General features: G+C 51.6%; 96 protein-coding genes, 2 tRNA genes, 1 pseudogene and 1 CRISPR repeat array (1 of these 100 running past the window's edge). Of the genes and pseudogenes, 47 read left to right on the forward strand and 52 right to left on the reverse strand.

Going from position 1 to position 115,343, the window contains the following annotated elements:
- Positions 1 to 396: tetratricopeptide repeat protein (locus JJD41_RS07935; protein WP_234488544.1), on the reverse strand; the 396-nt coding region annotated here is incomplete at its 3' end.
- 216 nt (positions 397 to 612) lie between these two features.
- Positions 613 to 1,329 (reverse strand): riboflavin synthase, encoded by a 717-nt coding sequence (locus JJD41_RS07940; protein WP_200665449.1) that lies wholly within the window; start codon positions 1,327 to 1,329, stop codon positions 613 to 615.
- Between the two features lie 369 nt (positions 1,330 to 1,698).
- On the opposite strand from JJD41_RS07940, the gene JJD41_RS07945 reads away from it, so the two are divergent.
- From JJD41_RS07945 to JJD41_RS07955, 3 genes are all read left to right on the forward strand, one after another.
- Positions 1,699 to 2,205 carry a bifunctional nuclease family protein gene (locus tag JJD41_RS07945; RefSeq protein WP_168571923.1) on the forward strand — a complete coding sequence of 169 codons (507 nt, stop codon included), beginning with the start codon at positions 1,699 to 1,701 and terminating at the stop codon, positions 2,203 to 2,205.
- A gap of 639 nt (positions 2,206 to 2,844) precedes the next feature.
- Complete coding sequence (locus JJD41_RS07950; protein WP_200665450.1) at positions 2,845 to 3,987, forward strand: aldo/keto reductase; 1,143 nt, start codon at positions 2,845 to 2,847, stop codon at positions 3,985 to 3,987.
- Positions 3,988 to 4,195: 208 nt separating this feature from the next.
- Entirely contained in the window at positions 4,196 to 4,876 is a 681-nt protein-coding gene (locus JJD41_RS07955) for a hypothetical protein (RefSeq protein WP_200665451.1), read from the forward strand.
- Between the two features lie 3 nt (positions 4,877 to 4,879).
- Here the strand turns inward: JJD41_RS07955 and JJD41_RS07960 are convergent, their stop codons facing one another.
- On the reverse strand, positions 4,880 to 6,067 hold the full coding sequence (locus tag JJD41_RS07960; RefSeq protein WP_200665452.1) for an extracellular solute-binding protein: 1,188 nt from the start codon (positions 6,065 to 6,067) through the stop codon (positions 4,880 to 4,882).
- 124 nt (positions 6,068 to 6,191) lie between these two features.
- A complete protein-coding gene (locus JJD41_RS07965) occupies positions 6,192 to 6,731 on the reverse strand; it encodes a phycobiliprotein lyase (protein WP_200665453.1) in 540 nt (179 codons plus the stop codon).
- Positions 6,732 to 7,239: 508 nt separating this feature from the next.
- On the opposite strand from JJD41_RS07965, the gene JJD41_RS07970 reads away from it, so the two are divergent.
- Positions 7,240 to 7,614 carry a hypothetical protein gene (locus JJD41_RS07970; protein WP_200665454.1) on the forward strand — a complete coding sequence of 125 codons (375 nt, stop codon included), beginning with the start codon at positions 7,240 to 7,242 and terminating at the stop codon, positions 7,612 to 7,614.
- 168 nt (positions 7,615 to 7,782) lie between these two features.
- Here the strand turns inward: JJD41_RS07970 and cobT are convergent, their stop codons facing one another.
- From cobT to JJD41_RS07990, 4 genes are all read right to left on the reverse strand, one after another.
- Positions 7,783 to 8,943, reverse strand: coding sequence for a nicotinate mononucleotide-dependent phosphoribosyltransferase CobT (gene cobT / locus JJD41_RS07975; RefSeq protein ID WP_200665455.1), 1,161 nt, complete (start codon positions 8,941 to 8,943; stop codon positions 7,783 to 7,785).
- Entirely contained in the window at positions 8,930 to 9,709 is a 780-nt protein-coding gene (locus tag JJD41_RS07980) for a DUF2232 domain-containing protein (protein ID WP_200665456.1), read from the reverse strand. The genes cobT and JJD41_RS07980 overlap by 14 nt, the downstream gene beginning before the upstream one ends.
- A 120-nt stretch (positions 9,710 to 9,829) precedes the next feature.
- Positions 9,830 to 10,363, reverse strand: a complete 534-nt coding sequence (locus tag JJD41_RS07985; RefSeq protein WP_200665457.1) for a universal stress protein — start codon at positions 10,361 to 10,363, stop codon at positions 9,830 to 9,832.
- Positions 10,364 to 10,818: 455 nt separating this feature from the next.
- Positions 10,819 to 11,529 (reverse strand): Crp/Fnr family transcriptional regulator, encoded by a 711-nt coding sequence (locus JJD41_RS07990; protein WP_168570076.1) that lies wholly within the window; start codon positions 11,527 to 11,529, stop codon positions 10,819 to 10,821.
- Between the two features lie 511 nt (positions 11,530 to 12,040).
- Here JJD41_RS07990 and JJD41_RS07995 point away from each other — a divergent pair.
- From JJD41_RS07995 to pgsA, 5 genes are all read left to right on the forward strand, one after another.
- Positions 12,041 to 12,283 carry a hypothetical protein gene (locus JJD41_RS07995; RefSeq protein WP_200665458.1) on the forward strand — a complete coding sequence of 81 codons (243 nt, stop codon included), beginning with the start codon at positions 12,041 to 12,043 and terminating at the stop codon, positions 12,281 to 12,283.
- Between the two features lie 254 nt (positions 12,284 to 12,537).
- A complete protein-coding gene (locus JJD41_RS08000) occupies positions 12,538 to 15,306 on the forward strand; it encodes a hypothetical protein (RefSeq protein ID WP_200665459.1) in 2,769 nt (922 codons plus the stop codon).
- A 312-nt stretch (positions 15,307 to 15,618) separates the two neighbouring features.
- Positions 15,619 to 17,424, forward strand: coding sequence for an acetate and sugar kinases/Hsc70/actin family protein (locus JJD41_RS08005; RefSeq protein ID WP_200665460.1), 1,806 nt, complete (start codon positions 15,619 to 15,621; stop codon positions 17,422 to 17,424).
- Positions 17,425 to 17,894: 470 nt separating this feature from the next.
- On the forward strand, positions 17,895 to 18,617 hold the full coding sequence (locus tag JJD41_RS08010) for a sugar transferase (RefSeq protein ID WP_200665461.1): 723 nt from the start codon (positions 17,895 to 17,897) through the stop codon (positions 18,615 to 18,617).
- A gap of 137 nt (positions 18,618 to 18,754) precedes the next feature.
- Positions 18,755 to 19,291 carry a CDP-diacylglycerol--glycerol-3-phosphate 3-phosphatidyltransferase gene (gene pgsA, locus JJD41_RS08015; protein ID WP_168570079.1) on the forward strand — a complete coding sequence of 179 codons (537 nt, stop codon included), beginning with the start codon at positions 18,755 to 18,757 and terminating at the stop codon, positions 19,289 to 19,291.
- Between the two features lie 69 nt (positions 19,292 to 19,360).
- Here the strand turns inward: pgsA and argJ are convergent, their stop codons facing one another.
- Positions 19,361 to 20,602, reverse strand: a complete 1,242-nt coding sequence (gene argJ / locus JJD41_RS08020; RefSeq protein ID WP_200665462.1) for a bifunctional ornithine acetyltransferase/N-acetylglutamate synthase — start codon at positions 20,600 to 20,602, stop codon at positions 19,361 to 19,363.
- Between the two features lie 700 nt (positions 20,603 to 21,302).
- On the reverse strand, positions 21,303 to 22,787 hold the full coding sequence (gatB, locus tag JJD41_RS08025; RefSeq protein WP_200665463.1) for an Asp-tRNA(Asn)/Glu-tRNA(Gln) amidotransferase subunit GatB: 1,485 nt from the start codon (positions 22,785 to 22,787) through the stop codon (positions 21,303 to 21,305).
- 29 nt (positions 22,788 to 22,816) lie between these two features.
- On the opposite strand from gatB, the gene JJD41_RS08030 reads away from it, so the two are divergent.
- The 4 genes from JJD41_RS08030 to JJD41_RS08045 all read left to right on the forward strand — a co-directional run bounded on the left by JJD41_RS08030 (position 22,817) and on the right by JJD41_RS08045 (position 27,297).
- Positions 22,817 to 23,044 (forward strand): hypothetical protein, encoded by a 228-nt coding sequence (locus tag JJD41_RS08030; protein ID WP_200665464.1) that lies wholly within the window; start codon positions 22,817 to 22,819, stop codon positions 23,042 to 23,044.
- A gap of 82 nt (positions 23,045 to 23,126) precedes the next feature.
- On the forward strand, positions 23,127 to 23,735 hold the full coding sequence (locus JJD41_RS08035; RefSeq protein WP_200665465.1) for a hypothetical protein: 609 nt from the start codon (positions 23,127 to 23,129) through the stop codon (positions 23,733 to 23,735).
- A 113-nt stretch (positions 23,736 to 23,848) separates the two neighbouring features.
- Positions 23,849 to 26,734: an OmpA family protein gene (locus JJD41_RS08040; protein ID WP_200665466.1), complete on the forward strand. Its 2,886-nt coding sequence runs from the start codon at positions 23,849 to 23,851 to the stop codon at positions 26,732 to 26,734.
- A 5-nt stretch (positions 26,735 to 26,739) separates the two neighbouring features.
- Positions 26,740 to 27,297, forward strand: coding sequence for a Rab family GTPase (locus JJD41_RS08045; RefSeq protein ID WP_200665467.1), 558 nt, complete (start codon positions 26,740 to 26,742; stop codon positions 27,295 to 27,297).
- A 58-nt stretch (positions 27,298 to 27,355) separates the two neighbouring features.
- On the opposite strand, the gene JJD41_RS08050 is transcribed toward JJD41_RS08045, so the two are convergent.
- On the reverse strand, positions 27,356 to 27,982 hold the full coding sequence (locus JJD41_RS08050; protein ID WP_200665468.1) for a class I SAM-dependent methyltransferase: 627 nt from the start codon (positions 27,980 to 27,982) through the stop codon (positions 27,356 to 27,358).
- 108 nt (positions 27,983 to 28,090) lie between these two features.
- Here JJD41_RS08050 and hemH point away from each other — a divergent pair, with 108 nt between their 5' ends.
- The gene (gene hemH, locus JJD41_RS08055; RefSeq protein WP_200665469.1) at positions 28,091 to 29,254 is read left to right on the forward strand and encodes a ferrochelatase; all 1,164 of its coding nucleotides are present in this window, start codon (positions 28,091 to 28,093) and stop codon (positions 29,252 to 29,254) included.
- 79 nt (positions 29,255 to 29,333) lie between these two features.
- Here hemH and JJD41_RS08060 read toward each other — a convergent pair whose 3' ends face one another.
- Positions 29,334 to 29,927, reverse strand: a complete 594-nt coding sequence (locus JJD41_RS08060) for a DUF4126 domain-containing protein (RefSeq protein WP_168570088.1) — start codon at positions 29,925 to 29,927, stop codon at positions 29,334 to 29,336.
- A 637-nt stretch (positions 29,928 to 30,564) separates the two neighbouring features.
- Between JJD41_RS08060 and JJD41_RS08065 the strand changes: the two genes are divergently transcribed.
- The 7 genes from JJD41_RS08065 (at position 30,565) to JJD41_RS08105 (ending at position 36,909) form a co-directional block, all read left to right on the forward strand.
- Positions 30,565 to 31,854, forward strand: a complete 1,290-nt coding sequence (locus JJD41_RS08065; RefSeq protein WP_200665470.1) for a Glu/Leu/Phe/Val family dehydrogenase — start codon at positions 30,565 to 30,567, stop codon at positions 31,852 to 31,854.
- Between the two features lie 235 nt (positions 31,855 to 32,089).
- Positions 32,090 to 33,091 (forward strand): Npun_R2821/Npun_R2822 family protein, encoded by a 1,002-nt coding sequence (locus tag JJD41_RS08070; protein WP_200665471.1) that lies wholly within the window; start codon positions 32,090 to 32,092, stop codon positions 33,089 to 33,091.
- A 10-nt stretch (positions 33,092 to 33,101) separates the two neighbouring features.
- A complete protein-coding gene (locus JJD41_RS08075) occupies positions 33,102 to 34,016 on the forward strand; it encodes an Npun_R2821/Npun_R2822 family protein (RefSeq protein ID WP_200665472.1) in 915 nt (304 codons plus the stop codon).
- Between the two features lie 29 nt (positions 34,017 to 34,045).
- A complete protein-coding gene (locus JJD41_RS08080; RefSeq protein ID WP_200665473.1) occupies positions 34,046 to 34,846 on the forward strand; it encodes a hypothetical protein in 801 nt (266 codons plus the stop codon).
- 102 nt (positions 34,847 to 34,948) lie between these two features.
- Positions 34,949 to 35,023: a nucleotidyltransferase domain-containing protein gene (locus JJD41_RS25675; RefSeq protein ID WP_200667156.1), complete on the forward strand. Its 75-nt coding sequence runs from the start codon at positions 34,949 to 34,951 to the stop codon at positions 35,021 to 35,023.
- A 1,025-nt stretch (positions 35,024 to 36,048) separates the two neighbouring features.
- Positions 36,049 to 36,387 carry a PadR family transcriptional regulator gene (locus JJD41_RS08100; RefSeq protein WP_200665475.1) on the forward strand — a complete coding sequence of 113 codons (339 nt, stop codon included), beginning with the start codon at positions 36,049 to 36,051 and terminating at the stop codon, positions 36,385 to 36,387.
- A 12-nt stretch (positions 36,388 to 36,399) separates the two neighbouring features.
- Positions 36,400 to 36,909, forward strand: coding sequence for a hypothetical protein (locus JJD41_RS08105; protein ID WP_200665476.1), 510 nt, complete (start codon positions 36,400 to 36,402; stop codon positions 36,907 to 36,909).
- A 26-nt stretch (positions 36,910 to 36,935) separates the two neighbouring features.
- Here JJD41_RS08105 and JJD41_RS08110 read toward each other — a convergent pair whose 3' ends face one another.
- Positions 36,936 to 37,829, reverse strand: coding sequence for a hypothetical protein (locus JJD41_RS08110; protein ID WP_200665477.1), 894 nt, complete (start codon positions 37,827 to 37,829; stop codon positions 36,936 to 36,938).
- Positions 37,830 to 38,038: 209 nt separating this feature from the next.
- Between JJD41_RS08110 and ilvA the strand changes: the two genes are divergently transcribed.
- Together ilvA and JJD41_RS08120 are read left to right on the forward strand one after the other, a co-directional pair.
- Positions 38,039 to 39,571, forward strand: a complete 1,533-nt coding sequence (gene ilvA, locus JJD41_RS08115; protein WP_255547248.1) for a threonine ammonia-lyase, biosynthetic — start codon at positions 38,039 to 38,041, stop codon at positions 39,569 to 39,571.
- Between the two features lie 147 nt (positions 39,572 to 39,718).
- Positions 39,719 to 41,278 (forward strand): B12-binding domain-containing radical SAM protein, encoded by a 1,560-nt coding sequence (locus JJD41_RS08120; RefSeq protein ID WP_200665479.1) that lies wholly within the window; start codon positions 39,719 to 39,721, stop codon positions 41,276 to 41,278.
- Between the two features lie 283 nt (positions 41,279 to 41,561).
- Here the strand turns inward: JJD41_RS08120 and JJD41_RS08125 are convergent, their stop codons facing one another.
- From JJD41_RS08125 to JJD41_RS08195, 15 genes are all read right to left on the reverse strand, one after another.
- The gene (locus JJD41_RS08125) at positions 41,562 to 42,827 is read right to left on the reverse strand and encodes a hypothetical protein (protein WP_200665480.1); all 1,266 of its coding nucleotides are present in this window, start codon (positions 42,825 to 42,827) and stop codon (positions 41,562 to 41,564) included.
- Entirely contained in the window at positions 42,817 to 44,187 is a 1,371-nt protein-coding gene (locus JJD41_RS08130) for an APC family permease (RefSeq protein ID WP_200665481.1), read from the reverse strand. Before JJD41_RS08130 ends, JJD41_RS08125 begins: the two co-directional genes overlap by 11 nt.
- Positions 44,188 to 44,410: 223 nt before the next feature.
- Entirely contained in the window at positions 44,411 to 44,866 is a 456-nt protein-coding gene (locus JJD41_RS08135) for a GNAT family N-acetyltransferase (RefSeq protein ID WP_200665482.1), read from the reverse strand.
- A gap of 9 nt (positions 44,867 to 44,875) precedes the next feature.
- Complete coding sequence (locus tag JJD41_RS08140; protein WP_200665483.1) at positions 44,876 to 45,910, reverse strand: alpha/beta hydrolase family protein; 1,035 nt, start codon at positions 45,908 to 45,910, stop codon at positions 44,876 to 44,878.
- A gap of 101 nt (positions 45,911 to 46,011) precedes the next feature.
- On the reverse strand, positions 46,012 to 48,063 hold the full coding sequence (gene bchD, locus JJD41_RS08145; protein WP_200665484.1) for a magnesium chelatase ATPase subunit D: 2,052 nt from the start codon (positions 48,061 to 48,063) through the stop codon (positions 46,012 to 46,014).
- Between the two features lie 96 nt (positions 48,064 to 48,159).
- On the reverse strand, positions 48,160 to 48,951 hold the full coding sequence (locus tag JJD41_RS08150; RefSeq protein WP_200665485.1) for an HAD family hydrolase: 792 nt from the start codon (positions 48,949 to 48,951) through the stop codon (positions 48,160 to 48,162).
- Positions 48,952 to 49,222: 271 nt separating this feature from the next.
- A complete protein-coding gene (locus tag JJD41_RS08155) occupies positions 49,223 to 50,401 on the reverse strand; it encodes a serine aminopeptidase domain-containing protein (RefSeq protein ID WP_200665486.1) in 1,179 nt (392 codons plus the stop codon).
- A 369-nt stretch (positions 50,402 to 50,770) separates the two neighbouring features.
- Positions 50,771 to 52,854: direct repeats of the CRISPR family, unit length 37 nt; unit sequence GCTTCAATGGGGCTGTCCCAAAAAGGGACAGTGAAAC.
- A gap of 233 nt (positions 52,855 to 53,087) precedes the next feature.
- Positions 53,088 to 54,650 carry a type I-G CRISPR-associated protein Csb2 gene (gene csb2 / locus JJD41_RS08160; protein ID WP_200665487.1) on the reverse strand — a complete coding sequence of 521 codons (1,563 nt, stop codon included), beginning with the start codon at positions 54,648 to 54,650 and terminating at the stop codon, positions 53,088 to 53,090.
- Between the two features lie 27 nt (positions 54,651 to 54,677).
- A complete protein-coding gene (cas7g, locus tag JJD41_RS08165; protein WP_200665488.1) occupies positions 54,678 to 55,640 on the reverse strand; it encodes a type I-G CRISPR-associated RAMP protein Csb1/Cas7g in 963 nt (320 codons plus the stop codon).
- Positions 55,630 to 57,960 (reverse strand): type I-G CRISPR-associated protein Cas8g1/Csx17, encoded by a 2,331-nt coding sequence (gene cas8g1 / locus JJD41_RS08170; protein WP_200665489.1) that lies wholly within the window; start codon positions 57,958 to 57,960, stop codon positions 55,630 to 55,632. The genes cas7g and cas8g1 overlap by 11 nt, the downstream gene beginning before the upstream one ends.
- Positions 57,961 to 57,963: 3 nt before the next feature.
- Entirely contained in the window at positions 57,964 to 60,453 is a 2,490-nt protein-coding gene (cas3g, locus tag JJD41_RS08175; protein ID WP_200665490.1) for a type I-G CRISPR-associated helicase/endonuclease Cas3g, read from the reverse strand.
- Positions 60,454 to 60,498: 45 nt separating this feature from the next.
- Complete coding sequence (gene dtd, locus JJD41_RS08180; protein WP_200665491.1) at positions 60,499 to 60,954, reverse strand: D-aminoacyl-tRNA deacylase; 456 nt, start codon at positions 60,952 to 60,954, stop codon at positions 60,499 to 60,501.
- Between the two features lie 152 nt (positions 60,955 to 61,106).
- Complete coding sequence (locus JJD41_RS08185) at positions 61,107 to 62,270, reverse strand: CobW family GTP-binding protein (protein WP_200665492.1); 1,164 nt, start codon at positions 62,268 to 62,270, stop codon at positions 61,107 to 61,109.
- A gap of 128 nt (positions 62,271 to 62,398) precedes the next feature.
- A complete protein-coding gene (locus tag JJD41_RS08190; protein WP_200665493.1) occupies positions 62,399 to 62,617 on the reverse strand; it encodes a hypothetical protein in 219 nt (72 codons plus the stop codon).
- A 453-nt stretch (positions 62,618 to 63,070) separates the two neighbouring features.
- Complete coding sequence (locus JJD41_RS08195; RefSeq protein ID WP_200665494.1) at positions 63,071 to 66,244, reverse strand: glycosyltransferase family 4 protein; 3,174 nt, start codon at positions 66,242 to 66,244, stop codon at positions 63,071 to 63,073.
- A gap of 169 nt (positions 66,245 to 66,413) precedes the next feature.
- Here JJD41_RS08195 and cysS point away from each other — a divergent pair, with 169 nt between their 5' ends.
- The 4 genes from cysS (at position 66,414) to JJD41_RS08215 (ending at position 72,360) form a co-directional block, all read left to right on the forward strand.
- On the forward strand, positions 66,414 to 67,880 hold the full coding sequence (gene cysS, locus JJD41_RS08200) for a cysteine--tRNA ligase (RefSeq protein WP_200665495.1): 1,467 nt from the start codon (positions 66,414 to 66,416) through the stop codon (positions 67,878 to 67,880).
- Between the two features lie 56 nt (positions 67,881 to 67,936).
- Complete coding sequence (locus tag JJD41_RS08205) at positions 67,937 to 69,046, forward strand: AI-2E family transporter (protein ID WP_200665496.1); 1,110 nt, start codon at positions 67,937 to 67,939, stop codon at positions 69,044 to 69,046.
- A 167-nt stretch (positions 69,047 to 69,213) separates the two neighbouring features.
- Entirely contained in the window at positions 69,214 to 71,019 is a 1,806-nt protein-coding gene (locus JJD41_RS08210; protein WP_200665497.1) for a hybrid sensor histidine kinase/response regulator, read from the forward strand.
- An 87-nt stretch (positions 71,020 to 71,106) separates the two neighbouring features.
- Positions 71,107 to 72,360 carry an alkaline phosphatase gene (locus JJD41_RS08215; RefSeq protein ID WP_234488545.1) on the forward strand — a complete coding sequence of 418 codons (1,254 nt, stop codon included), beginning with the start codon at positions 71,107 to 71,109 and terminating at the stop codon, positions 72,358 to 72,360.
- A 73-nt stretch (positions 72,361 to 72,433) separates the two neighbouring features.
- Here JJD41_RS08215 and JJD41_RS08220 read toward each other — a convergent pair whose 3' ends face one another.
- A complete protein-coding gene (locus tag JJD41_RS08220; RefSeq protein WP_200665498.1) occupies positions 72,434 to 72,997 on the reverse strand; it encodes a hypothetical protein in 564 nt (187 codons plus the stop codon).
- A 336-nt stretch (positions 72,998 to 73,333) separates the two neighbouring features.
- Here JJD41_RS08220 and JJD41_RS08225 point away from each other — a divergent pair, with 336 nt between their 5' ends.
- The 3 genes from JJD41_RS08225 to JJD41_RS08235 all read left to right on the forward strand — a co-directional run bounded on the left by JJD41_RS08225 (position 73,334) and on the right by JJD41_RS08235 (position 74,964).
- A complete protein-coding gene (locus tag JJD41_RS08225; RefSeq protein WP_200665499.1) occupies positions 73,334 to 73,945 on the forward strand; it encodes a DNA methyltransferase family protein in 612 nt (203 codons plus the stop codon).
- Positions 73,942 to 74,154: a hypothetical protein gene (locus JJD41_RS08230; protein ID WP_200665500.1), complete on the forward strand. Its 213-nt coding sequence runs from the start codon at positions 73,942 to 73,944 to the stop codon at positions 74,152 to 74,154. The genes JJD41_RS08225 and JJD41_RS08230 overlap by 4 nt, the downstream gene beginning before the upstream one ends.
- A gap of 171 nt (positions 74,155 to 74,325) precedes the next feature.
- Positions 74,326 to 74,964 (forward strand): hypothetical protein, encoded by a 639-nt coding sequence (locus tag JJD41_RS08235; RefSeq protein ID WP_200665501.1) that lies wholly within the window; start codon positions 74,326 to 74,328, stop codon positions 74,962 to 74,964.
- A gap of 126 nt (positions 74,965 to 75,090) precedes the next feature.
- Here the strand turns inward: JJD41_RS08235 and JJD41_RS08240 are convergent, their stop codons facing one another.
- Both JJD41_RS08240 and JJD41_RS08245 read right to left on the reverse strand, forming a co-directional pair.
- The gene (locus tag JJD41_RS08240) at positions 75,091 to 75,309 is read right to left on the reverse strand and encodes a hypothetical protein (RefSeq protein ID WP_200665502.1); all 219 of its coding nucleotides are present in this window, start codon (positions 75,307 to 75,309) and stop codon (positions 75,091 to 75,093) included.
- Positions 75,310 to 75,447: 138 nt separating this feature from the next.
- The gene (locus JJD41_RS08245) at positions 75,448 to 76,698 is read right to left on the reverse strand and encodes an acyltransferase family protein (protein WP_200665503.1); all 1,251 of its coding nucleotides are present in this window, start codon (positions 76,696 to 76,698) and stop codon (positions 75,448 to 75,450) included.
- A gap of 61 nt (positions 76,699 to 76,759) precedes the next feature.
- Between JJD41_RS08245 and JJD41_RS08250 the strand changes: the two genes are divergently transcribed.
- Entirely contained in the window at positions 76,760 to 78,046 is a 1,287-nt protein-coding gene (locus JJD41_RS08250) for an aminopeptidase P N-terminal domain-containing protein (RefSeq protein WP_200665504.1), read from the forward strand.
- A 46-nt stretch (positions 78,047 to 78,092) separates the two neighbouring features.
- Here JJD41_RS08250 and JJD41_RS08255 read toward each other — a convergent pair whose 3' ends face one another.
- Both JJD41_RS08255 and sfsA read right to left on the reverse strand, forming a co-directional pair.
- Positions 78,093 to 79,418 (reverse strand): ABC transporter substrate-binding protein, encoded by a 1,326-nt coding sequence (locus tag JJD41_RS08255; RefSeq protein ID WP_370583758.1) that lies wholly within the window; start codon positions 79,416 to 79,418, stop codon positions 78,093 to 78,095.
- Between the two features lie 59 nt (positions 79,419 to 79,477).
- Positions 79,478 to 80,212: a DNA/RNA nuclease SfsA gene (gene sfsA / locus JJD41_RS08260; protein ID WP_200665506.1), complete on the reverse strand. Its 735-nt coding sequence runs from the start codon at positions 80,210 to 80,212 to the stop codon at positions 79,478 to 79,480.
- A gap of 226 nt (positions 80,213 to 80,438) precedes the next feature.
- Here sfsA and murJ point away from each other — a divergent pair, with 226 nt between their 5' ends.
- Positions 80,439 to 82,100 carry a murein biosynthesis integral membrane protein MurJ gene (murJ, locus tag JJD41_RS08265; RefSeq protein ID WP_200665507.1) on the forward strand — a complete coding sequence of 554 codons (1,662 nt, stop codon included), beginning with the start codon at positions 80,439 to 80,441 and terminating at the stop codon, positions 82,098 to 82,100.
- 148 nt (positions 82,101 to 82,248) lie between these two features.
- Here murJ and JJD41_RS08270 read toward each other — a convergent pair whose 3' ends face one another.
- The 3 genes from JJD41_RS08270 to JJD41_RS08280 all read right to left on the reverse strand — a co-directional run bounded on the left by JJD41_RS08270 (position 82,249) and on the right by JJD41_RS08280 (position 85,895).
- The gene (locus tag JJD41_RS08270; RefSeq protein WP_200665508.1) at positions 82,249 to 83,469 is read right to left on the reverse strand and encodes a DHH family phosphoesterase; all 1,221 of its coding nucleotides are present in this window, start codon (positions 83,467 to 83,469) and stop codon (positions 82,249 to 82,251) included.
- Positions 83,470 to 83,823: 354 nt separating this feature from the next.
- On the reverse strand, positions 83,824 to 84,321 hold the full coding sequence (locus JJD41_RS08275) for an HNH endonuclease (protein WP_168570128.1): 498 nt from the start codon (positions 84,319 to 84,321) through the stop codon (positions 83,824 to 83,826).
- A gap of 83 nt (positions 84,322 to 84,404) precedes the next feature.
- Positions 84,405 to 85,895, reverse strand: a complete 1,491-nt coding sequence (locus tag JJD41_RS08280) for an adenylate/guanylate cyclase domain-containing protein (protein ID WP_200665509.1) — start codon at positions 85,893 to 85,895, stop codon at positions 84,405 to 84,407.
- A gap of 375 nt (positions 85,896 to 86,270) precedes the next feature.
- On the opposite strand from JJD41_RS08280, the gene alr reads away from it, so the two are divergent.
- Positions 86,271 to 87,458, forward strand: coding sequence for an alanine racemase (gene alr / locus JJD41_RS08285; RefSeq protein WP_200665510.1), 1,188 nt, complete (start codon positions 86,271 to 86,273; stop codon positions 87,456 to 87,458).
- 85 nt (positions 87,459 to 87,543) lie between these two features.
- Here alr and JJD41_RS08290 read toward each other — a convergent pair whose 3' ends face one another.
- Positions 87,544 to 88,815, reverse strand: a complete 1,272-nt coding sequence (locus JJD41_RS08290) for a glycosyltransferase family 4 protein (RefSeq protein ID WP_200665511.1) — start codon at positions 88,813 to 88,815, stop codon at positions 87,544 to 87,546.
- Between the two features lie 333 nt (positions 88,816 to 89,148).
- Positions 89,149 to 89,469: a hypothetical protein gene (locus tag JJD41_RS08295; RefSeq protein WP_200665512.1), complete on the reverse strand. Its 321-nt coding sequence runs from the start codon at positions 89,467 to 89,469 to the stop codon at positions 89,149 to 89,151.
- A gap of 61 nt (positions 89,470 to 89,530) precedes the next feature.
- On the opposite strand from JJD41_RS08295, the gene JJD41_RS08300 reads away from it, so the two are divergent.
- Positions 89,531 to 89,622: transfer RNA gene (locus JJD41_RS08300), tRNA-Ser, on the forward strand.
- Between the two features lie 122 nt (positions 89,623 to 89,744).
- Here JJD41_RS08300 and JJD41_RS08305 read toward each other — a convergent pair.
- Together JJD41_RS08305 and JJD41_RS08310 are read right to left on the reverse strand one after the other, a co-directional pair.
- Positions 89,745 to 90,410, reverse strand: a complete 666-nt coding sequence (locus JJD41_RS08305; RefSeq protein WP_200665513.1) for a hypothetical protein — start codon at positions 90,408 to 90,410, stop codon at positions 89,745 to 89,747.
- Between the two features lie 60 nt (positions 90,411 to 90,470).
- Positions 90,471 to 91,406, reverse strand: coding sequence for a serine hydrolase (locus JJD41_RS08310; protein ID WP_200665514.1), 936 nt, complete (start codon positions 91,404 to 91,406; stop codon positions 90,471 to 90,473).
- 138 nt (positions 91,407 to 91,544) lie between these two features.
- Between JJD41_RS08310 and JJD41_RS08315 the strand changes: the two genes are divergently transcribed.
- Entirely contained in the window at positions 91,545 to 92,330 is a 786-nt protein-coding gene (locus JJD41_RS08315) for a C40 family peptidase (protein WP_200665515.1), read from the forward strand.
- Here the strand turns inward: JJD41_RS08315 and JJD41_RS08320 are convergent.
- Both JJD41_RS08320 and JJD41_RS08325 read right to left on the reverse strand, forming a co-directional pair.
- Positions 92,303 to 93,853 carry a glycosyltransferase family 39 protein gene (locus JJD41_RS08320; protein WP_200665516.1) on the reverse strand — a complete coding sequence of 517 codons (1,551 nt, stop codon included), beginning with the start codon at positions 93,851 to 93,853 and terminating at the stop codon, positions 92,303 to 92,305. The two genes, JJD41_RS08315 and JJD41_RS08320, sit on opposite strands and share 28 nt — an antisense overlap.
- Before the next feature lie 108 nt (positions 93,854 to 93,961).
- Positions 93,962 to 94,534, reverse strand: coding sequence for a metal-dependent hydrolase (locus JJD41_RS08325; protein ID WP_200665517.1), 573 nt, complete (start codon positions 94,532 to 94,534; stop codon positions 93,962 to 93,964).
- Between the two features lie 202 nt (positions 94,535 to 94,736).
- On the opposite strand from JJD41_RS08325, the gene JJD41_RS24695 reads away from it, so the two are divergent.
- Together JJD41_RS24695 and JJD41_RS24700 are read left to right on the forward strand one after the other, a co-directional pair.
- Positions 94,737 to 95,300, forward strand: a complete 564-nt coding sequence (locus JJD41_RS24695) for an RNA-guided endonuclease InsQ/TnpB family protein (protein ID WP_234488546.1) — start codon at positions 94,737 to 94,739, stop codon at positions 95,298 to 95,300.
- A complete protein-coding gene (locus tag JJD41_RS24700) occupies positions 95,263 to 96,012 on the forward strand; it encodes an RNA-guided endonuclease InsQ/TnpB family protein (RefSeq protein WP_370583760.1) in 750 nt (249 codons plus the stop codon). The genes JJD41_RS24695 and JJD41_RS24700 overlap by 38 nt, the downstream gene beginning before the upstream one ends.
- 25 nt (positions 96,013 to 96,037) lie before the next feature.
- Here JJD41_RS24700 and JJD41_RS08335 read toward each other — a convergent pair whose 3' ends face one another.
- Positions 96,038 to 97,468, reverse strand: a complete 1,431-nt coding sequence (locus JJD41_RS08335; protein ID WP_200665518.1) for a rhamnogalacturonan lyase family protein — start codon at positions 97,466 to 97,468, stop codon at positions 96,038 to 96,040.
- 92 nt (positions 97,469 to 97,560) lie between these two features.
- Between JJD41_RS08335 and JJD41_RS08340 the strand changes: the two genes are divergently transcribed.
- Positions 97,561 to 98,982 (forward strand): flippase, encoded by a 1,422-nt coding sequence (locus JJD41_RS08340; RefSeq protein ID WP_200665519.1) that lies wholly within the window; start codon positions 97,561 to 97,563, stop codon positions 98,980 to 98,982.
- Here the strand turns inward: JJD41_RS08340 and JJD41_RS08345 are convergent.
- The 7 genes from JJD41_RS08345 to JJD41_RS08375 all read right to left on the reverse strand — a co-directional run bounded on the left by JJD41_RS08345 (position 98,952) and on the right by JJD41_RS08375 (position 107,354).
- Positions 98,952 to 99,722, reverse strand: a complete 771-nt coding sequence (locus tag JJD41_RS08345; protein ID WP_200665520.1) for a DapH/DapD/GlmU-related protein — start codon at positions 99,720 to 99,722, stop codon at positions 98,952 to 98,954. The genes JJD41_RS08340 and JJD41_RS08345 overlap by 31 nt on opposite strands.
- An 86-nt stretch (positions 99,723 to 99,808) precedes the next feature.
- Entirely contained in the window at positions 99,809 to 101,590 is a 1,782-nt protein-coding gene (locus JJD41_RS08350) for an asparagine synthetase B family protein (protein ID WP_200665521.1), read from the reverse strand.
- 24 nt (positions 101,591 to 101,614) lie between these two features.
- Entirely contained in the window at positions 101,615 to 102,607 is a 993-nt protein-coding gene (locus JJD41_RS08355) for an NAD-dependent epimerase/dehydratase family protein (RefSeq protein WP_200665522.1), read from the reverse strand.
- A 75-nt stretch (positions 102,608 to 102,682) separates the two neighbouring features.
- Positions 102,683 to 103,516, reverse strand: coding sequence for a class I SAM-dependent methyltransferase (locus tag JJD41_RS08360; protein ID WP_200665523.1), 834 nt, complete (start codon positions 103,514 to 103,516; stop codon positions 102,683 to 102,685).
- On the reverse strand, positions 103,482 to 105,164 hold the full coding sequence (locus JJD41_RS08365; protein ID WP_200665524.1) for a glycerol-3-phosphate dehydrogenase/oxidase: 1,683 nt from the start codon (positions 105,162 to 105,164) through the stop codon (positions 103,482 to 103,484). The genes JJD41_RS08360 and JJD41_RS08365 overlap by 35 nt, the downstream gene beginning before the upstream one ends.
- Before the next feature lie 57 nt (positions 105,165 to 105,221).
- On the reverse strand, positions 105,222 to 106,532 hold the full coding sequence (locus JJD41_RS08370; protein ID WP_200665525.1) for a glycosyltransferase: 1,311 nt from the start codon (positions 106,530 to 106,532) through the stop codon (positions 105,222 to 105,224).
- A gap of 36 nt (positions 106,533 to 106,568) precedes the next feature.
- Positions 106,569 to 107,354, reverse strand: a complete 786-nt coding sequence (locus JJD41_RS08375; RefSeq protein WP_234488548.1) for a class I SAM-dependent methyltransferase — start codon at positions 107,352 to 107,354, stop codon at positions 106,569 to 106,571.
- A gap of 780 nt (positions 107,355 to 108,134) precedes the next feature.
- Between JJD41_RS08375 and JJD41_RS25265 the strand changes: the two genes are divergently transcribed.
- From JJD41_RS25265 to JJD41_RS08385, 3 genes are all read left to right on the forward strand, one after another.
- Complete coding sequence (locus JJD41_RS25265; RefSeq protein ID WP_255547251.1) at positions 108,135 to 108,257, forward strand: hypothetical protein; 123 nt, start codon at positions 108,135 to 108,137, stop codon at positions 108,255 to 108,257.
- Positions 108,258 to 108,287: 30 nt separating this feature from the next.
- A complete protein-coding gene (locus tag JJD41_RS08380; protein ID WP_200665526.1) occupies positions 108,288 to 109,307 on the forward strand; it encodes a glycosyltransferase family 2 protein in 1,020 nt (339 codons plus the stop codon).
- Between the two features lie 144 nt (positions 109,308 to 109,451).
- Positions 109,452 to 110,702: an MFS transporter gene (locus tag JJD41_RS08385; protein ID WP_234488549.1), complete on the forward strand. Its 1,251-nt coding sequence runs from the start codon at positions 109,452 to 109,454 to the stop codon at positions 110,700 to 110,702.
- Positions 110,703 to 110,802: 100 nt separating this feature from the next.
- On the opposite strand, the gene JJD41_RS08390 is transcribed toward JJD41_RS08385, so the two are convergent.
- Positions 110,803 to 110,876 (reverse strand) — tRNA-Arg (locus tag JJD41_RS08390).
- Between the two features lie 37 nt (positions 110,877 to 110,913).
- On the opposite strand from JJD41_RS08390, the gene moaC reads away from it, so the two are divergent.
- Entirely contained in the window at positions 110,914 to 111,447 is a 534-nt protein-coding gene (moaC, locus tag JJD41_RS08395; RefSeq protein WP_200665527.1) for a cyclic pyranopterin monophosphate synthase MoaC, read from the forward strand.
- Here moaC and JJD41_RS08400 read toward each other — a convergent pair.
- Entirely contained in the window at positions 111,444 to 111,974 is a 531-nt protein-coding gene (locus tag JJD41_RS08400; RefSeq protein WP_200665528.1) for a hypothetical protein, read from the reverse strand. The genes moaC and JJD41_RS08400 overlap by 4 nt on opposite strands.
- A gap of 276 nt (positions 111,975 to 112,250) precedes the next feature.
- On the opposite strand from JJD41_RS08400, the pseudogene JJD41_RS25680 reads away from it, so the two are divergent.
- The 5 genes and pseudogenes from JJD41_RS25680 to JJD41_RS08425 all read left to right on the forward strand — a co-directional run.
- Positions 112,251 to 113,372, forward strand: a pseudogene (locus JJD41_RS25680) (RNA-guided endonuclease InsQ/TnpB family protein).
- Positions 113,373 to 113,515: 143 nt separating this feature from the next.
- Positions 113,516 to 113,767 carry a 2TM domain-containing protein gene (locus JJD41_RS08410; protein WP_168570147.1) on the forward strand — a complete coding sequence of 84 codons (252 nt, stop codon included), beginning with the start codon at positions 113,516 to 113,518 and terminating at the stop codon, positions 113,765 to 113,767.
- Entirely contained in the window at positions 113,760 to 114,062 is a 303-nt protein-coding gene (locus JJD41_RS08415) for a DUF3181 family protein (protein ID WP_168570148.1), read from the forward strand. The genes JJD41_RS08410 and JJD41_RS08415 overlap by 8 nt, the downstream gene beginning before the upstream one ends.
- Positions 114,063 to 114,185: 123 nt before the next feature.
- Entirely contained in the window at positions 114,186 to 114,692 is a 507-nt protein-coding gene (gene sixA, locus JJD41_RS08420) for a phosphohistidine phosphatase SixA (RefSeq protein WP_200665529.1), read from the forward strand.
- Positions 114,693 to 114,855: 163 nt separating this feature from the next.
- On the forward strand, positions 114,856 to 115,343 hold the beginning of the coding sequence (locus JJD41_RS08425) for a citrate synthase (protein ID WP_200665530.1). Its footprint extends 673 nt past the window's final position; the window shows 488 of its 1,161 coding nt (coding positions 1-488); it begins with the start codon at positions 114,856 to 114,858; the stop codon falls past the right edge of the window.

The following is a 115,343-nucleotide window of genomic DNA, read 5'->3' on the forward strand; positions in this document are numbered from 1 at the left end:
GTAGGCAGAGATGGCTTCCTCTAGTTTTCCTTGGTCATACAGGGCAATTCCGAGATTGTTGTAAGCAGCAGCAAACTGGGGATTGAGTTCGATCGCCCTTCGGTAGGCAGAGATGGCTTCCTCTAGTTTTCTTTGGAGATACAGGGCATTTCCGAGACCGATGTAAGCATAAGCATTATTAGGATCGATCTCCAAAACGCGACGCCAGGTTCGTTCGGCATCTTCATATCTGCTCTCACTCTGGGCTGTATTTCCTCGCTCAAACAACTCCTCAACTGACTGTGCCACCACTCCTTGAGGAATCAGGAGTAGAGACAAGGTCAACACCGATGCCATCAATGTGCGAGTGAGTATGTCCGTAGACCTCCACCAAAGCTGATTCCAGTATAGAGGCATTTCAATTGACAATGACCGATGACACAAGTCGGGGCGGTGGTTTGTAGGGGTCAAAAGTTTGTTGCGCCGATTTGACCGTCGTTTCAATCCGATCGACCCGAGTTCGGTGGGTGGATTCCGGTTTCTACGGGAATAACTGGTTGAGTGGGTACACTTCCTGTTGTCGAGAAGTGCTATGAATGTTTTGATTTAAGTTTCACCGGGGGTTAAAGGGTATTATAGATAGCCGTTTTCCGATAAAAATTCTGTTGTAATTCCCGGCTGTTCGTTCTTTGAGTTATCGTGAGTGAGGTTACCAGTAGAGGAAGAGCGATCTCCGGAAGCTAGCAATTTAGCGACGTATTTGCCGAGTAAGTCGGCTTCGAGGTTGACACAACTGCCAATCTTCAGATATTGGAGGTTTGTGCTATAGAACGTATGCGGAATGACGGCGACGGTAAACCATCGAGCATGGCGATCGCATTCGGCCACGGTGAGACTGACGCCGTTGACGGCGATACTTCCTTTGGGGACGATATAGGGAGCAATCTGGGCATTCCAGCTTTGTTCGGAACCACTCGGTAGGGTAAAGGTCATTTCCCAAGAAGTAGCGGTTTTGACCGCTTTTTGGAGGCATCCGACGCCGTCGATATGGCCACTGACAAAATGACCTCCGAGTTTGCTACCGACTCGCAGGGCGCTTTCGAGATTCGCCGGGATGTCGGAGATCAGTCCGAGAGTCGTGCGGCTGAGGGTTTCAGGGGAAACGATCGCGATAAACCCGTGGGCTAAAATCTCGACAACGGTCAGACAGGCTCCATCGACGGCTATGCTATCTCCGATTTCGACATCGCTGAGAGTAGCATCAGATACGAGATTAGAATAGGAAACTTTGACTTTTTCAGTTCCTACGAGCTGAATAGTTCCTAATGTCTGGATCAATCCGGTGAACACGGTGTTTTGCGAAAATTTGCTAAGATTTTTACTGACAGGAGAGAGGATCGGGGAAAGTTGCTAGGAATTGAGATTGACGGAGGGTCAGTTTTTTTTACCATATTTTCTGTTCAATTAGGGTAAAACCGAGTAAAGATGGAGGCATACTGGAATTACATGAACGTGATGGTCCGATAGGTTAATTAGAGAGAAAGTGAGTTATGTTTTTATATATATTAAATTGTTTCTTAGTCGGATGTGATGCTCTTGATGGGAGACGGGTTGGCGCCTCTATTGGATTGAGATCCTTTGCAGATCCTCCAATCGGTTTATGTCAACCGAGATTTTCTTTTTCTGTTTGCCTACCCTGTTGATAATGAGGCTGAGCCGATGATTGAGATGAAAGTGGCTGGAATTGCATTGGATGCAGCAACACGCAGTCCAATTGTGTTGCTCAGAGATGCGGCAGATCGACGAGCGTTACCTATTTATATTGGACAAGACCAAGCCAAGTCAATTATAAGCGCTCTAGAAAATCATACTCCACCCAGGCCGCTCACCCACGATTTGATGGTAAATATTCTAGAAGAATGGGGATTGGAGTTAGATCGAGTGATCATTCACTCATTACAAGACAATACTTTTTATGCAGTTCTTAAACTTCGTCGTGGCGAGGAGAAAAAGGATATTGATGCTCGCCCCAGCGATGCGATTTCTTTGGCATTACGAACGAATAGTCCGATTTGGGTGATGGAAGAAGTCGTCGCGGATGCGTCGATTCCGGTGGACAGAGATGCGGACGAAGCGGAACGACAGGCTTTTCGAGATTTTATTGCGAATCTCAGACCGGAAGATTTCTCGGAGCGGGGATCGTCGAGTAGTGGTGAAAACCAATAGATTGGAAGATTTAGATTAGGGTAAAAGGAAGAATTCAAGGGCGGGAGCGATGGAAGAAACGGTTGATAATGGCTTGTAGGGACACGGGAATGTCGTGTCCCTATGGGAATTTGGCTATATATAGCATTTTCCTCGGCTATGCAAGACATTTAGATCCCCCTAAATCCCCCTTAACAAGGGGGACTTTCCTCTTAGATCCCCCTAAATCCCCCTCGCCAGGTAAGGGTTTGGAAGGGTTTGGTAACCAAACCCCTACTTTCCTCGTTCTCCTTAGATCCCCCTAAATCCCCCTCGCCAGGTAGGGGTTTGGAGGGGTTTGGTAACCAAACCCCTACTTTCCTCGTTCTCCTTAGATCCCCCTAAATCCCCCTTAACAAGGGGGGCTTTCCTCGTTTCCCTTAGATTCCCCTCAATCTTCCTCGCCAGGTAGGGGTTTGGTAACCAAACCCCTACTTTCCTCGTTCTCCTTAGATCCCCCCAACCCCCCTTAAAAAGGGGGGCTTTCCTTTCTCAATTAGTTGCAATTAGATGTATGACTCGGTAGGAGAAATGCTACAATTGTCAACCGTTTGCGATGGAACGGACAAATTCGATTTGAACTCAATTTGAACTCAATTTGTTGTAAGTTCACGGAGACTGATGCAGTATCGTCGTTTTGGTCAAACTAATTTATATTTGTCTGTTTTTTCATTGGGAACGATGCGATATTTGGATTCCCAGGAAACTGCTACGGCTACGATTCGTTATGCTTTAGAAAAGGGAATTAATCATTTAGAAACGGCTAGAGGTTATGGCAAAAGCGAAGTTTATCTCGGTACGGCTTTAACTGAGTTGTTGGGAAGTGGCGATCGCGGAATCTCCCGTGAAAATATTTATATTACGACTAAACTGCCGAATTCTTTGAATGCATCCGAATTCGATCGCGCGATCGACGAGTCCCTAGAACGGCTCCAAGTCGATTATCTCGACGGTCTCGCACTGCACGGACTCAATACCGAAGAGCAATTTAACACTGTTGTTCGTAACGGTTGTATTGCCGTGGCGCAAAATGCCATTAAGGATGGCAGGATTCGACATTTAGGCTTTTCGACTCACGGATCTTTAGAGTTGATTTTAAAGCTGATTAATACAGATTTATTTGAATTTGTCAGTTTGCATTATTATTATTTTTTTCAACGTCATGCAGCCGCGATCGCCCGTGCTTACGAACGAGATTTAGGGATTTTTATTATCTCTCCGGCGGATAAAGGTGGGCGACTTTATACTCCTCCTCCCGAACTCAAAGCGTTAACCGCTCCTTTTTCTCCTTTAGAGTTAAACTATCGATTTCTCTTGAGCGATCCGAGAATTACAACTTTAAGTATAGGACCTGCCAAACCGGAAGAATTGGACTGGCCTCTTAATTTTGGCGATCGTGTTGAATCGCTCACTGCTGAAGAAGGAGAAGTGTTTACAACCCTTAAAAATCATGCCCGTTCGGTGTTGGGAACGACTCAATGCAGTCAGTGTTATCAATGTTTGCCCTGTCCGGAAAATATTCAGATTCCCGAAGTTTTACGACTGCGAAATTTAGCAGTTGCTTATCAGATGGTTGACTACGGTCAATATCGTTATCGTATGTTTGAAAATGCGGGTCATTGGTTTCCGGGAATGAAGGGCAATCGATGTACGGATTGCGGTGAATGTTTGCCACGATGTCCGGAAGAACTGGATATCCCGATGTTACTACGAGATACCCACGACCGATTGAAGGGAAAAAGCGGTCGGCGACTGTGGGAATAGCTGATTGTAAAGAGAGGTTGCGGGGCGATGGTCTTCACTCTGTTTTTGTGGTTGTTTTTGTGGTTGTTCTCAAAAAATAGAAAAAATAGAGCGATCGCCCCAATTTATGGAGGACTAATGCTCAATTTGCTAAAATGAAAGTGAACCTCGACCGGGTAAAAAATTACTGACGTTTGAGAGTTAAGAAAATTTCGGCTTATTTTTGAAGATGAATGTAGCGAAGGGCATTAGTCTTTCAAAAGGTAAATTACACAATATTGGCTTATTTAATCAGTCAAATCGTCGGGTTTTTGTTGTGTTTTTATTGCCGATCGCCACGGGTTTGATTTTGAGTAGCGGAATGCGGGTAGCGCGATCGCAAACCTTGGAACACGATCGCCCGGAGGAACCACATATTTTCCCGGAATTTACCGGGGATTTTTACCCGGGGGATTCGCCGAATAATGCCAATATGCCACCGATTTTTCCTCCCTTAGATTTAAGTGCTTTAGAATCAGGAAAGGCTTCGGAGTCTTCTATCCCCATTACGAGCAGTAATATTTCTCAAAACGGTCTGACGATTCCGAGTTTATGGTGGGCGAGAGAACAATTTGGCGGAAAATTACTGGAAAATTGGTTGGCTTATCCGGGGGAAAACGGACGGGGAGGACGGGTAGATTTGGTGGTTAACCGACAAATTTGGAGTTTGAGGGACTATCTAGAACGCTATCAATTTGTCAATCATTTCGGTCAGTCGGCGAAAGATTACGGCTACAATACACGAGTGTTTAACCGTCAAAAAAGATTGTTGGCGGCTTACACGTGCGATTTTACTGTGGAACCGATTGTTTGTAACTTATGGATGGATTCTTCTGGGTTACAAAATCAGGTTAAATCTCTAAAGAATTAAGTATTAACTCCTGCGGATCTCCTGCCAGAGGTTTAAATATTCCTGGAGGGATTGAGGAGGGAGAGGGGTTAAAAATTCACTTTTTTGGAACAGTTCGGGAGAGGCAATTTGAGCGGCGCGATCGCCGTTTTCCAACAATACCGGGTCAAACATTTCTGCTGAGGTCAAGCGAGGCGAAGCGGCATCGCTGAGGAGCGAAAGTTTACGGGCAATTTCGGGTTGCCAACAAAACTCGAGCCATTGTTTGACTTGAGGGGATAAAGCGAGGGGATTGGAGGCTTCGAGTGGGGCAGAATCGGCGGGTTGTACCCACAAGTCCGCCCACAAAGCGGTTCCGGAAGCGGGGATAATCGCTTTAATTTGGCGGTTACGCTTCGTGAGAGGCACGATATCGCTAGACCAGCCGACGGCAATCCAGGTATCTCCGAGAATGAGGGGTTGCAGGTAGGTGTCGGAACTGTAGAATTTGACGGCAGCGTGAAGGGTTTGCAGTTCGTCGCGAAGGGAGGCGACGGTATTTAAGGACTCGGTATTGTAGGAATGGCCCAGTTTTTTAAGGGTGAGACCGATAACTTCTCGGGGTTGGTCGAGGAGGGAGAGGCGATCGCGTAATTGGGGATTCCATAGGTCGGACCAGTCCGTGGGGGTCCAACCGAGGGTTTTAAATTTATCGGCCCGATAGGCGATCGCGGTGGTTCCCCAACGGTAGGGAGCGGCCCAAACGGATCCGTTGGGATCGAGTTCGCCGCGATCGTTGCGTTTGACGAGTTGTTGCCATTGCGGCGAGAGTGCGGACCATCCTTGCAGGTCACTGGCGTCGAGGGGTCGAATCAAGCCTTCTCGAATGGCTTGACTCAACCAATAGTCCCCCAAGGTGACGAGGTCGGGGATGTTGGTTTTTGGCGAACGATCGCCGAAAAAGGGCAGGTTTAAGCCTTTTTTGCGGTTAGGGGGGACAGGTTGGTGCCACTGACGCAGTTGAGAATAGATTTCTTCAATTTGGGCGATCGCGCTAAAGTCTAGGTTGAGGTCGCGGGATGTTTGTTTTTGAAAAGCATCGAGCAGTTGCGCGGGGATCGAAGATTTGAGCAACCGCACTTTGAGGGTCGCTTGGGTTTGACCGCCACAAGCGACGAGTAGTTGATGGAGTAGGAGACTGGTCGCAGCCAGGAGAAAAGATCGTCGATTCACCTCGATCGCTCAATTGGGTTTCGGGTCTTGGAGGAAATTAGGATGCTGGGTAACAGCCGCCGGAACGGGAGAGACATCGCTCGCAGAGGGTTAGCAGAGCTATTGACCCAGCCTCTTAGCAATTTTAACTGACCCGTTTTTCCAAATATTGGCCGATCGTCTGTTGTTCGCCCGCCCGAGAGATAATGGTTTGTCGGGTTCGGTAGCGATCGCCGATCAGTTTGAGTTCTTCCTCGAAGACGGAGCCATTATACTCGGTTCTCAGACACAAGGTTTGCGGATTGGGCAAGTAAAATCGAGCGGTAATTGGTTTGGGGGTCACGAAGGCGCGATCGCGGTAGAGGGTGTCTCCTGCGGCGCCAAAGATGCTCGACCCGCGCGATTGTTTGCGGTTGGAGACGGAATTGCTGCTTTCCCAGCGCACGAAGGTTCCACAAATTAAAGCTTGAGGATCGCTTAATTGATGGAGTTCGGCGAGTTTGACCAATTCTTCGCTACCGGGTTCGAGAAAGCGAACGGATATATCGCTGACCATTTCCGCGATCGGGCCGTCCGGTAAGGTGTAATAGCGTCGCTCGGAATACCATTTTCCCTCGGATCGGCGGAAAAAATCGGCGATCGCCTGTTCTTGAGTGCTTTCTAACCTAGAAGTTTTCGATGGCATGGTAAATTCTCAACTTCAACGGGCAACGATAGGGTAGCAACGACGGCTTGGGGACTGATGTTGTTACGGTTACCGTTTTTAATATAACTTAATATTTTGACGGCGACGGAAAACGAACCGGACCGAAGGGGCGATCGCCTTGAGTTTGGGCTTTGAGAAGCGGGGAAATCGAAAAAAGTTGCGCAAAAATGGTAGGAAGGGGGAGAGAGGATTTGAAAATTGAGTAAAAATGCTTCTGCCACGGAAATCCCCTGGTTTCAAGACGATCGCCAATCCAGTAAAAACGAGAACAGCTCTGAGAAGGGTGATTTGTCTATTTTCTAGCCGATAAGTTGATTCTGGTTGAATTTCACTCGCTCAGGGAAAAAACCAGCCGCGATCGAAGATAAATTGCACTATTTTTGTAGACAAGATTTCTTAAAAATTAAATAATCTAAAAATAATTACGCTCTCGTGGATTCCTTGCCTAAGATGTAAAAGAAAGCGGTTAGGGTAATGGAAGCCTTGTATGGATTCACTACAAGAACAAGTGAGCGGTTTAACACGTAAAGTCGATGTTCTCTCCGAGGCGATCGAGCAACTGAGTGTCAAACTGGCCGACCTACTAGACCAAAAAAGCCCGATTTCCCACCGGAGCGACCTTTTGGAGGGAGTCCGACGAGAAATCGAAGTCGAATGCGAGCAGCTACGCCCAAGCAATCGCTCGTCTTTAGAACACAAAGATATTTTGATAGAAAGCGACTATCGAGAGAGTTGCTTTCAAAACAGCGAAACTCAGTTAACCCAAGAAATTCAAATTCAACGCCTCACGGCTCAATTAACGGCAGCTTATAACCGAATTGCGGCCCTAGAAGAACAACTTTTGGCTCAAAGAATCCATTAAGTAGAAATCTCTACGATTATCTCAATAATGGTGAATGCCAAAAGATCGAAGCGTTCAAAATCGTTCGATATTTCCAATGAGAAAACAGAGCGGACAACCCGCGATCGCGAGGTCATCGACGTTGACCCCCGATCTCGGGTTGTCTTCGTGAAGGGGTCTGCATCGCCCTCAAGCACGCAAATGTCGATCGCGATCGCCGAGGGCTTCAATCGCTGCCAGAAGCTGATTTTGAGTCCAATCGCCGTATAAATGGGCGGCGATCGCGCAGCCTCCGGCCCCCACCCCTTCCTTGACATAACCGCGTTCGTAAGCGCGCAGTTGGGGGTGACGGGAACGGGCAAAACTGAGCTGAGACGCCAATAACGGCACCTCACCCACCACCTCGGCGAGTCCCACCGTGTCCCCGGTCGGATCTTCCGCCACCCAACGAGTCGTACCGACGACCACTTGCTCGGGACGCCAATCGAGGGCGTAGCGACAGGCGATCGCCCGAGCGAGGGCATAAACCGCCAGCATTTGGGTTCCCCCGGCTAACAGCACCCCTCCCCGACGACTGGCGGCGATCGCCATTCCTGCGGCGACCCCCTGCATCGGATCTCCCACTGCCGCCACCAATTGCATCGGATCGAGATCGCCGATCCCGTGCAGATGTTTTAACCCCCGCTCCACCAGGGCTAACTTTTGGGCGTGATTGCATTGAGGATGGCTGCTGTTGACCTTTCCGGCTGCCGCCAACCCCAAACCCGACAAAATCCCTAGAGCCGTCGTGGTTCCGCCGACCACGCATTCCGCAACGATCGCGTAACCGTGGCGACTCACGAGGCGATCGCCCCATGCCAACCCGCGATCGAACAATGCCTTGACCGTAGCTAAATCTAGAGCCGCTCCCGTACTCAAACAACGGGCGGGCCTTCCCCCTAAATCCACCGTAGGGACCGAGGCTTTTTGCGCTAACCCCGCATCGAAAATCTCTAGGGGAATCCCCAACCCGGCGATCGCCGCCCGGGAAATCAACACCGGAGAAGCCCCCGCATCTAACGGCGGTAACGGATATTGGGGAGAGGTTTGCGGTCCGTGGTAGAGAAATTCCGCATCGGCGATCGCGGTGTAGCGGCGATCGTCCGGGGTGGCTCCTGCCGCCGAAATCCCCGGAATTAAAGCGGTTTCCGTAAATCCCAAAATGCACGCCAAGACGGGCCGAACGCCGCGATAGCGTTCCAACCAGACCCGAGCCCTTTCGTGTTCGGTGTAGATGCCGATCGTCCCTGAAGTGGAAAAATCGAGTGGAAGCTCCCTGGGAGCGTCCGACGCAGTTTTAATTCTCTTCATCTAATAAAACTTGGATCCATTGTGGCGGTTCGGGAATGGGATTGCCCAACCGTTCGAGGAGCAAAAAAGCAGCTAAATGGACCGCCAGTAAGTAGATTAGGTTGTTCAAAATCACCATACCGACCGCTAAGCTTTGGATGAAATATAAACTCGGTTGGACGAGTAACCCGAATTTTAATAAGATCCAGTCTGCTAACTCGGTAATTTGAGTGGTCAAGTAGATCCACAAGTCCTCGCCGACGAGAATCCCGAGTAACCAAATCCGGAAAAAGAAACCCACGGAACCGAGGAGCGTTCCCAGGGCGATCGAAATCGTCCAAGTGGCGCGGCGCCGCCACAAACAGCCGAGCAGAACCCCTAACACCCCAAAGGGAATGACGAATAAAATGCTGCGCGTCGGCCCCATGAGGACGGATAAGAGCAAGCCGGACACGAGGGCAGCCATCCAAGCGGCTCGATTGCCCCAGCGCAAATAGACGAGTGCGATGGGGACGGGAAAAAAGATCCGCAAAACGGGACCGAGGGGGAAATAATAATTAATGAGCCAAATTAGACTGGCGGTACTGGCTAAAAAGGCGGTTTCGACAAGAATTAAGGCCGGATTTTTGGCGATCGCCTGACCGCTTACGGCGCGCGATCGCGGGGTAGGAGGAACGGGAGGGGAGCTCGGCGACTCGAAGTCGATGTCGAAGTCTTCAGCCGGATCGAGTGGATCTGAATGGCGATCGGAAGAGGGTTTATTCTCTTCTGGGGAAGAATCAATCATGAAAATATTTTGGGCGCACTCGTACCATTTTAGATTTTAGCGGTTGAAATCTAGGTTGCGCGTGAGGCGCTATAGCGATGCCGCAGGCGATCGCGCGATCGCGCCTCAAGATCGAGAAGGTTAGATTGCCTGCACCTCCTCCTTGGTTTCGGTCGGGACTGGGGAACCGGAATGCCCGGTTTGAATCACCAGAACCGCACAAGGGGCGTGATGCACCACGTAGTTACTGACGCTACCGAGTAACACCTCCGCCAGACCGCTTCGACCGCGACGACCGACGATAACGAGATCCGCTTGCCAATTTTCAGCCGTTTTGCAAATCCACTGACCCGGATCGCCCATTTTATAATCGAATTCAGCCGCGATCGCGCGATCGCCTGCAATCTGACAGTATTGGTTGAATTTTTGAATTACTTGTTGGGTATACTGCTCTACCCGGGCATTTTGTGCTTGATAAGCCCGTTCGGCCAACTCCGGATAAAGTCCGACTTCTAGAGGAATCGGGACCATCGGTTCGCCCACAATTTCCGCAGTCAGACATTGAAATAACATTAAGGTCGCCTGGTTGGTTCGAGCCAGATCTAAAGCGTTTTGAAAAACGATGTGGGATAACGTGGAATCGTCTAAAGCCACCAGAATTCTTTGAAAAGTCATGACCTTAATCTCCCCAAAGTAACGATTGGGATGAGTCCGACGATCTTCAAACGGGCGATCGGGAGGTGCCGCCAGCGATGGAAGGAGGAAACGATCCGTTTTGCCTTTTGAAAACCAAAACGGGCGACGACCTGCCGAAATTTAACTACCTCACGCACTGTTCGGATCGCCGACCTGGGATTTTGAAAAATTTGTTAATAGTTCTCGAAATTGAGGTGATTCGTCGCCCCCCGAACTTCGGGCAATCGAAGCCGCGAGTCGCCGTGACGCAGATTAGATAGGGATTGAAAGGCGATCGCCACTCGGTCTCATCTGCCACCCCTAACTTAGCGTAGTTGAGGGCGAAAACGGTATGAGTGGAAGCATTTCTTGACAATCGCGGCGAGCGGTCCAAAGGGGGCGATCGCCTTGTTGTCCTCGGGGGGAAAAGGGCAACAAGAGCTGACGATCGCAGTTTAAACCAAAAGCCGTTCTAGAGCGTGAACGTCGGGGATGCAGAGCTTCTCGCGATCGCGTTTGATCAGCGATTTTTTCTCCAACTTACTCAGAACCCGGGTCACCGTTTCTCGGGCCAGTCCGCTCAAACTGCTCAATTCCCGGTGGGGCAGATTGGGGATTTCCGTTCCTCCTTCCGGAGATTCCGTTCCCTGTCCTTCCGCCAGAAACAGCAAAATATCCGCAACCCGGGAGGTACTGTCCGATTCCCTCAAGCGCAACCTTCGATTCACCTGTCGCAACCGCCTAGCCATCAACTGCGCCAGACGAATTCCCGCCAGGGGTTCGGTATGAATGAGCTGTACGAAATCCTGAGCGGGCATGTTGCCGATCGTGGTGGGCGCCAGGGTAATCACGTCGGTCGAGCGAGGCACTTCGTCAAGTGCCGCCATTTCCCCAAAAATTTCGCCAGTTCCTAGAATATTGAGGGTGACTTCCTTGCCGTCGAGGTTGTAGGTACGAATCTTGACCCAACCATCGAGCAAGAAGTAAACGGAACTGCCCCAGTCATTTTCCAGCAAAATTACCTGATTGGGCGGATGGGTACGGGTGACAATATGAGCTGTTGCCCGTTCGACCACGGAGTCAGGTAAGCCCGCAAAAAAGGGTGTAGAGCGAATTAATTCATCGACATTAGAACTGGGGTCGCGCAGGTTATATCGGTCTTCCATGTGGCCATCCTGTGATAAACACGCTTGGGCAGGTCGGTTGAGTGTGGACTGGTGGCCTCATGATTCGGGATAGCCGCTTGTCTTTCAGGGGGATGCAGCCGACGAGCCAACCGGAGGCGTGTCAGAACCAACCCAGAAAAGATTCGCTAAAGTTGGAAAAACATCAATCCATCGGTGCTACGATCGCGCCCGAATGTAGCCAAATTGTCCCCTTCAGACCCACTCCCGTCACCTTGACTGCTGCCAGATAAAGCTCGGGATGAATCAGTTCTCGACCCTAACCTCGATCGAGGAGGATTGAGGGTCTCGACGTCCCCGTCCCTATTTTTAGAGCGGTCTTCCTCTATGAAACTAGGAGCTTCAAAGCTCAAATTTTACCAAATCGTAGATAGAAGGATCGAAGTCGGGATAAATTTCACTTAGCTTGTTTGCTCTGAATTTCCTTGAGACCAGAGCTTTGCAGATCGTCCCTACAGCTTCAAAGCCTTCCCTTTACAGTTGAGAGGCCCCAATGTTTCGATCGCTCTTTCCTAGAGTATTTGTTCAGCCGTCCTCGGTGGGGATCGGCACTCACCCCAACCTCTCGGCTAGGGACGAATGGCAAGCCGGAGCTGTGATGTCCTGTCAATACTTTACTACAAATGCCCGGACGGATATGACTCTCATGCCGAGGGCGATCGCCCTCGACATGGGAACGGAGGAGTCATCGGAGTTAAAATCCCCCATACTTGAACTGGGAACGGTTGAAATCTGACGGCAAATTTGGAGATCGGAGTCCACGCGATAAAATCGGCTAAAGCCTGAGTAAGTTTGCCCCGTTCCCGTCAGCGATCGGGTGGACGACGATCGCCCCCGCGCCATCACCCCCCCTTGCCAACGGTAGACTGGGGAACGAGCCGACTGCTGCCATCCGGCAATCTGCGATTGGCCAGCCCCTCAAATGACAGCCACTCTCGCTCCAGGGGGTCTTGAGATTTTGAAATATGCGTTCTAGCCAGAGGTTCTATCGTGAGTTCTAATCTGGATCGAATTCAGACACTGATTGCAGATATTGACGGGGTACTGCGGAAAATGAACTCCCGTCTGGCGTGGTGGCGGTCGGGGGATACCCGTCAGGTCCTCGAACGGGTGCGCGATTTTCTACAAGCTTTGCGCGATCGCGAAACCCAATCCGGAACCCTCTCCACCCCCCGAGGCGATCGCCCGACCCCCCCTTCCCTAGACGAGGCCCGACAATGGGGCGGCAGCGAAATGCAGGCGCAACAAATCTTAACCGCCCTCGTGCGCGACATGACTGCATTGCGCTCCAATTTGCTCCATCCCTTGCAAGCCGAACTCGCCCAATTGCAAGAACATCGCGAAACCTTAATTCAAGATATCCGACAGTTAGAAGAAAAACACCAAGCGAAAAAAAGCTTAGCGGCTCAAAATGCCGATCGCGATCGCTTAATTGCAGAATTCCTGCAAGCTTTAATGGCTCAGCTCCAAGATCGTCTCAGCGAAGAAGTCTCGGAAACCCTCGGCCATATCGAAACCCAACTGATTGCACCGTCGCGCCGTTCCTCGGGGGGGTTATCGCGAACGGGGGACACGGGGGAAAGCGCCCCGCTAGATCTCGAACTGCTCGATCCCCAAGATCGCTTGGAATACCTCAAACGTATTCAAGCTCAATCCGATCGCCTGCTCATTTCCCTCGATTCGAGCTTGCAAGTCGTCTTTGAAGCGATCGAAAAAAACATCAAAGGCTATCAAGAATCCCTTTCCGACGGACTCGATAAAATGCACCGCCTCGGTCAACAAGGGGAACTGATGGTCGCCGCCTTAGTCAACCATCTCGCCCAACAGTTGGGACGGGAAGCCTCCTCGTACTGGCAATCTTCCCTAAAACTATCTGGGGTCGAAACCCCAGTGGCGATCGCCACCGATCGCGACCTGTTCCCTCAACCCTCCCCCGACGAGGCCGAACAAGGGCCACAAGCCCCACAAGCAGGCGATCGCGCAGGATCCGAACAAGAGCATCGCCAAGGGTCTCCAGAAGAGCATCGCGACGAACTGCCCCAGGAAAGCGATCGGGTCGCGTCTCCCCAGGAGAATCGCGACGACACCCCAATCGATGAGGCGATCGCCGCCGAGGAACCCGGGTTAACCACATCAGAAGAGCAAGACTTATCCGCCGAACTGTTTCCCTATGCCGGATCCGAATTTAATCAACCGGAGTCCGCCTGGGAAGACGAAACCGACTTAGAAACCCCAGAAGCCTTTCCTCCTCAAGACTTTGCAGAGGCTAGCGGCGATCGCGCAGCGTCTCCCCAGGACAATCCCGCCGAAGAAGACGATTTATTTGCCACCCTCGAACAGGCGATCGCCCCAGCTCCCCCGAGTCCCGACCGTGGTGCAGGGGATACTTCTGACTCCTTTGGAGTCGCTTCTCCAACGGAGTCGCTTCGCGAACGCCCCTCGGAAAACGAGCAAATCTCCAACCTCGAACAACTCCTAGATTTGGCGATCTTTACCCCCGCTTCTGGAGAAACCGAAAGCGGCGACAGCCCCGACAGTGAGGGATCCCCGTTCGTAAATACCGATTTATCCGATATCGGCGAGGAACTCGAACTCGAAGAAGAATGGGAACCGGAAGCCGACATCCAAGCTGATGCGGACGAAGATCTGCTACCTTTGGGCGAATTTGAGGCAGACTCGGAACCGGATTTATGGCTCGACAGTAACGCCCTCCAACAATTAGACGACGATCTGTCTAACTTGGAAAGTCCCGCCGCCGAAAGTCCTGCCGCCGAAAGCCTCGCCGCCGAAACTGAAGCCAGAGACGATGACGAAGAACTCGATTTAATCCCCGAAGCGTGGATCCAAGAACTCGATAACGTTGAAGATAGTCTTGAGGAGAATTTTGAGGACAATCTTGACGAAGACTTTGAAGAGAACCTTGGAGATAGCCTCGAGCAGAACTTTGAGGACAATCTTGACGAGGACTTCGAGGAGAATCTTGGAGAGAATCTTGGAGATAGCCTCGAGGAGGACTTTGAGGACAATCTTGACGAGGACTTTGACGAGGACTTTGAGGACAATCTTGAGGACAATTTCGATGCCTTCGGCGAGTCACTGTCCCTGGATGAGGATGCATGGGAGGAGGAAACCGAGACCTCTTTCGCCACTTCAGAAACGGGCGATCTCGATCTCGATGCGCTGGCCAATTTAGGCGAGGATAGCGAGATAGGCGTTCGCGTAGCGTCTCCAGAGGAGTATCGCGCCGAACCGCCGCCCCGACAACCGTCCGAACCGGAATGGTTCGTAGAAAACAACCGTAAAAGTGGCCCGGAGGTGGGCATCCCCTTACCCACCTCTCGTCCGACCAGCGCCAATACCCTCGATGATATTTTTGCCAGTTTCGGGGATTTAGAAGCGGCGAGAACTCAAGATGAAGCGCTAGAAAGCGAAACCGCGATCGCCGCTTCCCCAACTCCTAGAGGCGATCTCGAAGCGTTTCCCCAGGAGAATCGCGAAGCAACTCCGAAAGAGTATCGGGGTGACACGTCCCCCGGGAATATTGACACCCGGATCGATGAATTCTTTTCCAACTTCGAGCAAGAGAATGACGAGGAACCTTCACCCCCGGCGAATGAATGGGAAAACCGTTCTGAAGCGAGTTTGGAAGAATCCTTACTATCCGCAGCCGCAACCCCCAAAGAAGTCTCCGATGCAACCCTAGAAGACTTTTTCGCGGATTTTGACGCCCCCAATTTGGGCAGTTCCGACGCGAAATAATAGCCACGATCGCCCTCGAAGCATTCAGGAGGGTTCGACCCCCATGCTTAGCTAGCCAGAGGCTCCCCGATGGCGTGCGATCGACTCCGTTTGAACGAGGAAAAAAATAAATTGTGCTTCCCCGCATCAAGCTAAAATGTCAGCAGTCCAGGGGAGAGAGGCGATCGCCCGCCGGGGAGTTTCCACGGGGAGCGCCCGTCAGCGCCATTCGCCAGTTGGGCGCTTCTCTTCCAGAGACCCTAAGCGCCAAGCGCGAAGCCATGGCGAAGACTATACGCAAACGCCACCCCATCACCGCATAAACCATTACCTGTGACTATTGCGAGTTTCCTCCACCAAGATTTAGCCGCCCAAAAGCGGGGATCCCATTGGTATTTGGGCATCGATTTCGGCACGACGGGGGTTTCCGCAGCATTGTTCGTTCGCGAACAGACCCCAAACGGCGAAAGTAACCGCAGCGAACTCTATCCGATTTACTGGGTCTCGTCTAGAGGGGGCGTTCGCGAAGGGTCTCCCGAGGACGATCGCTCGTGTTGCTGGCGTCTTCCGGCGCAAGTGTCGATCGCCGACGCCGGAATCGGGATCGAGGGGTTTAAGCCGTGGTTGGCGTTCGGACTGTCCGGTAGTGGCTCCCCCGCTTCCCTACAAGGAACGGGAGAGGTGGTTCCCGAATTGTTTCATTGCGAACCCCTTTTATATTGGACCGAACGACGGCGCCTGAGTTTGCGCTCTTTTGTCGGCGGTTTGCAACGGTTGTTGCGGACTTTAAACCCGGCGGCGCTTCCGGAGAGCTTGCCATTTGTGGCGGCGGCGAAAGGTTTGGAAGCCGATCGCTTCGCGGCGGCGATCGCCCAACTCAAGGGGGTCGTGGTTTCCGGTCCGGCGTCCTGGCCCGATTGTTACGGGTTTAACGTGCGCGAGGCGGTGTTGGCGGCGCAGTTAGTCCGCCATCCCCAGCAAGTGGTGATTTTAGAAGATTCGATCGCCGCTTTGCTGTCGTTATTGCCGACGGATCCGAGTCGAGAGGCGTTCGCGGGAACGGTGTTGGCGGTGGAAGCGGGGGCCAGTCGCACGGAATTCGCCCTCGCCAAGGTTCCCGACCCCTGGCAAAATTTACGCCGCAGCGACGTTCACTTACACGGAATTCCCCTCGGCGGCGACGCGATCGATCAAGATATTATTTGTCAGCTTTTGTTACCGCAACAGTGGCGGGATTCGTCGTTTCCCCTGTGGCGGGCGATCGCCGATCTGGACCTTCCCCGTCCCGGTCAGCCGGATTTACCCCAGCGCTACCGTTTGGCCCAGCGTCTGTCCGGGGAACGGGGCGCTCGATGGCGCTCGACGGCGCGCCAGTTGAAACTGACGTTGCAAATGGAACCTCAAACGACGGTACAATTGGGCGATCGCTCCGTGACGATTTCGGCGGGAGAGTTGGAACGTCGCGTGTTTTGGCCGTTTATTCAGTCCCTCAATCGCGAACTCAATGGGTTGTTAGTCGCTACGGGGATGACGGTAGAGGCGATCGCCTATGCGGTATGCAGTGGCGGGACGACGCGCACGGGGGCGATCGCGACCTGGTTGCGCCAAAAACTGCCCAATGCCGCTCTATCTTGGGATTGGCCCGTTTCCCCGGGTTCCCATCCGGCGGACGTTCGCGTTTACAACCGGGTGACGGAAGGGTTGGCGAGTGTGGCGTCGGTGCCCCGGGTTGTGGATCTCAGCCGCCAGCAGTACAACGACTATTTTTTACTCTCGGAGTTGATCGATGCGGTGGGAGACGAGCCGTTTTCGAGTACGGAGGCGATCCGGCGCCTGGAACGTCGCGGGATTCACCCCCAGGGGAACGATCGCCGCATCCGCGCTTTACTCGACGGTCAGCTCCCCCCGGGGTTGATGTTTTCTTCCGAACTCGGCGATCGGGTGCTGGCTGCGTTTCAAGACCCGAGTTCTTATCCCCTCGATCCGACGGCGCCCTTGTTCGAGCGTACGGGCGATCGCCTATACCGTCTCAACCAGGAACAGGCTCGCCGCTTCCGTCACTACCTCAAAGCTCTCGCCTCGCGGATTTACCAACAACTCGACGAACCCCTCCCCCTCCAGTTGTCCGATTTTTCGTGAGGCGATCGCCCCTCGCCGAGGGCATAAACGAGGAAGTATACCACAAACGGACGCCGAGCTATAGATATTAAAAAAACAATAGGTCAAAAAACTAACCCGTTGGCGATCGAGCAAACATCTCTAAATTTATAGATACATATTCAGCGATTTTCGAGTATAAGATCGATCGGCGATCGCGCGATCGTCCGGTCGCTCCGTGGAAAGCCTAACCCTTTTCTAGAAAAGCACTCCCCGGTTTTGGCTCCTCGGTTTTTCGAGATCCTCTACCCAACGACAGATGTTCGATCGCCCTACGGAGATGATAATATTTTGCCACGAGAGAAAAAAATAATAGAACTTTACAAAAGCCTCGAAACTTCAAAGATTGAGCAAAACTGCGACCTAGAGGGGATGCAATTTTGAAGAAGTTGATTATAGTAACGGTAGAGAGAGGCGAAGCGACACTTTTGAGGAGACGAGTGAGAACTGTGATGACGACCTCTGAAATCCCTGTTCCAATTTCTGTAAACACCAACGATTCCAAATCGTCTTTTACCAGTGCTTTTTTAGAAAAAACTTACGAGCTTCATCCCGCAATGGAGCAGGTGCATCCTTCGGTCTACAGTAAAGTCAAACGGGCGATCGATATTGTCGGAGCGTTAGTCGGTTTGATGCTCACCGGATTGTTGTTGTTGCCGATCGCGATCGCGATGCAACTCGACAGTCCCGGCCCGATCTTCTTCAGTCAAATTCGCTGCGGTTATAAAGGGCGTCCCTTCCGGATGTGGAAATTCCGCTCGATGGTAGTCAACGCCGAACAATTGCAACACTTGGTCAACAACCAAGTGAACGGACATCTGTTTAAAAACGAGCAAGACCCCCGAGTGACTCGGGTCGGTCGGTTCCTACGGCGCACCAGCCTCGACGAACTGCCGCAATTCTGGAACGTTCTCAAAGGCGATATGAGTTTGGTCGGAACCCGTCCGCCGACGCAAGCCGAAGTCGAACGCTATCACAAACATCATTTAAAACGGCTCGATGTCAAACCCGGATTGACGGGGGAATGGCAAACGAACGGTCGTTCCAGTATCAAAGACTTCGAGGAAGTGATCCACCTCGATCTCGAATATCAGCGCAAATGGTCCGTGAGTTACGATCTGCTGTTGATTGTCAAAACCATTCAAGTGGTTTTCAACAAGACAGGCGCTTGTTAAATCGGGGCGATCGATCTCGAAGTCGGGTCGATGGATTGGCAACCGAAAAAATGGTAACGTAGGGGCTAGACCGTTTGGGACTGCCCCTACGTTACTGTTTGAATGAGGCGCATTAAAGAAGGCGCGATCTGCCCATCATGACTCTCTCCACTTGGATCACGTTCTCCCGGCTTTTAGGGGTTCCGGTTCTGCTCTACGGACTTCACAACCCAACCCCAAGCTTGCGTTGGATCTGTCTGGCGGTGTTTCTGGTGGCTGCCGGGACCGATTGGCTCGACGGCTATTTAGCGCGAAAACTGGATCAAGTGACCGAGTTGGGGAAGTTTCTCGATCCGTTGGTGGATAAATTGTTGGTACTGGCGCCGTTGCTGGCGATCGTCGAACTCGGAGAGCTTCCGGCGTGGGGTGTTTTTATCATTTTGGCGCGGGAAGTGGCGATCGCGGGATGGCGGGTCAATCCGGCGCTGACGGGCAGTAGCGCCATTAGCGGCGCCAATTTGTGGGGAAAATTAAAAACCGTCAGTCAGATGTTCGCGATCGCCTTATTGATTGCCCCGCTTTCCGATCGCTGGATAACCTTAGAACTCACCGCCTTTTGGGTATCCGTTGCCCTGACCGTGATTTCCGGGGCGATCTACTTGTGGCCGCAGCCTGTGGTAACTGAAAAGTCGTGAACCGTTTTCAGCAGAACTTCAGCCAAAAAAGAACAAAAGCCCCCAAATCGGGGGCTTTTGCCATTCGGCTTAGGTCGTGTACTCCGCATTAATTTTTACGTAGTCGTAACTGAGATCGCAGCCCCACGCGACCCCAGAACCGGATCCGCTTCCCAAGTCAACCCGGATTAAGACCGTATCGGTTTTGAGATATTCTCCGGCTGCCGCTTGTTTCATGTAGGCGCTGGCGGCGTCGCGATCGAAATTGAGGGGTTGACCGTTGTCCATCATCAAGAACTCGCCGAGTTCGATGCGTAAGTGGGCGCTGTCGAAGCGCACTCCGGCCCGACCTGCGGCGGCGGCAATCCGTCCCCAATTGGGATCGCGTCCGAACACGGCGGATTTGGCGAGGGAGGATCCGGCAATCGTGCGAGCCACTTGACGGGCTGCTTTGTCGTCCGGGGCGCCTGTCACTTGGATTTCCAGCAAGCAGGTCGCGCCTTCGCCGTCGCGGGCGATCGCCTTGGCAAGATGCTGACAGACGGCGGTGAGCATGGCTTCCAGGCGATCGGCTGCCGGACCGGGTTCGACGATCGCCGCCGTGCGGGACTGACCGTTGGCTAAGGCAATCAGGGTGTCGTTGGTGCTGGTATCGCCGTCAACGGTCACCTGGTTGAAACTGCGATCGGCAGCGCGTTTGAGCATCTCCTGCCAGAGATGGGGGGAAACCGTGGCGTCACAGGTGACAAAAGCTAACATCGTCGCCATATTCGGGTGAATCATGCCCGATCCTTTGGCAATGCCGCCCATTCTGACCGGACGCCCTTCTAAAGTGGTTTCTAGGGCGATCGTTTTCGGGACTAAATCGGTGGTGCAGATCGCCTGCGCTGCGGCATCGCTGCCCTGTTCGGAGGCGGCGGCGACGAGCTGGGGAATGCCCGATCGCATGGCATCCATGCGGATGCGCTGTCCGATCACTCCCGTGGAAGCGAGCAGAATGGATTGAGGAGAGAGAGACAGTTCTCGTCCGAGCAATTCGGCAGATTCGATCGCGTCGGCCCAGCCGAGTTCTCCCGTGCCCGCATTCGCCTGTCCCGCATTGCACAAAATCGCGCGGGCGCTTGCTTTTGCTTTGAGGCGATCGCGGCAATAGTCCACACAAGCGGCGCGTACCTGAGACGTGGTAAAGACTCCGGCGGCGATCGCTTCTACTTCTGAATAAATTAAGGCTAAATCCGGCGCCCCCGACGGTTTCAACCCTGCGGTAATCCCCGCAGCACGGTAACCTCTCGGTGCCGTCACCCCTCCCGATATTTCCTGCCAGTCTGTCATCTTTCCTCCCGACTGTATGCGGCGTTGTCGTCAGGGGATTATATCTCAAAGTTGTTGGTAGAAAGAGGAATGAGGGAGGAGGGAGTCGGCACGAGACCCCGGTTAAAACGTCAGGATCGCCCTCTCAATCTCAACTCTCAACTCTCAAACTCCCTTCTCAGGCCGATCGCACAAAAAAAGGGAGAGATGTCAAACCACCTCTCCCTACCATCAGGGTGCATCTTTATACCACAAGATACCAGTTTTAGGATGTGGGGTCAAACCCCATATTTTTGCGCCAAAAAATGCCGATCGCGCGGTGGAGAAGGGGATTTTAGACTTGAGATTTTAAGATTGAAATTGTAGATTTCAGCGATAAAATTGGGTTAAATCTACCAATAAATAGGGACTTTCAAAAAATATTAAAAAAATAGCAAACTTAAAATTGAGGGAAATCGTAGGGGCTGGGGAGGGGCGATCGCGGGAGAGAAAGACGAAAAAAATGGGGTAAATCTTTGTGAAGAAATCGCAAATTTTCGCGGTCGAAAATTAAAATTTTTATAAAGAGTGAGGCCGAATCCGTCGATCGAGACAATAGAGAGCGATCTCGATCTATTTAGATTGTAGGGGTTTAGCGGTTCGATCGCCGTCCTCGTAGCCGAGAATGCGACAAAAAAACAGAGACGCGATCGCGCCTCTGCACTCAACCGGATCGCTCGACTCAACCTTTTAACTTCGGTTCGAGCAGTTGATTGGTGAGTTTGGGGTCGGCGCGTCCGCTCGTGCGTTTCATCACCTGACCGACAAAAAAGCCCTTGAGTTTCGTTTTCCCATTACGGAATTGTTCGACTTCCTGGGGATGGGCCGCGAGTAACTCGTCGATAATCTTCTCCAACTCGCCCGTATCGGAAATTTGGGTCAAGCCCTTGCTTTCGACCAACTTTTTGGGCGAACCGCCGTCCGAGAGCAGTTGGGGAAGTAAATCTTTGGCAATTTTGCCACTGATCGTTTTCGAGTCGATTAACCCGATCAACTCGGCGAGATCCCTCGGAGAGAGGGCGATCTCGGTAATATTGAGTTTTTCGTTTTTCAGATAAGCCGTAATATCGCCCATGATCCAGTTAGCGGCTTGTTTGGTATCGCCGCCGGATTCCACCGTCGCCTCGAAATATTCGGCCACTTGGCGGTCTTCCGTTAAAACGCGGGTGTCGTAGGGAGAAAGACCCAATTCGGTTTCGTAACGGTGACGTTTTTCGGCGGGGAGTTCCGGGAGTTCGGACTTCCACTCTTCGAGTTGGAAGGCGGAAACCTCGATCGGGCCTAAATCCGGTTCGGGGAAGTAGCGATAATCGCTGGAACCTTCCTTAGTACGCATACTAATCGTGCGTTGACTCCCTTCTTCCCAGAGACGGGTTTCTTGAACGATCGCCTCTCCGGCTTCGATCGCGGTAATTTGGCGGTCGATTTCGTAATCGATCGCCCGGGCGATCGCGCTAAACGAGTTCATATTTTTAATTTCGACCTTGACGCCGAACTCCTCTTGTCCGACGGGACGTACAGAAATATTGACATCGCAACGCAAGGAACCTTCTTGCATGTTGCCGTCGCTAATCCCGAGATAGCGGACGATCCGGCGCAGTTCTTGGGCGTATTCCGCCGCTTCCTGACCCGATCGCATGTCCGGTTCCGAGACAATTTCGATCAGGGCAACCCCGGTGCGATTGTAGTCTACGAGGGAATAGGCCGAACCGGAGAGGCGATCGCTGCCCGCGTGAACCAGTTTGCCCGCATCTTCTTCCATGTGAGCGCGGGTGATCCCGATGCGCTTGCGGGTGGCGTTGCCGTCTTCATCGACGATTTCGACTTCCAGCCAGCCATTTTTGGCGATCGGCAAGTCGTACTGAGAAATTTGATAATTTTTGGGTAAATCCGGATAAAAATACTGCTTGCGGTCGAATTTGCTGTACGTTGCAATTTCGCAATTGAGGGCCAAACCCGCTTTTACCGCATATTCGAGAACTTTCTCGTTCAATACGGGAAGCACCCCCGGCAGTCCCATGCACACCGGATCGATATTGGTATTGGGTGGGGCGTCGAAGTGGGTGGAAGACCCGGAAAAAATCTTGGTTTGGGTACTGAGTTGACAGTGAGTTTCCAAGCCGATGATGGCTTCGTATTGGGTGCTCACGGGCGCAGCTATGGTCATAATTGCTAAAACTAGGACATATCCATGAGGTGTGTCTTTATTTTATCGCCGTGCGGCTTGCAAGGGCGATCGCGCAACTTCGTCAGGGACGGCGAGGACGTGGGAAAATTAAGGAAGTGGGGCGATCGCGATCGACCGACCGATCGGGATGCGGCACCGACGAGCGTAGGGATATGCCCCCCACCCCTGCTGCATTCGAGGCGATCGCCCCAAATCAAAAAACGGCCAAAGTCAAACGGGCCGTCAAATTCATTTAATTTCCCTCTAGTCAATTCACGGAGAACGAGCTAATCTTTTAGTGTCCTGTCGTCCACCTTTAAGGGATTGGAGGTATTTAGAATGAGCGAACTGACTCGTGAAGAAATGCGAGAGCGTCTGGGAAATATCGACCAGATTCGCGAAATCATTGTCGGCCCTCAGATGAGGGAATACAGTACCCGCTTCGAGCAGATCGAATCGAACTTGGCCATGTTGCAGCAAGAGTTCCGCAACCGCATTGAAGAGGTGAAAGCGACGTCCTCTTCCGAATTGCGTGGCGCGATCGATTCCTTAGAAAAGAAGATCAAATCTTTAAGTTTGAATAGTCAGGAAGAAATTGCTGACATGCGTCAGCAAATCGATCGCACCCGAGTTAAATTATCGAATACTATTGAATCTTTAGATGAGGAAGTAGACAAACAAACCAACGCGATTCGCGACCAACTCTTAGAAACGCGCCAAAAACAACAAGAAGACATTCATAACCTGCGAGATCGGGTGTTTGAAGAAATCGAACGGCGTTTTTCGAGTTTGACCGATATCAAAATCGCGCGGGATGACATGGCCGAAATCATGTTTGAGATTGGGATGAGGCTCAAAGGAACCGAGTTCGTTCCCGAACTGCGAGAAGCGGCAGAAACCAAAATCACGGGAGATCTGTTGATGGGCGATCGCGACGAGCACGCCTAAAATCCGTCGCTCTCGACCGTTGGGGAAAATATAGATAGCTACGCTTTCTAGAGGATGGAGTCTCACAACCGAGTCCAAGCCAAATTTTAAGCGAACGCTCACAGGGGGATGCAATGGCTCTACCGAAGAATACATCAGTTGAGAGGAAGCAAGACAAAAATCTTGGGTGTAGCGCGCCGAGGGAAATTAGCGAACCAGCCGCCCAGGCGGATGACGCGATCGATACGTTACGAGATTTATTGTTAGAATTGCTCAACGGCAACCCTCGGCATCGACCGGGGGGCGAGGCCCTCTCCGAAGCCAAAGGGCTGCAGGTACAAGCGCCCGAGTCGGGGGAGTTAGGTGCATCGAATGCCTCGCCCCTCGCCCACGAATCCATCCCCCCTGTAGCATCCCTGGAACTGGAATCCGAGACGACAAGGGAGGGGTCTACCCCGGAAAAGAGCAACCCCGCGATCGCCTCGGAAGATGACTCGGTAGTTAACCCCGGCGAAGTTGACCAGTCCCACTCAACCCTAGGGCTAGACAGCGAAACCGAAGCGGAAAACCCCGGCGAATTGGACCAGTCCCACTCAACCCTAGGGCTAGACAGCGAAACCGAAGCGGAAAACCCCGGCGAATTGGACGAGTCCCACTCAACCCTGGGGCTAGACAGCGAAACGGAACTAGAAACCGAAGCGGAAACCGAAACTGAAGCAGAAACGCAACGAGAACCCGAAACCGAACTTTCTTCACAACAGGAGATCCTCGAGGGTTTAAGCGCCCTCCTCTTAGGTTCAGACGCCGATTTCGCCAACGATCGCCCCCCCGGACCGACCCAACTCTCGGAGGTCGAGTTATCGTCTCAGGTCAAGCTCGTTCCCGAAGCGACAGCCAAGGCGGATCCCGCCACGGAAGGGACCGACGAGGAGGAAGACGCCACGGAAACAACCTCCAAGTTGAATTTTGGCCTAGAAAAGGCAGTCGCGAGCGAATCGACGGCGATCGTAGCGCGATCGTCCCCCTCGTCGTCCATGCAGTCTGCCGAGGACGGCGACGATCCTTTACAAGACTTGCAAACGCTCTTGTTCGGAACGAAGTTATCTGAAATCGAGCGCGTGCAGCAATTGTTAGGAACGTATGACTTGGCGAGTTTGAACGAGTTGCTCTTGCGGGTCGAAGAACACTTAAAAAACCTCGAAAGCCAGATTTACGAACCCCAAAAACTGATTAACTTGTTGTTGCCGTTGATTACGGAACTTCTCAATCGCAAAGTCGCCGAATCGAAAGATGATGTGGCTCAAGCGTTGGTTCCGATTATCGACGAAGTGATTAAAAACCGATCGCTCCAAAACCGGGTAGCGATGAGCGAGGCGATCGCCACCGTGCTACCCGGTGCGATCGCCCGGCAAATCCGCGATTGTCCCGATGAAGTCGCCAAGGCGATCGGGCCGGAAATGGCGGCGGCAATTCGGGAGCAAATTCGGCTCGATCGCGACTCGATCGCCAAAGTGCTGGCGCCGGAAATGGGACGCACGATCAAAGAACAGATCCGCGTCGAACGCGATGCGATGGTCGATGCTCTCTATCCCGTGATCGGCAACACGATTTCTAAATATATGGCCGAGGCGATTCGCACGATTAACGAAAAAGTGTCCAACGCCTTGAGCATGGAAGGGATCCAGCGCAAAATCCGCGCCACGGCTCAAGGGGTGAGCGAAGCCGAGTTAATTTTGCAAGAATCGATACCGTTTATCGTCCCGGCGATCTTTTTGATCCATAAAGGTTCGGGGTTGGTGATTGCGGAAGTCCAACAATCGGGCAGTCAGCGCCTGGAATCGGAGATGGTCGCCGGGATGCTGACGGCGATTCGCAGTTTTGTCAACGACTGTATCGTACAGAGTGGGGACACCACCGAACTCAACCAAATCGAATACGGCGACTCGCAGATCGCGATCGAAGTCGCGGGATACTGTTATCTGGCGGTGGTGATTCAAGGGGTTCCCTCGAAGAAATTTATCGAGAAAATTCGCCGTACCCTCGCAACGATTATTCTCGAATACGGGGAGGAGGTTGAGGGATTCGACGGGGATCCGGAAACGGTTCCCCATCCCGTCGAACAGCTTTTAGCGGATTTGATGACCAGCGAAGCGAGTAAAAAGCCCGTCGAACCTTACGCACTGATGGCATTGTGTGGGGCGATCGCCGCTTTGGTGGCGATTCCTTGGGGAATTCACGAGTATCGCGATCGTCTCGACCGTCAGGTGGAACGACAAGCGATCGAAGCGTTATCGGGGACGCCGGAATTGGCGGTGTATCGGCTGGAAGTGGACGCCGATCGCGATCGGGTCACCCTCGATGGCAAGTTGCCGAACGAACCGCTACGGGAACGAGCGGGGGCGATCGCCGCCGAAGCGGTGGGCGATCGCGCGATCGACAATCAAATTATCGCCGTTGACGTGCCGCCGGATCCGGTGTTAGTCCGGGCGGAAGTCGAACGGGTGACGGCGGTTCTCAATCAAATTGAAGGGGTTGAAATTACTAGCCGTTATGACGATCGCCAAGTGAGTGTGAAGGGAACCGTGCGCGCGATCGCCGACGTGGATAAAATTACGGAAGCGATGCGCCAAATTCCCGGGGTGCAGTCGGTCGTCAGCGCGATCGAGTTCGACCCGTTGGCAATCTCGACGCGGATTTATTTTGAACCGGGTTCTGTCGCACTCAAGCCTTCTTATCAAGAAACCCTAGCTCGGATTAAAGGCATTCTCGACGAATATCCCCGGCAACATCTGCGTCTGGTCGGTCACAGCGATCGCACCGGAAATCCGCAGAAAAACCAACAACTCGCCCTCAAACGCGCCCAAGTGGTGCGCGAGGCACTGATCCGTCAAGGAGTGGCAGAGCAACGATTGCACGCGATCGGTAAGAGCGAAGGGCCGGTGGATGTGGAATCGAATCAACCTTTATTGTTAAGTCGGGTCGTTCTGTTCGAGCTTATGGCATCAGGGAGCGAGAAATAACCATCATGTCGAAGATTTCTAAGAAAATGTGCATGATCGGCGATTTTGGGGTGGGTAAAACCAGTTTAATTCGCCGATTTGTGGAACGGGAATTCAGCGATCGCTATTTGTCTACGGTCGGGGTGAAGATCTCGCGCAAAACGGTCGAGCTCACTGACGTTCAGGATCGTGGCGATGTCAGTTTGCAGTTGCTGATTTGGGATTTGGAAGGTCATACGAAGTTCAAAGCGATCGCCCCGTCTTACTTGCAAGGGTCGAGTGGGGCGCTGGTGGTGGCGGATTTGACTCGGGAGGAAACGGTCGATCGCATCGACGAACATATCAAGTTATTCGCTTCGGTCAACAAGTCCGGTTCGGTGGCGATCGCCCTCAATAAAACTGATTTGGTCGAACCGGAAAAATTACCGATGCTCTTGGGAATTGCCAAAGCTTCCCTCGATCGCCTGTCCGAGGCGGAGCGATCGCGGGCGATCGCCACGTTCACGACCTCCGCGAAAACGGGTAAGGATGTAGACTCGATTTTTGAAAAACTCTCCTACACCATGCTCGAACCCGCCAAATAGTTTCTGTAGTTTCTCTAACGCGGGCAGAACGCCCGCTTTAAAATCTACACTCTAAAATCTACACTCTACAACAGCGAATCCTCTGCAACGTCCCCCCGGCATACAGTTGGCACTCTTGCACCGCCAATCCCGCCTCGCGCAGTAAAGCAGGTAAGTCCGTTTCGATCAGTTGCCACGCGGTTTCAGTTTCAAATAAGGCCATAAAAGCCGCCAAACCCGGCCAAAAAAGCGGATTCGTGGGACGGTGGAGGTCGATCAGCACGAATTGACCCCCCGGTTTCAAGACGCGATAGACCTCGGCGAGGATTTGGCGCAGTTGGTCCGGTTGCATTTCGTGGAGGGCGACGCTGGTATGCACGAGGTCGAACCGAGCGTCTGAAAATGGCATATTTTCCGCAAAACCTTCGACGTAATCGGCTTCGGGTACGTTGCTTTTAGCCCGTTTTATCGAGAGAGGAGAGGCATCGAGTCCGGTGACATTTTGCGAATACTTCACCAAATATTGAGTCGCTTGGGCGCTGCCGCAACACAAATCGAGAACGGCGCTGTCTGGGGTGAGGGTGACCCCTTGAAGCGGTAAGTGGTGAAAGCGACGCGGACCGCCGACGGCGAGAGCGGCGACGGCGGAGATGCTGTCGTAAAGCCACTGATATCGATAACTCCAGTCTCTGAGAATTGTTGCCACAGTCGATCCCTCGTTGCGGTGTCGGTTCGATCGCAGAGTAACTTATCCAACCAGTTTATTGTTAAAATCGGTAACGAAAATGAAAACTTTTGGGAAACAATAACTACTATGGGCCGTGTTGGGGTATTGCTCCTTAATTTGGGAGGACCGGAACAACTAGAAGATGTCCGTCCTTTTCTTTATAATCTTTTTTCCGATCCAGAAATTATTCGGTTGCCGTTTCGCTGGTTGCAGCGTCCCCTAGCATGGCTGATTTCGAGCCTGCGAACGCAGAAGTCGGAGGACAATTATCGCGAAATTGGGGGCGGTTCTCCCCTGCGACGGATTACGGAAGAACAGGCGATCGCCCTTCAAGATCTCCTGCAACAGGACGGACACGAAGCGCAAGTTTATATCGGTATGCGCTACTGGCACCCGTTCACCGAGGAAGCCCTCGAACGGATCAAGCGCGATCGGGTGGAAGAACTGGTCATTTTGCCGCTTTACCCGCAATTTTCTATCAGTACGAGCGGGTCGAGTTTCCGTCTTCTTGAAAAGTTATGGCAAGAAGACCCCTATTTCGAGCGGGTCAAATATACGGTCATTCCCTCGTGGTACAAGCGCCAGGGCTATCTCAACGCGATGGCGCAGCTGATCGCCCAAGAACTCGATCGCTTTGACCATCCCGACGGGGTGCATATTTTCTTCAGCGCTCACGGCGTCCCCTCGAGCTACGTGGAGGAAGCGGGGGATCCCTACCAGCGCGAGATCGAAGAATGTACCGAGCTGATTTTACGAACCCTGAATCGACCGAACGAACATACCCTCGCCTATCAAAGTCGGGTGGGTCCGGTGGAATGGATCAAACCCTATACGGAAGACGCCCTAGTGGAACTCGGCGATCGCGGGGTGAAGGATTTACTAGTGGTACCGATTAGTTTCGTCTCGGAACATATCGAAACCTTGCAAGAAATCGATATCGAATATCGCGAACTCGCCGAAGAAGCGGGAATCGATAATTTTCAGCGCGTCCCGGCCCTCAATACCCATCCGGTGTTTATCGAAGATCTCGCGGCGATGACCCTCGAAGCCCTTGACGGGCCGAGTCTGAAGTTTGAGGACGTGATGCGTCCGGAAGAGAATTTCAAGATGTACCCGCAAGAACGTTGGGAATGGGGAATGACGACGGCGGCGGAAGTCTGGAACGGACGCTTGGCGATGATTGGCTTTATTGCTTTGTTGATCGAGTTGATTAGCGGTCACGGTCCTTTGCACTATGTGGGCTTGCTTTGAGGGGATTGGAGGCGCGGATTGTCGCGTCTCTACATTCTCTGTCTGTGGATGCTTTTGTGCGGATGCTTGGCGAGGGCGCTCAGTCCGGTTTGTGGGTGGGGTGTTGGCCCCGAGGTCGGTTGAGATACCATTTGTACCATTCTTGGGAGCTGCGAATCGCCAGCCACAGTAGGAGTAGGGCGATCGTGCCGCCTTCTTTGGGGGAATCGAAGGCGAGCAGGACGAGGGCGACGCAAAGACCGTCTTGGGAAAGGATGACCCACAGGGGCAGTTTTCCGAGTCGGTAGAACCAACCGACTTGAACGAGTTGGAGGACGAGGGCGAGCAATCCACCGACAATCCCGACGATCGCGATCGAGATTTCGGGGATGTCGCTGGCTTCGGTGGTGGTGGCGGTGGCGATCGCCATCCCCATGATCGCACCGACGAGGGGACTCAAGATCAGTTGAACCAGTTGTAAAAGGCGCTGACCCCACAGTTGTTTGGAGGCGAATAACTCGAACAACGACCAACTGACGAGGACGCCGAGGGTGACTTCCGGGGAAAACCGAGACAGTAGGGGAACCCGCGCCCACAGTGTATCGCTTTGTAACAAACCGATTAAGAGTAGGGGTAAGGCAATTCTCAACCCCCCGGCAGCCGAGGCGGAGAGTGCCGCAAGCAGTGCGATCATAGTGTTTTTTTTGCCTGCACGAAGAGAGCAAACGGTGTGACAAAGGGTTTGGGGTAGGGGGGAGCGATCGCGGGCGCGCTTCAAGGGCAAACATTGCAAGACTCGCGATCGGCTTGGGGTTAGTGCATCCCTCTTCTTTAGTCTAAAGCTTTGTCCTCTAAATGGGGTTTGTCGATTCTCCCTTCTAGAGATTTTATTTTAACTTGCATTGTATTCTCGCTCCCGATCGCCCGCGATCGCCTCGGGTGATTTTCGGTATGCCACAAAATCAGAATTTTTCAAGGGCATTTTTACGGAAGTGGCGATCGCGCTCATTTAAAAAGTGAGTTTTATAACTGAAACCAAAACAAAAAACTGTAACTTATAATACAGTTATCGGGATTCAGAGACTCCTTCAAGGCTCGAACCACTCGTTAATAAGCAAAGCGTATCAAAACAGCCTTTGATTGCACTAATGCTTATTTCCATCGGCAGGGGATCGCCGATCTCGCCACGACCGATGCCAGATCGACAACGAAACGACCCCTCGGGCGATCGGGAATTTCCCGTTTTTTGCCGTGAATTCGAGTCAGCCGTCGAACCCTAAATGTGGGGTTTCTCTTCCCCCTAAAATTAACAATAGGAGACTCGTCGGACTATGCACGATTCATTATTTGCCGATGCCAGTACCCGCCTCGAACGGGCGATGAAATACGTTTCCATTTCCGAAGACGCCCTCGAATATTTAAAATATCCGAAAGCCAGTTTGAGCGTTTCCATCCCCGTTCGTATGGATAACGGCAGCCTCAAAATTTTTCCCGGCTATCGCGTCCGCTACGACGACACGCGCGGTCCGGGAAAAGGGGGCATCCGCTACCATCCCAACGTCAGCCTCGACGAAGTGACCTCCCTCGCCTTTTGGATGACCTTTAAATGCGCCGTCCTCAACCTTCCCTTTGGCGGCGCCAAAGGCGGTGTCGCCGTCAACCCGAAAAGCCTCTCCAAACTCGAACTCGAACGCCTCAGTCGCGGCTACATCGACGCCATTGCCGATTTTATCGGCCCCGATGTCGATATCCCCGCCCCCGACGTTTACACCAACCCCACAATTATGGGTTGGATGATGGACCAATACAACATCATCCGTCGCAGTCTCAACCCCGCCGCCATCACCGGAAAACCCGTCACCCTCGGCGGTAGTTTGGGACGCAACACCGCCACGGGAACGGGCGCCTATTTCGCCATTGAAACCCTCATGCAAAAATTCGATCGCCTCCCCGCCGAGACCACCGTCGCGGTTCAAGGCTTCGGAAATGCGGGTAGCGTCGTCGCGGACCTCCTCTCCAAAGCGGGATATAAAGTGGTCGCCGTCAGCGATTCCAAAGGCGGAATTTACGCCAAGCAAGGACTCGACATCCCCAGCATCCGACAGTACAAAGAATCGAATCGCAGCATTCAAGCGGTTTACTGCGAAGGGACGGTTTGCAATATTGTCGAACATGTGGTGATTACTAACGAAGAACTCTTGGCCCTCGATGTCGATATTCTCATCCCCGCCGCTTTAGAAAATCAAATTACTCAAGAGAATGTCAAAGACATTAAAGCCAAATATATCTTTGAAGTCGCCAACGGTCCGATTAGTTCCGACGCCGATCTGGTTTTAGAAGAACGGGGAATTTACGTGATTCCCGATATTTTAGTCAACGCCGGAGGGGTCACGGTCAGCTATTTTGAATGGGTTCAAAATCGCAACGGTTTGTATTGGTCTCTCAATGAAGTCAACCAACGCTTGAAACAGAAAATTGTTGAAGAGACGGAACGTATTTGGGAAATCTCGCAAGAATTTGCAATTTCGATGCGAACGGCGGCTTACGTCCACGGTTTGAACCGCCTCGGAGAAGCCCTCAGTGCCAAAGGAACCCGAGATTATTACAACTCCCAGCATTAAGCGGCTCTAATTTTAGTTGGCTTCGTAAAATATCGGCCAAAGGAAGGAGGCGATCGCTCTTTTCTTTGGCTTTAATCTTTGGCTTTAATTTTAATAGGATTATTCCCGGGGCGATCGCCGCGTTTTGCCATTGCCGCGATCGCCCCAAACCGCTAAACTTTAAAAGGAACCTCTCTCGATCTCTATCCGACCTCGCAACTCCCGACAACCCCTTCCCCATTCCCCTAACCCAGCTATGACTGACGGTATTTATATCCTGGCGAATGATATCGTTTTCGACCAGGCGATCGCCTTACTTAACAGTATTGAAGTGAACGCCGGACAAGATTTTCCCGTTTGTATTATTCCTTACGACGATCGCCTCGATCGCCTCCGCCAGGAGTTGCGATCGCGCCCGAATGTCGAGCTGTTTGAAGATAAAACAATTCTCAATCATTGGGAGGAATTTGCAACGGAAATTTGGCAGTCTCATCCCGATGCAATTCCCGTTTGGCAACAAAAAGGAATCGCCGGAAGTAATGGAATTTATCGCTTGGGAATGCACCGCCGCTTTTGTGGATTTGACGGAATTTTCGACCGCTTTATTTATTTAGATGCCGATATTCTAATTCTCGATAAGTTACACCCCTTTTTTGACAGACTGGATGAATTCGATGCGGTAGTTTACGACTATCAATATAAAGATTTAGCTCATGTTTTCCGTTCTACTCCAAAACTAGAAGCACTGTTTCCGGGCGATCGTCTTCAAAACATCTTTTGTGCGGGCTTGTACTGCTCGAAAAAAGGATTATTTGACGAAGCTAAACAAGAATGGTTACTGTCGCATCTGAAAGCAGGAGAAGCGGAAGTTTTATATCCGAATGCACCGGATCAAACGATTATTAATTACATGATGATGCGATCGGGTTTATCTGTTTGCAATTTTACCCGACATTGGCCCCCCGGTCGCGCGACGGGATGCTGTGTCACTTCGCCCCATTTTGAACAACGAGACCATTTAGTTTACGATTGTGGCGTTCGCCTGACTTACTTGCATTATATTGGCTTATCTTCTGGTGTTTTTGAGCAACTTTGTCGCGGTGAAAATATTGATTTTCCTTATCGGGAAACCTTTTTACACTACCGTTATTTACACGAACCGGAGAAGCGACCGCAGTTTCGTGGAACACCTAAACCTTACAATCCACCGCCGAGTTTGACAGCGCGTCTTCTCAGAAAATTGAAATTAAAAAAGTGAGGAAAATTTGATGACCCGTGGCATTTATATTACCGCCAACGATCGCGCGATCGAGCAGACGATTGCCCTCCTCAACAGTATTCGATTGCACGATCGCGAAACGGCGATCGTTCTGATTCCTTACGATGACAATTATCGGCAACTGTACGCGGCGATCGGCGAAAAATATGGGGTTACTGTGTACGAAGATCTCGATTTTATTAAACGCTTATCTGAAAATTTACAATCTATTTTTGGAGAGAATTTTTTTGCCCGTCCCAATCAATTTCGCAAGCAGGCGTGCTGGTTCGGACCTTTCGACGAATTTCTTTATATCGACACGGATATCGTCGTTTTTGAAAAAATTGTTGATAATTTAGACTATTTACAAGAATACGATTTTATTTATTGCGATTACCAGTTTGTCGGGGGCATCAAAAACGTCTTTACAGACAAAATTTTTGAAGATAATATCTTTAGTCAAGAACAGGTTAAAGATATTTTTAATGGCGGCTTTTGGGGATCGAAGAAAAACTTAATTTCCGAGCAAGATTTATACGATAGTTTTAACGAATGCGCCCGCCATCCAGAATATTTTGATTTTTCTCAAAAAACCTCCGATCAACCGATCGTTAATTACATGATGCTCAAGCGGATTCCCCGACGGTTTAATATTGTCCGCCGTCCCGGTGGGGCCCCGGGAAGTTGGGCGGGCAGTGCTAAATTTACAATAGAAGACAATATCCCGATCGATCCGGATGTAAAACAGCCTTTACAATACCTCCATTGGGCGGGAATTCGTATCGAACCGGGTTGTCCTTATTGGGAGATTTGGGAACATTATCGCTATTTGAACGAACCCAAGCCGAAGCGATCGCCGCAACCCCCAGTTTCCCCCAATCTTTTTCAACAAATTATTGGTAAAATAAAAAGGAAGTTTGATTAGTTTTTATTTCAGGAATTGCAACCAACAAGATGATCGACTCGAATTATAATTTTTGTTTTTCAACCTTAGCCTTGGGAGAAAAATATCGGGGATTAGCCCGTGAATTGATCGGGGATTTAGAAAAATACTGTCCTGCGGTTTCTTTATATATTTACACGGACGATCCTCAATCCTTTAGCGGTAAATATGGAATCAAAATTTTTGGTTTCAAACATCGAAAAAAAGGGATTTTACATTGCTATCATGACAAACGTTTTGTCATTGAAAAGGCGTTGGTTGACTTTGCAACGGTTATCCATATTGATGCGGATAGTCGCATTGTCAATCCCGTAGAGGCGATCGCGTTTCCGCCGGGAATTACGGGAAATCACGAAAATTTAATCGAACACGTGACCCGAAACAATCCCCAGCAATTAAAATATATGCAACAGTTAGCCGATAAACTCGATCTTGATTTAGAAAAAGTCGATTGGATTGGCGAATCTGCGTTCGTCGTTCGTCGGGATTTCGGTAAAGAAATCGAGTTTGTTAAAACTTGGGGGGAAATTGGCACTTATTTAGAATTGCATGGAATTCACTCGGGAAGTGGAAATGCGATCGGTTTGGCGGCGGCGAAGGTCGGATGGCAAGTCAATCGAGATGAAAATTGGCAAAAGTTGACTCAAGCTATTCAAAATTTAGATACATCTCGTAAAAATTCATCTCCTCCTTTATTCGAGAATTTCAAACAACGTTTAGATTATTATTACCGCTTGAATGCAACTCGCTTAACTGCGGCGATCGAAGATTTTGATTTTTATTATGGATCGAATACAAATGATTCGGAATAGAGAGTGATGGTCTAGAGAAAAATGAAATTAGAGATCCCTTTAAAGGTTAATATCAACTAGTAAAAATTCATCCAATTTGGTCAAAAATGTAAAGTTTAAGAACTGTATTTATTTGGTTCGTTTTTGCGAGAGGATTTCAGACCGGAAAGCAATATTGACGTTATGGTTGTTTTGTGAAGTGAAGCCGATGCTAAATGGGGCTTAAAATTGACTTACAGGAAACGCGAGTTAAAAATTCTCTTCGGACGCGCGGTGGACTGGGTGACCCCACAGGCGATCGCTCAAAGTCACAATTAGATCGGACGGGCAAATATTTTAGAATCGGTTCAACAGATTCATGTCGCGGTTGTCAGTAGTGATTGAATATTTGATGCTAAATTTTAGCATTTCTCAAGCTCATGAATTCTATTAAATCTAATTCTTTTATAAAGCCAGGAATCTATTGACATATTTTAAACTTTTAGAATTTAGAATTGTTATATGTCAATAGATTTCCGATTTAGCGATCGTAGTTTATTAAAAATAGATCTTCTTGAAAATAGAGAAATTTCTCTCAGTCGCGAATTGATTGTTGAAACGATTCAATTTCCCGATCGTGTAGAACAAGAACAACAAGATAACAAAATTGCCAAACAAAGAGTTAAACGAAAGTTTAGTATTACCTGTTGTGTATCGTGAATATGGCAGTTTCATCTTAACGATCGCCGTTTATCTAGAGATGAAAAGTCGTTACAGCAGTTTTCGCTGTTCTGCGCTACATTTCGATCCCCCTAAATCCCCCTTAAAAAGGGGGACTTTCACTGCCCCCCTTTTTAAGTTCACTGGCGCGCTCACCCCGTATATGGTTCACAGGAGCCTTAAAAAGGGGGACTTTCACTGCCCCCCTTTTTAAGGGGGGTTGGGGGGATCTTTGCCTCTTGTACCTCATAACAGCGCGAATTGCTGTATGAAAAGAATTAAATACAGCAAAGATGTAGGTGTTTTACTCATCGAACTGTCAGAAAATCCGATCGCCTATGCAGAAGAGGAAAGATCGGTCATTCTCCTTTAACCAATATTTCTCGAAAGCAGTCCTCGCCGATGTGATGTCAACGGTTGAAGTCTCGTAAATTCAGCCCGATCGCCCGTCCCGGGACTCCTCCGGATGGCTATATTCAAATTTTGAATATATAATGGAAGAATAGAGATCCCCCCCTGCGTCTATGGCGAACCGGAAAGCAGACGACCCCCTCAATCTGACCTTGACCGAAGAAGCGATCCTCAATGCACTGATGTTTCGCGAACGCTACGGTTTGGAGATTATGAACGCGATCGCCCAAGCGAGTCACGGCGATCGCACGATCGGTTTTAGTTCCCTTTACCCGACCTTACGCAAACTCGAAAAACGCGGTTTCGTGACCTCCCGATGGGGGGACGAACGACCCGACGAAACCACGGGCGCCCGCAGGCGTTACTACAAAATCACGGGTTCCGGGATCCGGGCGATCGAGAAAAAACAAACATTTCTGAAAACCTTACAAGACTTAAACCCTGCATTCTGAGGTTGTTTCACCATGTCAAGACGGTTTCGCAATCCCCATCCGATCGCCCGATTCGTGCAAACACTGGCGAGATCGCTCCTGTATCTGTTCGGCGAACTGGCTATTTATCTCACAATACTGGCCATAACCGCGCTGTTGGTGGCTTGGGGACTATCGGTAAAAATCGCCCTAGGGATAGGTATAACCTTAAGCGGCTTGGTAGCAATCGTGAGTGTTTGGGCTTACCGACAACACCGACTCGCGACCGGGCGATCGCGCGGCGATCGTGGCGCCCCGAGCTTGCAAGGGGACGTAAAATTCGCCGACTGGATCGCCCAAACCCTTGCCCGCAAAGCCCCTCGCGAGTGGGAAGAATATCAAGATTGGCTGCATGATATCCTCTTCGCCCGTCGGCAAATGCTCGACGAGGGCGATCGCCCCTGGCAAGTCACCGCCCTCACTTACGGGCGACTGATTGCACTTTGTGTTACAGTCGCCCGGCTCAAACTGCGACGCTGGGCGGTGCACCTACAGAGACGCTAGGAGATCGCCCCTCGCACAAATCCCGATTAGTCGGACTTCGTCGCCGCATCTACAATCAATTTCCGCGCTACGGTTTGGATTCCCGTATGCTCGTAATAATTGGTCGTTTGATCTAAAAAAGCGGCGACAAAATCGAGATTGTCGTCAGTAAATTGAATGAATTGTCCGAGGCGACTGGAGATTTTTTGAGGGGTTACACCCGTCTTGGCTACTAACCCATTCATCCAGCCTTGAACCGAGTTAAATCCTTGAGTAATAAAGCCAAATTTATCGGAATTACTACTGCCGGGAATTGCATTATTTACGGCTAAAAATACTGGATTGCTCGCCACTACACTCGCATCTGAATTGTCGATAATGCTGTGAACCTTGCCGAGAAAATCCGGACCCAACGGCACTAAGGCATCGAGACAGACTAAAGCATTCATCCGCATTAAGGCCGCATCTTGGTAGTTGTTGGTCAACGCACTGGCAAACTCGCGGGGATTGGGCTGCGGAATGCCGTTGAGCTTGCAATAGGCGATAACTTCAACAGCCAGTTTCAGAATCAGATCGACGCTTTGAGTTTGGTCTGCTTTCGGGGTAATTTTGCTTAAAAAGGATAAAAAGCCAATTTTTTCGCCAACTTTGTTGGCTAAAGCCGCCGCAGCCATCGCCGTGTCCGCTTTATCGATGGTTTGATAAAGTTTGACGGCAGTTTGATAACCATTTTTGGGGTCGTTATAGAGGGCGATCGCGCGATCGCGGATTTTGGCGATTTTCTTCGGCTTCGTTTTGCCCGTCACCGCAACAATGGTGTTGTCAAATCCGACGATATTCTCCCACTGACCGGGCATTAAATAATCGACGGCTTTTAAAACTTTAACGGTAATATTATCCGTCGGCAATCCATCAACTAATTCGACGATCGATTTGTCCACAACGGGAACCTCTTTTTAGGGAAAGACAATAGTTTAATTGTATCGAATTTTGGGGCGATCGCCTCGGATTCGATCTTGAAAATTAACAATCACAACCATTATTATTTATCGATAAATCGTCGGTGAATCCGATCGCTATTGAAGCCGCCCGCGCGATCGCCCCTACAGAAAAACACCTTCGTGACGTAAAATAAATCTCCATCCGCTTTTTGCACTCGCCCTCAACCGCCATGTACTCTGATTATCTCACCCGAATTCTCAACGCTCGCGTTTACGACGTCGCCCAAGAATCGCCCTTAGAATACGCGCCGAATTTGTCCGCGCGCCTGCACAATCAACTGCTCCTCAAACGGGAAGACATGCAATCGGTGTTTTCCTTTAAATTGCGCGGCGCTTACAACAAAATGGCTCAATTGCCGCCGGATTTGCTCGCTCAAGGGGTGATTGCGGCGTCGGCGGGCAACCACGCTCAAGGGGTGGCCCTCGGCGCCTCGCGGTTGGGAACCCGCGCCATCATTGTCATGCCCGTGACCACGCCCCAGGTGAAGGTCGATGCGGTCAAAGCCCGTGGCGGCGAGGTCGTCCTGCACGGCGAGACCTATGACGACGCCTATGCATACGCCCGCCAGCTCGAAAGTGAGAAAGGAATGACCTTCATTCACCCGTTTGACGATCCCGACGTGATCGCCGGACAGGGAACAATTGGTATGGAGATTTTACGCCAGTATCAAAAACCGATTCACGCGATTTTCGTCGCTATTGGCGGTGGGGGCTTGATTGCGGGGGTTGCGGCGTATGTCAAGCGTTTGCGCCCGGAAATTAAGGTGATCGGGGTCGAACCCGTGGATGCGGACGCCATGCACCAATCGCTCAAAGCCGGATATCGCGTGCGTTTGCCGCAAGTCGGGTTATTTGCGGACGGCGTGGCGGTGCGATCGGTCGGCAAAGAAACATTTCGCCTGTGCCAGCAGTATATTGACGATATTATTTTAGTGGGTACGGACGATACTTGTGCGGCGATTAAAGATGTTTTTGAGGATACACGATCGATTGTAGAACCTGCCGGGGCTTTGGCGATCGCCGGGGCCAAAGCCTATGTGGAACGGGAGCAAATTGAGGGACAAACTTTAGTGGCGATCGCCTGCGGGGCAAATATGAATTTCGATCGCCTCCGGTTTGTCGCCGAACGAGCGGAATTGGGGGAACGTCGCGAGGCAATTTTTGCCGTTACCATTCCCGAAACTCCCGGCAGTTTGCGTAAATTTGGCGAATGTATTGGCAAGCGCAATTTAACTGAATTTAACTATCGCATTGCCGACGAAAAAGAAGCGCATATTTTTGTCGGAATGCAAATTCAAAACCGCGCCGATGCCGCCAAAATGGTAGAAACTTTTCAAGCCAATGGCTTTAAAACCATCGATTTAACCGATGACGAATTGACGAAACTACACTTGCGTCACATGGTCGGCGGGCGATCGCCCCTCGCCCACAACGAGTTAATTTATCGGTTTGAATTTCCCGAACGTCCCGGGGCTTTATTAAAATTTGTCAGTTCGATGAGCCGCAATTGGAATATTAGTTTATTCCACTATCGCAATAACGGTTCCGACTACGGACGGATTGTGGTAGGAATGCAGGTTCCCCCGGAAGAAATGGAAGAATGGCAGGCATTTCTAAATTCGTTGGATTATCGCTATTGGGACGAAAATCAAAATCCAGCCTATAAGTTATTTTTGGCGTAAAACTGAGGACAAATAGGGAACATTCTGCGACGGGCGATCGGCCTTTAAAAAAGGGCGATCGCTCTTTTTATTGACGAAGACAGCTAAATTGAGTAAAACTCGTTACAATTAAGTCACTCATGAAAATTCGGGCAGGACTAGCCGACCATGCGCGCCTTACTAATCTATCCTCTCTTTCCCCCTACTTTTTGGTCTTATAACAAAATTTTAGAACTCGTCGATCGCCAAGTTTTATTACCCCCTTTAGGCTTAATTACTGTAGCCGCAATATTGCCGCAAACTTGGGAATTTAAGCTTGTAGACCGTAACGTTCGTGATGTCACTCAAGCCGAATGGGATTGGGCGGATCTTGTGATTCTTTCGGCGATGATCGTCCAACAAGAAGACTTAACCGCGCAAATTCGCGAAGCCAAACAACGGGGAAAATTAGTTGCCGTCGGCGGACCTTATCCTACATCCGTTCCCGAAGATTGCGAACGTGCTGGCGCTGATTTTTTAATTTTAGATGAAGGGGAAATTACCTTACCGATGTTTGTAGAGGCGATCGAAAATGGAGCCACAAGCGGTATTTTTCGCACCTCAGAAAAACCTGACGTTACTCGAACTCCCATTCCCCGTTACGACCTCTTAGAATTGGACGCTTACGATTCCATGTCCGTTCAATTCTCCCGAGGGTGTCCGTTCCAGTGCGAATTCTGCGATATTATCGTCCTTTACGGTCGTAAACCTCGCACCAAAACTCCCACCCAACTCCTCGAAGAATTAGCATATTTATATCAGTTGGGTTGGCGACGCGGCATTTTTATGGTCGATGATAACTTTATCGGCAACAAACGTAATGTTAAGTTATTGCTCAAAGAATTAAAAATTTGGCAAGCAAACCATCAATATCCTTTTCGATTTAATACAGAAGCTTCTGTAGATCTTGCTGCCGATCCGGAATTGATGGAACTGATGGTTCAGTGTAACTTTGACGCCGTCTTTTTGGGAATTGAAACCCCCGACGAAGAAAGTTTACAATTAACTAAAAAATTCCAAAATACTCGCGATTCTTTAACGGAAACTGTCGGTAAAATTATTGAAGCAGGTTTGCGTCCGATGGCGGGATTTATTATTGGATTTGACGGTGAAAAAAAAGGGGCGAGCGATCGCATCGTGCAGTTTGTCGAAGATGCAGCCATCCCCACTGCCATGTTTGGGATGTTGCAAGCCTTACCAAATACGGCGTTGTGGCAACGATTAGAAAAAGAAGGACGATTGCGTAGCCATGGCAAACAAGATATCAATCAAAGCACGTTAATGAATTTCGAACCCACCCGTCCGATTGAAGATATTGCCCGAGAATATATTGAGGCATTTTGGGAATTATACGAACCTGAAACGTTTCTCGATCGCACCTATCGTTGTTTTCTTAAACTCGGCGCACCGCAATGCAAAGCTGCATTTAAACTGCCCAGTTGGGTCGATATCCGAGCATTAGCTATTGTGATTTGGCGACAAGGTGTTAAACGCAAAACGCGCTGGAAGTTTTGGCATCATTTATTTGGCATTTTCCGCCACAATCCCGCCGTTTGGGAGCATTATCTAACGGTTTGCGCACACAACGAGCATTTTCTCGAATATCGTCAAATTGTCCGCGATGAAATTCAAAACCAACTGGCGCTGTTCCAAGAACAAGAAGCTCGTACAGAGATGGTGATGAGTTAGCATTATTTAACGAACAATGGGTCTATTTTTAAGTTAGGCGATCGATTGATGTAGGAGCAACGAATTGAAACAATAAAAATGGCAAAATTGAGTCCGATTTTCAAGTGGGTCGAGTCCGAATTCCGTGGATGGATTTTTTTCACGGAAATGACAGGTTAGATCGGTGAATTAAGACGATCGCATTTACAGGAACTCCTCGTTATCAATACATGTCAGAACTCAAATCGGATCCCTAAAGTAGATAGATGCACCCAAAATTACCTTAAATCGTGCTAAGCAACTGCTAGTTTTTGCGCGTTGCTAACATCAAGTTGGAGTCTTGATAATACTTGTAACCGATGCCGAAATCGAGGGGTTCGATGCTGCTGTCACTTTGGTAAATTTCGCGTAATTCTGGCTGGTATCGGTTCTTAAACAGATCGATGGGAGCGATGTAGGTTCCGTAAAAGTCGAGTTCCCATTGTTCGCGATCGAAACTGCGTAAGGGAATCCCGGAATCGTCTTGTAAAACGTGACTGCTTTGAGCGAAAATTAGGTCGCGAATTTGAGAAAAACTCTCATTGTACATCAAGTACGATGCGGCTTTAAGATAAGTAATCGGACTGTCAAATTGTTTGACAAACTGCTCGAATTGGGGGGTATTCGCCAAACCGCTATTCGATAAGTCAGTAGAGAAATAATAGAGCGATCGCGGCTCGGTTTCGCCTTCGGGGATAAAGGCAATTTTTACCCCAGGAATAGCATTGGTATTATCTCCAATGTCATCGAGCGATCGCGCTTCGCCGCTTTCGTCAATTCCCACATATTGGATGTCTACCACTTCGTTATTCGTGCGCGCCATAAAAAATAACAAAATGGGAATCACGCCTTTTTCGGCGAGGTCTTGGGCCATTGATTTCGTGCGGAAAAAGCTAAATTGCAAAATTGCATAGAGAGATTGCTGAATTTCTTGCAATTTTTGCGCTTTCGCACCCTCAGACATATTCTCGAAATCGGGAATACTCCCGAGCGGTTCCAAGCCGACCATGATGTAATTACTCCCTTGAGGAAAGAGGGAATAAGCGTAGAGAAAATCGGGTCCACTAAAAGGATAAAAAATGGTGGGGGCGTTCGCCTGAATGCTTTGCAGTTGTTTGTCCGACCATCGACGAACTTTTGAGAGTTGTTGCGCTTCTAAGGCGCTCCAAGAGTTATCGAGGGTTTGCGAATAATTCAGCCAAACATTACTCTTTTGAAGGTCGGCGATCGCCCCTTCTTTTTCAACTTCAATTCCGGCGATAAACTTTGCCTTTCCCGTCAATTTCTCGGCTTTGGCGCGGTCTATTTTAGGCGCTGGATCGGCTTTTGTTTCCGATGTTTTTATTTCGGCGGCACTAACTTCTTGCCGACCTTCTCCTCCCTCCGGAGTTACTTCGGTGGAGGTTGACGAACTAACTTGAGCCGATTCTGAAGCGATTGGCGTCGAAGTATTCGCACAACCTTGAACGAGGAGAACGAGTCCGAAGACAGAAAGGAAAAAGGATGAGAATTGAGAGGTTTTAGGTTTCATCGTAATTATTACTGATTGATTGTTTCGACGATCGCAAATCACTGGAAGAGACCAATTTCTTTCTCGCCGCGAAAAAGTAAATCGGCAGTCCCAGGAAAATAGTAAACAGTCCGGCTAAAGACTCTACAGGTTTTCCCATAAACGTGAAGATGAGAACCCACAAGCCAACCCCGATAAAAATGAGTGGCGTAATCGGATATCCCCAAGTTCGATAAGGACGGGAAATTTCCGGATACTTGTATCGGTGAACGAACACCCCTGCAACAGTCATTAATGAAGACAGAGTTAGGGTAAATCCGAGATAAGTTACTAAAGCTTCAAAGCTTGAAGTAATCAGAAGCACCAAAATCAGTGAAAGTTGAATCCAGATAGCTAAATCAGGAATTCCACTGGCATTTCTCTTGGCGAGGGGTTGGAAGAAGGGAATATCTTCGCCAATTGCTTGCGTGACTCGCGGTCCGGCCCAAATCATCGAACTAATCGAAGAAATAAGACCGAAAGAAATGAGCAAACTCATTAATTTACCGCCAAAGTCGCCGAAAATATATTCGGCAGCGATCGCACCGACTTGAGTTTTTCCAGCCAGTGCTTGTAAGGGGGTACTGTAGAGAAAAATAAAATTCAACAGCAAGTACAGCACCATGACGATCGCCGTTCCCACAATTAGGGAAAACGGTAAATTTTTCTCCGGTTTATCAATTTCATTGGCAATATAAACCGACGCATTCCATCCGGAATAAGCATAGGTAACGAACACCAAAGAAACCGCAAACGGAGGGCTAAAAATCGGCTGAATATCGCCAGCAGAAGGCAATAAATTCACGAACTGCGGTTCTGCGAGGAAAAAGCCACAGGCAATCAACACCACAATCGAAATCACTTTCAAGACCGTAAACCAATCTTGAAACGAGCTCCCCGTTTTCAAATTGCGGGTGTGAATTGTCGAAATGAGAATGGCGACGATCGCCGCCACTAGGGTTTCGTTCGGAATCGGGAATACTTGTGAGAGATAGTCGGCGAGGGCGATCGCGGCGGCGGCGATCGGTGCTGCGAAGCCCACCGTTACTGAAATCCAGCCCGAGAGAAAGCCGATCGCGGGGTGATAGATCTGCGAAAGGAATGTATATTCACCTCCCGACCGGGGCATGACGGAGCCTAACTCTGCATAAGACAGAGCGCCGCACATGGCAAAAATACCCCCGATCGCCCATAACGCCAATAAGGCGAAATAGGATTGAATGTCGGCCACTTGGTAACCCAAGCTGGTAAAAACCCCCGTTCCGATCGTATTGGCGACCACCAGACAAATCGCCGTGAACGGGCCGATGAGGCGAGAACTTCGATTGGAATCTGCCTTCATTGATATAGATTTAATCCGTTACATGAATCTGACTCGTGAAACAGTCAGTGAATCTGTTCTCTAAATACTTCTGCCCTAACTCCAGTCAGGACGCTGTAAGATGCAGCCCTAGGCAAACACCGCTATTAAAACCTATATTCGCAAGACTGTCCAGGGTCAACGACAATCGAATCGATCCGGTCTTCGTTTTTCGATTCCGCTCGATCGCCGATGAGTGAATTGCTCATTCACGATGAATATATTGCATAATTTTGACCTCGATCGGGAGAAATCTTGAAGCGAATTGACCCAATCCAAATTTAACTTTTAACGGTTTTGGTAACGATCGCCACCCTATTTCTACAAACCCCAAGCGAGCGTAAAACGGGGCTAAATATCCCATACATTCCAGATAAATCGCTTCGCTCGTTCCCTCGACTAAATGGCGAACCAAATAAGACCCCAAACCGCGATCGCGCCAGGACGGAACGACCACCAAACTCCCCAACTCTCGCACTCTGTCGATCGATCGCAACTGAGCGCAAGCGATAATCTCTCCCTCGGACTCGATCGCCCAAAATTGCCGCCAGTCTAACTGAGTCGGGTCCAACTTTTCCGAAAACACCAAACGACGGATCGTCCAGATATCGGACTTTCGAGCGCGTCTGAGGGTGCATCCCGGGGGTAAAGCGTCGGTCACGATCGCCCCTCAATTCCCTTGCCATCGGACGCGGACATTCGGATCCTCCCTCGGACCGCGATCGCCCAAGTAGGCGAGGGCCGCCCGGTCGTCGAGGGCGTAAGCGCGCAAAAACACCGCACTCCATCGGGCGATTGTCTCCAAGCTGACGGCGCGATCGAGAGTAGAACTGCTCTTTTCATTGGGCGATCCGGGGGGATTGTCGAGGTCGGTCAATCCGTAATGATTGGCGCCGCGTACTTCGATATACGCCTTGGGCGGACTCTCAATATTATTATATGTTTTTTCGATCGATTCGGCGCGAATTAAACTGTCCCGACTTCCGGCAATGAGGGCGATCGGAATTCCCGCATTGTTAACTTTCAAATATTCGCCGTCTTCCCATAAATCGCTACCAAAAAACACCCCGGCGAGTAATTCTTTCGGTCTTTCATAAGGACCTTCACACCAGGGTAAATCGCAAGCCTCGCGAATGGCATCTAAGCCGATAAATCCCCCTTGAGAATGACCGATCAACACCAATTTTTCCGCATCGGTAATCTTAAATAACGGAGAATTAGCATGATGCTGTTGCGCTTTAACGTACCTTAAAACATCAGTCACCTGTCCCACTTGCGGGAACAATTCCTCGCGATCGCGGATGGTGGTCAGGTGGTTGGGAACCACGACGATAAAGCCGTAACGGGCGATTTGAGTGGCAAATTGCGAGTAATAAGCCGCATCCACATTAAAGCCTTGAATCAGCAAAGCGACGGGTAAACGGTCTGCGGGTGCCAGTTGCGAGGGTTGAGGATAGTAGATATCTGCCGGATCGTTGTACCCGGGAATCGTGGTTTTGAAGCGATCGACTTTTGCATACAACGGTTGGCTGGGGTCGCGGTCGGTCTGCATCGGTACCGGGGAAGGAGTCTCCATAGGAACTGGAGCGATCGCGGGTTCCGAAGGCCGTTCCAAGGGTTGGGAATTGGCCAAAAAATGGGGAACCAACGTCACCGAAACGGCGGCGAGGGCGGCGATCGCCCCGAGGGCAAAAAGTCTAGACATCAGCAAACAACCTCCGGGAACAACAACCGAGAATGGAGGATCGAAACAGTGCGCTTTGCCCTAAATTTCACGGGAACCCAGAGCAAACCGCACCTTTTCCCTTACCTTTTAGCGTCGGCGATCGCCCCTTTCGCCATAGCAGCGAGAGCTTGGTCCGTCGCCTTGGGCAAATGATAGTATTTTCCACCCGCTTGTTTGGCTAACTCCTTCCCAAATCCGGTGGAGATAAATTTATTCTCCGTATCGATCACGAGCAGTTGCATCCCCGCGAGGCGGATTTTCCCCGCAATTTCCAACAGTTCCGCCTTCAGATCCGGTTTTTCTCCCTCCTCCATCGGTTCCGCCAGCGATCGCGCCAGGGGAATATTCCCCCGTCCGTCGGTAATCGCCACGATCAGCACCTGACCGATATCTCCCGACTGTTGGGCGTTCATCCCGACGCGCACCGCCGTCGTCAACCCGTGGGCCAACGGAGAACCGCCCCCACAGGGCATCCGTTCCAAGCGGCGCCGCGCCGTCGTAATCGATCGCGTCGGCGGTAACAACACTTCCGCCTGTTCCCCACGGAAAGGAATCAACGCAATTTGGTCGCGATTTTGATAGGCTTCCGTCAGCAACTGCAACACGGCGCCCTTCGCCGACTGCATCCGGTTGAGGGCCATCGACCCGGAAGCGTCCACGAGAAACACCACCAACGATCCCGCTTTGCGCGCCATCCGCTTCGATCGCAAATCCGACTGTTCCACGATCACTTTGCGTCCCGGATAGCGTTCCCGTCGGGCTTTTTGGTACGGCGCCGCCGCCCGCAAGGTGGCATCCACCGCAACCCGTTTCACCTGACCTTTGGGCAACATCGGCTTGATATAGCGCCCGCGATCTTCAGAAAAGATAATACTGCGCGCGCCACTTTTACCCTTGCGCTTCGCCATTTGCGCGAAATACAGCATCGCCGGGTCGATAATCACCCCTTCGGGGTCGAAAACGAACTCTTCCGGGATGCTTTGTTCTTGTTCTTCCTGTTCCGGCGGTTCTTCTTCTTCTTGTTCCTCTTCTTCCTCTTGTTCTTGTTCTTGTTCCCCTTCCGGCGGCGGCGGCGGTGGCGGTGGCGGCGGCGGCGGTTGTTCTTCTTCCGGAGGGGTCTGCACGATCGTCGATCGCGGGACGATGACCAGTTCCACGGCGCGGCGCAAGTCGTCGGCGTTAACCGTGTTGCGTCCGTCTAAGGCGGCGGAGGCTTTGGCGACGCGGACGGCGAACAGTTCGGCGCGATGGCCCTGGACCCCGCCGCGCACCGCTTCGTCCACGAGATAGGCGATTTGATCGTGACTGATGACGACGTCTTTGAGCCATTCCCGGGCCAGGAGGATCTGAGTTTTGAGGTTTTCGAGATCCTCGGCGTACTGGTCTAAAAAGGTTTGAGGGGAGTTGGCGTAGGAAAGGGCTTGTTCCACCGCCATGACGCGATCGTCCAATCCCAAGACCCCATCGGCGGACAGGGTAATGGCGATGCGATCGAGCAGGTGTTCGCGCAAGGGGCCTTCTTCGGGGTTGTAGGTGGCGATGAAGAGGGGCTTGCAGGGGTGTTGAAAGCTGATACCTTCCCGTTCGATTTGGTTGCGACCGTCGGTGAGGACACTCAGCAGTAAGTTGGCGATTTGGTCGTCGAGGAGGTTGATTTCATCGACGTAGAGGACGCCGCGATGGGCGCTGGCGAGTAAGCCGGGTTGAAAAACGGTTTCCCCCTGTTTGACCGATTGTTCCACGTCTACGGAACCGAGTAAGCGGTCTTCGGTGGTGCCGAGGGGGATTTGGATAAAGGGAGTGGGGATAATTTCCGTGGGGACGCTATCGGTGGCGCTGACGCCGTTTTGAGCGTTACGCGGATAGGTTTCGAGGGTGTAGTCGTCCCATTCTTCGGGGTTGGTCGGGTCGCAGTTGGCGATCGAGTCTTTGACGATTTCGATCGGGGGTAAGAGGGAGTGGATCGCACGGGCCATGACTGATTTGGCCGTACCGCGTCGTCCGGCGATCGCGACTCCCCCCAACCCCGGATCGACGGCTGTCAACAGTAAAGCCATTTTGATCGCTTCCTGTCCGACCACGGCGGTCAGTGGAAACGTCGTTAAGTTAGAACGGGTTACGGGCGCAGGCATGATCTAATGGGTTGGGAGTCCAGTCTTTTACTGTACTAGATCGTTGAGTGCATCGGGTTAACAATCCCGACGATCGCCCGCGATTTGAGAGGCGCCTTAGCAAGCGCAGATTTGGGGACAAAGGGCATTTTGTAAGAGCGCGTGGGCCGCATTGACGAGGTCGCTGTAGGTGCGATCGGCTTTGAACTGGCTCAGATAGTTGGCGCTGCGAATGCCGCAAGTGACTGCAATTGAGGGGATGCCGACGGCTTTGGCGGCGAGGATGTCAGCTTCGGTGTCGCCGATGATGCAGGCGCGATCGCGGTCCACTCCATGTTCGGCGATCGCCTCGGCGAGTAAGTGCGTTTTCACTTGAGCGTAGTTTTGATAGGCCAGCGCGAGATCGTCCGTTCCCCAAATGCCGCTAAATAAGGGAGCTAACCCGGTTTTTTCCAAGATGTCCGTGACTTGATCTTGGTGGCGCAAGGTGACCGACACCAACCGGGCGCCTTGGCAGTGCAGCAAACCCAAGGCCCAACGCACTCCCGGTTGCAAGCGGTCTTTATGTAATAAGTGCGGTTGATTGACGATTTCGTGAACTTGACCGAGGAAAACGTCGGTTTGTTCGTCGTCGAGTCCGGACTGTCTGGCGATTTCGACATCGGGGACGCGATCTCGCTTCATTTGCCAAAATTGCTCTTTACTGAGGATTTGTAAGGGCAATTTCTGCGATCGCGCCTGGTAGACCGCTTGCGTTTTTGCTAAGCCCAAGCGATAAGTGCTGTAGTACCGTTCCGAAACGTCGATTAACGGTCCGTCAAAGTCGCAAAAGACGGTCCAATCGGCTAACGGTCCTTCGGACTTAACAGAAGGAGGACAGGGAGTCAAATAGGGGCGAGTCGCTTTCATCACCAGAGGATAGTTGCGCTTTCTTTTGCAATGTATCTTTACACTAGCAGATTAAAGATAAGATTTCATGCGGTTAGCACCCATTTTTCTATTGAAAAATCTTATGTTATCAACAAGGGAGAGGGTGCGGATTGTGACCAAAACTGGGAGAAGCGATCGGACGATTGTCCCAGTTTTGGATACGGACATGGAGATTTTGTAGGGTTCGCGACCGGATCGGCGATCGCGGCGCGTCTCAAGAGCGGAAAAAACGGCTCGGAGAGCTTATCGCTCAGTTCGCCTGGGGAACTGGGGGAAGATCTGGATCTTGCTCTACATTGCCCATGTTATCGGCGTCGATCTCTCCTTTGGTTAGGAAACGCAAAGTTTCTTGATAGAGACTGCGCCAGAAGCGGTTACTCATTCCCTGACTAATTTCAGTCGGATCGACCATCGGATGCGGGACTAAATCGGAGGCGGGATAGAAGTAAGAACGGTGTCCGCCAGCATCGCCGCCAATTTTCTCGAACAGCATTTGATTGGTTTCAATATCCGCCGCATCCTCATTTTCCGTCAGCACCAGAAATGTCGGGATATTTTGGAGGGCGGCGATCGCCTTAGAATTGAGAACGGCAGTGCGTCCGAAGCGATCCGCCGCCGTCAGACAACCCACGGGGAATTTTAACTGCGGATCCCAGCCTAATTCGGCAATATCCAACGGTCCGGCGAGATTGACGTAGCGACGGCGATCGCCGTAAATCTTCAACAACGGCGCGTAGGCGACCACCCCCTTCACCGTTTCCGGGTGGTTCGCCGCCACCGCCAGCGCCACCGCACCCCCGACCGACAAACCGACCGCATACACCGGACCGGGTAACTCCGAAATTTCGTGCAGACGCTGACTCGCACAAGTCAAATAATCTTCGTGAGACGAATCGAAATAGCGATCGAACTCGTCCTCATCCTCGCGTTCGATCGCCTGCATGATGTTCAACAAACGCGGTTCGAGAATTAACAACCGTGCTAAAAGGGCTTTTTGTTGCAGCGCACTCGGCTGAGTGAACCCACTAGGATTGTCGGAAATATTATTAAAAAACTGATTGAGAACCGGATCTTTTTTTACCTTTTTGCGGAGGGGATCGTAGATTTCCGGCTTCAGATCGACCTGGGGCCAATATTGATGGGGAGGAAGTAAATGATGACCTGCTAAAGTGGTTTGATAAACATTAAATCCATTGTGAAAAAGATAGTCGGCCAGCCGCCACATTTGGTGAGGTTTGGCACTGAATCCGTGAAACATCAACACCGTGCCGCGAATGGGTTTTCCCGGATCGTGAAAGAGATAATAAGGATAAGCCCACTCGCGGCGATCGCCGTGACGGGCGATCGTTTCTAGATAAGCATTAATCGCTTCTTTGGTACGGCGAAGCTGTTCCTCGGTCGGAGTCACGAAAGAGTCTGTAATCGTCATAACCCGGCGACTTCAAAATTGATAAAAAAGACCACCTACGTTATAGCATTCGAGCAAGGCCGTGTCAGGGGTTCGTCGCCCCTGCACTCGGGTGACTTCTTCGATCGCCTCACCGATCGGGCATCAGTAAGCCATACAATTTTTATTGAGCAAAACATAAAACATAATAATTTTTTTGCTATTGATAGGTTGGTCAGTTAGATGTACTGCTATAGTGATTCTCAATCTGCTGGAATTATCAATAGAATTTGAACCTAATTTGACCGTCGGCGCAGCCCGAGTGCGGTTGCTGGATTCGGTGTTTTCAAGAAAATGACAAATTGAGTGAACTGTCAGACATTGAAACTGCATGATTCTAGCAGAGTAGTTGCTTCAATGGGGCTGTCCCAAAAAGGGACAGTGAAACGATCTCCGGCTTGGATAAGTCGTTGAGCAACTCCGCTTCAATGGGGCTGTCCCAAAAAGGGACAGTGAAACTGGTTCGTATAGGCAGCCTCTATCAGGCTGCGCAAGCTTCAATGGGGCTGTCCCAAAAAGGGACAGTGAAACCGAATCCCGAAAGGTCACCTACTCGAAAAACTTCGCTTCAATGGGGCTGTCCCAAAAAGGGACAGTGAAACTTTTTGCAAGACCCTAGTGAGTGGCACTTCACTCCTTCAATGGGGCTGTCCCAAAAAGGGACAGTGAAACGATGTTCATTGTCCGTTTCCTTTCGTTTTTTCTTCCTTCAATGGGGCTGTCCCAAAAAGGGACAGTGAAACCCGATTGGCTGCTTGTGCTAGGGGTAGCGTACGGCCTTCAATGGGGCTGTCCCAAAAAGGGACAGTGAAACAGCTGTGGCCACTGCTTCAATGGCTCGATCCCGCCACCGCTTCAATGGGGCTGTCCCAAAAAGGGACAGTGAAACTCGCCTCCCCCCAAGATGCGCCAATGCCGCCCTCGCTTCAATGGGGCTGTCCCAAAAAGGGACAGTGAAACCGCCTCCCCCGCCCACTCGATTGCCCCCTCGCCGGCTTCAATGGGGCTGTCCCAAAAAGGGACAGTGAAACCTAAAAATGTTTGTGAGAATATCGGCGACGAATTTGCTTCAATGGGGCTGTCCCAAAAAGGGACAGTGAAACCGCTTGGTAGGAAGCCTCCGGGATTCCCTTCTCACGTGCTTCAATGGGGCTGTCCCAAAAAGGGACAGTGAAACCTTAGCGACCACGATCGCTTTCGCCCGGGCGATGGCGCTTCAATGGGGCTGTCCCAAAAAGGGACAGTGAAACTTCCCTTATCGTCGGCGCCGGATCTAGTCTCCATGGGCTTCAATGGGGCTGTCCCAAAAAGGGACAGTGAAACATCTTGATTTGTGCTGAATGGTTCGACGGCGCCTTCGCTTCAATGGGGCTGTCCCAAAAAGGGACAGTGAAACAATCTAGAGCGTGCAGACTTAAGCTACACCGATTTGTGTGAGCTTCAATGGGGCTGTCCCAAAAAGGGACAGTGAAACGAGCCATTGGCTCCAATAGCGTACTCAGACTATGCTTCAATGGGGCTGTCCCAAAAAGGGACAGTGAAACTCTTCCTGGATCGTGAGATCCCCGAGGAATTCTTCGGCTTCAATGGGGCTGTCCCAAAAAGGGACAGTGAAACGAGGGTCGTCGGTAACGGGATGCACCTCCCCTTCGACGCTTCAATGGGGCTGTCCCAAAAAGGGACAGTGAAACTGGCAGCGCGACGCGCAACGACTACGTCGAGGCTCACGACGCTTCAATGGGGCTGTCCCAAAAAGGGACAGTGAAACTTCAGTCAGGGGGAGTAATGGCTATGGCTTTCTCTTATGCTTCAATGGGGCTGTCCCAAAAAGGGACAGTGAAACTTTACGATAAGGCGATCGTGCTGATCGACTTCAGCGCTTCAATGGGGCTGTCCCAAAAAGGGACAGTGAAACTTGAGAGCGAAATGGATTTGGCTGAATTTACCGCGAAGCTTCAATGGGGCTGTCCCAAAAAGGGACAGTGAAACGCATGTCCCACGCGTACTTGAGGCCCCCGATGGTGCTTCAATGGGGCTGTCCCAAAAAGGGACAGTGAAACTCACGACAAGGCAGCCCCCCACAATGGATACCAGGCTTCAATGGGGCTGTCCCAAAAAGGGACAGTGAAACGGCGGCTGCCGCCATCCTGGCGGATCGCCAGGAGGCAACGGAAGCTTCAATGGGGCTGTCCCAAAAAGGGACAGTGAAACCTGATTTGGATGAGGTTCATTTCATGGAAATCGTGCTTCAATGGGGCTGTCCCAAAAAGGGACAGTGAAACAAAGGGGCGTGCTTTTTCGATTGGAAAATTTCCAGCTTCAATGGGGCTGTCCCAAAAAGGGACAGTGAAACGCAAGGAGGGCAAATCCACTCTCCCTGCTTATTTTTCAAAGGATCGCTTCAATGGGGCTGTCCCAAAAAGGGACAGTGAAACTGCCGCCCTCTGAAAACCTTGTCCTATAAGGTTTTCAAGGTACGTTTGCGCGGATGTCTGGCAAAAGTTCATTTCAGCCATCGTCCTTAAGAGAAATTCTATCGCATCAACACCCCAAACCCTTATCTCATCAGAAATCCAGCACTTGCGCGAATCATTTTTCGAGACAAATCGCTGTATCCTTTGCAGTACAAGGCATTGAACCGTATGATGCGATAACTTCATTTCTACACCTACCCCTCCGCGCAAAAGTAGGGAACGAACAACCCCAGTCCGAAATGCGCGCCGTAGCCGATCGCGATCGGTCCGCATTGTTCCTCCACAAATTCTAACTCAATCCAATACCCTCGGTCTGAGGATTGATGACCTTTTCCCGAAGAGCGGCGGCGGCGGAAAGCGTGCCAGGGATAGCAACAATCGATATCGGAGTCGCTCAAAACACGAACGTCTGCCAGAGGTGCGATCGCCCATACCGCTCGCAAATGGTCGATCAGGTGCTTCGCCTGCCACTGTACCCCATCGACCTGCCATCCGGTATCTGGATCGATTTTCTTCTTCGGATGACGGGGTAACACAAACGGCGTCAACGATCGCCAAATGCGACTGCACCCGAGCAGGGAACGAGATTGTCTTATGGTTGTACTACGATAATCCTCCAGCGTTCCGAGTCCCGTCAACCGCGTTTGCACTTCAAACGCTTTACCTGCCCATACTTTGGACAACCCACACAAGACCCGAACCGCATCCTCGCCGAACCCTTCCGCCGCAAACACCCAAAGGCGATCGATCCGTCCGTCGCCGTCGCTGTCTTCTGGTAAATACCAAGCGTGACGTTGATTCTGGCGCTTCTCACCCGTTTTCTGCCGACCTGAGAACGTTTCCATCGCTTCGGAACCGTCATCGCTGCGACTCATTAACGTTTGTCGAAATCGTTCGCCGACGGCGAGGGCTTCCGTCAGAGGGGGCAACACATTTGAACTCAAATCAAATCGCGCCACGGTCGGACGCGCGATCGCCTGTCGCTCAGTAACCGACCATCCCCTAACATTGTTCGAGTTGTTCGCGATCGTATAAGTCGCCCATCGCGCACCGGGAACCCCACTCCACCCTTGACGATGCAATTCGCCGATATCCACTTCTAAGGTATCGAGGAGATCCTGGGGAATCCGCCACTTGGCGCGTTTGGGTCGCTCGACGTTGCCTAAAGCCGTCTTAAATCCCTCAAACTCCGACTGAGAGAGGGGAACGAGAATGCGCGTCGTTTCGCCCGCCGCCACCTCATACGCCCCCAGGGGGCGGGCGTCGCACGCCGTCGCCGTGGTGTAGCACGGGGACACCTCACACCAGGACTCTGCACGACCGAGATAGGTCAACTGGTGACACAGACATTCGAGCAGTTGACGCTGCTTGTCGTCGAGTTCGACATCGTGCCACACTACTTGAAGTTCCGGCGCTTTTTCAGGAATCGTCGTCGCGCGATCGAAGACGACGAACGTATCCAAGACCTTAGTCGTCGTCTCCTTCCCTTCTTTGCGAACTGGCATATAGTGCCGAGTATGGGCCGTAGTATGAGGCGGCAACCGATACGACGGCAGGGAATCGGCGAGTTGGGTCACCAGTTGGCACAATCGATCGCGCGGCGGACGATCGCTCAGATAATAGTAAGCCGATACCAAGGCCCGCAAGATACGCCACGGCGACGGGGGATATTCGACAATGCCTTCGTTCACCTGATGATTCCACGGCGTGGCGTGAAAGCGCCCGGTGAGGAAGCGAATCGATAACGTCACACTCATCTATTTCTTCTCTTGCTTCGGTGTCTTCTATGCTTGTTGGTATTGCACGACCCTCACGGGTTCGTCGTTAAATAACGGGCGAGCTGCTTTGACTAATTTAGGCAGAAGCGTGGCGAGTTCGTCTCGCTTCGGTAGGGCGAACTTCTCGGGACGAGTCACGCGAATGTCCGTACATTCGAGGTCGCAAGCCGTTCGCAACCGCAATCCGTCTTCGAGGAAACTGCGGATTTTGTATAAGGCGATCGCAATCAATAAATCAGTGGCATCGTCGCCAAGCCGATAGTTTCGCAGTTGCGCCAGGTCGAGGCTGAAGAACGCCGTAATTGCCTCCGCCGTGTACTCCGTGCGAGCGTAGAGAATGTTCCCCTTGCCTTTTTTGCCTTTTTTGGCCTCTGCTTTAGTAGGATCGACGCGATCGAGTTTCACGCCGCCAAACTGTACGGGACGAACGTTATAGGCTTCAATAAAACCGGATAACGCCCGAGCCAAGCGAAAGCGTCCGCCCGCTAACTCTTTCTTCGCTAGAAAGACACCGTGCAGCAGTGAATTAATATCGTACTTCGCTAAAGTTACGGCCAGCTTGTGCGGATCGATCGCCCCTTTTTTATCCAGCGCGTCGAGTTCTGATTTCAAGTCATTTACAAAACTCTTGTCTTTACCTTCGAGTAAATAGAACGAGTTAATCCGATGAGCTTCTAACAAGGAATTCGTCAGCACCTCAGCGTCTTCTTTCACCACGACGTAAGAAATTCCACGCAGTGGTTCGATAACATCTTGTGCCACCTCGTCCCAAATCGTGTTCTCTAGACGATTGGCCACACTTTGGGCAGATTCGAGCAACACCATCTCCGTTCGATTTTCATTCGGCAGTTGATAGGTAGCCGCACCGAGATCGGGAAATCCCGTGGGTTGAAAGCGCGTGCCTTGCAACGGCTTTAAGTCGGCTTCAATTAACAAACGATTGGTGTTTTCTAAGGCTTTAAAGTTCATCTTCCTTTTTTTCTTCCTTGTTTTCCACGATGCGATAACAAATGCGATCGAGCAACTGCCGCGATGTCTCCTCGGCAATGGGGAACGCCAAGGCTGCGGCTATTCGACGAGTGCGATCGCGCCGAAGCTCAAATGGTCTGACGGCTAATCGAAAACGACTGGCACGGAGTCGGCGAATGGCTAATTCTGTCGCAGTCTGACAATCGCCGACCTCTAAGCGACTCCACAATCCACTGACCCGAGGGAGGACGATCTTACTGTCTTTCGAGAGTGTACCTTCTTCGGTTGGGGCGGGTACGACTCGCCGGACGACGGGTTCGAGGAGAGCAAAGGCGGCGGGAACTGCGTTAATCTCTTCCCGAGAATCTTTCCCCTGGGTTGACCGATGACGTTTGACCAGTGCCAGTCCTCGCGCGATCGCCTCCAGGCGCTGGTCATCCACGGTGCCATCGATCCAAGCTTGGATATCTCGGAGCCGAGCAGTGGCGGGATGCGACGATGAGTGAGAGTGAGAATTCGTCGGGTCTGCGTCCTGAGCCGATTCCTGTTTTCGACCCTGCTGCGCTTCGATCTCCTCTCGTCGCAGCAGGATCAACAAATTGTCCGTCAAGGTTCCCCCTTGCCAAACAGTAATGGCATCGGAATCTTTCCAACTTGGTTTTGATTGGGAACCGCGTACCCGAACCAACCGTTGACGCAAACCGCGATCGGGTTCGGGATAATCGATTAATCGTGGCAATTGCGTCTCGGGGTCATCTACGACTTTCCGATACCGTCCCCGTCCCGCCAGTGCCAACGCCAGACGAAATTCGACCGAATCATCATTACAGGCTTCGATCCACCGACTGCTCAACCACGGGATCGGCGGTAGATGCACCTCGCGCACCCAAGTGAGAGAGCGATCGAGTGTTTGCTCGACTTCGCCGAGGGCGACTAATACGGCGAGAGCATTGTTGCCTCTGGCTCCCGGTTGGGCTTCGGCTTGGGCGAATTCGACAATGCGGGTTTCGAGCAAGCGATGAACGCGCTTGATTGCGGCGGGGGCTTCTTTCGGTTCGGCAACGCGACGAAAGCGATCGAGCCACTCGAGAATAGGGGATAACAGGTTGGTCGTCGAGGAATCGCCAGATCGATCGCGAGGACGAAATTCTCCCAGGGGTACGGCAAAGTAGGACAATCCGTTACGCTCTTGGAAGCTGTAGCGCACGAAGGCATCGATCCCGCGAAATTTGCCGAGATCGGCAACAGCCAACGCAAAGTCTACCCCCGTTTTGTCCCGTTCCCCGAGCTTGGCGCGACCTTCGCCGAAGAAAACATGCAGTTCGTCAAATCGGGTAGGTCGCGACCACAAGGGCATCCAAGTTTCAGCTCGAATATTTTCGTCTTCAGCCGCAGTACCGTACCCCATCGGGGTAGGTCGCACAGCAAAGGGATAGGTCAACGCACCGTGAGTAGACGACTCGAACTTGCGCGTGAGCCGTGCCTGAAACGTCAGCGTTCCTTCCATCATCAGCACGAAATCCCAAGGATTGACCCGAGATTTTCCTTCAAATCCCGGTGCAGCGTTAGTTCCACCCGCCGCAATGGGATCGAACTGACCGATTTTGCCAGAGAATGACAAACCGGGTAGCGTTTCTCCGAATAATGCCGCTTTCAATAAGGTTTCAGCGTCGGCGGTCGGTTTTCCCGTCTCAAAGTCAATGAGATTCTGAAGCTGTTGCTGAAACGTGCGACTGAACTCGAAGTTGCCATCGTTCCCACCCGTTCCCAGCAGTGGTGGATATTGAATGTCATCGTTGGACACCAAAGCACAGGTATCGATCCAGCGCACGGCCAGGTCGGGCAAGCGATCGCGCAGTTGACGGATCAGTTTGTTTTTATCGTCGCCACTGGGCTGTTTCTTCAGGCCCATCTCGTTGACAATCTGTTGGGCGATCGCGATCGTCTCGCGATAAGCGGTTAACCGCTTAGTCTGCGACTGTCGTACGGCATCGAGGGTCTTTTTGTTATCTTTCGGATAAAAACCCGTGCTGCCGTTCCACGGTGAAAGTATGGGAGTGGGTTCGTACTCGCACAGGAAGAAGTTAACGAGCTCGTCAGCCGCGATCGCCCCGGTCAGGACAAAAACATCACTCTCGACGTTTCCATCCGGCGATGCTTCAAAAGAGGCCATCCAGCTTGATTCTTGGACGACAACCTGACGTTGCCAACTGCCCTTCATGCGAGAACGATGCTGTTCGTGAAGGAGGCGCAGGATGCCCAAAGCTTTCAGATAGCTGGCCACCGAGTCCGGGCGAGCGCCGGGTAATGCAAGATCCATCAATTATTCCTCCGCCAATGGTCCGGTATATCGTGCCGATGCCCGCCAATCTGCCACGCGCACCACAGTTTCGAGATAGGCGAGTTTGAAGGCACCGTATTCGTCCAACAGGTCGAGCGATCGCGCCACCCAGGATGGTTCGCCGTTGGCACTGTCTCCCAAGGCCACGCAATCGAGGGATAATTGGCACGACGGGATAGTGAGACCGTCGCCGAGGTCGATTTCGGGTAAGGTGTCCCCATCCCAAACCCCTCGCGCATAGGCTTTTCCATGCGGTGCAGCCTTCTCGTTCGGGTACGGCTGCACGACCATACGGACTTTGCCGTGATGACAGGCGACGAGATAAGCCAGTAGAAACGGTTCGCCCTGTTGCAGTGCCAGCAGCGCACTCGCCCATTCGTGACGCAAATAGCGAAATCCACGATCTTGGAACTTACGAGGCGGGCGATCGCTGGAATTTTTGAAATCGCGATCGGATTTCGCCCACAATGTCGCTCCCTTGCGCTCTTCCCGGTTCCAGGTGAGCATCTTTTGAAATTCCTCGTGCGCTTTCCCCGCATCGTGATATCGGGCGGCGCGCGCGATCGACTCTACCGGGAGATCGCTGAGTTTGAGCGCCTCGCACAATTTCTGAGCCTCATTAAATGTATCCCGAGCGTGTTGTTCGAGGGTGATGTAGGTTCCGACTTGAGAAAGTGGATCGTCGCGATCGCTATTGAAGTCTCCGTCTTCGGGTAGGTCGAGCGGTGCAAAGTCTTTCTCTTTGCCACCTGTAAAGCCCAATTCCGACGAATAGCCTCCGTCGGTCGTCCGAACCAACAGAGTGATGCCAGGAAACAGCTCATTGTGGGCGACCTTGCGCCATTGCTTGTTCGGCGCATCGAAGGTCCAAGCCTCTCGTTCTCGTTGTTTCAGAAACTGTTGAGCTTGAGCCATGCTGACCCGACAGAGTTCGTCTCGATACAATTTGCCGACGTAATTTTCATCTCCCCAGTCCGCAGAGGGATTGCCTTTTCCCCAATCGCGCCAGGCAATCTCTACATTGTTATCTTGGGCTTCCCGCACGAATGGCGAGATATCGATATCGTGACCCGCGAGGTCGCTGGCGGTATCGAACAATTGCATGAGGTCGTGACGACGCAAAACCATTCCCTCAACCGCCTGGGGCGATCGCTTGTCGTCGGGTAAGTCTTTGAGAAACGCATTGAGCGACTCGATCCCGGCGTTGCCCTGTTGTTCTTGAAGTTGCCCGACGAGGTAGCGGGCCTGTTCGATCGCCTCCGCACGATATGGACTGGTCGCCTTATCGTCAACTTTCTCGTCGAAGTCGATCCAATACACCGCCGCCTCGGTCGCTTCACCGTATCGATTGCAGCGTCCGAGGCGCTGTACGAAAGACGACCAGGGACACAGTTCGGTAAATAAGGTGGTCGCAGAGATATCCACCCCAGCTTCGACCACCTGGGTAGCAACGAGAATGCCGCGAAAGGGATGCTCGTCGTCGAGATAGCGTGCCCCGAGGGTCTGGCGATCGCCTGCTCGAAATCGCGAGTGAATCAGTCCGATTTCTGCGTCGATCTCACCTTTACGCTGAAGTTGCTGGAGTTCGCGATACACCGCCCGCGCGCGATCGACGCGATTGCAAACGATTAGTGTCAACGTGTCGGCGCGATGTACTTCGGCGATCGTACTTGTGAGTTTACGGGCATACTGGCGAACCTCTTTATCTCCCCCCTTACTCGGAACCACGATCGCCGTACGCTGGATTGATTTGCTCGCACTCAGGCGCTTTTGCAAGGTGGGATGTTGTCGGTCATCTTCTCCCAGGGTGAAGGGTCGATCGAGATTGCCGTAGGTCTGACGATAATCGACCGTTTTCAAGATGTCGCTATCGAGAGTCGCAGACATCCACAAGGTGCGAGCAGTGCCATAGGTGCTGAAATGTTCTCGCAACCACTGCAGTTGTGCGGTCGTCCGCAATCCCGCGCCCATCAACTGCGTTTCGTCGATGACCCAGAAACAATCATTATTCAGTTGTGCGAAATGCACTGGCCACCGATAGCGACTCATGGCATAACCCCGATTGAGCGCCCGAGAGAGCAGTTGGTCTTGGGTTCCGACTAAGATGGTATTGCGATCGAGGCGATCGTCCCAATCGTGACTGACGGAACCGCCCATCAGTTTGTGAACTTCAATGTCTTTAATGTCTTCGTCAAGGGCGTTGTGACCCTTGAGATGGTCGAGCCACTTGTGAATCGATCGCTCGGTCTGCTCGACCAAACTGCGCATCGGTAAGCAGTAGACCAATCGGCGTGGGGTGCGATCGCGATCGTGTTGCCGTCGCCACAGCCATCCGAGAACGACTGTTGCTGTTTTACCACTCCCAGTGGGTACATTGAGAACAAGCGGGAGCGTATCGGCGCAGGCTAGCCGTTCTTGGTAGGGAAACGGTAGTTTTCCAGTCGCAATTTGGAAAAACTCAGAAAATTTCATTGTCTAAAGTTCAAAATCTAAAATCTAAAATCTAAAATCTAAAACCTAATCGGCTTCTCGTTCTAAAATCAACGTGACCGGACCGTCATTATCGATCGCCACGTGCATCATCGCCCCAAATTCGCCCGTTTCTACCTTCAAACCACTTTGGCGTAATTTCCCTACAAACTGTTCGTAAAGCTGTTGCGCGCGATCGCCGGATGCGGAGCGATCGAATGACGGTCTGCGTCCCTTCCGACAGTCTCCATATAAAGTAAATTGACTGACAACTAATAACTCCCCTTGAATGTCGAGAACTGACTTATCCCAACGGGCGCGATCGCTCGTTTCATCGGGAAATAGTCGTAATTCCAAACATTTTCGCGCCATCCAATCCAGTTCGGCTTCCGTATCCGTTTCGGCAATTCCCACCAATAAATTTAAGCCTTTCCCGATTTGTCCGATCGCGCGATCGCCGACCATCACTTGAGACGATTTAACTCGTTGAATAATCACTCGCATAACTAAAAAAACACTCTTCGATACAACCCCACTCATTCAAACGGCAAAGACACTCAGAAGCCATCTTCTTTGCATCTTTGCCGTCAATTCTCAATCGATTCTACGGGTTAAAGTCCCGCCCTCGATCCTCGTAAATTTTGCCCGCTCAATTTTTAACGGCCAAATCCTTGACCGCTATTGCTTGAAGGCAAACAGAGACATTTGTTTAATTGTTCCCGTAACTTGTCGTGGTCTAAATTTTGACCGATGAGAACTAATTGATTTTTCGGTTCGGTATTCCAATCGTCATCATCAATAGAAAAGCGTTTACCACTCAAATGGAAAATATGACGGCGATCGCTTTCATCAAACCATAAAATCCCCTTTGCACGGAAAATGGTAGAGGGTAATTGATTGTCTAAGAAATACTGAAATTTACGAATCGCAAACGGTTTGTCACTTTGGAAAGAAAGCGATGTAAATCCGTCCATCGCCAAATGATCGGAATGGTGGTGATGGTGGTGATGGTCGTGGTCGTGATGGTCGTGGTCGTGGTCGTGGTCGTGGACGCAGTGACCGTGGTCGTGGTCGCAATCAGAATGGTCGTGATGGTCGTGATGGTCGTGGTCGTGATGGTGATGATGGTCGTGACTTTCTGCCGATTTTTCCGGCGTAAAATATTTGTCCGACTCGAACAATCCGACACTGAGAATTAACGGAAGCGGAATCTGCGATCGCGTCGTTCTTAAAATTCGTGCATCCGCCTTAACATCGCGGATTTTTGATTCTAATAAATCGACATCCGCTTCATCGACGAGATCCACCTTATTTAATAAGATGATATCGCCATAAGCAATTTGGCTATAAGCCGCTTGCGAGTTAAATAAATCCAGACTGTAGTTTTCCGAATCGACCAACGTGACGATCGAATCGAGGCGGGTTAAATCGCGCAGTTCCGTTCCCAAAAAGGTTAGAGCTACAGGTAACGGATCGGCTAACCCCGTGGTTTCGACCACTAAATAATCGACGCGATCGCTCCGTTCTAAAATCTTATAAACCGCATCGAGTAAGTCATTATTAATCGTGCAGCAAATACAGCCGTTGCTGAGTTCCACCATATCGTCTCCCGTCGAGACGATTAGCTCGTTATCGATACCAATTTCGCCAAATTCGTTGACCAGAACGGCAGTTTTTAACCCTTCTTGATTGGCGAGGATGTGATTGAGTAGAGTAGTTTTGCCACTCCCCAGAAACCCGGTAATAATCGTTACGGGTAAACCGTGTTTGGGAGCCTCCATAGTTGGAGATTCGGCGTGAGACGTATCCGTAGTCTGCATAAGGCGATCTCGTTTCTTGACAAAGCTGGGGATATTCTCTTTAGTTTATCGGACAGTTCGCCCTGTCGGGGGAAAGCGAGACCAAATCGCTCCCTGTCCGGAATCCCGGTTGCTTCGCCATCGGCGGTTTATGGCGCGTCAGTCTCCAACACCACGTCATCGTAGAGTTGTTCGATGGGACAGTCGAATCCGAGACTCGCCAAGGCGATCTCATCCCCAACCCTGTAAGGATAATAAAGCCACATCCGTCCCTCTCCTTGCGAGTAACGTTCGACGGAGATGTTGTCCGAGTCGATTAACAGGTGTTCTTGCTGGGATTCCCATTGTAGATATTGATCGACTGTCATTCTTGGGGGTCGATCTGCCGGAGCTACCATCTTCCATTGCTTGAAATTTGCCTTAATTTTAGCAAATTGAACTCGACAGTCTATTCCAACTGGTTAACGAAAGTTTCCGACTCATGTTTTGCTCGAATTGAATCGAAATTTCATTGAAACTTGATAAAAATTGGTTTTTTGTAAAAGCGATCGTCTCTATAGCCATCCTCAATCGGTTGTAAAATGTAGGGGTTGTAGGGAGACGGCATTGCCGTGTCCTGACTTATAGGAATTTGGCGATTTTATGAGGTAAAGTGCCGATCCCTCTATCCCCCCTTCGCCTCCCCTTCGCCCCCGTTTCCAAGGGGGGTTGGGGGGATTTCGGGGGGAACGAGGAAAGTAGGGGTTTGGTAACCAAACCCCTACCTGGCGAGGGGGGTTTAGGGGGATCTAAATGTATTGCATAGCCGAGGAAAAAGCGGATTAACCGAGGCGCGACCCGACGACAAAGCCGCGACATTGGCGCCCAGTTTGCGGGGAATCGGTCAATTTCCACGCTTTGACTTGAGCGAATCCGGCGGATTTGACGAGTTGTGCTAAAGCGTAAAGGGTCGGACGCCAAAGAGGTTGGGAGGGGTTGTTTGTGGTAGAATTTGGGTTAAATTCGAGCAGCATTTGATTCCCGGGATAACCGCAACCGAGACCGCCGCGATCGCGGCTGTAATCGTCGAGAATGGCAGCTTCGAGGTAGAGTTCGCCACGGCAAAGGGTAGCGAGTCGATCGCATAACAGTAAGGGATAGCGGACGCGATCGCAGGTTCCAAATAAGAAGATGACATCGAAGTAACCGAGTTGATTCGGATCGAGGCTATCTAAGGATAAATCGCGGTAACTGCAAACGGAGGGGTCATAGGCTCGTATTCGTCGGTAATTATCGAAGCATTGGCGGTCAAAAGGCGCTGTAACCCCTTCAATTTGCAAGTTTGCCGCGATCGCCTCTCTCGCACCCCGTCGGAGGGCTTCAAAGCTCCAGTAGCCCTGAGTCGTTCCCAGTTCGAGAACCCGCTTCCCGGTTAAATCCTCCGGAACGCCGTAGCTGGCGGGGGGGTGAGGTGGTGGCGCGGGGGTGGGATCGGTATATTGGCTATATTGGTTATATTGGCCGATCGCTGGCGGACGTTGGCGCAGCGACGGCTTTGCCCGATCGCCCGTATTGTCTCCCGCGCGATCGGGTAAGATGACCTCTAAGAGGCGATCGACGACCCGCCGCCAGGTGAAGCGATCGCCGACGAACGCCGGACCGCTCGATCGCGCCTGCACGCGGAATTCTGGCGAGGCGATCGCCCGTTCCATCAGGGCGATTAAACTGTCCCAATTCGGCGATCGCGCGTAACGAAGATCCCCGAATTTGGTAATTGTTTCTAATTGACTCTCGATATACCAAGTAAACTCGGGACGGGTGAAATCGTCCGTCGGTCCGCCTCGGGTACAGATGACGGGCAATCCGCAGGCGATCGCCTCTAACACCGTGAGGTTGAATCCTTCCGCCAAATAGGGCGCGACATAAACATCCGCCGCCCGATACAAGCGCACGATCGCCGACGCCGATAAGGTCGTGCCGATGTATATGAGGCGATCGCGGACGATCTCCGCCTGTCGTCGGTCGAGAGTTTTCTCACAAACCCTGCGGATCGACTCGTCGGAACTGTAGATCGCGTCACTCCCTTTGAGGACTAAACGCGCTTGGGGGTGGGTTTCGGCAATCTGCGCGAAGGCAAATAAGAGCGCCGCGATGCCTTTCTCTGCGGTCATTGCACCGATATTTAAAAAGACAAATTGACCGTCCCATCCAAGTTGGCGGCGCAAACTTTCCCGTTCGTCTTCCGAGACGGGGTGATAGAGACTGGGATCGACCCCGTGAGGGACGACGGTCACGCGATCGCCCGGTGCCCCACTGCGTAGGAATCCATCGCGAGACCAATTCGAGGGGGTAATGATGAGAGTATTGGTGCGATCGAGGATCTCGGATAAAGGCGCGCGATCGTGCAGTAATAATAATTGGGGATGGACGATTCCCCATTCGGTAGTCCCAAAGACGCAGGTTTTGCGACTATTGGGGGCCTCGCGGAGGTTGAGGGGGCTGAAGATGCGTAAGGTGGTATCGGCGAACAGGTCCGGCGGGGGTGGGGGAATGGCGCGCAAGCGATCGCCTGTGGCGGGGTCTACCATGTCGGCGATCGATCGCGCGTCCCGGGTCGGAAAGGGTGCGTCTCGGTGAAAGACTTGCAAATTGGGGCGATCGCTCATTTCTAGCAAGTGATAGTGATTGGCGATCGCGTAAGAATGAGGCAAAAAGCGCCAGCCTTCAACGATAATCGACTGAGACGGGCGAACGGATGTGATTTCAGATTGAGTTATCCCAGATTCACTGATTTCAGATTCACTGATTTCAGATTGAGTTATTTCAGGGGGAACCGTCGTCGGATCGAGTGTCATTGCCGGATCGAATAGGGGGAGAAGGCGATCGATCGTCTGTTTCCAGGTAAAATGATGGCGAACCCAGTGCGGACCGAAATCGTGCGATCGCGCCCGCAGGGCCGCATCGGCGATCGCCCGTTCCATGTGTGCCACCAAGCTATCAAATTGTGGCATCACCACAAACACCCGTTCCTTTTCTCGCCACGGATTTTTAAGCTGACTGGCGATTCTCAAGGCAAACTCATCCCGGATAAAGTCGTCCGTCGGTCCGCCATCGGTACAAATGACGGGTAACCCGCAGGCGATCGCCTCTAATACAGGTAAATTAAAGCCTTCCGCCAAATAAGGGGAAACGTAAGCATCCGCCGCTTGATACAGTTGCGCCATTTGCGCGCAAGAAAGACTGTCACCGATATAAATTAAACGGGGGGCGATTTTTTGCAATTCCCTCTCGCTGAGGACTTGGCGGGAAGCGCGCACGATCGAATCGCGAGAGGGAAAGATCGCATCTCTCCCCTTTAACACCAAACGCGCCTCGGGATGGCGATCGCAGATGGTCGCAAATGCTTTCAACAGCATATCGATTCCCTGGCGTTCGTTCCACATCACCCCGACATTGAGAAACAGAAAACAATCCTCTTCCCAACCGAATTTACGGCGAATTTCCCGTTTTTTTGCCGGGGTGACGGGTTGGTAAATCGTCGGATCGACCCCCAAAGGAACGACCTTGACGCGATCGCGATCGGCCCCACTGCGAACGAAGCCATCGCGCGACCAGCGAGAAGAGGTCACAATCACCGTATCGTTATCCCCGTGGGCCTTTTGAAAAGAGTCCACCCCCATCGCGCGCAAAATGTATCGGGTGACGATTCCCCATTCCGTACAGCCAAACACCAGCGTCCGTCCCGAAGGCGCCGGAGTCAGGTCAAAGGGGCAGTACATCCGCAAAGTCGCGTCCGGTACCCACCCGGGCGGGGGTTCGGCGATCGCCCGGATCGTCGCTTCCGCCGCTTCGTCTAACAGACCGCTTGCAGGTTTCCAATCGCTACCCTTCACAAAAGGCCGATCGCGATGAAACAGTTCCACCTCGGGGCGACGCCGCAGTTGCAACAACTGAAAATGATTGATAATCGCATAAGAATGGGGAATAAACCGCCAACCTTCCACTAGAATCCGCATCTTGGCTGGGTTTTTATCGTTCGAGTTTTCAGCAAATCGTGTCATGATGAACGGTGAAGAAGATCCCCCGAGTCAGTCGGAATTTTAGATCGAGAAGGCGGGACCGATCTCCGCCCTACGGACTTCCACACCCGATCGCAAGCATTATCTAAAAAAACGCTCTACTGTTATGACCCTCAAGCTTTACAACAGCCTCACCCGCCGTCAGGAACCCTTTGAACCCGTAGAATCGGGCAAGGTGCGGATGTACTGCTGTGGCGTGACCGTTTACGACTACTGCCACTTGGGTCATGCTCGTTCGTACATCGCCTGGGATACGGTGCGCCGTTATTTGATTTGGCGTGGGTTTGACGTGCGTTACGTCCAGAACTTTACCGACATCGACGATAAAATCCTCAATCGGGCGCGCGAACAAGGGACTTCGATGGAAGAAGTGGCCGATCGCTACACCCAAGCTTACTTTGAAGACATGGATCGGCTCAACATCCTACGCGCCGACGATTATCCCCGCGCCACCCATACCCTCAACGGAATCGAACGGCTGATTTCCGAACTCGAACAAAAAGGATACGCCTATCCCGCAGGCGGGGACGTCTACTATGCGGTGCGGAAGTTTCCCGAATACGGACAACTCTCGGGACGCAGGTTAGAAGAGATGCAAGCGGGTGCAAGCGGTCGCGTCGCCGAGGACGACCCGGATCGGAATAAGAAAAAAGACCCCTTCGATTTTGCTTTGTGGAAGGCGGCGAAACCGGGGGAACCCGCCTGGGATTCGCCTTGGGGTAAGGGCCGTCCCGGATGGCATATTGAATGTTCGGCGATGGTTCGCGAGAAGTTGGGCGAAACGATCGACATTCACATGGGGGGCGCGGATTTGGTGTTTCCCCACCACGAGAATGAAATTGCCCAATCTCAGGCGGCGACGGGTCACCCGTTAGCGAAATATTGGATGCACAACGGTTTCGTGACGGTCAACGGGGAGAAAATGTCGAAGTCGTTGGGGAATTTCACGACGATTCGCGAGTTGTTGGACCGTCCGACGGACCCGATGGCGGTGCGCTTGTTCGTGTTGCAGGCGCAATATCGCAAGCCGATCGATTTTACCGAGGAGGCGATCGCCACGGCTGAAAAAGGCTGGGCGACGTTGAAAGAAGGGCTGTCGTTCGGTTTTCAATTTGGGGCGCGCCTCGGTTGGGAAACCTCGGAAGTTCCCCCGGCGAGTCAGTTGGATGCAGGGGCGATCGCCCGATTCGAGCAAGCGATGGACGAGGATTTCAACTCTCCCGGCGCGATCGCGGTCTTGTTTGAATTGGCCAAAGAATTGCGCCGTCAGGGCAATTTATTGGTTCACGAAGGGGAAATTCAAGGCGATTCGCAACAAGTGCAAAAACAGTGGCAAACTTTAGTCAGTTTAGCTGGCGTTCTCGGACTCAAAGTCGATGCCGATGCCGAGTTAAGCCCCACCCCCAGCGACGGTTTGAGTGACGAGGCGATCGCCGCCCTTCTCGAACGGCGCCAAGCGGCGCGCCAGGCGAAAGACTTCGCCGAAGCCGATCGCATCCGCGACGAACTCCAAGCGCAAGGAATCGTCACCATCGACCGTCCGGGGGGGGTCACGCAATGGCATCGCAGTTAATTCCGGTCCGTGGCGATCGCCCCTAATTCTGCGCCCCCACTCTTGGTGATCTTTCCATGTCTGTCCCGCGCTTGAGGATTTCCCTGACCAATCCCGTGCTGATTGCGATCGTCGGCTTAATTCTGGTCTTGATGTGGCAGGTTCGCAGTTTGCTGGTCACGTTAATGATCTCGGTCGTTCTCGCCGCCTCGATCTCCCCGGTGGTCAATTGGGCGGAAAAATACCGAATTCCGCGCTGGTTGGCCACCCTTGCTACCTATTTAATCTTAATCGCCGGATTGACCGGGGTCGGATTGGCGATCGGTCCGGCGGTCGCCTCCCAAATCGAACGCCTCGTGCGCCAACTTCCGGTTTATCTCGAAACCCTGCGCGAAATCGCCGAAGACCTCGCCGCCAATTTCAACGACACTCCCCCGGAGTTCGTGCGTCAGTTCTTCGATACCCAATCCCTCACCACTTGGGCGATTCGATCGAGTCAGCAACTGCTGTTGCGATCTTACGGGTTGACGCGCGGCTTCGTCGGCGGCGTGGTTTCGCTGATTTTATCTTTATTTATCTCCGGCTACATGGTCGCCGACAGTCGCACCCTGATTAACAGCGTCGTGCAGCTATTTCCCAGTCCTTGGGACCGCAATTTAGAAGCGCAAATCGAACCGATTAGCTACCGCATGGGCGGCTACATTCGCGGACGCCTGCTCGTTTCGGCAATTTTGGGCGTGGCGATTACCGCCGGGTTGACCCTGTTGGGTTTGGGGGATTTTGCCCTGGGGTTGGGGGCGATCGCCGGAGTCACCAATTTAATTCCCTTCCTCGGTCCGGTCTTGGGCGCCATTCCAGCCCTGATCGTGGCGATTTCTCAAGGCAGTTGGACGTTTTTATGGGTGTTAATTCTATTTGTCATCATCCAAAATGTAGAGACTTACATTTTAGATCCGCTTTTGGTCGGCAGTTCCGTGGGGGTTCACCCGCTTTATCAATTGCTCTCGGTTCTCGGCGGGGTGCAAGTATTGGGAATCATCGGGGCGATCGTCGTCCCGCCTTGGTTTGCCGGGGTTTCGGCCCTGGTCGAAAATCTCTATCTCAAACCGAAGTTAATGGCTCAAAATAACGGGGAAAATACGGAGACGGACGAGGTGGGGGCGATCGCCTCCAGTGAGTCCACATAATCTCAAATCCAGCCCCGGGGGAGATTGTCGCCGTTCTCCCCTTCGCCATCGAATGGATAATGTCGAGAGGCGATCGAAGCGCTTTCTCAAAGAGGGAATGTTATGCTAAGCCGTAAAGTCTTCGACCCGCGAGACCGATTCAATTTGTCAATCTAATCAGAACGGCGATGGGACATTGGCCGAATTTCGGTAAACTCACCCCGACCAAGATTGTCGCGATTTATGCCTTGGTCGGTTCCCTATGGATTCTCTTTTCCGACCGTGTGATTGCCTTAATCTTGCAAAATCCCGAGTTCGATCGCCTCACCCAGTTTCAAACGGTGAAAGGCTGGGTGTACGTGATCGTCACGGCCCTGTTGCTCGATCGCCTGATTCGCCGTTATGCCACGATCCTCAACCGTTCTCGCGAGCAACTCAAGCGCAGCGAAGAACGCCTCGAAGCGATTGTCGAAACGACGACAAGCGGGATTGTCGTTCTCGATACCGAAGGACGCATCACCCTCTCTAACCAGGCGGCAGCCCATTTGCTCGGTTATCCTCGCAGCGCCACCCTCGGCGGTGTGGACGAGCGATCGCCCCAATCGATGCAGAGGTCTACTCACCCCACTCTCGTGGAAATCGTCCCGTTCGATCTCGTTCGCAAGACGGGTCAACCGTCTTGTGCGATCGAATATGAGATCCACTATCCCGATCGCCCCCCGGCGATTCTCTCAATCGATACAGCGCCTTTATACGACGGGGAGGGACGGTTTGAAGGGGCGGTGGTGGCGATCGCCGATATTAGCGAACGCAAGCACGCGGAGGCGATCGCGCGCGCCCGAGATTTGGCGGAAGCTCGCAACCGCGCCAAGAGCGAATTTCTCGCCCAAATGAGCCACGAAATTCGTACCCCCCTCAATGGCGTTCTCGGTTTGTCTCAAATCTTGCAGCGCGAAATTTTCGGATCGCTCAATCCCAAACAACGGGAATATATCAATCGCATTAAAGACAGTGGCGACCATCTCTTAGAACTGATTAACGACATCCTCGACTTATCGAAAATTGAAGCGGGCAAAGCACAATTGCAATACAGCGCGATCGACGTGGCGGGATTGTGCAAATATTGTCTGAAAATCGTTCAGGAACGGGCTTACGAACGGGGGTTACAATTAACGACTGACATCGATCCCCAGGTTCGCACCCTCGTCGGCGACGAGCGCCGCCTCAAGCAAATTTTGCTCAATTTACTCTCGAATGCGGTCAAGTTTACCCCCGAAGGTAAAATCTCGTTACGGGTGGAAAAAACCCCTCCGGGCCTTCGCATCACCGTCGCCGATACCGGAATTGGCATCGCTCCCGAGGATTTACCCTTGGTGTTCGAGCCGTTCCACCAAATCCAAAATGACTTAAATGCAAAAACCCAGGGAACGGGTCTCGGATTGGCTCTCAGTCGCGATTTAGCCCGCTTGCACGGCGGCGATCTCGATGCGGAGTCCACCCCCAGTCAAGGCAGTCGCTTTCACCTCTACTTACCGGATCTGCCGTCGGGTTATTTGCCGCCGGAACCCAGTGAGGAAGGCGATCGCGCCGATTTGACGGCGGAATTGTCCCGGCGGACGGGTCGGGTGGCGATCGTCGAACCGGACCGCTCTACAGAAATATTGTTACGGGATTATTTGCAAGCCTTGGGCTGCGAAATCGCGATCGTTGCCGATAGCGATCGCCTGTTCGAGGAGAGCGCCGAGATCGTGCCGGATTTGATTTTGCTCGACGTGAGCTGGTCGAATTTCTCCCGACGCCAGCAGTGGTTGTCTCAGTTGCGCGATCGCGCCGTCTGGCAAGGGGTTCCGGCGATCGCGATCGCGGCGATGGCCATGGCAGGCGATCGCGATCGGGTCTTGGAAGCGGGAGCCACGGACTATCTCACTAAACCGATCCAACTCGAACAACTCGATCGCCTCTTGTTGCAATATTTACCCGGCGCGGGTCGGTGAAGCTCTCGATCCCCGGCGATCGGTTATCTTTATAAGTAAGGAGTTTTTCGCGATCGCGCGGTCTGTTCCCGATCTCCTCCTCACTCTATGTCTGAAAAATTTCTCGCCGTTACCCTCGGCGCGATCGCCTGTCTCTCCGGCGCGATCGCCTTGGCCATGGCTCAATGCATCCCCGAATCCCTCGGATCTCGGCCAAACTCCGAGCGGAACTCGGCGTCTGCAAAACACGTCATCCTTTTTATCGGCGATGGGATGGGCTTCGAGCAAGTCAAAGCCGCTTCCCTTTACGATCGCGGCACCCCTCGCTCTCTATCGTTTCAACAGTTTCCCCATCACGGCCAAGTGACGACCCATTCCGCCAACAATCCGGTGACCGATTCGGCGGCAGCCGCCACGGCGATCGCCACCGGATTCAAAGTCAACAACGATGTCATCAGCATGGCCATGCCCGGCGATGGCGCCCCGTTAACGACGGTCTTGGAATATTTTCAAGACCGGGGCAAAATGACCGGAATCGTGACGACCACGGAGATTTCCCACGCGACTCCCGCCGCTTTTGCCGCTCACGAACCAAACCGCTCGAATGCCGCCGAGATTGTCGCCGATTACTTCGAGCAAAGCCGTCCCCACGTGTTATTCGGCGGTGGCAGTTCGGGACTTTCTCCTACCCTGGCCCGCCAAGCAGGCTATCTCGTCGTGCGCGATCGCGCCGAATTGCAGCAGTTAGACACGGAAACCGTCGAACGGGTATCCGGTCAGTTCGGCGACAGCCATTTACCCTACGAATTCGACGGCTTGGGCGATTTACCCCACTTGCAAGAAATGACCGCCACGGCGATCGCCATCCTCGACAACGACCCCGACGGCTTCTTCTTAATCGTCGAAGGCGGACGCATCGACCACGCCGGACACGCCAACGACCTCCAACGCAATGTGATGGAGACTCTGGAGTTCGACGACGCCGTTCGTCAGGCCGTCACCTGGGCCGACGACCATCCAGAAACCTTAATTCTGGTCAGTGCCGACCACGAAACCGGAGGCTTGAAGGTCGTTCGCGATCGCGGCGCCGGGGAATTTCCCGAGGTCACCTGGTCCACGACCGACCACACCGGGGCGAACGTCCCGATTTACGGGTGGGGAATCGGCAGCGAATCCGTAGCAGGCACCCTTGACAATACGGATTTCTTCGCCCTGATGACTGGGGTCGAACCCGTCCGGGTGTCCCAACATCCGAGGGTCACTCTCGCCGCGATCGTGCCTTTTTATCGCCCCGGGATCTTCGAGACCTCCGGGGGTCGGCTCCGGTCAAAGGCAAGTGCGAACATTTCCATAGCACGATGAGGGGCGCGATCGCCTCGCTCTCCCCTAAAACGCTGCTGCCGACCCGTCGAGTCGCCTTGCTGACGCTCCGTACTTATTTCCGTGCGGAACTCACCGCTTGTTGCTTTTTGGCGCGATCGAGAAATTCCAAAATAGCCATCGGCGTCGCTCGCGCTGAAATCATGCGTTGCACTTCGGGAACCAAGCGTTTCGGCAAATAACGCCGTCTGCTTTTCCCTTCGTGGTAATATCCGTAACGATATTGCCGCACCGAGCCGTCAAAGTTTCGCTCTTCTTCAATCCACCCGGTTCCGCCTTTACTGGAACTGGTGAAGATAAAACAATTGACCGCGCCCGCTTCCTGAAGCAACTCTGCCTGCTCTTCGGAGAGCGAGACAATCTCTGCTTGAATTTGGTATTTTCGCGCAGGGGCTGCATCCTTTAGCTGATGCACTAATCGCTGCTGTTCTTGGAAGATGGCGTTGAGCCGAGCCTCTGGCGATTGTTCTTTTGGCATAGCAATTCCCAGCAGTAGTGCGATAGAGATCAGCTTGATAAAGGTTGTTTGAACTACGCGATTGTCTAGTGACAGTTCGAGTCGTCTACTCGTTGCGAGACTATACTCCCGTCCGAGCAGGCAATGAACAGCTTGCAACATGTTGATTCACCGCATTGTGTCCAAGCATACCACCGACTGACCTCGGTACAAGTCCGATCTGCTATCTGTCCATTGTACAATTTTGTTTCGACAAGCTGCGGAAGAGGCTCGACGAGAGCAGGCGATGGTAGAAAGGTGTTCAAGAATAAACTAAAGAACATGACCCAATGCACCCTAATTCTATTTTGCAGCATTTTGGGAAAGTATCCGGATAAATATCTCCCGATACTCCCCAGCTTGATTTTCCAATCTGTCTGCTGTTACTGGTAGAGGGAAGAGACCCCCCAAGAAGTCTAACTTAACTGGGCGGTTTCCCGTTATCAGAGGATTCAGACGATGAACTCATTAATGGGTCACAGGTCCCGCCTACCTGTTTATTTTTATCAAACCCCGGAATGGGCGACGGCAGAACTCTTACAACGGTTGCCTTTAGAACGAGGGGATCTGATTTTAGACCCGGCGTGTGGCGAACAATCTATTGCTAAGGTTGTTAAAGATTTTTCCAACCAAATTTACATTTTTACCAACGATGTCAATGGCGATCGCCCGGCGGATTTTCACTTCGATATGACCCGACGGGAATCTTGGCAGGCGATCGAGTTATGCACCGGGGGATTCGATTGGGTGATCGGTCATCCTCCCTTCTGGGGTGATTCCTCTGACGGCAAAAAAATCGGTAAGCCAATCGTACATCGTTTTTTAGAAATCGGCTACCAATTTGCTAAAAAAGGAGTGGTTTTTTTACTGAAAAAATCATTTACCGAACCCGTCGGTTATCGGCGATCTTGGCTCCAGGCTTATCGTCAGGAACAGTTCCTCGAACTGCGCTTGGAACCGATTAGTTTTAATTGCACCTGCCGACCCGATGGCGTCGCTTGCGATTGGTATGGCTGGAAACACGGCCATACAGGCGGTTTAGTGCCGGAATACGTCTGGATGCTCGGGTGAATGCCGATTCTGGGGAACTTATTCCCGCCCGGATCCGTCTACTGTCGATCGCCCGCATCCGAGGTTTACCGGGCGAACTGTCGTCAACTTACCGATTTGCGATCGTGCTACCTTTCCTTTATATAAGATTTGTCTATAACTTCCGTCTCATTCTGCGCCTGTGTCAAGCCCTCGAAAGCGGTTGGCTTGCCCTCCAAGTGAAAAGATAGGCTCCGGAGACCCCCGAGACTGCACCTCCCCCGAAATCGCCCGCCATCGGACGGTTTCTCGATTGTCGTGGCGCCCGTCGGGCAAAAAAGTAAGGCCGTCGAGATCGCTCAAACGCCATTTGAGGGTTATCTTTAAAGGGAATATTTTCTGAATGCTTGTTGCTTGCGGCCATGACAGAATCCAAACTCCCGACTTCCATCTCGATGTTGGCCAAGGATACCTTAATTAAATTACCGACCCACAAGTTCTACCGACAAACCTTTATGTTTGACGAAATGTTATCGATCGCCCTGTGGTCGGTGACTCGTATTTCTTACGACGTTAAATGTTTGGTCGATGGAACCCGAGGTCGCGCCATTGCGCCGAATGGGGGATGGGAAATGGGAACCGTGCGTCTGTTAGCCCTGTTGAATCTCAAAGTTAGAGCTGAAGAAACCCACTTACAGCTCGATTGTCTCACTCGCGATAGCCCCCGGGCGATTTTGCCCAATACGGCGGTCATTCAATGCGATAATAACCAAGTCTGTCGCGAACCCCGACAAGTCGGCGAACTGGTCAAGGAACTCAAGGAAGAGTTGCAAACTGCTTGTGCGGAAATGACCGATTTTTTAGTGCCGACTCGCTTGGGATTTCCGACGATCGAATTTTTGGAACCCGGACAACAGTGGCGTTATGCCGAGTTACGAGTCGATTTAGAAATGAGTTTTGTTTCCGATTACGGCCAAAGCGATAACGGACAACCGAACAGCGATCGCCACCTGGCCCAACCCCTTTCTCCCCTGGGAGACCGACCCTCATCGGGATTTTAACCGGGTTGCGCGATCGCCTGCCAATTGTATATAAAATTTTAACAAATCCTCGAATCGAGCTGTGCGATCGCTTTGGTGTGGAGACATGCGATCGCGGTCGTTCCCCTTTCCGCTTAAATCTCCAACTCAGACATTGAGCGATTCTTGTCGTTGTAACGGCATATCGAGATGACGGGGAGCTTCCCGTTGAATTTGGCCGTTGTTGACAGCATCGCAAAGCCGTTGAAGGGCGTCCAAATCCTTAGCGCGATAGCCCTTCATCGCGAGAACTTGGCGAATCAACCCCTCGGATTCCACACTCAAACAGCGATTTTGAAATGCAGATTTGACCAGAGCCTCGATCATAATAACGCAAATCTCCCTGAGTTATAGAGCGCCTTATTAATACTATGAGCCATCTTTATTCGCAAGAGGTCGATCGAGATCCGAGCAATTGGCGATCGTAATCACATTTCTAGGTGTTCGAGATCGCTGACAGCCTTTTTACGATTGCCGCGATCGCCAACGGTAGCGCTTCCAACGCGCCGCAGGACGTTCCACCAAATAGAAAGTCACGATCGCCACGACCGTAGAAAGTAAGAAGGTAGCGATCAGTTTTCTAGTAAAAGATTCGAGGGGAAGATCGGCAGTAAAAATCGGCGCAATTTGACCTAAAATCGGCCAATGCCACACGTAAATCCCGTAAGATAAATGACCGAACACCTCAATAATGCGTAACGGATTATTGAGGCAAGTTTGCACGCTTAATTGAGAAGACTTTGGCAGACGATCGCCTGCTTTTGTAGGAGGATCGAACTCGACGATCGCGATAAAAATAGCAGTAGCGATCGCCGTCATTAGAGGAAATAGAAAAAAGGCGATCGCCGTTTGAATTCCCCCCGGGTGACCGGGTAAATTTCGCAATTCTCCATAGTAAATGTGAAAACTCGTCCACAAATACAACAGCGCGATCGGGGCGATCGCGATCGGAGACTGCCACGACTTCCAAAAATTGCGTTTAAGCGTCCACGACTCCCAACCGAGGCGCACGCGATCGCAGCGCAGAAGTGGATTCACTAAAAATCCCAACAGAAAAACATCTAAATTTGCAATTAAAGGCGTATACCAATAGGCAATCAGATTCATTTTTAAAGGCGTTATCCAAATCACCCAGCGATAAATCGAGACGAAAACCACAACGGCGATCGCCGCGATCGTAATCTCGTGCAGTCGCCGTAATCGTGGCTGGAGTAACGCAAAAATAAACGGTACGACTAGATAAAATTGAACCTCCGTGGAAAGCGTCCATAACGGCGCATTAAACAGTAACGGTAAAGAGTGATTGTAAGTAAACGTTAAAAGGCGCAATAAATATCCCCAATTTTCGATCGCCAAACTTTGGGAATAGACAAAAATCGCCAAAAAAAAGATAGCAAAATAATAAAGTGGTGCAATTCTTAACAGTCGATTGCGATAAAACTCCAGAATTGAACGATAATTCAGCAAATAGCGACCCGTATAAAAAGCTTTGCCCATCAAATAACCGGACAAGACAAAGAACATCCGAACCGCAATCCCGCCCCCTGCAAAAAATAGCCAACTGAAATCGTAACCCAACACCCAGAAAAACTCTCGCGGCGGCTGACAGTGGGCCACCAGTACCATCAAACAGCCGATCGCCCGCAGGGATAAAAGTGCATCTAAACCATGAGAACCCGTATGTTGAGAAGCACCCGCCGAATCTTTCAAAGCCATTCGCTACAATTGAAGGACAAAGGCTTAATATATCATAAGGGTTCCATTAAAATTGGCAGCAATGCAAGCAGAATATCACCAGCGCAGACAAAGATTGATGGAAAAAATCGGTTCCGGAACCGCCATTTTCCGCAGCGCCCCCCTCGCCGTCATGCACAACGATGTCGAGTATGCTTTTCGTCAAGACAGTGATTTTTTCTACTTGACTGGATTTAACGAACCGGAGGCGATCGCCGTTTTTGCGCCCCATCACGAACAACACCAGTTTATTTTATTCGTTCGACCAAAAGAACCGGATAAAGAAGTCTGGACAGGGATTCGTGCGGGGGTGGAATTGGCGAAAGAGAAATATGGCGCCGATGAAGCCTATTCCATTGATGAACTAGATGAAAAGTTGCCCCAATATTTGCAAAATGCCGATCGCATTTACTATCGATTTGGACGCGATCGTGACTTCGATTTAAAAATTCTGCAATATTGGCAACATTTGATGCGATTTTACCCCCGACGGGGTACCGGACCGATCGCCATTCAAGATGCGGGAACCGTCGTCCATCCCATGCGTTTAGTCAAAAGTCCCGCCGAAGTAGACCAGATGCGAAAAGCGGCAGAAATTTCGGTAAAAGCGCACAACGTCGCCCGAGAAATGGCTCAACCCGGACGCTACGAATACGAAATTCAAGCCGAAATCGAGCATATTTTTCGCCTCAATGGCGCGAATGGGTTTGCCTATCCTTCGATTGTCGCTTCCGGTCCGAATAGCTGCATTCTACACTACATTGAAAATAGCCGCCAACTCGAAGACGGCGATGTCTTGTTGATCGATGCCGGATGTTCTTACGGCTATTATAATGCCGATATTACCCGGACTTTCCCGGTAAACGGTACATTTAGTGACGAACAAAAGGCGATCTACGACATCGTTTTAGAGGCACAAAAACAGGCGATCGCCGCCGTACAACCCGGCAATTCTTATAACGAACATCACGATCGCGCCGTCCGGGTAATCGTCGAAGGGTTGCTCGATCTCGGCTTATTGATTGGCGAGATCGACGAACTGATTAAAGAACAGAAATATAAACCCTTTTACATGCACCGGACGGGTCACTGGTTGGGGCTTGACGTTCACGATGTCGGCGTTTACCAATATGGCGAAGATCCCCATATTTTAGAAGCTGGAAATGTGTTGACCGTCGAACCGGGAATTTATATCGGCCCGGACATTAAACCCGCCGAAGGACAACCGGAAATCCCCGATCGCTGGCGCGGAATTGGGGTGCGAATTGAAGACGATGTTTTAGTCACCGAAAACGGTCACGAAATTCTCACCACAGGCGTCCCGAAATAACCTAAGTAGGGTGGGCATTGCCCACCTTACTACCTTATTTACCACCTTACTTAAGGTTTAAAATCCATTCCAAACGGTCTTGAGAAGCTTGTAACGCCTTTCTCGGATTTTTTCCCAATAACGTCGCTTCGATCGCCCGTCCCAGACTTTCAGAGATCCTCGGATATCCAGTTACCAAAGGACGCGATCGCGCCCACTGCATTTGTTCTAAAAAGACTTGTAAAACCGGATTTTCAGCAACAAATTGACGATAAGTTTCGCTGTTTTGAGCTTTTAGATTAATCGGTAAATATCCCGTATCTAACGCCCACTGAATTTGAAACTCTTCACCCATTATATAGTCTAAAAATTCTAAAGCGGCTCGTTCAGTAACTGTATTTCCAGTCTTCATCAAAAATAAATTTTCGCCCCCTAAAACTGTCCCGTGTCGTTTCCCTTCCGGAATCGGGAACACATCAAAATCGACCCCAGTTTCTTGTAAATACCCTAACGTCCACGGTCCGGTTAATTGCATCGCTACTTTTCCCGACAGTAACGGATCGTTCTCATAACCGCGTTCCGGTTGGGAATTCATGGCTATTCTTTCTTTTAATAAATTTTGCCATAATTCGAGGGCGGCGATCGCCCCATCATTAACTAAATTTGGTTCGCCTTTCTCGACTAAATCGCCCCCTCCACTGTAGAGAAAAGGTAACCAAGTAAACACCGTCCATTCCCCTTTTCCTAAAGGGAGTAACATCCCATATTTATCCGGTTCTCCATCCCCATTTTCATCCCGGGTTAATTGACGACAAACTTCGCGCAAATCGTCCCACGTTTGAGGAATTTCTGTAATTCCCGCCGCTTCAAACAAACTGGGACGGTAAAAAATGCCTACATTATTGGTCGCCATGGGAATCGACCATAAATGACCGTCGAGTTCCATGGTCTCGAACATGACGGGATTAATGTCTGCTTTGTGGGGATTTGTTTCCAGCCAGGTTTCTAAGGGATGAATGGCACCTAATTCTACTAATTGTCCCGTTAACATGGGCGAAAACCATAATAAATCGGGAACGGTATTGCCAACAATGGCTGTTAATAGTTTTGGCAGTTGTTGGTCGGCTTGACCGACATAAAGGGCTTCAACTTCGATGTTGGGATGAGCTTGGTTAAAGCGATCGACTAATGTTTGAAAAACTTCTCGGTTGGGTGGCGGATTGATCCCATGCCATACGGTTAAATGAATATAATTTTGAGTAATTTTAGATGAATTTTGGCAGCCGTTTAGTAAAAGAAGGGTACACAGGAGGACGATCGTTATGCCAAAAGATGTTTTTTTAAGCTTAGTAAGTAATTCTGAAATATGGTAGTTCAGGTGGGGAATGTCCACCCTACTTTTTGTGCTTTTTTTGCTCTTTCGTCGGTCGGTGAATGCGATCGCCATTAGTTTTACAGGGATAATTTGGCCAATCCTAGATAGCGAATTCCGTCGGGACCGATCTCAAAACGACAGGGTAAAATTTCCAAACCTTGCGCCATGGTTTCGCGCAGGAGTTTTCCGTATTTCGGATCGGCAGCATCTCCCGGGCCGAAGGTGTCGCAATCGGAACGATTGATAAAAAATAAATTGACCGATCGCGCGCCCAAATCGGCAATGGTATCGACTAATTCTTGTAAATGTTTCTGTCCCCGGGTCGTGACCGTATCGGGAAAGCGGGCAATCTTTCCATCGGCCCAGGTGACATTTTTCACTTCTAAATAAATCGGCGGTTTGTCCGGATTGCCGCTTAACAAAAAATCGACTCGACTTTTGCGATCGCGCCCGTAAACGACCTCGGGTTTAATCTCGGGATAATCGCTTAATTCGGGGATTGCTTTGGCTTCTAAGGCTAATTTAACGATTTTATTGGGCAAACTGGTATTGACTCCGACCCAAGTCGGTTCGTTATCTTCGACGCGGACTAATTCTAAACTGTAAGCTAATTTGCGTTTGGGATTATCGCTGCGCGATACCATGACTTGATAACCCGGTTCGGCTAACCCCAACATTTTGCCGGGATTGGCACAATGGGCGGTAATGGTTTCTCCAGTTTCTAATTCGATATCGGCTAAAAAGCGTTTGTAACGTTTGAGCAGAATTCCAGAGGTTAAATTGGGGTATTGATAGATGAGACGATCGCGCATTTGGATAGAAATTGATAGAAAAATTATTATAAAACAGATTCAGGGGTGAATGAAATAGCAAGGGCGATCGCGGTCGTTGAAAACTAGATAAATGAGCGAACCGAGGCGATCGCCCCGGCTAAAACGGCCTTCTCCGGGGAAAATTCACCGGATTCAAATCGAAAAGTATTCGGATTTTGCCAATTCGGGGTTAAATAAAGTGATGCCCTGTACCTCTTAACTCTTCGTGTCCGAACAGAAGAAAGCCAAACGGTCTCTCGCTGGCATTGCCGGGATTGTGGCAGTTGCCACCTTAATTAGTAAAGTTTTTGGATTAGTTCGCCAACAGGCGATCGCGGCGGCGTTCGGCGTCGGTCCGGCGTTCGACGCTTACAACTACGCTTACGTGATTCCGGGCTTTTTGCTGATTTTACTCGGCGGAATTAACGGCCCGTTTCACAGCGCGATCGTCAGCGTCCTCTCCAAGCGCAAACAAGAGGAAGCGGCCCCCCTCGTCGAAACCATCACCACCTTAGTCGGCGGGTTGCTGCTGTTGGTCACGATCCTGCTAGTAATTTTTGCGGACCCTCTCGTGGGATTGGTCGCCCCCGGACTCAACGTAACGGCGGCCCAGGCGGCGGCCCAAGGGATGACCGGGGACGAGTTTCAAACCTTGCAACTGACCCACGAAATTGCCGTGCGCCAATTCCGGATTATGGCGCCGATGGCGGTGTTGGCGGGGTTAATCGGGATCGGTTTTGGAACCTTGAATGCGGCGGACCAATATTGGTTGCCGTCGATCAGTCCCTTATTTTCTAGTGTGGCGCTGATTGGCGGGTTGGGGGCCCTGGCGGTCTATCTCGGTAGCGATATTACCTTGCCGAAATATGCCTTACTCGGCGGGATGGTTCTCGCTTGGGGGACGTTGGCGGGGGCGATTTTGCAATGGTTGGTGCAAGTGGTGGCCCAATGGCGGGCGGGATTGGGACGGTTGCGATTGCGCTTCGAGTTCAACCGTCCGGGAGTTGGCGACGTCATGAAGGTGATGGGTCCGGCGACCCTGTCTTCGGGAATGTTGCAAATTAACGTCTATACCGATTTGTTTTTCGCGTCTTATATTCCCCAAGCGGCGGCGGCGTTGGGATATGCGGGATTGCTGGTGCAAACGCCGTTAGGGATTATCTCGAATATGCTGTTAGTGCCGTTGTTGCCCGTGTTTTCGCGGTTGGCGGACCCGCAGAATTGGCCGGAGTTGAAAGGTCGCATCCGTCAGGGGTTGATTTTGACGGCATTGACGATGTTGCCGTTGGGGGCGCTGACGATTACTCTGGCAGTGGCGATCGTGCGGGTAGTGTACGAACGCGGGGCTTTCGATCCGGCGGCGTCGGAGTTTGTAGCGCCGATGCTGGTGGCTTACGGGATCGGGATGTTTGTTTATTTGGGCCGGGACGTGTTGGTGCGGGTCTTTTACGCCCTCGGCGATGGCGAAACCCCGTTTCGGGTGAGTATTGTCAATATTTTTCTCAATGCCTTGTTTGATTTTTTGATGGTCAACCAGTTCGGCGCGCCGGGTTTGGTGTTGGCGACGGTGGCGGTCAATATTATTTCGATGGTGGCGTTGTTGGTGTTGCTCGATCGCAAAATCAATGGGTTGCCGTTGTGGGAATGGACCGGGCCGATCGTACTACTGACGGGGGCTAGCGCGATCGCCGGATTCGTGAGTTTCGGGGTTCTGCGGGTTTGCGAACATTATCTGGGCACTCGGGGATTGTTGGTGCAATTGGTCGATCTGACGGTTTCGGGAACGGTCGGACTCGGCGTTTTTGCGTTATTGGCAATGCAGTTAAAACTACCGGAGATCGATATTTTTGTCGATCGCCTGCGCCAGCGTTTCTTGAGGAGGTCTTAGAAACGGGTTACATGTAGGGGTTTGGTCGCCAAACCCTAGAGCAGTAGGGGTTTGGCAACCAAACCCCTACGTATTCGATCGACCGTCTCTGAGGAGTTTAGAGTTTAGATCGAGGGCGGATTCGATACCCACCCTCGGGGATTTCCCCTCAATCTGCGGTCATGATGTCATCTTTTGGGGAAACCAATTTCAGCAATTTTTGCTTGATTTGGATATCGAAGACTTCCCATTTCATCTTGGCGTATTCTTTGCTTTCATTCGTTCCCGAGAGAAACCCCATCGGGATCTCGAAACCGCCTGCTTGCGATCGCCCGCCGCCGAAAAAGCGCCCGTGACTGTCTTGTCCGAAAGCTTCTTTGAGAAATTCGTCCGGGTCTAAGGTTAACTTATTGGTTCTCAACGACCCGGTGACCAATTCGATATCTTCGTCTTCGTCGTGAACGATCCCGTAGACCACGGCGGTATGTACGTTTTCTTCGGTGACCAGAAAGTCCGCCGCTTGCGGGATGGCGTCGCGATCGTCGTAACGCAAGTATCCCACTCCGGCAATACAAAAACTATTTTGGACGATCCGATTTTTCAGCGATCGCTCGATCACATCCATCACTCGTTTGGAACGGGAAGCTTGCAACACTGAGGTAATCAGTTGGGGGTCGTAATAGCGACTGAGAAACGCGGCGGCTAAAAAATCTTCTTCTTGCGCCTGTCGCAACTGGGCCGTATCGGCGCGCAACCCGTGCATCAGGGCCGTGGCGCACTTGACGTGATCGGTGTTGTTCGTATCCAGGGTGAGTAAATTGGCTTGCAGGTACTGGCTCAAAATCGTGGCCGTGGCGCGGATGTGGGGTCGAATATCGGCAAATTCGGCGTTTAACTCTTCTTGTAAGCTGTGGTGGTCGATAATGACCACGATCGGCATATCACTGGCTTTGACCAAGGCGGTCAGTTGGCTGGTCGTTCCTTGGTTGTCAATGAGAACGCAGCCGTGATATTCCGATAAATCTTTAGTTTTGGCGATGTCTACGGGCCAGCGTTGCACGGGTAACCCGGCTAATTTGACCAGGGCGATGTTTTCTTGATGACTCAAGGCCCCGGCGTAGATAATCTCGCATTCGATGTCATATTGGGCGGCAATCAGTTTGTACGCCCAAGCGCAGGACATGGCATCGGGGTCGGGAAAATCTTGCAAGATGACCAATTGGCGATCGCCCCGATGGCGTTCCAAGACCTGCTGTAATTGTTTTGCTTTTTCGGAGATCTCTGGAGAGAGCCAAAGCTGGGCAACCTGAGCGGGTGGGGTCGCCGTTTCTTCATCGATAGGCACCGGACTTTGACGATCGTTAGATTCTCCCACGGATTTATTCACCATGACATCGAGGCTTCAAGTGGACAGGGGTGTGGGGAGCGAACCATTGTTGCACGAGACTGAAGATGATAGCGACCCGGGACGATCGCGCCCAACTGACGAACTCTTGAGGCGATCGCCCGACAACTAACAGCCACAACGAACCACAATATCCCTATTTTAGGGGGAAACTTTTCCACATCGACAAAATAGGCGCGATCGCCCCTGGGGTTGGAAACCCTGAAGGTTCCTCTGCCAGCGTTGACCTCGAAGGGGGGCGATCGCGCGATCGATGGGTCGAGAACAGGTCAAGAAATTTTAACTTGGAAACCGTCAACCTGGAAAAAACCCCCTGAAGTTGACTTCACTCCAGGGGGTTCAGGCGCCAATGACATATTTTTGCCATTCTTGGTGCATTCCAGTTTTGAGATGTTTGGTTATCTCGAAGTACAAACTGCTGTATGGTTTGCGCGGGTTCTTTAACAAGGGCATTTTACTTTCGTCCGGGGTGCGATTGCCTTTTTTGACGTTGCAACGAACGCAAGCGGTGACCAGGTTTTCCCAGGTGTCTCCACCGCCGCGCGATCGCGGGATGACGTGATCGAGGGTTAATTCGTCGCCGAGATAGCCGCAATACTGACAACAGTGACTGTCTCGATGCAGGATATTCCGGCGGGTAAGCGGAATTTCTTTATAAGGCACTCGCACGTAATGCCGAAGTCGGATCACGGTCGGGAGGGGAAAGTCGGAATAAATCAACTTACCGTTATGCTCGACTTCCACTGCTTTGCCTTTGAGTAATAAGACGATCGCCCGCCTCCAGCTCGTGATATTGAGCGGTTCGTAGGAGGCGTTCAGGACTAGAACCTTGGCCATTGATGTTATCTAAAAGCAGAAGAATATTTTCACTGAATGGTAACACAGCTTTTCTATCTGGGGCGCGGGCTTGGCTCAAAACTTTACCCCGACGATTTTACCGGGTTTGACCCTTGGCGAAGAGTCGCTTTTTTCCCCAATAACAAGTAAGTCATCATTTCACCTTTCCCTTTGACTTCAATCCTCCCACGGGGACGAAACTCGAAGCGATCGCGCAATTTTTCATAAGTCACTTCACTCACGTGAATATGACCGCTTTTTCCGTGGGATTCCATGCGACTCGCGGTGTTGACTGTATCGCCCCATAAATCGTAACTGAATTTTTTGACGCCAATGACTCCCGCCACGACCGGACCGCTATGAATTCCGATTCGCATCGCCAGGGAATAGGCTTTTTCTGTAGCAATGCGATCGAGTTCGGCTTGCATTTCTAGGGCCATCTGGGCGATCGCTCCCGCACAATCGGGATTCGGCATCGGCAACCCACTGACGACCATATACGCATCGCCAATGGTTTTAATTTTCTCTAATTGATAGCGTTCGGTGAGGCGATCGAATGCGGAAAAGATTTCGTTGAGTAATTCGACTAATTCTCCCGGAGACATTTGGCTCGCCAAGGGCGTAAATCCGACAATATCGGCAAATAAAACGGTGATATCGTTAAAACTTTCGGCGATCGGCGAAACTCCTTTTTGCAATTGTTCGGCGATCGGCGCCGGGAGAATATTTAATAAGAGCTTTTCGGAGCGATCGCGCGATGATTTAACTTCGTCAAACAAGAGGTTTAATTGTCTTTTCTGATCTTTCAGTTCGGCGACATTTTCGGCGATTTGTCGGGTCATGCAATTAAACGCTTCCATTGCTTCTCCGAGTTCGTCCCGACGGGCGATTTCGATCAGGTGGCGATCGAGGTCTTTTTCATTTTCAACTTGAGTATTGGCGACGGCTAATAAAGATCGGTGCAGTTTTAAAATCGGTAAAATAACAGTTTTTCCTAATGCGAGCATCGTCGCTAACGTCACGAAAATACAAATGAAAATCACCAGCAACACGATCCGACCGATAAAGGCTTTGACCTCCCAGCGCACGTGAGAAGCATCGAGGCGCGCGACAATCAAATATTCCCGGTTATTTTGTAATACAGTTTTCATGACATCGTAACGATCGCCGTCGGGCGATCGCCGGGCGATCGTGCCATTTTTAAAATCTTCAAAGGTTAAGGCGGGCGCTTCGTCAAAGATCGTAATCCGTTCCCCATTATCTCGATAAACCGCTACCCCTTTCAAGCGAGAATCGGGCATCAATTGTTTGGCAACGCGATCGATTTTTTCCGCCGTAATCGTTTCGCCACACAAGCGTAGTAAGGGGGCGATCGTGGTCAGTCCGACATCTTCCAAGCGATCTAAAATTTCTTGTTGGCGGCGATAAGCCGAAGGTAATAAAATGATAGCTTCGACGATGACAATACTGATAAAAACCCACAGGGCAATTCGTCGAGAAAGGCGGGCTTTGAGCAAGGTTGCAAGCTGGAGCGATCGCGATCGGTCGATCGATAACGAGCCTAACCAATTCATAAGTTGAAACCTGGAAGACGGCGAACGGAGTTGAAAAGGGATCGAAATCAAAGGGTTTTCAGTCGATCTCCCAAAACTTATTAAACTTAAAACAAGCAAGTTACAGAATAATCTTTTGGAGAAGAACTTTTTAAATCGGCGATCGCCATGATAGAAATCGCCATTTCTAATTCTAGCTTTCAAAATTGAAGGCTTCCCGAGCATGGCTTGAATCGGCGAAAATTGAGACGTCCCGATAGAGGGAGGCTACGCCCGCTCGATGCGCCCCAATGGCGAGGAGAGAATCCCAATAGCTCATTCTTCCCCCGGTCTATCCGGAATCCGCTCAATGCAGATAGTGTTTAATGGTGTGAACTGATTGAGGAGTGAGTGCAAATGCTCAGTTGGGAGGAGACGCCGAGTATTTCATCGATGCGCTGGGAACGGGCGTGGGTAGAAGTGAATTTATCGGCGATCGCCCACAATGTTCGGCAAATCCGCACCTTATTACCCCCGCACACCGAACTGATGGCGGTGATTAAAGCAGACGCTTACGGTCACGGCGCGGTTTCCGTAGCGCGAACGGTATTGAAAGCGGGGGCCAGTCGTCTCGGGGTCGCCACGATCCCCGAAGGGATCGAACTGCGCGAAGCCGGGATTCGAGCGCCAATTTTGGTCTTGGGGGCGACCTACACCCCGGAACAACTGCAGGCGATGAGTCGCTGGCAGTTAGAACCCACCTTATGTTCGCCGAAACAGGCTTTAGTCTTTGCCGAAAGTTGCCGCGATCGCCCGATTCCGGTGCATTTAAAACTCGATACCGGAATGTCCCGTCTCGGCGTCCCCTGGCAGGAAGCCGCCCAATTTGTCGAGTTAGTGCGCGGCTTGCCTCACTTGAAAATTGCCAGTATTTACTCTCACTTCGCCACGGCAGACCGTCCCGATCGCGGGGTGATGGACTTGCAACACGGGCGTTTCCGAAAGGCGATCGCCCAAATTCGCGAACTCGGTCTCGAATTGCCGCCCCTGCATTTAGCCAACTCTGCCGCCACGTTGAGCGATCGCGCCACTCACTACGACCTGGTGCGCGTCGGTCTGGCGATTTACGGTTTGTATCCCGCCCCCCATTTAAACGGCGCGATCGCCCTCCAAACCGCCTTACAAGTCAAAGCGCGCGTCACTCAAGTGAAAACCGTAGCCGCCGGAACTGGAGTCAGCTACGGTCATCGTTTCGTCACCGACCGCGAAACCCGCCTCGCCGTCGTCGGGATCGGCTACGCCGACGGGGTACCGCGCCCACTCTCCGACCGGATGCAGGTTTTAATTCGCGGTTGTCGGGTGCCGCAAGTCGGCGCGATTACGATGGATCAAATCATGCTCGACGTCACCGACATCCCCCAAGTCGAGGTCGGCGACGTGGTGACCCTCCTCGGACGCGACGGCGACGAGACGATCTCCGCCGACGACTGGGCCGCAACCCTCGGGACGATTTCCTGGGAAATTCTGTGCGGTTTCAAGCACCGTTTGCCTCGGGTGGCGATCGCCGAAGAACGGCGCACTCACGAATCGAAGCTGCGATCGTAACCAATTTTCGGGCAGAATCGCCAAAAAAATAACCCGCACGGGCGGGTTAATGCGATCGCTGAAATGCTCGAAGGGTTACAAGGCTTTAGGCGCTCGCTTTCAGGGGCACCGGGGCGGTTTTCTCCGCCAGGACGCGGCTGTAAAGGTCGCTCAACTGGCTCGCTACCCCGTCCCAGCTAAATTTCGCTTCTACCCGGGCGCGGGCCGCTTGACCGAGGCGATCGCGCCATTCTCGATCCCCTAAAATGCGATCGATCGCTTCGGCGAAGGCGCCGTCATCTTTCGGCGGACACAGCAGTCCGGTTTCTTCGGACTTGACCGTAAACTGCAAGCCGCCGACGTCGCTGGCAATGACTGGAGTCCCACTCGCCATCGCTTCGATCGCCACTAAGCCAAACGGTTCGTAATGACTGGGAACGACGGAAACATCGGCAGCCGCATAGTAGACCGGAAGCAGTTCGTCAGAAATTCGTCCGGGGAAGGTCGTTATCTCGCTCAATCCCAATTCGTTGACGATCCCTTCGATGCGATCGCGCTCGATCCCGTCGCTGCGTCCGGGACGCGAACCGCCACCGATAATTAACTGTAAATTACCTTGGGCGCGGATTTGGGTTTGGGCGATCGCCCGCACTAAGGTTTCGATCCCTTTGCGGCGATCGAACCGTCCGATATAAAAGGCAATGTTTCGATCTTGTTCCAACCCCAATTGCCCTCGCGCTTCGGCTTTGGACATCGCCCGGAAGCGGCGAATATCCGTACCGCAGGGAATGATTTCAATGGTTCCTCGTTCGGAAACCAGCGATCGCATGTGTTCGCGTTCTTGCGGACTGGTCGCTACAATACATTCCGCCGTTTCCAAACAGGTTTTTTCTACATTTAAGCGCGTCGTGGCGATCGCCGGAATCGCTTCGACGGCTTGATATTTGACCGCGCCTAAAGAATGGTACGTATGCAGTTGTACTAAGGGTTGGTATTTTTTTAATTCCATCCCCACCCAGGCAGACAGCCAGTAATTGGTATGGATTACGGGGTAATGAATGCCTTCGCGTTCTTGAAATTTAAGGAACTCGTTAACAAAGGTCGGTAAATAATCAAAAATGTCATTTCTAGGGATGAACTCTTCCGGTCCGGCGACTAAACGAATCGTGCGACAATTCGGAGTATGTTCGACGATTTCGCGATCGTCGCGATGGGATTTGCGGGTAAATAGATCGACCGTCCAGCCCCGTTTGGCTAAGGCTTCGCCCACTTGGCGCACGTAAACATTTTGTCCCCCCGCTTCTTCTTTCCCGATCTCCACAGCCGGATCGCCATGAACCGAGATCAAAGCAATGTGTTTGCGATCTTCAGTAGCCATCTTCATTGTTTACCCAAATTCGACAAAAGTTAGGAATGAATTTTGTTTTTTAAATTCACATCCAACTCGATCGCCACCCGCGCGCACGGTTCGACTCTACTGTTTGTTAAAGCTTCAATAGAGCGCGTCGCTACGGAATGACTCCTTACCTTATTGAACTGGCATGAAAACTCAATTAATTCGAGGATCGGACGGGCGATCCCAGCGCCGTTTCTGTTAACTTCTAACCTCCTGCCTCAATCAGAAGTTTGGCTTGCCGCTCTCGATTGGATACCACTTCTTTTGTTCCTCCCTCCGGGTAATCCATTGGCGATGTTTTGCTGGTGAATGGTCTTACCGATCTCCCGTCCCGGTGTAAGCGGTTACCGTTTTTGAGGAATTGAGTATGATTTTAGTTTGGAGTAGGCTAATTTTAGCATATTTTAAGATTTCAGGGTCAAATCGGGACTGATGCCTTGAAATGCGGTCAAAAAAGGGAGTGAAAACGGGGGCGATCGCCCGGGTCAAACCCGCATCTTTTCCGATGGTTGGTGCGCTCACGGGGCGATCGCGGCGCGAGGGGAGGGGGTCGATCGCCCTCAATGTCTTATCAGGAGCGGCGATCGCCCCGTTTCCACCCGACTCGCGATCGCCGCGATCGAAAAATCTCCTCAATTCCCTGGGGGAGACATTCCCATGCTCGAAAAGATATGTTATGATGCTTACCTAGCAACCTGGAGAGGTGGCTGAGTGGTTGAAAGCGACAGATTGCTAATCTGTTTTACGGTAGGTAACTCCGTAACGAGGGTTCGAATCCCTCCCTCTCCGTTCCGATAAGAGAGCAAAAATCAATTTCCAACAAAAGGCAACAGCCAAAGTCTTTTCCGACCTTGGCTGTTTCGTCGTCGCAATAGTTTGTCAACCCCTTTAGATCTGTCGGTCGGACCGAACTAAAAGGTGTAGCCTCCACCGACTATAATGCCGAGTTCGAGTTCTTCGACATAGCCGAGATTGACGCCGACGGTCGCCGTAAAGTTGGACGTTAATGCCGTATCTAAACCGACGGTTCCGAAAGCGCCGAGAAAGTTATCGGAATTGGGAGAAAGGGCCAGTCCTCCGCCTAAATATGGGGCGATCGTGGCGCGGGCGAGCTCTTCCGTATCTTGTAAAGGAAAATCGACGGTGACGGGTAGTAAAAACATCAAGTCATCACCAAACAAGATCGCCGGACGGGCGGAAACCTGTTCGAGGAGCCCGATTTTACTGATGACGGCAAAATTACCGTTCCCCAAAGGGCTGCCCCCCTCTTCGTTAAAGCCGATATTGACGCCAATTCCGAGATAACTCGGACCGGAACGAGTGGGGCGACCGGGTTCGATCTCTCTATTTTGGGCAACATTTGGGGCGACATCTTGGGCGACGGGGGAACTTTCCGGGGTCGTGAGGGGAGACCAGGGGCGCTCGACCTGGCGCGATCGCGTGCCGGACAAGGAAGCAGAAAGCGGCTCTAACCCTCGTTCGGAAAGGGTTTCCGGTTGCGATAACACCGGGGACGAACCGAAGCCACTCCAGAGGGCGATCGCGGCGATCGCATAAAAACAACGCTGGATCCACATGAATATTAGCCTTCCTCCTACGCCATGTTTTTGATAAGCCTCGATCGCCATTGTGGCACTTTACACTTCCCCGAGGGCTTCGACGACTTGCTGCGAAATAAACGGCAAAACTGCTTCACTGCGACTTTGGGCCTTACCTTCGGTGAAAACGACCAATAAATAAGGCTGTTTGCCGTCAATTTCGATATAAGCCGCATCGTGACGGACTTGACTGGTCAATCCCGCTTTCGACCACAAGCGCGCCTGTTGGGGCAATCCGCCGCCGAGAAACCCGGTAACCTGATTTTCCGGATCGGCTTCCAACGCTTTTGCGTCGAGCGATCGCCGCATCAAGCCCATCATCCCTTGAGACCCTTCCGACGAAACCGCGACCCCGCCGACGATCGCGTGTAGCAGCCGCGCCGTGGCGTTGGTGGTCAGCATGTTGCGATTTTCCATTAATTCCCCTAAGAAAGCCCGCTCGCGCCCGTAAGCCCCATCACACCAGGTTTTTTGATTGACGTTGATGCTTTCAAACTCGGGCCAGCCGAAATTCTGTAAGTAACGGTTGACCAGGTTGCGCTGCTGTTTCCACGTTTCAAACGGTCCGGCGGGTAACTCCGGTCCGCTTGTCGTTCCGGTGAGCACGTCTACCACCAGGGACGTCGCATCGTTACTCGAATCGACGATCGTATCGCGCAAGGCCCGTTCGAGTTCCGCCGAAGGGGCGATCATCCCTTTTGCCAACCATTCGTAAGTGGCGACGAGATAAAACAGTTTGACCACACTCGCCGGATAAATGCGTTCGACGCCGCGATAGTGAAAGCCTCGGATTTCGTGTTTCCAAAACGCTTCCGGGCTGAGGGCTCCTCCGGTATTGACCGGAACCGGGTTATCGTAAACCAGCCAGGTCATGGCAATTTGGTTGCGCGCCAGATGGGAAAATTGGGTCCAAGTGGCTTCCAAGATGCGATCGCCCAAGCGTTGGAGTTGTTCGTCTTTGCGGAAAAAAGTCATCTTCTCTCGTTGAATAACTAAATATGTTGACCGAGATCGGGACAATGAGGAGCGGCCAGCAGATTGACTGGGTGCGTCGATACTCGTCAGTTGTTGTCTCGTCGCGGGTCAATCGCAAACCTTGAAAGGAAAGGATCTATGGTTTCTTCTCGCCCACTCCACAAGAGTCCAGCCATGCAACCGAGGGAAAAGGTCGAGTACCAATGCCGTGCCAATCTGAATCTCTATGATTCCCCGAAATGCGACACCCTCGCAACTCAAGCGGCTGCGGGACGCCATTTACGGATCGTTCCACTCGATCCCCAGCGTCGGGAACGGGCGGGGATCGAGGCGATTCCGGTGCGCCTGTGCGAGGATGACTATCCCGGCTGGTTGAAGCCGGAAGACGGCCAATATTTGGAAAAAGTGGCGACGCCTTATCGGGCGATCGCGCGATCGCGCGAGGAGATCGAACGGCATCTCGCGGCGATCCTTGCTTTTACCGAAGGGGCCAAAGCAACCCCCAATTATTATCTTTGGGGAGGTACCCTCGCCCCGAATTACGATTGTTCCGGGTTGATGCAAGCGGCGTTTATGAATGGGGGTCAGATTTGGCTGCCCCGAGATGCCTACCAGCAGGAAGCGTTTACGGAGGCGATCGCCCTCAAAGACTTGCAGCCCGGGGATTTGGTGTTTTTCGGCGAGCGCGACAAAGCGACTCACGTGGGTCTGTACCTCGGCGACGGTCGCTATATCCACAGTTCGGGAAAGGAAGGCGGACGCAACGGGATCGGGATTGACGTGCTTTCGGCGAAGGGCGATCGGGTCAGTCGCTTTTATTTCGCCCAATTACGGGGCGCGGGTCGGGTGATGGCGAGTTATTTACCGAAAAAATCCGGCGATCGCCCGGCGCGGACTCAAAATCCCTCCCCCGGAACTCCATAAGCGCTCGATCGCAGGCGATCGTCCGAGGGGGTGGCCCGGTCTTCGCGAGGGGTCACCAGAAACAGTTGCAGGTTGCCCAAATCTCGATATTCGCGGACGGTAAATTGACGCTCGACGGCGGTTTTTAGGGGTTCGCGATTGTCTCGAATGATATTGGCGGCAATCCAGAGACGGGAGGAAATCGGCGGGAGGCGATCGAGCCACGTAGCGATCGCGGCGGCGTCGAGATCTTCAATTAATGCCTCCCGTTCGACGATCCCGGCAGAACCTTGGTAGTAGTGGTCCAGGGGCAACCGGGGCCGGGTATGTTGGATCGCCCAAACGACTACATCCCCGGGTTGTTCTTGGGATTCGATCGTTTCGACGAAGGTGCGGTAGTCGGTGCGATCGTCCACGGTGTAGTAGTGGTGCAAGCCGCCACCGACGGCGATTAGATAGGCAATGGCGATCGCCGCCGCAGGAATCCGCCATTGTCGCCACAACCGCGTCCATCCCGCCGCGAGCAACACGAAGGCAAAGGGCGCGGCGAACAGTAAATAGCGCGTCACCCACAAGGAGAGCGAAATTTGGGAAAAAAGGAAAATTTCGCCGATGGGGATGGCAAACCACGCTAACGGCCAAAATAAGCGCGAATCCCGATGTTTTTGCAGGAGGGCTGCACCCGGCAAGGCGACCAGAACCACGGTAAATAGTTTGTAAAAGTTGGCGGCGATCGCGTCGGACTGTACCGCAAACGGCCACACGGCGTAAAACTTGAACAGGCGCACCAGATCGGCGACTCCGGGAGATCGGCGATTGGCGACGTGATCCGATTGAGCGTATCTGGAATCGGGATCGATCTCTTGCAAGGTCGTCAACAAGGAGGGCACCCACAGGGCGCCGAGGACGACAAAGGCGACGCCAAAGGGGATGTAGGTGCGCGGTCGTTTGCGGTAGGTCCATAAAATGATGGCGGCGTCGGCGACGGTCAGGGTGACGTTGAGGGGAACGGCGAGCATCGCCAACCAGCGCAGTAGGATCCACGCGCCGATCGCCCGGGGTTGGGGTCGTTCTAAGGCATAGGTGAGGGCGAGACTGCCCGCAATGCACAGAAAGGCGCTCAAGATGTACATTCGCACTTCTTGGGCGTGATTGATGACGAGCGGCGACAGGGCGAATAATAAGGCGGCGATCGCCCCTTCCGCTTTGCCCGCGATCCGACAGCCGAGCCAATAGAGTAAAACGACCGCCCCCAAGCCGAATAATACCGACAGGCTTCGCAACCACGCATCGGAGGTTCCGAACTGAACCCAGACGCTCAAAAGTATGTAATAAAGCGGGCGCAGCAGGTTTCTCGGCGGTAAGCCGCGACCGTCGCGCACGTCGCCGAGACTGATGAGTTCGTCAATCCAGAAGCTTTCGTCGTCAATTCGATAAAAGAATAAGACTGCGGCGATCGCTACAATGATGCCGATGGGCAACCATGGAGCGATCGTCTGTTTTTGTCTGAATTTATCCAAAAATACGGGATGATTTGAGTTCATCGATCTCACGGAGGTGTTGCAAGGATCGCCCCATTGGGGTGCGGGTTTTCACGGGGTCACTCGAAGCTGGCGAGGCGGGCGATCGCCCCGGGTTGAAGCGCGCTCGCTTTATCGAGATTTGCGCAAATGATAACCGATTTTTTGGCCGAGATAATAACTGCCCACCAGGGCAGGAGTGAGAATTAAAATTTCGCGCAAAACTCCGAAGAAATTATGCCAACTTAGAATAGCGTCGAGCATTCCTAAAGCCGGATCGAAATAGTCAAAGCGGGCGAAAATGGCGATCGGAAAAGCAAAATAATCGAAGGAGAACGGCCACAAGGCTTGCACTCCCGTGGGAGGGAAGGGATCGGCAACGAGCATGTCGAGCAGAATATGGGAAAGATACAGTCCCCCGGTATAAACTCCCCAGAGTTGACGCGGTTTCAAGGCGCGAGATTTGGCGATCGCCCAGACCGATCCGGCGATCGCGATCCCCACAAAAATACTGTGGGTTGCATCTCGATGAAATTCCGACGGATCGCCGTATAAGATTAATCCCGGGAGAATATCGAGGTCCGGTAAATTGGCGATCGCCACGCAACTCGCCAACCACCAGCGACGTTGTTGGGGTGGGATTCGTTCTCGACCGAGTAAAAATCCGCACAGTCCGGCGAGGGTATGTCCGACAGGAGAAGGCATAGGCGATCGAAAAAATAGAGTTCAACTTAACTTTTGAGGGGTTCGGGGAGCTATAAGTCCCGCGCTGTATACGAAGCATCAGCGTCGGGATCCATGGACTCCCCGAGCTGGTCTCATCCCCACCCTACGGGAAGGGCCAAGCCCTACGATGGGGATGAGACCAGCATTTACAGGCAGCTATAGCCTTTGGTAAACTCCGGCTATGCTGACCATGAACTACACTTACCGAATCGATCCAAATGTCGTACAGCAGGCTGAACTGCGGTCGTGGCTTGAGACGTGCAGAGGCGTATATAACTACGCTTTACGCGAACTCAAAGACTGGATTGCTTCTCGTAAGTGTTCGGTAGACCGATGCTCGCTGGAAAAGGAATACATCATTCCCGCCGATGAGCCATTCCCGTCTTACCATCGTCAGCAGAACAACCTGCCCAAAGCAAAGAAGCAATTCCCGCATCTGGGTAAGGTACATTCTCAGGTGTTGCAGACCACGATTCGCAGACTGCACGATACCTGGGAAGCATTTGTGAAACGGGGACATGGATTCCCGCGTTTCAAAAAGTTCGGTCAATTCAAATCCTTTGTATTTCCCCAGTTCAAGAACAATCCCATCAATGGCTTCACAATCAAGTTGCCCAAGATTGGGGAAGTGCCGATCGACCTGCATCCCCCCTTCGCCCCCCTTTCAAAGGGGGGTTGGGGGGATACAGGTAAGGGTATTGTCGAGGGTGCGAGGAACACAATGGTATGTCGTCGTCACCATTGAATCGGATATATCGGTTCCCGATGCTCCAGTTCACGGTCGGGCAATTGGGATTGACCTGGGATTGGAGCGATTCTTGACCGCTTCCGATGGCTCTTTCCAAGAGCGCCCTAAGTTTTTCAAGTCGATGCAACGCAAGCTGAAATTGCTGCAACGCAGAGCGGCTCGAAAACAGAAGGGTTCTCAAAACTGGGAGAAGGCACAAATCGAAGTGGCTAGAATGCACCATGGGATTGCGAACCGTCGTCAAGACTTCCATCTGAAGACGGCTCATCAGCTTTGTGACCGGGCACAAACCATCTTTGCAGAAGACCTCAACGTCAAAGGCTTGACGCGAGGGATGTTGCGAACAGATTGTGTAGATGCTGCCTTCGGACAATTTCTGTCTCTGACGGAATGGGTGTGCTGGAAACGGGGGGTCTACTTTGCTAAAGTCAACCCCAACGGCACCAGTCAAGTCTGTCCATCCTGCTTTGCTACGGTCAGCAAAGGGTTGGAAGTCAGAGAGCATCATTGTCCTGAGTGTGGATATCGAACGCATCGCGATCGTGCCGCAGCAGAGATGGTTTTGCATCGTGGACAAGAAAACGTAGTAACCCAGGGACTCTGGGGAACGGAAACCGCCTGTCAAGTCGGTCTGTCGGGGGTCGATGACCTAGATAAGTGGCGTGGGGCAGGAACACCCAATCGTGAGGTTGGGAAGCCCGCGCTCTAATCTTTGATTCAGCGTCGGGAGGATGTCACGGATTGTAATAGTTCCAATTAGTTTTACTACGGCGGTAATGGTCTTGAGTCCACAAGGACGGGCGATCGGGATTCGGGTTGGGATCCGGGTTTTGATAGACCCGTAATCGATTGCCATCGAGGACGATAATTTCTTCGCGCCAATCGCCGGAAACGTCCGCCACGTAAAGGCGATCGGCTCGTTCGCGTATTTTCAAGACAAATTTGCCCGAAATCGGCTCGAACAAGGCCACATCTCCCGATCTATGCCGTTCTTTGGCGGCGGCGAGTTCTCGCTGTTCCCCGGTCCAGTGGATCGGAAAGATGACTTCGACCCCACGCAAGGTCCAGCCTCTCGGGGCCACATTGGCCATCTCGTATTCGCCAATGAGTTCGCCGTTCGCATCAAAGATAAACGGTTTTTGATCTTCGTTATAACGACTGCGCGCCCAAATTTCCAAGCCGGGGCGATCGGGATCGAACTCGCCAACGGCAGTATTTTGGGGTTCTTGGTGTTTGTAGTGAGTTTGCCATAAGAGGCGATCGCCGTTGTAGAGAAAAACGCGATTGTCTCCGTCTTCTTCTAAGGCGACCACTTCCAATCCCGGTAGGTCGGGGCGAACGTCGGCGACGGATAACGCATCGATATGCCCTTTAACCGGGAGTTTGACCGAGATTTCCCCGTCTGGCGAAACCGCGATCGCCCCTAAAACTTCGTGTTTTCCGTCATTGTCGAGATCGGCGAGGCGGGCGCCGTTATGGGCGTTGGCGATAAAATCATCCCGAGTCCAGAGCGGTTGGGGATTGTCGGCGCCGAGCAAGTCCTCGATCGCGTAAGCGGCCAAATAGCGACCCATGCGATATCCTAAAGCGTTCGTCGCCTGTAGCAACAGATCGCGATCGCCCTCGCCGCGAAAGTTGGCGATGACCAGGTGTTCCCAGTGGCGCGCTCCTTCTGGAGAGGTGAGAGTTATACGCTGTTGCGTTTCCCCCGTGTCCCCCCGCACGACGTGCACAATATTATTGCTGTTTAAAAATAAAACTTCGGCGTTCCCGTCGCGATCGAGATCCCCAACTTGAACGCCTGCTGCGTGTAACCCCGGTAAACCTTGAGTTTCAGCTTTTCCGCTCAGGTGGATGTCGGTTTCTTTCACCCAGAGTTTTTCGCCGGAATTGTCATACACTGCCAGATAACCGGGTTTGGTCACGAGAAAATCCCGGCGATCGTCATTGTTGACATCTGCGACAATTAATCCCCCCGATCTCCCGCTTTCCTCCGGTAAATCTAAGGCGATCGTTTGCGGTTCGATCTCGGCGTAGGGGAGATCGACCCCTTGGGTGTAGGTATTGCTATGGCGCGATCGCCACAGTCCCAGCGCACCGAGGAAGAGAAAACTGGCGATCGCAAGCGCAATCCATTGCGGTGTTTTGACCCATTTTTTAACCATGATACTGATTTAAACTCGCTCCAAAAACGGATGATTTAAAATTGCAACTCTATTTTATGTTTCTATTTTAAAGAATTGGAGAAATTAAGTTAATGAAACATCTGCTATCCCGTTTCAATTGGTCTTATCTCTACGCGGTCGTCGGCGAAGGAACCCTCGCACTGACCTTCGTTCTTTACGTCCTGCTCGCCCGCGTTCTCGGTCCGGAAACCTATGAGATTTTTGCGGCGGCAGTTGCTTTAGGAGCCATTTTGTCATTGTTTATGCAATTTGGATTTCCTACATTAATCAATCGGGAAGTCGCCGCCAATCCTATCGAAGGCTCGAAATTAACCGTTGAATTTTTACTGATTCAACTGATATTTGCCGCGATCGTGGCGATCGCCCTCTGGCCCGTGGCTAAAACGTTGGGATTTGAAGGAAAAGGCGCGATTGTTTGCTATCTCGTGCTTTTATCTGAAGTCGATCGCGGCGTAAAAATGACTTTGCGATCGGTACTCCGAGGTAAAAGTTGGTTTAGAACGGAAACAATATCCGTGGCGATCGAACGCTCTGCCGTGGTCGTTGTCGCCCTATTCGTTTTATTCCAAACTAAAAATTTAATCTGGGTTGTCACGTCAATTGTCATTGTTCGCAGCCTCGATATTGTCGGTTTATTTTGGTTTTTGAATTCTAAAACCAGGATTTATTCTCGTTTTAGTTTAAACCAGTTGCAGCACTCAATTCGGCGGGCTTCTCCGTTTGCCGTTTCCGGCATTTTATGGATTCTTTACTATCAAGTCGATGTCGTCATGCTCAAGGCGATCGGCGCCGTCGGACAAGCGGGATTTTACAGTGCCGCCTATCGGGTGATGGAGATTTTTTCAGCCTTGCCGAGAGCAGTTTTTTATGTCATTTTTACGCAATTAACCCGATGTCATGCCAATAGTCCCGAACGATTACCCCAAGAAATTTATAAAACCACTCGTTTATTATTACTGGTTGTTTTTCCAGCAATTTTGATGGCTGGCTTCGCTCAAAAAATCCTCATCGATCTACTATATGGCGATCGCTATTCTGCTTCGGTTGAATCTCTGGCGATCCTGATTCCCAGTATTAGCATCAATATGTTTGCGACCCTTGCCGAACGATTGTTACAAGCCACGGGACGAGAAAAATCTTTACCGCCACTGTTGCTGACGACCGCAATTGTGAATCTGGGAATCAATGCGATTCTGATTCCATGGTTGGGCGGAAAGGGAGCGGCGATCGCCACGTTATTAAGTGAATTAATCTTGTGTGTTTTAGGTTTGATTTTAATCGGCAAAATGGGCTACAAACGACTCGCAAAAAACATGATTTTACTGGTTGCAATCTCCTTGTTGATGGCTTCGATTCCTTCATTAATGCTTTATCAAATCATTTCGGTTTCTGTCGGCGCGATCGTCTTATTTTTGGGGGCAATCTCCTTGGTTTTGCGGATGCGACCTCGATATTTTGTCGGTCATTCTCCCTCTCGGGAAGCTTCCTCATAGTTTCCATTTCTCATTTTGATAACTTTTGCAGGAACGCCGACGGCGATCGCATATGCTGGAAGCGATCGGGTCACCACCGATCCGGCGCCAACGATCGCGTCATTACCAATCTTTACCCCATCCAAAATCGTCGATCGCGCCCCCAACCAAACATGCGGTTGGATGATAATTCCCCCTTTGGGATTTAAGCCTTGTAAAGCAATCGGAATGTCAAGGCGATCGCAATGATAAGAAACGCCACCGAGATAGCTGTAAGGGCCAATTAAACTATCCTCGCCAACGGCGATCGTATTATCCCCGACGGCATAAATACTTGAATTAGCACCAATCCCAACGCGATCGCCGAGCTGAATATTCCCTTGTTTACACACCAGTCGCGTATTTTGTCCGAGAACCACCGAATCGCCGATTTTAATCCCAGAATTGTCCCCTCCTCGCCCATCTAAAACACAACCGTCGTCAATGACAACTCCTCGACCCAACTCAATTTTTTGAGGGTGTCGAACGGTGATATTTTTACCAAAAACAACCCCTCGACCTACCCTTTTCAATAAGGATTTGTAAAACCTTTGCCGCAATAACAAGCCCAAGGCTCCGGGCATCGCTCCAAAAATCGAGCAAATCAACTCGTATTTGAAGGTAAACCACAAACTTTGAGATCCGACAACAACCGCTTGATATCGGCGCAACCCAGAACTCGATTCATCGGTAATTTGATTCTGAATTTTTTTCGTTCCCATGCCGATCTCCACTTTTTCAACTATCGACGGGTCCCTGTTACGATTGAATTAGAATTGAATGGCCATTCAATCTTGAATTCGCGTTTTTATTCAGGTTTTTCCCCTCGACCGTCGATAAACAGTTGCGCCCACAGTTCGGTTAAAATTGCCGTCCACAAACGCATCGATCGCTCCGAACTGTACAGTCCATTCTTGGGACGTCGGCGCAAGTTTTCAATTTCTGCGACGGAAAAAAAGCCGCGCGATCGCACCCGCTCCGGTGTCAGAAATTCCGTACAGATTTCGTCTAATACGTCACTAAAAAGGCGATCGTATTTCATCGCTTGAGGAAACTTCGGTCGGTTTAATACCGCAGGGGGTAACAACGGCTTGACGGCTTCGCGAAAAATATGTTTTTCCCGCCACCGATAAATCTTGTAGCGTTCGGGAATTGCAAACGCATTGTCGATCAGATCGAGATCGAGAAATGGCGATCGCACCGTCACGCCGTGGGCAATGTGCAGACGTTCCGCCTTGGGCAACCATTTGCCCACACCGTTGACCACTCCGGACTTGAGGACGGTGTTGAGTAACTCCGGTTGTAAGGGCGGGATCGACTCTACGGGAGGCGCCACCTGCACGCCTTCGATCGCGGGCGCCGGGGCATCGGCACCGCGATAGTACGCCCAGTGCAATGCTTTGCCCAAAAGGGTTTGGGGCGGGCGACTGGTTTGGGTGTAACTGTAAAACTCCGTCAGTGGCGTCTTCAATGGCGGCAACCATTCCATTAATTTGACGAGTTTGTGTTTGGGCATCCCGCCGTACAAGCCATCGGAGGCATACCCGGCGAGTACGACATCGACATACTCGGCGGCTTTCCCTGCGGTGACAAACTTTTGTACGGTTTCGCTGCGGGCGATCGGGTCTTCGAGATGCCAGACGATCTGGGGTAACAACGGGGGAATATCGTGCGGAGTTACGTAAATGGGGTGACGATCGCACCCGATCGCCTCTGCCACGATCGCCGCCGTCAGAATTTCCGGATCGGATTCCCCGTAACCGCAGGTAAAAGCGTGCAAGTGCAGGTCGGGACGGACTTTGCGAATCGCTGCGGCGACTGACGCCGAATCGACCCCGCCACTTAAGGTGACGCCAACCTGGCGGTCGAGATCGGCGGTTTGTCGGCGCACCGCTTCTAAAAAGATGTCTCGCACTTCTGCCGCGCGATCGCCCCCGGTTTCCCGCGCCTCTACCGTCAAATCCCAATAGCGATCGGATCGGATTTTGCCCTGTTCGTACTCCAAGCAATGCCCGGGGGGAACGGCAACAATATTTTCAATTAAGGTGCGATTCGTCGGTGGATATTTTGTATATTGCAGGGTTTGAAGGGCCGCGCGATCGGCCACGACGGGCAGTTGGGGAATCGCCAGCAATGCTTTGTATTCCGAAGCAAACGCAAATATACCATTTTGGTGCCAGTAGTATAGGGGACGCATTCCGACGGGATCGCGAACCAACCGCAAGAGGCGGCGATCGTCGTCCCACAATGCCAAAGCAAAATCGCCGTTGACCCGATTAAAAATCTCGTCGCCAAATTCCCGGAATCCCTGTAATATTAAAAGTTCCGGGCGATCGCCTATCGGTGCGATCCCGCGATCGGCCAGCATTTTTTGTAATTCAAGTGCATTATAAATATCGCCGTCGGCGACCATTGCCCAATGGCCGAGGGTCAGCCTCCCGGTGGCTTCGTGCGAAAGCCATTCCCCGAGGGTCACCTGCGAACTCACCTCAAAACATTGCACCCTATGCCCTCGGTGTTGAAGGCGCCTTCCCATTGCCGCCACGACCCCAGCATCGAGATCGCCGATCGTGCCAAAAATACCACCCATGAATGTTGCTCGCCTCCGGCTTTCTTAACTGTCCAAATATCCCTTTTCTCGATACCATCGAGCTGTTTTTGTCAATCCTTCTTCCAAACCAATTTTCGGATCGTAGCCTAACTCTTTCTTGGCTTTTTCGATACTAAAGGCGCGATTTTGACGGAACCAATCGACCCGACGGCGAAACAACGGCGGATCGATTCCGGGAAACGGTTTGTACACCATTTCGGTGATTAAAGCTGCCGTCCAAACAGGCCAAAATGGAATGTATTGAATCTTTAAATTGATTTGCAAAACTTTGGCGATCGCCGTGACTAATTCGGTTAGGGTATAGTAATGCTCGTCGGCAATTAAATAAACTTCTCCATTGCCGCGATCGGAGTCCGCCGCTAGTTGAAAGGCATCGACTAAATTATCGATATAAACGGGGTGGTAGTGCGCCCGACCCCGGCCACACATGAAAAAGCGACCTTTATTGACTAATTTAAACAAAATTAAGAAGCGTTCCGGATCCCCCGGCCCGTAAATTGCGGTGGGACGAAGGGTGACAATTTTCATCCCTCGATTCAAAAATTCGGGAATAACTTTTTCACCTTCATATTTCGTATATTGATAGTAATCTTCTGGGGCGATCGGGGCATCTTCCGAGGCGGGTTCTTGTTTGACATCGCCGTGAACCCCGCAGGTACTACAGTACACGAATGTTTTTACTCCATTTTCGAGCGCGGCATCGAGTAAATATCGAGTTCCTTCAACGTTGACATTCCAATACACTTGTTGGGGTAAGTTGACCTGCCGAAAAGCGGCGGCTAAATGGTGAACTGTATGGCAGCCTACGGTGATTTTTTTGACTAATTCGCGATCGCTCACACTACCAATATGGATTTCAGCGCCCCGATTTTTTAAGTCTTCGTAAAATAACCCTTCTTTATTGTCGAGAATGACCACTTCGTTGCCTCGGTCTAACAGGCGACGGCTTAAATGACTGCCTGTAAAACCCGTTCCACCTGTTACTAAAATTTTCATATTTTTTGATAATTAATTTCTGCTTTTTTTACGGTATTTTAGCTCGCGATCGCCTACCCATAGATCGGTTCGAGATTAGTTATTTTGACCGGAAAAAGCGGCTTGTTTTCGACCGCGATCGCCCCTCTCCAGTTTAATGACTTGCGTTTTAACGATCAGCATATAACCCGATCGCCAAAATAACAAGTTATCTAATTGCGCGATCGCCCAAACGATCGGATAAATCAGAGAATAGAGTTTAAATAACTTTTGATAGCGAGCTAAATCGTTGCCCGTCACGATCCGACCTTTTTGAGAAGACTGCTGTCCTTTTTTCAGCCAGTCGATCGCAAAAGTTAAGACGGTATCGACGAATTCCGAGAAAAACTTAGAATAGGTTTTCGCGGCAACCATCGAGAAGCGATCGCCCAACAATTCTCGCAAACTTTCTACGGTGTAACCGTGGCGGACGTGACCGTGTTTTTCATCGGTTTGTCCGATCGCCAGTCGCAGTTTTCTCAAGCCACTATTTTTGACGAACGGAACGTTAATAATCAGTTCCCCACCGGGTTTGAGAATGCGCTGTAGTTCCTCTACGAACTCGCGATCGCTCTCGATATGTTCCAGGAAATCGATAATGACCGCGCGATCGAATTGATTATCTGCAAATGGCGTCTTTTTTCCATCAATTTGAAAGACATTATCGCCGACTAACTCGCGAATGGAGCGCACGGCATCTGCTTCTAAATCCGCACTTTTCCACTCGCCTCCCCGTCGTCTGAATAAATAACTGATAACGCCATTATCCGCACCGATATCCAAACAGTGTAACCCCGTACAGTTGCCGAGTAACTCGGTTATTTCTCGATATTTTCTCTGTTTGAGAACGGATTTTTCAAATAGTCGAATTGGCCAATGTTTCTCTGTCATCTTGCTCCGAGCGATCGTCTAAATTGAGGTTATAAATGGCTTCAACTTGCTGTAATTGGGTTTGAATTTCTCGATCGGTCCATCCCAGTTCTCGCCCCATCACCCGGGCGCAACGCTCTAAAGGAGCCTTTCCGGGATGTCCGAGACTGCCGAGTCCGGTTCGCCGCACGACGGTATCGCTCAATTGCACGGCCATTTCTGCGCGAATGGCATGGCGCACTTGGGCGTCTAAAATGCGGTCGCCATCGGGAGTTGTCCCCGCCTCGTGCAGCAGTTGCGGCACCGCCGTGCCGTAGTGATAGATTAATTCGCGCATTGTATCTTCCGCCACGGTTTCGGGGCGTCGGACGCCCTGCACAAACGCCTCGAAGCGGTCGATCTGACCGCCTTCTAAGGGCGTGAAAGCCGATTTTGAGGGAACGGGCAGCTCTCCCCACCCTCGGAAAACGCGATCGATCGTCTTGACGGCGACATGGCGAGCGGTTGTATATTTAACGCCGACGGCGCAGTAGAGTCCATCATATCCCATGTTACTGACGTACGGATGTTGGGCGATCGCGGGTTCCCTATTGTGAGGATCGATGCCCGTACTCGGCAACAAGCCGCAATGTACGAACGAAACATCGCCCAAAGTCAGCCGTGCTGGGGAATACGCCCGATTGATGTCGTCGAGTAACTGTTGAATTTCGCCGGGGGTGGCTCGCAAGGTATCCGGGGGGCGATCGCACGGAAAATAGGCCGTCCCCACGATCGATTTACCCCGCCAGGGGGCCACGAATAACAAGCGACTGCTTCGATCGAGGGGCGCCCGTGGATCTCGGGACGGGGGCCGACTCGATAAACCGACGGCATAATCGCTGAAAAGCGGGCGGGTAATGAGGTTGATGGCTTTTGCCAAGGGCATGACGGGAGCCGAACCGCCGAGCCACTGTCGGAGGAGATCGACCCACGGCCCGCACGTGGCAATGGTGGTGCGGGCGCCAATCTCGAACTCGTTGCCGGACAGTCGATCGCGGGCGCGCACTCCTCTGACCTGCCGACCTTCGCACAATAATCCCGTCGCTTCGACGTAATTCGCGACGATCGCCCCTGCCCCGACCGCAGACTGTATAAATGCGAGGGGCAGACGTTCGGAGTTATATACTTGGGCGTCGTAGAAAATAGCGGCTCCGGTGAGTCCGTCCGGATTCAGTCCGGGGGCGAGTTCCAAGCATTGCGACCGCGAGATCGTGCGACCGTTAGGGAGATATTTTTGCGGGTCGAGTCCGATGTTGCGATCGCAACTCACCCCATCGTTAATCGCTAAGGCTAAACTCAGAATCGGTTTCCCTTTCATTCCCCATCCGTAGGTCGGGACTAATACCGGAAGGGGATGCACTAAATGGGGGGCAATTCGCATCAGGATTTTACGTTCGGCGATCGATTCCCGCATCCGCTTAAAATCCCCGTGTTGTAAATAGCGCAACCCGCCATGAATGATTTTTAAACTATTCGCTGAAGTTGCACTACAAAAATCTCCTCGTTCGATTAAAGCTACGGATAACCCGCGTGATGCTGCTTCCCACACCATGCAAGCACCGTAGATTCCCCCGCCAATGACGAGAATGTCAAAATCTTTTTTGGTGAGGTTGACCGGATTTCTGTTCATGATGGTTGGTTCGACTTCTTTTGTTCGTTGAAGCCTTCGTTAATGGTCTTAAATTTTTTAAGCTTGGATCGCCCTTGGCGGACGAGCTAAAATTTCGTATTTGAGGCGATCGTACAACCCATTTAACTGCTTGCGAAAAGCACTGTAAGTATGCTTTTGCTGGATTAACATTTTTCCGGCAATTCCAAGTTTTAAACGTAGCACAGGATCGTCGATCGTACAAATCAATCCTCGGGCAAAATCTTTGGGATTGGGTGGCGCGAGCATGGCGACGTGGCGATCGAGTACTTGGGTATGGGTCGGTAAATCTGTGGCCACAACTGCTTTCCCGCTATCGAGATAAGAATAAATCTTCATCGGCGTATTTTTTCCCTTGATACGCGGGGAAACTAAAATATCAGCTTGTGAGAGATAGTTGGCGAGTTGGTTGCTCGGTCGAGAACCGAGAAAATGAACTTTTCCCGTTAACCCCAGGCGATCGACTTTCTCTTGATATTTAGCAATATCCGACACTTCGCCGCCGACGATCGCCAAGTCGATCGCTTCCCGTTCTTTGATGACGAGAGAAAGACTTTCTAAGAGAAGATCGATCCCTTGATAACTTTCCAAATTACCGACGTACATCAACATCAGATTGCCGATTTTGAGGTCGAGTTTTAAGTTTTCTTGACTGGGATTTGTCTCGGGTTTTAATAAGGAAATATCGGGCAGCAAGACCACTTTTTTCGGTCGGTATCGGTCAATATCGTCGGCGAGCGCTTGGCAGACAGGGACGACGACTTGAGCGTTTTTGACTGCAATTTTCTCAAAAAACTCTAAAATTGGTTTAATCAATTTAAGCCATGAATATTTTTCAACCATCTGTTGCACTAGAGAGGAATCCATATCGTAAATGTAGGGAATCCCCGAGAAAACTTTTAGCACTAATGCAATAAAGACGGTTTCTTCAACGGCATGGACGAGGTTATACTGTTTTTTGCAGGTTAGTTGAATAACTTTTAGAAGCACGAGGGCGTCATAAACTAATTTTTTCCAAGAAAAACCAGGACGGACATGGTTGACAAAGGGAATGGCTCGGGTTCGATAGAGTTTGACATTTTTGTAATGGACGTCTTGACCTTCTGGATAGGTCACGACATCGACGCGATCGCCGCGTTCGGCGAGGACTTTTAGCACCATATTATCGGCGATCGGCGAGCCGCGATCTTGAAAAAATGGATGGGGAATTAAAAATAAAATATGCAACCCTTGAAAAGGCTCTGGATCGGGTTCTGTATGGCTAACCCCTGGATTGCCAACTTTTCTACTTTTAGAAGAGGGCGGCAATTTTTTGGTGTTGTCATGAGGATGGCGAGCTAATAATTTCATGATGTTAAAGGCGAATAGTTGATGAAACAGAAGGTTTTAAGATCTCGAAAATCTATGTTGAGATCGCGTCAGTTTCAACAGCACGGGAGACCCGAATCGATCGGTCAATCCTACATGTCGGCAAAGTTGTTCTAAAGTGGCGCAAACTCGGGGAGAGTTAGCGCTTCGGTGGATAACCATCGGTAAGCAAAATTGCGGATAACGATCGCCGAACTCGAAGCCGCAAGCTTGGAAAATTTCTAAAAGATCGGTTTCTTGAAAACAGGCGAACGGTCGCGTATTGCCTTCAATTTTTCGCTTCAATTGGAATAAGTAAGGGGCGATCGCGTTGATACTTTTGAGACTGGGATAGTCGATTATGACCGCTCGATCTGCCACGCGGCTCAGTTCGGTTAAGAATTTTTGCCATTGCTTGACATGAGCTAGCAATCGATAACTAATAACGATGTCGAACGCCCGATCGCCATAGGGTAAATCGAGGAGATTTCCCACTTGAAAATCGCATTCGCCGCGATCGCATAATTGTGCAATCTGGCGTTTACACGCTGCATCACTTCCGAACACCGTGACGCGATATCCACGACGGGTTAAGGGTTCGGCGAGTTGTCCGTGTCCTCCACCGACATCTAAAATGCGAGCGTTAGGATAAGGTGCGAGCAGGTCTAAGGTGGCGCGTTCCTGAACCTGTAGCAACCAATCGCCGATTTTTCCGCTAAATCGCCGCGCGTAGTCCTCCGAGGATGTTTCAATATCTGCAGTTTCGGGAAAGTCCACCAAGGCGCTCACCTCTGAGGTTTGACGACAAACCACGGTAAGACTCAACTGGACGGAGTTAAGACAACGAGCGATCGCTCCGGGGAAGGAGAAAGATTGTAATACACAAAATTTATATTATGTTTTTATGGGATGGCGATCGCTTTTGCGAACAGTACGGATTCGTCAAACAAAATGAGATATTTTAATTCTCGCTTTTGGAGATTCGGGCTGATTCCAAGTCTTTCGGCGATCGACGGTTCGCTTTTGTCCGTTTTTCTTCCGTGGATCTACTTAGATTCTTGCAGCTATGCCCGATCGCTCGCAATAGCGCTACGGTAATTTTATCAAATCTTTATCAATTTTCAGCCCTCGCTTTATTTAAGCTTTATCTAAGGTGAAAGGCTGTGCGATCCTCGGAGCTAGATCGATCGCCGGGTCGAGTGGCGGTCGTTGAAAATGGGGGCGGGGGAACCGATGAAAGGGGTCAACAACGAAGCCATTGTTTACCGCTATTTTTAAGGGGATGAGATCGCCCCGATCGGGCTGAAAGATTGAGAAATGTTACGAAAACGGGGCTGAAATGGGGAAAGATCGTTAGGGCAATCAAGACGGTAGCGAACTGTTTTGATGGCGGTCGCGCAACGGGTTCGATATCGATGTTTTGGAGAAAAATCGAACAGGTTCGCGGCGGCGATCGCCCGCTCCCGCCGGAAGAAATACTCTGCGAATGTTCCGAGATCTCAACTCGATAATTTATCCATCAAATTTATACATCGATCGCCCGTGGCGTTGAGGGAGAGGGGGAAAGCGGGCGATCGGCAAAACCTAGGCGATCGCCAAGCTCTTATGCGAAAATTGACTGCGATCGAGCATTACCCTGGGAATCAGCGCCCCACCTCAAGGGCGGGCGTTCGCGTGCGCGACTCCAAAGGAGGATCGCCGATCGCCTCTCATCCCCACCGCCAGTGAACCCCCATATTTTCCCTAACATTCTCAGTGATGGACGCTTCCCTCTTTGCCTCGGTACCAGGTGACTCGACACAGCCCAACGATCGCGCGATCGAGATTTCCGTCGTCGTTCCCATTTATAACGAAGTCGAAAGTCTGCCTCACCTGATCGAGGCGATCGCTTCCGTAATGCAAGCCAACCCCCACACTTACGAAATCATCTGCGTCGATGACGGATCTCAAGACGGATCGGCCCAATGGCTCAAACAGACGGCCCGAGAGCGTCAAGACCTCAAAGTCATTATCCTGCGCCGCAATTACGGTCAAACCCCCGCAATGGCTGCCGGGTTTAACTACGCGCGCGGTCGCGTTATCGTGACGATGGACGGCGATTTACAAAACGATCCGGCAGATATCCCCTTACTCGTCAACAAACTCGCCGAAGATTACGATTTAGTCAGTGGATGGCGCAAACATCGACAAGACGACCGACTCACGCGCTTACTTCCGTCTAAAATTGCCAACTGGATTATCGGACGGGTTACCGGAGTGCGCCTGCACGATTACGGCTGTTCTCTGAAAGCCTATCGCTGCGAACTGGTCGCGGATATGAAACTCTACGGCGAACTGCACCGCTTTTTACCTGCTTTGGCGTTTATTGAAGGAGCCCGGATCGCCGAGCTTCCGGTCAGACACCACGCCCGCAAATTTGGCTACAGTAAGTACGGTTTGGGGCGAACCTTGCGGGTGGTGATGGATTTGCTGACGATCGCCTTTATGAAGAAATTTCTCACCCGTCCCATGCACGTGTTTGGGGTGTTCGGGATTATCTCGATCGCCTTGGGAACGGCGATCGGTCTTCACCTGACCTTTATTAAACTTGTTTTTAATCAGAGTATCGGCGATCGCCCCTTACTGTTGCTGGCTCTGTTATTACTGCTGGCGGGGGTGCAACTGTTTTGTTTTGGCTTACTCGCCGAATTGTTGATGCGAACCTATCACGAGTCTCAAAATCGTCCCATCTACCGGGTTCGCGAAGTGATCGGCGGTTGTGCTTCCGAATCCGAGTGAGGCGCCCCTCCTATCGCCCACGAGATCGCCCCCGTCGAGGGCTTAATATTGCGTTACAAAAGTGCGTGCGGCACACTAGAAAGAGAGAGACGGACTGAATCGATCGCCGTCTCGCCAGTCTTTTCAATCCAGGAGCCCACCGCTTTGAATGCTTTCGAGCAACTCGAACCGAACCGACGCAACAGCTTAACGATCTTATTTGGTTCCGGTTTGCTGTTTTGGGCGAGTATCGCTTCTTTGCTGCCGACCTTGCCGCTTTACGTCGAAGATCTCGGCGGAACCAAAGCGCAAATCGGCTTGGTGATGGGTGCCTTTGCCCTCGGCTTATTACCTTCCCGTCCTTGGTTGGGGCCGTTAGCGGACCGTCGCGGTCGCAAACTGGTCTTGTGGATCGGGGCCGCAGTAGTGGCGATCGCCCCGTTGGGGTATTTGGCGATCGACTCGATTCCCCTGTTGATGGTCTTGCGCGCCTTTCACGGCATTAGCATCGCCGCCTTTACCACCGGATATAGCGCCCTGGTGACCGATTTATCGCCGCCCCAGCGTCGCGGCGAACTGGTCGGCTACATGAGTTTGGTCAATCCCCTCGGGGTGGCGATCGGTCCGGCAATCGGGGGGTTTTTACAAGCCTCCCTCGGCTATACGCCCTTATTTTTGATGTCTTTTGCCCTCGGATCGTTCAGTTGGCTGACCTTATTCGCCGTCGAGGAACCGCCGCGAGAGGTCGCCGAAGGCGCAGGCGATCGCCTCGATCCCGAACGGTCGGAATCCTTTTGGCGGCTGTTAGCGAGTCCGCAAGTGCGCATTCCCAGCTTCGTGATGCTCACCATCGGGTTAGTATTCGGCACGATCGCCACGTTTATCCCGCTTTATATTAAATCGGCCAATATCGACTTAAATCCCGGCTTTTTCTACACGGCGGCGGCGATTGCCAGTTTTAGCCTGCGCCTGTTTACCGGACGCGCCTCGGACCGCTACGGACGGGGATTGTTTATTACGGGAGGGTTGATTTGTTATTTAGTCGCCATGCTGGGCTTGTGGCAGGCCCATTCGCCCATAGATATTTTAGGGGCCGCCTTTATTGAAGGCTGCGGCGCCGGAACCTTAATTCCGATGATGGTCGTCCTGATGGCCGATCGCTGCCAACCCCACCAACGCGGTCGTTTCTTTGCCCTGTGTATTGGCGGTTTTGATTTGGGAATCGCCCTCGCCGGACCGATTCTCGGGGCGATCGCCCAAGATGTCGGCTATCGCAATATGTTTGGAATTGCTGCCTCGATGGCGGCGATCGCCTTGGTGACTTTTGTCACCCAATCGAGTCAAACGGTAAAACAGTCGGTTCGATTTGCCTTGGGGCGATCGGTCGATGTCTACGCGGTCAAAAACGGGTTGTAAAACCGCACGAGTCGGCGGGCATCTGGCGGCGACCTTCCAAAAAACTAAAAAGGTCGAAGGCGTAAACCTTCGACCTTTTGTTTTAAACTTACAATGCTGACGGGCTAGGAGGGATTCGAACCCCCGACACCGTGGTCCGTAGCCACGTGCTCTAGTCCACTGAGCTACAAGCCCTCGCGCAGAAACTATATTAACATACACTCCCCGGAAAATGGCAAGCGATTTGGAAAATTTTTCGCAAAATTCTCAAAACCCAGAGCTACTGAGCCATCTAGACGCTGCCGGACAGGTGCAGATGGTGGATGTTTCCCAAAAATCGGCGAGCCGACGGGAGGCGATCGCCGCCGGACGGGTGCGGGTCAATCCAGAGACCTTTAGGGCGATCGAAGCGGGGAACGCCCCGAAAGGGGACGTGCTGACCACGGCGAAACTGGCGGGAATCATGGCAGCGAAACAGACCGCCCATCTCATCCCCCTGTGTCATCCGCTTCCCCTGCACAAAATCGAGGTGGAACTGAATCCGGATCCCCAACTGCCCGGATATCAAATTCGGGCGCGGGTGGTCACCCAAGCGGAAACCGGGGTCGAAATGGAAGCACTCACCGCCGTATCGGTAGCGGCTTTAACCTTGTACGATATGGCCAAAGCCCTAGACAAGGCGATCGCGATCGAATCGATTCGCCTGATTCGCAAAACCGGAGGCAAAAGCGGCGACTTTGATGCCGAATCAACTCAACTGTATTAGCGGGCTTTGGGACTCATATATTGTTTGAGAACATCTTGTCCTCGGCGGACTAACTTTTGGGAACCTTCTATCATGAGTAAATAGCCGCCTTGACGTAAATGATGGTGGTAGACGCCGACCGTGCTGCCTTCGGTTAAAAAGCTCAACAAAGCGCCGAGGACGGCACCGAAAAACCCGCCGACGATCGCGCAGGCGGGAATCACCGAGAGTAAGTGGAAGTCGAGGGGATAGTCAAAGCCCCAATGCCAAACCGCCACCGCCAGCAGGGCGATCGCCGCCCCCGAGGTGCCGATACGGACGGCAAATTGACGGGCTTTCGCAGTCGCCATCGGCCACGGTTCGAGCAAGCCGATCCGTTGCGGCGAACTGTAGCCTTCACCGACGATCGCCAAATGTTCGGGAGAAATCCCACAACTTTGCAGAACTCGGTAGGCCCGAAAGGCCGCCGTTTCGTCCGGGAGGGGGACGATCGCCAAATAACTATGGCGTTTGCGAGGATTGGAGGACAGGAGGCGCGAACGAATCACAAAACTTTCCGGGTGTGCGGATAAACAATCTCTGTTTGCATTCTATCGTTTTAATTGCCGAGGGGCTTGCAGTAGTCCCTAAGTCCTTCGCTATCATCTCCGATCTAGCCTCGAAGGATGTCACAATGGGGGTTAAAAACAGGGTTTAAATTTCTACCTAAAGTTCTTTAAACTTACTCACTTTTTATATTCAAATCAAAATTTGAGTAAGTTTAGAAGGACTGAAGCCGCAAAAATCGCGGATTTCACCATCTCCATTGTTTTCTGCTAGTCTTTATGGTAGCTGAACTTAGCCGAACAAAAAGAGGGTTGAGGAGTTCAAAAAAGTCAGTGAAAGGCTTGAAGACCAAGCTAGACTTAAATAACCGACAACGAACGCTGATGGCGAAACACGCAGGAGTCGCTCGGCACGCTTGGAATTGGGGACTCGCTACCTGTAAGGAAATATCAGAAGCCGGAGGTAAACTGCCAACCGCCATAGACTTACACAAAAGATTAGTCGCCGAGGTAAAACGTCAGAATCCTTGGTACTATGAAGTTTCCAAATGTAGCCCTCAAGAAGCGTTGCGTCACCTCAATAAAGCGTTTAAGCGAGTTGGGCAAGTCAAAGGAACAGGTTTCCCCAAGTTTAAGAAAAAGAAGGTCAAAGATAGTTTTTACCTGGAAGGAAGCATTAAAATTTCCGGCGATCGGGTGAAGCTACCTCGGATCGGTTGGGTAAAAAGCCACGAACAGTTACCGCCAGTCTATCCCAAAAACGTCACGATAAGTAAACGAGCAGGGGACTGGTATATTGCCTTTAAAATTGATTTTGAACCCCAGGCCACACCAAAAGTAAGAGAGCGGATTGGGGTGGACGTAGGAATCAAAAAGCCACCCTGAGCGATGGTAAAATCTATCCCAATCCGAAAGCCGATCGCCAGGCCAAGAAAAAACTAGCCCAACTCCAGAAAGAACTAAGCCGCCGTCAAAAAGGAGGTAAAAACTGAGAAAAAACTAAACTCAAGTTAGCTAAGGCCCACCGACGCATCGCCGATATGAGAGCCGACCATCTACACAAGTTAACAACTTACTTAGCCAAGAACCACGGTGAAGTAAAAATCGAAGACTTAAATGTGTCAGGGATGCTCAAAAATCACAAGCTGGCTGGTGCGATTGCAGATGGTGGGTTTGATGAGTTCCGTCGTCAGCTTGAGTATAAATGCGAGTGGTATGGGAGCAAATTAACGCTGATTGACCCGTGGTATCCCAGTTCGCCGATCTGTTCCAACTGCGGACACCGACAAACAATGCCCCTGCACAAAAGACAGTATGATTGTCCGAGCCGTCACGTCTCACTCTTATCGTGACTTAAATGCGGCAATTAATGTAGAAAACGCGGAGAGCTCAGCCGTGTAAGCCTAGTGATGGAAAGGTCTCGGAAGATCCAAGCTAGGAACTAAACATCAAATGATTAAGTTTGAGTAAGTTTTAGAGAGCGCAAGTCGAATACCGAGCTGTTTCGGTTTCCTCTGTTTTCCTTCGTTCGAGAGTAGAAATCTATGCCACCGCGTTGGCCCCGCAAACCCGACCGCAACGATCCGGCGTACCGCAAACTAGACGATCGCATGAATTTTGCCGTTCACGTCGCCATTTTTGCCGCGTCCAATTCCGGAATTTGGTTTTTGAGAACCCTCCAGCACGCGGATTGGACCTGGACTGTTTGGTTGACCCTCGTCTGGTTGTCCGTCGCGATCGCCCATGGGGTTTATATTTTTGCGATCGCCGATTACTCTTATAAGACTCATGGCTAATCACACCGAAGATATCGAAACCCTCGCGGCTGAAATTGCCGATAAGGTCTACATCGACGTTGCCAAATGGCACCTGCGACTCGATGACGCTCACCTCCACCTGCCCCTCGCCGAACGGCTGTATCCCTTACTCGAAGACAATGCCCTCGACGAAAATCGCGTCGTCGAGATCCTCGGAAGCATTCCCGTGAAAGTCGGCGGCGGTCGTCGGGAACTGCCCCTGGTCGAACTGCTGCCGATGCAATGCCAAGTCCAATTAATGGATATCCTCGAAGAATTCCAACGCCGATTGTAAGGGTGGCAGACATTCCGGCGATCGCCCCCGGACGTCGTGCAGACAGCAGCGAGACCCGGCGCGATCGCCTCAGAGCACCCCCGGCTGCAACGAGATCGTTTTGTTAACTGGGAGGATGGCCCGTTGACCTCAACCGAGAAGCGCATTTATTTCATCCGCCACGGCATCGCCGCCGACCGTACCGATTACGAGCGCGACGCCGACCGTCCCCTTACCGAAGAGGGGTTTCGCAAAACTCGCCAGATCGCCCGCCGTTTGGAGCAACTCGGCCTTCATTTCGATCGCCTGTTGACCAGTCCCCTCACCCGCGCCCGACAAACGGCTGAAATCCTGCAAGAGCAGGGATTGAGCGACACCCTCGAAGAATATCCCCACCTCAAACCCGCCGGGAATTTCCAGCAGTGGTTGCACTGGTACCGAGACTGGCAGCCCTCGACGGAAACCCACTTGGCCTTAGTCGGACACGAACCCGATTTAGGACATTGGGTCGAACAGTTGGTGTTTGGCGACATCGGCGATCGCCTGGCGATCAAAAAAGCCGGGATCGTCGGCACGATCGTGCCGAGTACGGGATCCCCCGTCGGCAATAGCTTGTTATTTTGGCTGACCCCGCCCAAACTGTTGCTGTAAGCTCCGGGCGATCGCCGCCCCACCGTTCCAGTCGCCGATTCCTCGACCAAGCCCCTCTCGAACTTTAATCTCGATCGCGCGATTGATTGTAAAAAGACCAACACAACGAAAGTTTCTGGTAAGTTAACTTGATGTTATTTAGCGTAAGCACAGGGTAAAACTTATGACCGTTGCGGGCGATTTGAAAACAACAGGGTTTGAATTTAAGCCGGGTTTAGAAGGAGTTCCTGCTACCCTTTCCAGCATTAGTTATGTAGACGGCAAAAACGGCATCTTGGAATATCGCGGGATTCCCATCGGCGAACTCGCCACCAAAGCCAGCTTTCTAGAAACCTCCTATTTATTAATTTGGGGAGAACTGCCGACCCGCGAAGAACTCGATGCCTTCGAGCATGAAATCCGCTATCACCGCCGGATCAAATACCGAATTCGGGACATGATGAAATGTTTTCCCGAAAGCGGTCACCCGATGGACGCCTTACAAGCCTCCGCAGCCGCCTTGGGTCTGTTTTATTCCCGTCGGGCTTTGGACGATCCCGCTTACATTCGCGCCGCCGTCGTGCGTTTGTTGGCGAAAATTCCGACGATGGTCGCCGCCTTCCAAATGATGCGTAAAGGGAACGACCCGATTACTCCGTGCGACGATTTGGA

Source organism: Oxynema mangrovii CENA135 (genome assembly GCF_016632315.1).
In the GTDB taxonomy this organism is placed as follows: domain Bacteria; phylum Cyanobacteriota; class Cyanobacteriia; order Cyanobacteriales; family Laspinemataceae; genus Oxynema; species Oxynema aestuarii.

What these genes read in the sequence shown, in the direction of transcription:
- JJD41_RS07945 (WP_168571923.1), top strand. Translation starts at nt 1,699, where the DNA reads ATGATTGAGATGAAAGTGGCTGGAATTGCATTGGATGCAGCAACACGC.
- JJD41_RS07950 (WP_200665450.1), top strand. Translation starts at nt 2,845, where the DNA reads ATGCAGTATCGTCGTTTTGGTCAAACTAATTTATATTTGTCTGTTTTT.
- JJD41_RS07955 (WP_200665451.1), top strand. Translation starts at nt 4,196, where the DNA reads ATGAATGTAGCGAAGGGCATTAGTCTTTCAAAAGGTAAATTACACAAT.
- JJD41_RS07965 (WP_200665453.1), bottom strand. Translation starts at nt 6,731, where the DNA reads ATGCCATCGAAAACTTCTAGGTTAGAAAGCACTCAAGAACAGGCGATC.
- JJD41_RS07970 (WP_200665454.1), top strand. Translation starts at nt 7,240, where the DNA reads ATGGATTCACTACAAGAACAAGTGAGCGGTTTAACACGTAAAGTCGAT.
- cobT (WP_200665455.1), bottom strand. Translation starts at nt 8,943, where the DNA reads ATGAAGAGAATTAAAACTGCGTCGGACGCTCCCAGGGAGCTTCCACTC.
- JJD41_RS07980 (WP_200665456.1), bottom strand. Translation starts at nt 9,709, where the DNA reads ATGATTGATTCTTCCCCAGAAGAGAATAAACCCTCTTCCGATCGCCAT.
- JJD41_RS07985 (WP_200665457.1), bottom strand. Translation starts at nt 10,363, where the DNA reads ATGACTTTTCAAAGAATTCTGGTGGCTTTAGACGATTCCACGTTATCC.
- JJD41_RS07990 (WP_168570076.1), bottom strand. Translation starts at nt 11,529, where the DNA reads ATGGAAGACCGATATAACCTGCGCGACCCCAGTTCTAATGTCGATGAA.
- JJD41_RS07995 (WP_200665458.1), top strand. Translation starts at nt 12,041, where the DNA reads ATGTTTCGATCGCTCTTTCCTAGAGTATTTGTTCAGCCGTCCTCGGTG.
- JJD41_RS08010 (WP_200665461.1), top strand. Translation starts at nt 17,895, where the DNA reads ATGACGACCTCTGAAATCCCTGTTCCAATTTCTGTAAACACCAACGAT.
- pgsA (WP_168570079.1), top strand. Translation starts at nt 18,755, where the DNA reads ATGACTCTCTCCACTTGGATCACGTTCTCCCGGCTTTTAGGGGTTCCG.
- argJ (WP_200665462.1), bottom strand. Translation starts at nt 20,602, where the DNA reads ATGACAGACTGGCAGGAAATATCGGGAGGGGTGACGGCACCGAGAGGT.
- gatB (WP_200665463.1), bottom strand. Translation starts at nt 22,787, where the DNA reads ATGACCATAGCTGCGCCCGTGAGCACCCAATACGAAGCCATCATCGGC.
- JJD41_RS08035 (WP_200665465.1), top strand. Translation starts at nt 23,127, where the DNA reads ATGAGCGAACTGACTCGTGAAGAAATGCGAGAGCGTCTGGGAAATATC.
- JJD41_RS08040 (WP_200665466.1), top strand. Translation starts at nt 23,849, where the DNA reads ATGGCTCTACCGAAGAATACATCAGTTGAGAGGAAGCAAGACAAAAAT.
- JJD41_RS08045 (WP_200665467.1), top strand. Translation starts at nt 26,740, where the DNA reads ATGTCGAAGATTTCTAAGAAAATGTGCATGATCGGCGATTTTGGGGTG.
- hemH (WP_200665469.1), top strand. Translation starts at nt 28,091, where the DNA reads ATGGGCCGTGTTGGGGTATTGCTCCTTAATTTGGGAGGACCGGAACAA.
- JJD41_RS08060 (WP_168570088.1), bottom strand. Translation starts at nt 29,927, where the DNA reads ATGATCGCACTGCTTGCGGCACTCTCCGCCTCGGCTGCCGGGGGGTTG.
- JJD41_RS08065 (WP_200665470.1), top strand. Translation starts at nt 30,565, where the DNA reads ATGCACGATTCATTATTTGCCGATGCCAGTACCCGCCTCGAACGGGCG.
- JJD41_RS08070 (WP_200665471.1), top strand. Translation starts at nt 32,090, where the DNA reads ATGACTGACGGTATTTATATCCTGGCGAATGATATCGTTTTCGACCAG.
- JJD41_RS08075 (WP_200665472.1), top strand. Translation starts at nt 33,102, where the DNA reads ATGACCCGTGGCATTTATATTACCGCCAACGATCGCGCGATCGAGCAG.
- JJD41_RS08080 (WP_200665473.1), top strand. Translation starts at nt 34,046, where the DNA reads ATGATCGACTCGAATTATAATTTTTGTTTTTCAACCTTAGCCTTGGGA.
- JJD41_RS08100 (WP_200665475.1), top strand. Translation starts at nt 36,049, where the DNA reads ATGGCGAACCGGAAAGCAGACGACCCCCTCAATCTGACCTTGACCGAA.
- JJD41_RS08105 (WP_200665476.1), top strand. Translation starts at nt 36,400, where the DNA reads ATGTCAAGACGGTTTCGCAATCCCCATCCGATCGCCCGATTCGTGCAA.
- JJD41_RS08120 (WP_200665479.1), top strand. Translation starts at nt 39,719, where the DNA reads ATGCGCGCCTTACTAATCTATCCTCTCTTTCCCCCTACTTTTTGGTCT.
- JJD41_RS08125 (WP_200665480.1), bottom strand. Translation starts at nt 42,827, where the DNA reads ATGAAACCTAAAACCTCTCAATTCTCATCCTTTTTCCTTTCTGTCTTC.
- JJD41_RS08130 (WP_200665481.1), bottom strand. Translation starts at nt 44,187, where the DNA reads ATGAAGGCAGATTCCAATCGAAGTTCTCGCCTCATCGGCCCGTTCACG.
- JJD41_RS08140 (WP_200665483.1), bottom strand. Translation starts at nt 45,910, where the DNA reads ATGTCTAGACTTTTTGCCCTCGGGGCGATCGCCGCCCTCGCCGCCGTT.
- bchD (WP_200665484.1), bottom strand. Translation starts at nt 48,063, where the DNA reads ATGCCTGCGCCCGTAACCCGTTCTAACTTAACGACGTTTCCACTGACC.
- JJD41_RS08150 (WP_200665485.1), bottom strand. Translation starts at nt 48,951, where the DNA reads ATGAAAGCGACTCGCCCCTATTTGACTCCCTGTCCTCCTTCTGTTAAG.
- JJD41_RS08155 (WP_200665486.1), bottom strand. Translation starts at nt 50,401, where the DNA reads ATGACGATTACAGACTCTTTCGTGACTCCGACCGAGGAACAGCTTCGC.
- csb2 (WP_200665487.1), bottom strand. Translation starts at nt 54,650, where the DNA reads ATGAGTGTGACGTTATCGATTCGCTTCCTCACCGGGCGCTTTCACGCC.
- cas7g (WP_200665488.1), bottom strand. Translation starts at nt 55,640, where the DNA reads ATGAACTTTAAAGCCTTAGAAAACACCAATCGTTTGTTAATTGAAGCC.
- cas8g1 (WP_200665489.1), bottom strand. Translation starts at nt 57,960, where the DNA reads ATGGATCTTGCATTACCCGGCGCTCGCCCGGACTCGGTGGCCAGCTAT.
- cas3g (WP_200665490.1), bottom strand. Translation starts at nt 60,453, where the DNA reads ATGAAATTTTCTGAGTTTTTCCAAATTGCGACTGGAAAACTACCGTTT.
- dtd (WP_200665491.1), bottom strand. Translation starts at nt 60,954, where the DNA reads ATGCGAGTGATTATTCAACGAGTTAAATCGTCTCAAGTGATGGTCGGC.
- JJD41_RS08185 (WP_200665492.1), bottom strand. Translation starts at nt 62,270, where the DNA reads ATGCAGACTACGGATACGTCTCACGCCGAATCTCCAACTATGGAGGCT.
- JJD41_RS08190 (WP_200665493.1), bottom strand. Translation starts at nt 62,617, where the DNA reads ATGACAGTCGATCAATATCTACAATGGGAATCCCAGCAAGAACACCTG.
- JJD41_RS08195 (WP_200665494.1), bottom strand. Translation starts at nt 66,244, where the DNA reads ATGCGGATTCTAGTGGAAGGTTGGCGGTTTATTCCCCATTCTTATGCG.
- cysS (WP_200665495.1), top strand. Translation starts at nt 66,414, where the DNA reads ATGACCCTCAAGCTTTACAACAGCCTCACCCGCCGTCAGGAACCCTTT.
- JJD41_RS08205 (WP_200665496.1), top strand. Translation starts at nt 67,937, where the DNA reads ATGTCTGTCCCGCGCTTGAGGATTTCCCTGACCAATCCCGTGCTGATT.
- JJD41_RS08210 (WP_200665497.1), top strand. Translation starts at nt 69,214, where the DNA reads ATGGGACATTGGCCGAATTTCGGTAAACTCACCCCGACCAAGATTGTC.
- JJD41_RS08215 (WP_234488545.1), top strand. Translation starts at nt 71,107, where the DNA reads ATGTCTGAAAAATTTCTCGCCGTTACCCTCGGCGCGATCGCCTGTCTC.
- JJD41_RS08220 (WP_200665498.1), bottom strand. Translation starts at nt 72,997, where the DNA reads ATGTTGCAAGCTGTTCATTGCCTGCTCGGACGGGAGTATAGTCTCGCA.
- JJD41_RS08225 (WP_200665499.1), top strand. Translation starts at nt 73,334, where the DNA reads ATGAACTCATTAATGGGTCACAGGTCCCGCCTACCTGTTTATTTTTAT.
- JJD41_RS08235 (WP_200665501.1), top strand. Translation starts at nt 74,326, where the DNA reads ATGACAGAATCCAAACTCCCGACTTCCATCTCGATGTTGGCCAAGGAT.
- JJD41_RS08240 (WP_200665502.1), bottom strand. Translation starts at nt 75,309, where the DNA reads ATGATCGAGGCTCTGGTCAAATCTGCATTTCAAAATCGCTGTTTGAGT.
- JJD41_RS08245 (WP_200665503.1), bottom strand. Translation starts at nt 76,698, where the DNA reads ATGGCTTTGAAAGATTCGGCGGGTGCTTCTCAACATACGGGTTCTCAT.
- JJD41_RS08250 (WP_200665504.1), top strand. Translation starts at nt 76,760, where the DNA reads ATGCAAGCAGAATATCACCAGCGCAGACAAAGATTGATGGAAAAAATC.
- sfsA (WP_200665506.1), bottom strand. Translation starts at nt 80,212, where the DNA reads ATGCGCGATCGTCTCATCTATCAATACCCCAATTTAACCTCTGGAATT.
- JJD41_RS08270 (WP_200665508.1), bottom strand. Translation starts at nt 83,469, where the DNA reads ATGGTGAATAAATCCGTGGGAGAATCTAACGATCGTCAAAGTCCGGTG.
- JJD41_RS08275 (WP_168570128.1), bottom strand. Translation starts at nt 84,321, where the DNA reads ATGGCCAAGGTTCTAGTCCTGAACGCCTCCTACGAACCGCTCAATATC.
- JJD41_RS08280 (WP_200665509.1), bottom strand. Translation starts at nt 85,895, where the DNA reads ATGAATTGGTTAGGCTCGTTATCGATCGACCGATCGCGATCGCTCCAG.
- alr (WP_200665510.1), top strand. Translation starts at nt 86,271, where the DNA reads ATGCTCAGTTGGGAGGAGACGCCGAGTATTTCATCGATGCGCTGGGAA.
- JJD41_RS08290 (WP_200665511.1), bottom strand. Translation starts at nt 88,815, where the DNA reads ATGGCTACTGAAGATCGCAAACACATTGCTTTGATCTCGGTTCATGGC.
- JJD41_RS08305 (WP_200665513.1), bottom strand. Translation starts at nt 90,410, where the DNA reads ATGTGGATCCAGCGTTGTTTTTATGCGATCGCCGCGATCGCCCTCTGG.
- JJD41_RS08310 (WP_200665514.1), bottom strand. Translation starts at nt 91,406, where the DNA reads ATGACTTTTTTCCGCAAAGACGAACAACTCCAACGCTTGGGCGATCGC.
- JJD41_RS08315 (WP_200665515.1), top strand. Translation starts at nt 91,545, where the DNA reads ATGGTTTCTTCTCGCCCACTCCACAAGAGTCCAGCCATGCAACCGAGG.
- JJD41_RS08320 (WP_200665516.1), bottom strand. Translation starts at nt 93,853, where the DNA reads ATGAACTCAAATCATCCCGTATTTTTGGATAAATTCAGACAAAAACAG.
- JJD41_RS08325 (WP_200665517.1), bottom strand. Translation starts at nt 94,534, where the DNA reads ATGCCTTCTCCTGTCGGACATACCCTCGCCGGACTGTGCGGATTTTTA.
- JJD41_RS24695 (WP_234488546.1), top strand. Translation starts at nt 94,737, where the DNA reads ATGCTGACCATGAACTACACTTACCGAATCGATCCAAATGTCGTACAG.
- JJD41_RS08335 (WP_200665518.1), bottom strand. Translation starts at nt 97,468, where the DNA reads ATGGTTAAAAAATGGGTCAAAACACCGCAATGGATTGCGCTTGCGATC.
- JJD41_RS08340 (WP_200665519.1), top strand. Translation starts at nt 97,561, where the DNA reads ATGAAACATCTGCTATCCCGTTTCAATTGGTCTTATCTCTACGCGGTC.
- JJD41_RS08345 (WP_200665520.1), bottom strand. Translation starts at nt 99,722, where the DNA reads ATGGGAACGAAAAAAATTCAGAATCAAATTACCGATGAATCGAGTTCT.
- JJD41_RS08350 (WP_200665521.1), bottom strand. Translation starts at nt 101,590, where the DNA reads ATGGGTGGTATTTTTGGCACGATCGGCGATCTCGATGCTGGGGTCGTG.
- JJD41_RS08355 (WP_200665522.1), bottom strand. Translation starts at nt 102,607, where the DNA reads ATGAAAATTTTAGTAACAGGTGGAACGGGTTTTACAGGCAGTCATTTA.
- JJD41_RS08360 (WP_200665523.1), bottom strand. Translation starts at nt 103,516, where the DNA reads ATGACAGAGAAACATTGGCCAATTCGACTATTTGAAAAATCCGTTCTC.
- JJD41_RS08365 (WP_200665524.1), bottom strand. Translation starts at nt 105,164, where the DNA reads ATGAACAGAAATCCGGTCAACCTCACCAAAAAAGATTTTGACATTCTC.
- JJD41_RS08370 (WP_200665525.1), bottom strand. Translation starts at nt 106,532, where the DNA reads ATGAAATTATTAGCTCGCCATCCTCATGACAACACCAAAAAATTGCCG.
- JJD41_RS25265 (WP_255547251.1), top strand. Translation starts at nt 108,135, where the DNA reads ATGCGAAAATTGACTGCGATCGAGCATTACCCTGGGAATCAGCGCCCC.
- JJD41_RS08380 (WP_200665526.1), top strand. Translation starts at nt 108,288, where the DNA reads ATGGACGCTTCCCTCTTTGCCTCGGTACCAGGTGACTCGACACAGCCC.
- moaC (WP_200665527.1), top strand. Translation starts at nt 110,914, where the DNA reads ATGGCAAGCGATTTGGAAAATTTTTCGCAAAATTCTCAAAACCCAGAG.
- JJD41_RS08410 (WP_168570147.1), top strand. Translation starts at nt 113,516, where the DNA reads ATGCCACCGCGTTGGCCCCGCAAACCCGACCGCAACGATCCGGCGTAC.
- JJD41_RS08415 (WP_168570148.1), top strand. Translation starts at nt 113,760, where the DNA reads ATGGCTAATCACACCGAAGATATCGAAACCCTCGCGGCTGAAATTGCC.